This is a genomic window from Brucella sp. LJL56, assembly GCF_054871705.1.
Genome location: NZ_JBTXLQ010000008.1, coordinates 111,615 through 225,882, shown reverse-complemented (window position 1 = coordinate 225,882; position 114,268 = coordinate 111,615). Strand labels below are relative to the sequence as shown.

The following is a 114,268-nucleotide window of genomic DNA, read 5'->3' as shown; positions in this document are numbered from 1 at the left end:
AAGGAAGACAATGGTGAACCTCGACCGGTCGCTGCTCGCCGATCTCAACATATTCGTGACAATCGTGCGGCGACAAAGCATGAAACACGCCGCCAACGAAATCGGAGTCTCAACATCCGCTATCAGTTATCGGACTACGTGAGTGACTTGTTCATATTGATACCGGTCACATGAAATCCTGTCGCGTCATAAACATGCTTGGCGCGCGCGTTGTCAGCGGCGACCCGGAGCTTGATTTGCCGAAAGCCGTCACGTTTTAGGTCCATCTCCAGCGTTGCTAACGCCAGCTTGCCGTATCCTTTTCCCTGAAACGAGGGAAAAATGTAGAAGTCCATAATGAATGCTACATGCTTCGCCGGATCCTGTTTGTACCAGAGATAGCCGAGAGGCTTGTCAGGACTGCAGACAGGATCGATCAGACACAGCAAGATCTGGTCAGTCGTATCGACACCTTCAGGCAAGTCCGAAGCCATTTCTCGTTTCACCTGATCAAGAGCGGCTACGTCAGAAAGACGATAACTTGATGCAACTTCCGCTGCGTAGTCAGGAATGAAGTAGCCGAGATAGGTCGGGAATTCGTCCTCTCGCATAGGCCGTAGTTGGAGCATGAAGATTCCTTTCACAGTATAGACCGAGATCGCGTCGAACGCCGCGCTTTCGCAGGAGGAACTTGTGAAATAATAAACTAATTGGGCATCGTTCGTGTAATCTTGATAGAGCTGAATGGAAGGTGGCTCATCGGTTGAACAGGAACTTTATGTCTCGGATTTCACTTCCGCGACAAGTGGTGCATTGGGAGTGAGTGCATTGCTTGATGGGGCGGCTTCTGTCGATTGCGACACGCAAGCCGCTTCCCCTTGAAGTTCGTGGGCGTCGATATGCATTGAGGCGTTTTTTCTCCATCCGCCGTGAAAATAGAGGACTATCGCCATCAACAGGGTCGATACCATTGCGGCTGGAAAGCTCAGCCAGAGCGCATCGGAACCAAGTTGTTCACGCAGGCCAATGGCGACGCCAAGGCGTACCGGATACATGGATACGAAAAGAATGATGAGCGGCCAGATAACCTGACCGTTTGCGCGCACGGTTCCGAAAAGAACCATCGATACGCCGAAGGCGATGAAGCCCCACGTCGCGATTTGTCCTATGTGCTGACCGATCGGGATTGCCGCACTGTCTGCGCCGAGAAATATCTGCATGGCTTGCCGGTCCGTGAGAAGCAGCAGAACAACAAGTGCTCCCGTCATCAGCACTGCGTAAACTGCCCCTATGCGGGTTATCGAGTTCACGCGATCCCATTTCCCTGCTCCGATATTCTGGGCGGCCATGGCGCTTACTGCGGCGCCCAGCGCCATTGCAGGCATCTGCACATAGGTCCAGAGCTGTTGTGTGGCGCCGAAGGCAGCCGTTGTATCGACGCCTTCGTGATTGACCAGTCGCATCATCGTCAGCATCGAGCTTGAAACGACAATCATCTGGATGCCCATCGGAAATCCTTTGGTGAAGATCAGCCGCAGCAGTTCCCGATCAGGGACAAGGAGCCACAATTCCCTGCCACGCAGGCGTAACGGAAGGTCGCGGTGGTAGATATAATAAAGCATTGCGGTCAGGCTTATGTAATTGGCAGCCGCTGTCGCCAATGCAGAGCCCGCAATACCCAGTGCGGGTAGCGGACCCCATCCCAGAATGAAGACGGGATTGAGGGCTATATCCAGCAGTACCGCCATTCCCATGAATATCAGCGGGGTCATGGCGTCACCACTGCCGCGCAGAGCCATCATCAGGATCGTCTGCATCAGGATTGCCGGCATGGCGAGAAAGGTGACTTGCAGAAATGCGCGGGCCAGCGGCTCGATTGTTTCAGGCGTTCCGAGCAGTTCAAGCACTTTGGGGGCAAGCAGCCAGCCAATGACGGCGACAACGATGCTGAGCGGCACGAAAGTGCCGACGGTGGTGCCCGCTATCGTACGCGCGGTTTCAACGTCGTGCCGTCCGAATGCCTGTCCGATCAGGATCGTCGATGCCATGCCGAAGCCGAATACGAAAGCAGTCAGCAGAAACATCACCAGATTGCCGTTTGTCGTTGCCGCAAGTGCATTCTCGCCAAGCAACTGACCGATCCAGATCGTATCGATTGACCCGTTCGCCGATTGCAAGATTGATGAGCCGAGTGTCGGCAACGCGAAGAGCAGTAAAGCCTGATTGATCGGGGCTGTCGTCAGGTCGATGCTCTGTTTCATGAAACCTCGTGATCGGACCGATATGTCGTGAATTAGAGCGCGTCTCGATCTGATTGAAGCAGATCGGCGCGTCTCAACTGTCTGTTTTGACACGCATCTGATCCGAAAACCGTTTCACACTTTTCGGGATGCACTCTAATTGCTTAAATAAATCCCGCGAATTCAAGCGGGGGAATCGTAATTTATTCTACTCAGGATTGATGTTGGCAGTTTGTGCACTGCTCGTAAAGTCACGGAAAAAAGTATCGGATGTGAGCAAAGCGGGGGGTGCGGCCGTTTTATGCCATTCCCAGCAATCAAAAGATTGCTAATATAAATTTGTAGCATGGAGGGGCTCTATCCATGAAAGGTCTGGCAGATAAGGCGGCGCAAAGTGCCGGCGAGAACAACGGCGATCCGCCGGCTGTTGAAGGGGTTGGTCAGCCATCACAGCAGAAGGCGGACGATACTGCCTCTGTTGGTGCGGAGCAGCTTGATTGGCTCGTTGCGATGATCAATCACGTGCCGGATTTCATCTATGCCAAGGACTTGCAGGGGCGGTTCCTGTTCGCCAATGATGCGGTGGTTCGCAACAACGGCCTTTCGGACATCAATGAACTTATTGGACTGACCGATTTCGATATTCATGGCGAAGCTGCGCTCACGGCCCGCATTTCCGAGATTGAAAAACAGGTCATGGAGAGCGGCCAGCCCGATCTTGGCTATGAAGAGCGCGCCATGCGCGGCGGAATGGATCGCTGGCTGATGATCTCGCGTGTGCCCTTGCGCGATAGAAACGGCAATATTATCGGCGTTGTGGGCGCGTCTCGTGACATTTCACTCAAGAAAAGGGCCGAACGCTTCATGCAGGTTCAGGCCCATATTCTGGAAATGACGGTAAGTGCGGTGGCCATACCGGATTTCGTCGATCAGTTGACCCATTTGCTGGAAGGTCTTGCCGCCGGTATTCGTTGTGTTGCCGTCGTTACCGGGGAGACCGCTGAAGATGTTGTCATTTCTGCACCTTCCCTGCCTCCTCTGGCGCTGGGTTTGAGAAACGGAGGTGAGCCAATTTCTCTCGCCGCGCTTGAAGCGGCACTGAAGACATTGGTTCCCGATAGTGAAGCCATATTCTCCATGAAAATTCCGTCCGCAGACGGGCAGGGGCACGGTGTTCTCGGCTTCTCGGTCGATGGCGACGCTTCGGATGATCGCGTCCTCACGGAGTTTTTCACCACTGCAGCCAGGATGAGCGGAATTGCCATCGACAGGCGTATCGCCGACGAGCGCATCCGCTATCTGGCCGAACACGATACGTTGACGGGTCTGGCTAACAGGGCTTTCCTGGAACGGAAACTTGAACAGATTCTCGAGCAGGCGTCGGCTCATTCTCAGCGAGTGGCCCTTGGCTTTCTCGATCTGGATCAGTTCAAGCCGGTCAACGATACGCTTGGTCATGCGGCGGGTGACAAGCTTCTGCAGCAGATTGCCGGACGGATTTCGCTATTGCTGCGCGACGGTGAACTTGCTGGTCGCATGGGAGGCGATGAGTTCATTCTTGTGTTGCAGGCGGATGATGGCGATTTCTGCTCCCTGCTGGATGAAATCAGACGGAAGATCAGCGAGCCGGTCGAGTTGGATGGCGCACATCTGGAAGTCACCTGCAGCATCGGTGTCGCCTGCTTTCCGAAACATGGTCGGTCGGCCGCGGAACTGTTCGCGGCTGCAGACGCTGCCATGTACGATGCCAAGGCGAAGGGCCGCAATGGTGTTAGCATCTATTCCGGCGAAATGTCGCGTGGCCTTGCTTCAGGCGGGAGCAAACAGTCGTAGCAATTGCGCAATATTCAGCTAATCCGGGTCTTGACGAACACGTCATAGCGCGTGCTTTTGCCGAGTATCTGATGAGATGGTTTGCGCAATCCAGCCATGGGTGCGGCGCGCAAGGGCCATTTCAGCACCACACGGTTCTGCGCTGCCTCCAGCGCAACCTGCATCAGCCTTTCGGCATCGGGATCGGTACCGACGATCTCGCGGATCTGGCGCATTTCCTTCTTGACGAGTGCACTATTGCCGCGGGGCGGGTGCATCGGATCGACCAGAACGACCTGCGGCTTCAGTTCCGGCAGGAGCAGACAAGAATCTCCCTGTAGAAGCGTCATGCGAGTGACAGTCTCGGCATAGCGCCCGCCTTCCGCCCCTGCGCGCGCCAGCCCCTCCGCCAGAAGGTTATGCATCGTTTCGGAGCGCTCGATCAAAGTCACCTTTGCACCGAGCGATGCCAGCAGGAAGGCATCTCGTCCGAGCCCGGCGGTCGCATCCACGATTTCAGGCATGACATCGCGCGTTATTCCGACAGCCTTGGCGAGAGCCTGCCCACGTCCTTCGCCGGAGCGAAACCGGTGGCCGACAGCGCCTCCGACAAAATCGACGATCAGCTCCGATGTATCTATTTTCTGCGACATGAATGCTCTCAGAAGGGGCAGGGTGCGGTGAACGTCACGTCGCGCCCGTCGGGGTGCCGGAAAGCCAGTTCTTCCGCGTGTAAAAGCAGACGGTCTGCGGCAGCGAGGGCCTCACCTTCGGCGTAGAATTCGTCACCGAGGATCACATGGCCGAGCGCTTTCATATGAACGCGCAACTGGTGCGTCCGGCCCGTCAGGGGAAAGAGCCGCAACCGGGTGCGTTCATCGCCCCTGTCCAGAACCTGCCAGCGTGTCTGCGCGGGCTTGCCATGATCATGGTCGACGCGATGGCGCGGTTTGTTGTCGGAATCTATCGCCAGTGGCAGGTCGATCAGCCCTTTATCATCTTCGACGCAGCCCCAGACCACGGCGATATAGGATTTTTGCGTTTTCCGGGCCTCGAACTGTGAGGCGATGGCGGCATGGGCCTTGCGGTTGAGCGACATCAGCACAAGGCCGGACGTATCCTTGTCGAGACGGTTGATCATCTGGGCTTGCGGAAACTGCTTCTGAACGCGTGTCGCAAGGCTGTCCGACAGTGCTGGATGGCGTCCCGGTACGGATAACAGGCCGCTCGGCTTGTCCAGCACAAGAACATCCGCGTCGCGATGAAGGATCGAGACATAGGGTTCCAACGGGGGATGATAGATGGGAGCATCGGCGGATAACACAGTCATAATGCTCTTCTAACATGGTTTGCGCGGTGCGGAGAAGCGCGCGCTCAATTCGGCAGCGACAAAGGGTCGACTATATTCATAGGATGGCTGACTGTTCGTGCGGGAAAACAAATGGCGGAGAGGGTGGGATTCGAACCCACGGTGGAGTTACCCCCACGCCGCATTTCGAGTGCGGTACTTTCGACCACTCAGCCACCTCTCCGCATTGTGCAATCCGGTTAAACGATCTATAAATCGCGCCGTCAAACAGCATCTAAAGCGAATGCTAAGTGTGTAGCGGCTCAATAACGGGCCAGCGCTGATTAGACAAGAGCTAATTTGCATTCCGTTGTGAAAATTCTTGACTTTTCTGCCGCTTCACACCTATAAGCACCAGACCTTGGGCGTGGGGTGATCCGCGCCTATTGTTTTGATTGCAGAATTTCGGGTTTCCGAGGTCGTAATCAAGGGCGCAGCCCACTCATCAACCGACTGATAAAAAGACGGCCCATCACTTCGACGCTAATGTCGTGGAAATGAGAGCCGGACCGAACAACCGAAAGGACAACAAATGTTCGCAGTCATCAAGACCGGTGGCAAGCAGTACCGCGTTGCCGCAAATGACCTGATCAAGGTCGAAAAAGTTGCTGGCGAAGCCGGTGACATCGTAGAATTCGCAGAAGTCCTGATGGTCGGCTCGACCATTGGCGCACCGGTCGTCGCTGGCGCTCTCGTCACCGCCGAAGTCGTTGAACAGGGCCGTGCCCGCAAGGTCATCGCGTTCAAGAAGCGTCGCCGTCAGAACTCGAAGCGCACCCGCGGTCATCGTCAGGAACTGACGACCATCCGTATCTCGGAGATCCTCACCGACGGTGCAAAGCCTTCCAAGAAGGCCGCCGAAAAGAAGGCTCCGAAGGCAGACGCCGCTGAAGGCGAAGCCGCAAAGCCGAAGAAGGCAGCGCCTAAGAAGGCTGCAGCCAAGGCCGAGTCGGCTGAGTAAGTAGAGAGATTAAAGGAGAACACCAATGGCACACAAAAAAGCTGGCGGTTCCTCGCGTAACGGTCGCGATTCAGAATCCAAACGCCTTGGCGTGAAGAAGTTTGGCGGCGAAGCTGTGCTCGCCGGCAACATCATCGTGCGTCAACGCGGCACGAAGTGGCATCCGGGCGCCAATGTTGGCCTCGGCAAGGACCATACGATTTTTGCAACCACGAACGGTTCCGTGTCTTTCCGTACGAAAGCCAACGGCCGCACGTACGTATCGGTTAACCCGATCGCGGAAGCAGCAGAGTAAGCCGGGCACTCTCTAAACACCGGCGTCCCATCGGACCCGGTGCAAATGGCAGCCTAGCCAAAAGATCGAAGGGAAGATGGGGCCACCATCTTCCCTTTTTGCATCTGGAGGAACGAAAAATGGTTGTCGAAGTTCTGGAAGAAGATTGTTACGACGCAAGCAGTAGCGAAAGAAGAGACAGTTACACAGATCTGTCGCCCGGCCGGGCCGATGAGATGGCCCCCGATCTGGCTTATGAATTAGACTGTCCTGTCCTCGTCACTGAAAGGCTGGTCCTGCGCCCGCCGCATGTCGAAGACGTGGATGCGATTTCCTATCTTGCCAATAACGCCCGCGTCTCCGGTATGCTTGCTCGTATGCCGCATCCATACACGCGTGAAAATGCCGTCGATTTTGTCGAGCGCGTGCGAAAAGGCGAGATGGGCAATTGCATCTACGCCATTACGCAAGCGGAAACCGGCATCTTTATGGGCTGCTGCGGCATCCATGCGCATAAGCACGGTGAGGGGCTGGAAATCGGCTACTGGCTGGGTGAGCCCTATTGGGGCCACGGCTTTGCCACCGAGGCCGCTCACGCCCTGATCGATCTGGCTTTCCGCGCAACGGAAATTGAGCGGCTTCATGTCTCGTGCCGGGCCAGCAATGGCGGCTCGCGCCGGGTGATCCACAAATGCGGGTTCCAGTTCAGCAACATGGGCATGGCGGATTCGCTTGCCGCAGGCAATGTGCCGGTCGAGCGCTATGTCCTCGATCGCCGCACCTGGATCGGGCTGAGAAGCTGGCAGTCATAAACAAAGGATCCTGCGTGCCAAACCTTATCGGCTCGGCCGCAGGACCGATAAAAACGGGGAATGAAATGATGGATACTCATGCAATCGCCCGCGAGAAGATCGTGGTGCGTGCGCTCGAAAAGGGCGATCTGCATCGCTATCGGGCCATAAGATTAAGCGCTCTGCAGCGTGCGCCACTGGCATTCGGTTCGAGTTTCGACGAAGAAAATGCCTATTCGGACAGCGTGTTCGCGCGTCGTCTGGAGCAGGTGAACGGCAATGTGGTTTTCGGCGCTTTCGATGGTGAAAACCTGTTGGGAACGGCAGGCATTTTCCGCCATGATCGCAAGTCAGAACGCCATCGCGGCACGCTCTGGGGCGTCTATGTGGCACCCGAAGCACGCGGGCTGGAGCTGGGCAAGGCTCTCGTCAGCAAGGTCATCGACCATGCCGCAAGTCAGGTCGTCGTTCTGGATGCCAAGGTGGTGGCCACGAACGAAGCCGCCAAACGCGTCTATTATGCACTGGGTTTCAAGACTTACGGCGTCGAACCCAAGTCACTTTATGTGCAGGGCCAGTATCTGGATCAGGAATTGATCTATATCGATTTCACCGATCCGGTCTGGAAAGACAAACTCGGGTAAAATCTGGCCTCCTCAACTGTTTGCAGGAGGCCGCTTTTGCTGTAATTGCAACACACCACATGCGGACACACGCCCGCATGTAACAAATTTCAGGGCGCCGCCGCCCAAAAGCCCGCCAGAGTGCGGGCATCCAAGAAGGTTACGTTCAGATGAAGTTTCTCGATCAGGCAAAGATCTACATCCGCTCCGGCAACGGCGGGGCGGGGGCGGTTTCGTTCCGCCGCGAGAAATTTCTCGAATTCGGCGGTCCTGACGGCGGCGATGGCGGACGCGGCGGCGATGTCTGGGTTGAGGCTGTAAACGGTCTCAACACACTGATCGATTACCGCTATCAGCAGCATTTCCGGGCCAAGACCGGCATGCATGGCATGGGTCGCAACATGACGGGCGGCAAGGGCGACGACGTTATTCTCAAGGTGCCGGTCGGCACGCAGATCTTCGAGGAAGACGACGAAACGCTGATCTGCGACATCACCGAAATCGGCCAGCGCTACCGGCTGGCCAAGGGCGGCAATGGCGGCTTCGGCAACCTGCATTTCACGACCTCGACCAATCGCGCGCCGCGCCGCGCCAATCCCGGACAGGACGGCATCGAACGCACCATCTGGCTGCGCCTGAAGCTGATCGCCGATGCCGGCCTGGTCGGCCTGCCCAATGCTGGGAAATCTACTTTCCTTGCAAGCGTGACAGCAGCCAAGCCGAAGATTGCCGACTATCCTTTCACCACGCTGCATCCCAATCTGGGCGTTGCGCGTGTGGATGGTCGCGAATTCGTTATCGCCGATATTCCGGGCCTGATCGAAGGGGCGAGCGAAGGCGTCGGCCTTGGCGACCGTTTCCTCGGTCATGTCGAGCGCACGCGCGTTCTGCTGCATCTGGTTTCCGCGCAGGAAGAGGATGTAGCAAAGGCTTACAAAGTCATTCGCGGCGAGCTGGAAGCGTATGAGCATGGTCTGGCCGACAAGCCGGAAATCGTGGCGTTGTCGCAGATCGATACGCTCGATCCGGAAGCGCGCAAGGCCAAGGTCAAGGCGCTGAAAAAGGCATGCGGGCGCGAGCCGCTGCTGCTTTCAGCCGTCAGCCATGAAGGTCTGAACGATGCTCTGCGCCAGCTCGCAAGTGTCATCGACCAGAGCCGCGCGGCAGAGGCCGGTACGGCGGAAGCCGAAGAGTAAGCATTGACAAGGTGCGGCGAGGGGAATGAAGCATGCTGAAGAAACTGAAAGACTATCGCCGCATCGTTGTCAAAATCGGGTCCGCCCTTCTGGTGGATCGCGCAACCGGTCTGAAGCGCGACTGGCTGGAAAGCCTCGGGCAGGATATTGCGGCTCTTCATCATGCGGGCGTCGAAGTTCTGGTGGTTTCTTCCGGTGCTATTGCACTTGGACGCACGGTTCTGGGGTTGCCAAAGAAGGCGCTTAAGCTTGAGGAAAGTCAGGCGGCTGCCGCCGCAGGCCAGATCGCGCTCGCCAAGGCCTATGCCGATGTGCTCGGCGGTCATTCCATCCGTTCAGGCCAGATTCTCGTCACGCTTTCCGATACGGAGGAGCGTCGCCGCTATCTCAATGCGCGCGCGACCATCGAGACGCTGTTGAAGCTGAAGGCGGTGCCGGTCATCAACGAGAACGACACGGTGGCAACCACTGAAATCCGCTATGGTGACAATGATCGTCTGGCCGCACGTGTGGCGACCATGATGGGCGCGGACCTGCTGGTCCTGCTGTCCGATATTGACGGACTCTATACGGCTCCGCCGCACAAGAACCCGGAGGCGGAGTTTCTGCCTCTGGTCGCAACCATCACGCCGCAGATCGAAGCCATGGCCGGAGCGGCAGCGTCGGAACTGTCGCGCGGCGGCATGAAGACCAAACTCGACGCAGGCAAGATCGCCAATGCTGCAGGAACCGCGATGATTATCACGTCGGGCACGCGCTTCGGACCGCTTTCGGCAATCGACCGCGGGGAGCGCGCAACGCTGTTTGAACCGGCGCGTGCGCCGGTCAATGCCTGGAAAACCTGGATTTCCGGCAATCTTGAACCGGCTGGCCGTCTGACGGTGGATGCCGGTGCAGCCAAGGCGCTGAAATCCGGCAAATCGCTATTGCCTGCGGGTGTGAAGGAAATCGACGGCCAGTTCGAGCGCGGCGATACGGTTGCGGTGATGAACGAGGACGGGCGGGAAATTGCGCGCGGACTGATCGCTTACGATGCCGAGGATGCGCGCAAGATCGCAGGCCATAAAAGCGATGAGATCAGTGAAATTCTTGGCTATGATGCCCGCGCGGCGATGATCCATCGCAACGATCTGGTGGTGCGTGCTGCCAGCAATACGGAAGTTGCATAAAGGGGGAAGAGGATGTTGAACAAAGTGGACGCCGAAACTGACATTGCAGCCATCATGGCGAAGGTTGGCCGTAAAGCTCGGCAGGCAGCGGCTCCGCTTTCCATCGCTTCGCCTCAACAGAAAAACAAAGCTTTGCTTGCCGCCGCCGATGCGATGCTCGCGAGCAAAGATGCCATTCTTGAAGCCAACAAGCTTGATCTGGCTAATGCGGAAAAGAGCGGCATGGCCGCGTCTTTCGTCGATCGTCTGACGCTCGATGACAGCCGGATCGTCGCCATTGCGGAAGGCATTCGCACCATCGCCGCCCTGCCTGATCCGGTAGGCGAAGTGATTGCCGAATGGGATCGTCCGAATGGCCTCCATATCGAGCGCGTGCGCACGCCACTCGGTGTGATCGGCGTCATTTATGAAAGCCGTCCCAATGTGACGGCCGATGCCGGTGCTCTGTGCCTGAAGGCAGGCAATGCCGTCATTCTGCGCGGCGGCTCGGATTCGGCGCATTCGTCGGCTGCCATTCATAGAGCACTGGTCGCGGGGCTTGAAGCAGCCAACCTGCCTGCCGATGCGATCCAGATCGTGCCGGTGACCGACCGTGCCGCTGTCGGCGAAATGCTGAAAGGTCTGGACGGTGCGATTGACGTGATCGTGCCGCGCGGCGGTAAAAGCCTTGTTGCGCGTGTTCAGTCGGAAGCACGGGTGCCGGTCTTCGCGCATCTGGAAGGCATCTGCCATCTTTATATCGACAAGTCCGCCGATCTCGACATGGCCCGCAAGATTGCGGTCGATGCCAAGATGCGGCGCACCGGTATTTGCGGCGCGGCGGAAACGCTTCTGGTGGATCGTGCTGCGGCTTCGACGCATTTGGCGCCGATCCTCGAAGATTTGGCTGCCAAGGGCTGTGAAATTCGCGGTTCGCAGGACGTGCTGGCGCTTTATCCGGCGGCAAAGCCTGTCACGCAAGAGGATTGGTCGACCGAATATCTCGATGCGATCATCTCCGTCGCTCTGGTTGACGGCATTTCGGGCGCAATCGAGCACATCAACCGCTACTCCTCACACCATACGGAAGCAGTCGTGGCGCAAGATGCGGAGGCGGTTGCACGTTTCTTCAACGAGATCGACTCGGCCATTCTCCTGCACAATGCCTCGACGCAATTTGCCGATGGCGGCGAGTTCGGCATGGGTGCGGAAATCGGCATCGCCACCGGCAAGATGCATGCGCGTGGGCCGGTTGGCGTGGAGCAGCTCACCTCGTTCAAATATCGTGTGCGCGGCGACGGGCAGATTCGTGGTTAGATTTGGCATGATCTTATCCGATCGAAGCGGGAGCAGAAATCAGTCCAGCGGACTGATTTCCCCGCGTAGGCGGTTCCCACTTTTCGGGATCATCCCCTGATGAAATTCGGCTTCGGTCTTTCCGCATTGAAGGAACAATATCCTGGTGTCGATGCGCATTATCTGCGCATGCCGCATGTCGAGAAGGGTATGGCGGTAGGGTTGTTCGGTGGCTCGTTCAATCCGCCGCATGGCGGGCATGCGCTGGTGGCTGAAATTGCCATCCGGCGGCTGAAGCTCGACCAGCTCTGGTGGATGGTAACGCCCGGCAACCCGCTGAAGGATAGTCGCGAACTGGCGCCGCTCGTAGACCGGCTGAAGCTGAGCGAGGAAATCGCCTCAGATCCGCGCATCAAGGTGACGGCGCTCGAAGCGGCCTTCAATGTGCGTTATACGGCGGATACGCTGGCGCTCATCCGCGATGCCAATCCCGGTGTCCATTTTGTCTGGGTCATGGGAGCGGACAATCTCGCCTCCTTCCACCGCTGGCAGCGCTGGCGCGAGATTGCGCAGAATTTTCCGATTGCGGTCATCGACCGACCGGGTTCAACGCTGGCCTATCTGTCGTCACGCATGGCGCAGACATTCTCCGACAGTCGCGTCGATGAACAATATGCGCCGATGCTGGCGCGGCGCACGCCTCCGGCCTGGACCTTCATCCATGGACCGCGTTCGTCGCTTTCCTCCAGCGCCATCCGTAAATCCCGTACTTGATCTTGATGTTTTCGTGACGATTTCGACAAGATATATGCAAAACCGGCGAATAAACCGAAAAAGTGAACGGGCAGGAAAAGCCGATACTCTTGAAACAAAACAGGGACTCTGCCTATTTTAGGGTGTGTGGTGCTTATCACTGCCGCACGGCGTTGTTCTGGTAAGAAAGGGAATACACTGAGAACAGCAATTGAGAAGAAGGCTCATCACGCGCCTTCAACGGTCAGGATGGACGAGTCCGATCTCGTGTCCCAGACCTTCGACGCGGCCTTGGCCAGTCTCGAAAACTCCAAGGCGGAATCCATCATCCCCATCGACATTCGCGGAAGATCAACGATCGGCGATTATATGATCGTCGCGTCGGGCCGTTCGCATCGCCATGTGACGGCGGTTGCCGACCATCTCCTGCAGGCCCTGCGTGAAGCAGGCTGCAAGGATATACGGGTCGAAGGTCTCGAGAGTGGCGACTGGGTTCTCATCGATACCGGCGATATCATCGTCCATGTCTTCCGACCGGAAGTCCGTGACTTCTACAATCTCGAGAAGATCTGGCTCGATGAGGGGTTCGACGGATTCGACACCGAACGTGCGCCGGGATTGGTGCACTAATTCGATGAATTGAGAGCGTCATGCGTGTGAGTGTTTTTGCCGTGGGCCGGATGAAAGCCGGCCCCGAACGGGAACTGGTCGAGCGTTATTTCGACAGATTTTCGAAATCTGGACCGCCATTGGGGCTTGAATTCGCCGGTGTGAGCGAAATTCCCGAAAGCCGGGGCCAGACGGCAGAGTTGCGCAAGGCAGAAGAGGCAGAGCGTATTCATGAAGCTCTTAATAATGGTGCTGCCCTGATCCTGCTTGACGAGCGTGGCAAGGCGCTCGGATCGGAAGCTTTTGCGGATCGCATCGGGCGGATGCGTGACGACGGCAAGCGCCAGCTCATCGTCGCCATCGGTGGGCCGGACGGCCACGATCCGGCATTGCGATCTCGCGCCGACCTTGTTCTGGCGCTCGGCGAATTGACGTGGCCGCACCAGATCGCCCGCATCCTGATTGCCGAGCAGCTTTATCGCGCCGCCACCATTCTGGCGGGCCATCCCTATCATCGTTCGTGAAATGCATAATGCAGGCGTACGCAGCCGCGTCCCAGCGTCTTGGCACTGAGGAGGACGGGGCTTGCCCTGAAGCCGGTGGCCGGAAACAGCGGTACGCCGCCGCCGATCAGTTCGGGGATGAGGTAGATTTCGATTTCATCCAGCGCGCCGCGTTCCAGAAATGCCATTTGCAATTGCCCGCCGCCCAGCATCCAGACATCGCCATCGTCGAATGCCCGCAATTCGGTGATCAGCGCATCCACGTCCTGACGTATTTCGAGCGGTCCTTTCGGATTCTTGATCGGCTTTGATGTGACAACAATGGTTCTCTGATCGCCATAGGCCCAGGGTGCATCGCTTTCGGCGATGAAGTCATAGGTTCCCCTGCCCATCACAACAGTACGTATTCCTTTGATGAAGGTGCGGTAATCGTGCTCCCCCATGTCTCCACCGTCATATTTGAACAGCCAGTCGAGGCTTCCGTTCTCGGCGGCAATAAATCCGTCGAGACTGACGGCGATGTAGCCGACAATCCTTGCCATAATAAACGCTCCTGTTGATTTATAAATGAATATACGTTTATATATTGCCCATGGCAAGAACCAAATCCGTGCCCGATGAGGCAGTACTCGACCGATTGATGGCTGTTGTGGCTGAAGCAGGCCCTGATGGGCTTACCTTTGCGCGGGCTGCAAAGGCCGCCGGGCTTTCCGCTGCAACGCTCGTCCAGCGTTATGGCAACAGTCAATCCATGCTTGAGGCGGTGCTGTTGCGGGCGTGGGATCTGCTCGATGCGGCAACGCGCACAGCCGATGAAAACGCTGCACGCACGCCGCAAGGTGCAGTCGATCTGCTGATGGCGCTGATGCCCTGTGATACTGCGGAATATAACGCCACAGATGGGCTTCTTCTTCTGCGTGAAGACATTCGAAACCCGGTCTTGCGGGCACGGGGAGCGGCATGGGGCCTTTATCTGGCAGATGCACTCGGGCGGCGGCTTTCCGGCGACACGACAAAAGCCGAGCGTCTCGGCTGGCAGATGGCAAGTATCTGGCAGGGCGCGCATATCTGGTGGGCTTTCACGCGTTTCGAGGCATCGGAAGTTGCGATCCGGCGCATGCTCCTGGAGTGGCTGGAGACCATCCGGTGTGCCGGTTCGCTCGATCACCGTTCGTAGCGCTGTTCATTTCCTTGACAATAGGCTGAAATCTTAGGATTGCTCCCGGCATGAAATGCATTTGATTGGGCATAATGCATTGTTTTATTAGAGTGAACTAAAGTGCTTGGGGGAATATTGAACAGGCCTACCGTTATAACGCTATCGACCATTCCGCCGCGTTTTGATCTTTTGAAGCCGACTCTTTTGTCGCTTCTGTCGCAAAGACTGAAAGCCGAGGAAATCCGCCTTTATATACCGCACAAGTACAGGCGGTTTCCCGATTGGGATGGACGCCTGCCCGAAGTGCCTGCCGGCATAACGATTGTCCGCTGCGAGGAAGATCTCGGACCTGCTACCAAGGTTCTGCCAGCCGCCCGCGATCTCAAGGGGCGGGACGTGGATATTCTGTTCTGCGACGATGACAAGATTTACGATGCCAATTGGCACCAGCGTTTCAAGACGGAAGCCGCGCACAAGCCGGGCCATTGCATTATCGAGGTCGGGGAAACATTTCCCGATATTGCCGATGCGGGCAGACCCGCCGACCGGCTCCCGCGCAGCCGCTGGAAGCCCAAGGACTATAAATACAGAATGAAGCGCGTCGCTTCCCTGTTTCTGCACAAGCCGGACCGGAGCATGCCCGGCTATGCCGACCAGATTTCCGGCTTTGCCGGGGTTCTCGTCCATCCGGAATGGTTCGATGAGCTGTTCTACGATATCCCCGACATCATGTGGACCGTGGACGATCCCTGGATCTCCGGCCATCTTGAAAGACGCGGGATTCCGATCTGGGTGATCGGCCAGAACTGTCGCCGTGCCGAAGGCAAGGGGAGCGGGGTGAGTGCTCTTCTGAACCATGTCGAGGGCGGGCAGGATCGTGTGCATGCCGATCTGCTGGTCATCGATTATTTCCGGCAGCACTACGGCATCTGGAAAAAGACCGAAAAGATCGATGAAAAAGCGGCGCTACGCACCACATCCATGCGCGAAATGATGCGGCGCAGAAAAGCCGAGCTTGGTCTGGTCGATTCATAAGGAAGGTCCGAAGGGACTTTCTGAATGTAGTTGGCAATTTGAGTGGCGCTGAGGGGTGGCACTCGGTTCGGCATTGCGATCGACCGAGTTATGGTTGATGGTTCGTTAACGGGTTCGGGCTAGTTTCGGCTCTGAATTTGGCCTTGTTTCCTCCTGATAGAACACGCATGTACCCTGTACGCCTTTTCAAAAGACCACGATTGCTTGCTTTCGCGCAGGCTGGCCTCGTTTTGGCTGGCGTGTTCGCGTGCGCGCCGTCGGTGCTTGCGCAGGAAGCCTTGCAGCAGCAGCGCGATCAGGCGGCGAGCGAATATGAAAAGCTCAACAGCGAACTCACCGTCACCGGCGACAAGCTGAAACAGCTTGAAGACGAGGTGGCCGGGCTCAAGAAGGACCAGGCGACCATTACCGCAGCGCTGATCCAGTCGGCCAAGACCGACAAGAAGCTGCAGCAGGATATTGCCGACATTGCCGACAAGCTGACCGCGCTGCGGGAGCAGGAAGACGGCATTCGCTCGTCGCTGCGCGCAAGGCGCGGCGTTCTGGCGGAGGTGTTGGCCGCCTTGCAGCGCATGGGGCTGAACCCGCCGCCCGCCATTCTGGTGCGGCCGGACGATGCTCTGGCTTCAGTGCGCAGCGCCGTGCTTCTGGGCGCTGTCGTGCCTGAAATGCGCAGCCAAGTGGAAGAACTGACCGGCGACCTGAAGGATATGCAGCGGGTCACTGCTTCCATCACCGAAGAACAGGAAAAGCTGAAGACGACGCGCACGGTTCAGGCCGAAGAGCAGAAACGGCAATCACTTCTTCTTGAGGAGAAGAAGAAACTGCAGTCGCAATCCGAACAGGAAATCGACGCGCAGCGCAAGCGCTCGGAAGAACTGGCAGCCAAGGCAGGCAGCCTGAAGGACCTTATCGACGGCCTCGACAAGCAGATGGCGGGCGTGCGCGATGCAGCCGAAGCCGCACGCAAGGCAGAGGCGGATCGCCTTGCTGCAGCAAGGGAAAAGGCGGGGGAATCGACGCCGGACGACACGCATCTGCGGGCCCAGATCGATTTTGCCTCGCTTCAGGGCAAGCTTGCCCTGCCTGCGGCTGGCAAGACCATGCGCCGCTTTGGCGAGAAGGATGGCGTCGGCGGTTCCATGATGGGGCAGGTGGTCGAAACCTTGCCCTCCGCCACGATTACGTCACCTTCCGATGGCGTGATACTTTACGCGGGCAAATTCCGTTCTTACGGGCAGCTATTGATACTCGACGCGGGCAATGGATATCATGTCGTCATGGCTGGCATGGGTCGAATCGACGTATCGCAAGGCCAATTTGTACTTGCAGGAGAGCCGGTCGGTGCAATGGGTGAAAAACTTCTCGCAAGTGTTGCGCCGATAGAGGTGGGCAATGGCGCGCCATTGCTTTACATTGAATTTCGAAAGGATGGAAAACCCGTCGATCCTGCCCCTTGGTGGACCGAACGGCTTTCTGGAAGGACGTGAAAATGATACGTAAACTGTCGCTGCTGTTCGCCGGGGCCCTTCTGGGGGCGTCAGCCATGGTGATGGTCCAGGGCGCGCCGGCTTCCACTGCTTTTGCGGCAGGGAAAGATAGCGATGTCTACAAGGAACTGGCTCTGTTCGGCGATATTTTCGAACGGGTGCGCGCGCAATATGTGACGCCGCCGGACGACAAGAAGCTGACTGAAAGCGCGATCAACGGCATGTTGACCTCGCTCGATCCCCATTCCTCCTATCTCAACCCGGAAGCCGCGCAGGATATGCGCGTGCAGACCAAGGGTGAATTTGGCGGTCTCGGCATCGAAGTCACCATGGACAACGATCTCGTGAAGGTCATCGCACCGATCGACGATACGCCAGCTTCCAAGGCTGGTGTGCTGGCAGGTGATCTCATCACCAAGATCGACGGGCAGGAAGTTCGCGGGCTGACGCTGACCGATGCGGTGGACAAAATGCGCGGTGAAATCGGTTCGCCTATCGAGCTGACGATCCAGCGCCAGGGTGTCGACAAGCCGATCACGCTGAAGATTGCCCGCGCCGTCATCAAGGTGAAGGCCGTTCGTTATCGCGTCGAGAACGATATCGGTTATCTGCGCGTCATCTCGTTCACCGAACAGACCTCCGAGGATCTGAAGAAGGCGATCAAGGATATTCAGGACAAGATTCCCGCCGACAAGCTCAAGGGCTTCGTGCTGGATCTTCGCCTCAATCCGGGCGGCCTGCTTGATCAGGCTGTGGCCGTTTCCGATGCGTTCCTCGACAAGGGCGAAGTCGTCTCGACGCGTGGCCGCGATCCGCAGGACGTCACACGCTTCGATGCACGCAAGGGCGACCTGACCGACGGCAAGCCGGTTATTGTTCTGATCAATGGCGGTTCGGCCAGTGCGTCGGAAATCGTTGCCGGTGCTTTGCAGGATCATCGCCGCGCCACCGTGCTCGGTACGCAGTCCTTCGGCAAGGGTTCGGTGCAGACGATCATTCCGCTTGGCGAAAACGGTTCGCTGCGTCTGACGACGGCGCTTTATTACACGCCGTCGGGCAAGTCGATCCAGGGCAAGGGCATCACGCCTGACATCAAGGTCGACCAGCCTTTGCCGCCGGAACTGAAGGGCGAGGATGTCGTTCGCGGCGAATCCGAACTCAAGGGGCACATCAAGGGCAATGCCGAAGATGATGATGGCTCCGGTTCGTCGGCGTATGTTCCGGCTGATCCGAAGGACGACATCCAGCTCAACGAAGCCTTCAAGCTCCTGCGTGGCGAAGTGGCCAATGCCGCATTCCCGCCGGATCCGAAGAAGGGTGTGTTGAACTGATCGCTCCATGCTGGATCTGAACAGCCCGTTAGGACTGGATAAGAAACCGCAAAAGCGCGGGGGCTCACGCTCCCGCGCTTTTCGTTCTTCTGTGACAGGTCTCGCCGTCGTGGTGGGGCTTTGCCTTGCCGGTGGTGCGGTGTTCGCCATTTGGCAGAGCAATCAGGCAAATTTCCGCAAGATCGAAACCGCTGCTGTGGAACCGTCGCAAGTCGAAGCGCCAGCCCTCGGGACGAAGGCCCAACCTGCAACCGGCAATACGCCACCGCCCGGTGGTAGTGCGCTGCGCGGAACGAACGGTCAGCCGGGGCCTGCCATCATCAAGGTCACACCCGATATGCCGCCCGGCATGCCAAGCGTCACTGCCGGTACGGCGCAGGGTAATGTGATCGTGGTGCAAAATGCACATCAATCCGGGCAGGATCAGCGCGTCGCCCATCTGCCGGAACAGGCGCTGGTTGAGCAAAGCCCCACCGGACCACTTCCGGTGCGTGGGGCAGACGGTCTGCGCCCGATGGACGCCTATGCGGTTGGCTGGTCCGGCGCGCGCGGTGCTCGGGTCGCCATCGTCATTGGCGGACTTGGATTGTCGCAGACTGGCAGCATGGAGGCAGTTGACAAGCTTCCGCCGGAAATCACGCTCGGATTTGCGCCGCAAGGCAACAGCTTGCAGCGCTGGATGCAGGCAGCCCGGCAAAACGGTCATGAACTTGTGCTGCAACTGCCGATGGAACCGTTCGATTATCCGCGTGTCAATCCCGGTCGCAATACGCTGACGGTTGATGACGGCTTTGAGAAAAATCGGGCTTCATTGCGGTGGGCGCTGTCGCGGATGACCAATTATGCTGGTGTCATGAATTATATGGGCGCACGTTTTACATCCCAGACGGAAGCGTTTTCGCCGGTGCTGGGCGAGATTGGAAACCGCGGCCTGTATTATCTGGATGACGGCACGTCGGCGCGCAGTCAGGCCGACCGGATCGCTGCGAGCGACGCTGTGCCTTTCGCTGCCGCCAATGTTTTGATCGATGCAGCGCAAGAGCGCCGCGCCATTCTCGATCGCCTCGATGAACTGGAGCGGACCGCGCGCGCCAATGGCAGCGCCATCGGCACCGGCTCGGCCTTCGCGGTGACCGTCGATGCGGTTGCTGAATGGGCCAATGAGGTCAAGAAGCGCGGCATCGAAATCGTTCCCGTTTCGGCGCTGGTTCGCGACCCGGAACGGCAATAACATATCATGGAGAATGTCATGTCGAAGCACAAAGGTCCTGTCGATCCTGAAAGTTTGCCCTACCGCCCATGTGTCGGACTTATGGTGCTGAACAAGGCCGGTCTGGTCTGGGCTGGCCGTCGTATCGTCATTCCCGGCGACGAGATGGACGGCGCGACCCAGCTCTGGCAGATGCCGCAGGGCGGCATCGACAAGGGCGAGGACCCGATCGAAGCAGCTATCCGCGAACTCTATGAGGAGACCGGCATGAAGTCGGTATCGCTGCTTGCAGAAGCGCCGAACTGGATCAACTATGATCTGCCGCCGCATCTGGTTGGCCAGGCGCTCAAGGGCAAGTATCGCGGCCAGACGCAGAAATGGTTTGCCTATCGGTTCGAGGGCGACGAGAGCGAGATCGCCATCAATCCGCCGCCCGGCGGGCATACGGCCGAGTTCGACCGCTGGGAATGGAAGCCGATGGTCGAGCTGCCGGAACTGATCGTTCCCTTCAAGCGCAAGGTTTACGAGGAAGTTGTCGCCGCGTTCCGGCATCTGGTCCCGTAATTTCCTGGCCCATCCTCAAAATGCGCTGCAGTTTTAGGGTGAGCTCAAATTTTCCTGCCCCTCTTGTGCGCGTGACCAACATATTGTCAACTCGCTCCAGGCGCGCCAAACGGTTGCGTTTTGAGAGGGAGAAAAGCGCATGGATGTTGGAAGTCTTCTCGTATTTCTTTTCGTGGGTCTCATCGCCGGCTGGCTGGCCGGTAAGGTTGTGCAGGGTGGCGGTTTCGGCCTGATCGGCAATATCATTGTCGGCGTGATCGGCGCATTCTTTGCGGGCTGGCTTTTGCCGCGTCTCGGATTTTCCGTTGGCGGAGGGATTATCGCCGCGATCGTCAACGCCTTTATAGGTGCTGCCATCCTTCTGATTATCCTGCGCATCGTCAAACGTGCGTGAGCATCAGATCAATTGCCTGGCCCGGCCTTTTTGAGCCGGGTCGTTTCCTTTCTCGAAGTTCACTGAAATGACACCGAATTCCAAACTGTCGCTCGGTCTGGTTCTCACGGCAGCGGCGGGTTTCGTCGATGCGATTGCCTTCCTGCAACTGGGCGGTTTCTTTGCATCCTTCATGAGCGGCAACACCACGCAGCTTGGTGTCGCGCTCGCGGGGCAGCCTGGCGTGCAAGGCACGGTGCTGATCTGGTTCCCCGCGATCCTGATTGTTCTTTTCTTCGGTGGCGCCTTCTTCGGCACACTTGTCGTGCGTGCGTATGGGCGCTGGGGCAGTCTCTATGTAATGGCAAGCGTCGTCGTGATCTTGCTGCTGGTCGGTGTGCTACGGGGCGAGGGTGCGATGCTTGTCCAGCCGGTGCTGTTGCTTGCCGCAGCCATGGGTGCACAGAATGCTGCGGTGCAGCCTATCGGGGCTGCGCGTCTCGGCGTGACCTATGTGACCGGAACGCTCTTCAATGCTGCCGCCGATCTTGCCTGTTCGCTGCGTGGTGAAACGCCGAAATGGCGCTGGCTGCAGCATGTGGCGGTCTGGCTGTCCCTGATGCTGGGCGCTGTTGGCGGCGGTCTCGGCCATTATTTCATCGGCCTCGACGCCTTGTTCGTTCCGGCTGCGATGATCGTCGGCGTCATGATCGCTTATATGAAGCTCAATTGATTTAGCTGAAAAGCGATTTTTCGCTTTCGACCAGTTCGGAAATCAGGGCCGATATGGCGGTGACGCGCCGCAACGTGCGGGCGGATTCATGATAGGCGAGCCAATAGGCGCGGCGGATAACCCGATCCGGCAAAATGGGTACGAGATCTGGATCGGCGCGAGCGATGAAGGCGTGCAATATGCCGATGCCCGCACCGGCCCGCACGGCTTCGACCTGTCCAAGCGCGCTCGATACTTCGAAGGCCGGTTTCCAGTCGCGGCTGATCTCTGGCGCATAGGCCAGCGACGGATTGATGACGAGATCCTCCACATAGCCGATAAGCCGGTGTCGGGCGAGATCGTCAGTGGTTTCCGGCGTGCCGTTTTCTTCCAGATAGCTGCGATGCGCATAGAGACTGAGCGTGTAATCGACGAGCCTGCGCGCAATAAGCCGCCCCTGTTCCGGGCGTTCGACCGTAATGGCGATATCCGCTTCGCGGCGCGACAGCGAAAACGAGCGCGGCACCGGCACCAACTGGATGGTAAGATCGGGATATTTCTGTGTCAGCCGTGCCAGCCGGGGCGCCAGAAAGTTGACCCCGAAACCGTCTGGCGCGCCGATGCGCACCGTGCCGGATACGGCAATATCAGCATTGCCGACCTGCGAGCGGGCGGAAAGCATTTCGGCTTCCATGCGTTCGGCAGCAAGCAGAAACTCCTCGCCGGCCTGTGTCAGCGTCGAGCCGTTGGTGCGGCGTGTCAGAAGCGTGGTGGACAGCGCCGTTTCAAGCGCGGTCAGCCGTCTGGCCACAGTCGTGTGGTTGAGGCCCAGCCTTTTGGCCGCACCCAGAATCTGGCCTGAGCGGGCGACGGCGAGAAAAATGCGAATATCGTCCCAGTTCATGATGCTCTCTGCGTGAATATGTTTCCTGATTACTATAAAATTTGCACAACGGATACGCTTTTCAGCGTCTTGCAATCACGAATTTGCAGAGTCAAGATGGCGCCAACGATGGGAGCCGTGCGGCTCCTCAAGGCGATCATCAGGGAGGTTCTTCGATGCGCAATATCGGACATTTCATCGGCGGCAAGCACGTTGCCGGTAATAGCGGTCGCACTGCCGACGTTTTCCAGCCGCTTGACGGCACGGTACAGGCGAAAGTGGCGCTGGCCACCAAGGCTGAAGTGCGCGCCGCCGTTGAAAACGCCAAGGCTGCACAGCCAGCCTGGGGCGCGACCAATCCGCAGCGCCGCGTCCGCGTCCTGCGCAAGTTCATCGAACTGGTCGAAGCCGAATATGACAGCCTGGCCGAATTGTTGGCCCGCGAACATGGCAAGACGATTGCCGACGCCAAGGGCGACATCCAGCGCGGTCTGGAAGTGGTGGAAGTCTGCCTCGGTTCCGCGCATATGCTGAAAGGCGAATTCACCGACAATGCCGGTACGGGCATCGACACCTATTCCATGCGCCAGCCGCTCGGTGTTGTTGCGGGCATCACGCCGTTCAACTTCCCGGCCATGATCCCGCTGTGGAAAGCCGGTCCGGCGATTGCCTGTGGCAACGCGTTCATTCTGAAGCCGTCCGAACGCGATCCGGGCGTCCCGATGCGCCTTGCTGAACTGTTCATGGAAGCAGGCCTTCCGGCTGGCATCTTCAATGTGGTCAATGGCGACAAGGATTCGGTCGATGCACTGCTCGATGATCCGGAGGTGCAAGCCATCGGCTTCGTCGGCTCCACGCCGATTGCCCAGTATATTTATGGTCGCGGCTGCTCGAACGGCAAGCGCGTGCAGTGCTTCGGCGGCGCCAAGAACCATATGCTCATCATGCCCGATGCCGATATGGACCAGACCGTCGATGCGCTTATCGGCGCCGGTTACGGTTCGGCTGGCGAACGCTGCATGGCAATTTCCGTTGCCGTTCCGGTCGGTGAAGACACCGCCAACCGCCTGATGGAAAAGCTGATCCCACGCGTTGAATCGCTGAAGATCGGCACGTCCACCGACAATTCTGCCGATTACGGCCCGGTTGTCACGCAGGCTGCTCTTGATCGCATTCGCGGTTATGTCGATCTCGGCATCGAGGAAGGCGCGAAGCTGGTCGTCGATGGACGTGGCTTCAAGATGCAGGGCTATGAAAACGGCTTCTACATGGGCGGCTGCCTGTTCGACAACGTGACCAAGGATATGCGCATCTATAAGGAAGAGATCTTCGGCCCGGTTCTCTCGGTCGTTCGCGCCAAGAACTACGAGGAAGCGCTTGCTCTGCCGAATGAACATGAATTTGGTAACGGCGTTGCCATCTTCACCCGCGACGGCGATGCGGCCCGCGATTTCGCCAGCCGCGTTCAGGTCGGCATGGTCGGCATCAACGTGCCGATCCCGGTTCCGATCGCTTATTACACCTTCGGCGGCTGGAAGGCTTCCGGCTTCGGCGATCTCAACCAGCACGGCCCGGATGCATTCCGCTTCTACACCAAGACCAAGACCGTCACCTCGCGCTGGCCGTCTGGGGTTAAGGATGGGGCAGAATTCGTCATCCCGACGATGAAGTAACCCCAGACGATTCTTTGCTTGCGCGTCCTCGCTTCGCTGCGGGCGCGCGGCATGGTGTGAATGACGGTGCCGAGTTTGTCATCCCGACGATGAAGTAAGCAATGCGCTGATCACCTCGTCCTTCGATGAACTCAGGATGAGGTGATAGGCACTTTACTGTCCCCCAAGCGAAACCCCGCCCTTGTGGCGGGGTTTTTGTTTCAGGGATGAGGCAGAGGAAATCCGTGCCGCTCTGCAAGGGCGGCCAATATCTTGTGCGGGTCGCCAATCAGCGAACGCCCTTCATGCATACCGGTCTCGAATGCGGAGCGGTCACCGTCCTTCAATATCAGCAAGGGCAGGTTTTGGTTGTCTTCACCTGCCAGTGCTATGACGGATTTGCGCGGGCGCTGCCAGTCGACACGTTCTATATCCAGCCTGCTTCCCAGTTCCGGAAATGAAGCCAGAACACCCTCGATCAGCGCGCAATGCCAGCAATAGAAAAGCTGGACGGGATAAGCCGGGTCTTCAAAGCCCGGTTTCAAGAGAAAAAGTCTGTCCTGATTCATGCTGTTTACCCAAAGGCTCAAAGCCCACTGCAAAAAGGGTGATACATGGCCCAAAATCGCTGCCTTTGGAATAGATTTCCAAGTCAGGCGTTCACAATGAATATATAGCTTGATCCCGATTGCAAGAGCTCAACTTTTCCGATTCTCGCCCTAAATAAACAAAACTTGAAGTCCGATCATCACTATCAGGAGTTCCGCTCATGAGCGAAAAGATCAATCGCCGTATCGTGCTCGCATCGCGCCCCGATGGTCGACCGACCGCAGAAAACTTCCGGCTGGAGGAAGCGGCGATTCCCAGCCCCGGTGACGGCGAGGTTCTCCTGAGACTGCGCTATTTGTCGCTCGACCCCTATATGCGTGGGCGTATGAGCGCGGCCAAATCCTATGCTGCGCCGGTGGCAATCGGCGACGTGATGGAGGGCGGCACGGTCGGTGAGGTCGTCGAAAGCAAGAGCGCGGGCTTTGCTCCGGGCGATATCGTGCTTTCCCATTCCGGCTGGCAGGATTATGCGATCGCCGATGTCTCGACCTTGCGCAAGCTCGATCCAGAGGAAGCGCCTGTAACGACAGCCCTTGGTGTTCTCGGCATGCCGGGTTTTACCGCCTATTCCGGTCTGCTCACCATCGGCCAGCCGAAGTCCGGCGAAACCGTCGTGGTTGCTGCGGCAACCGGGCCGGTCGGTTCCGCTGTGGGACAGATCGCCCGGATGAAAGGCGCGCGTGCCGTCGGCATTGCGGGCGGGGCGGATAAATGCAAGGCCTTGATTGATGAGTTCGGCTTCGACGTGGCCGTCGACCATCGTCGCGAGAACTTCGCACAGGAACTGGCGCAGGCTTGCCCGAAGGGCATCGATGTTTATTTCGAGAATGTCGGCGGCAAGGTTTTCGAGGCGGTGTTTCCACTGTTGAACCAGTTTGCGCGTATGCCGGTCTGTGGCCTGATTGCGCAATATAATCGGAGCGGTCCTTTCGATGGCCCGGATCGCCTGCCATTGGTGATGCGCGACATCCTGTCGAAAAGCCTGACCATTCGTGGCTTCATCCAGCGTGATTTTGCCGACCAGAGGCCCGCTTTCTATCATGACATGGCGAAATGGATTGCGGATGGTCAGGTGCGTTATCGGGAGGATATCGTCGAAGGGCTGGAGAACGCGCCGAAAGCCTTCATTTCCCTGCTGGAAGGCGGTAATTTCGGAAAGCTGATCGTGAAGCTCGCATGAGACTGCAATAAACTGCTTGCAGAACGGTCCTTTGGGCGTGATGCTGTGCCTGTCAATTTTATTCGACAGGCAGGCAGAGCATGGGCGAGCGCCAGCAGGCGGGCATAGGGGAAGGCGGCGGGCCGGGACGCGAGCGTCAGGAAGAGGCCCGGCGTATTCTCGACCGGCTCGAACGCGAGCAGACCGGTGCCGAAGGCATCATGCGGCGCGGGTTTTCCCGCACGGCGCAGCATCTTTCCGCTGCCGATGCGCCCGAAAATGATCCCATCGAGCTTTGGGCCACGCGTGTCGGGCGTGGGCTCGGCTTCCTCATCACGCTGGCGATCATCGTCTGGCTCATTTTCTATCTCATGCAAAGCTAGGTACCCAATGACGCTTTCTGCGCCTTCGGATGCGACAACCGTTATTGTCATCTCAAGCCATGTCGTGCGCGGTTCGGTCGGTAATCGAGCCGCCGTTTTCGCGTTGGAAACTCTGGGTTTTCCCGTCTGGGCCGTGCCGACGGTGGTGCTGCCCTGGCATCCCGGCCATGGGCCTGCCGGACGCATCGTGCCGCCGGCGGAAGAGTTTTCGCGCCTGATGCAGGATCTTCAGCGCGCGCCGTGGCTTGGCGAGGTGGGTGCTATCCTGACCGGTTATCTCGGCCATCCCGAACAGGCGGCAGCCGTCGCCGAACTGGTCAAAGCCGTGAAGGCGAAAAATCCGGAAGCGGTCTATCTGTGCGATCCGGTCATCGGCGATGAAAAGGGGCTTTATGTGCCCGAAGCGACCGCCATGGGCATTCGTGACAAGCTTCTGCCGCTCGCCGATATCGCAACGCCCAATCGTTTCGAGCTTTCCTGGCTGACCGGTGTTCCGCTGGAAGACAATACCGCCTTGATGGAAGCCGCGCTGGAGGCTGGTCCGGCAACCATGCTGGTTACATCGGCCTTTCCCCTGATGAGCGGCAGCATTGGCAATATTCTGCTCACGCCGACCATGGCGCTGATGGCTGAACATCGCCGCGTCGAAGGTCCGACCAATGGTCTTGGCGATCTGACCTCTGCCGTGTTCCTTGCGCGCCGCCTGTCCGGCATGCCAGAAGAAAAGATGCTGCAAAGCACCACGGCAGCAGTGTTTGAAATCATGGCACGTTCGGCAAAGCGTGGGGCGGATGAGCTGATGCTGGAGGCCGATGCGTCGAGCCTCGCCACGCCGATGGCCATGGTACAGACGCGGCGGTTGATGCATCCGACCAAGGGTCTACGCGCTTGACGACATCTCCGGCCACCGCGCTCGCTGGTGTTGATGGCTGCCCCGGCGGCTGGATCGCTGTGATAGGGGAGGGCGGGAGCTTGCGAGCGGAAGTGTTCGGCAGTTTCTCCGTCTTGGTGGCGTCGCTTTTGGAGAGCGCGATCATTGCCGTCGATATGCCGATCGGCCTGCCGGAAAAGGGCGGCCGTTCGGCAGAGCGTGCCGCGCGGGCTCATCTTGGCCAGCGGCAATCGAGCGTTTTTTCCATTCCGCCACGTGCCGCCGTCTATGCGCAGGATTATCGCGAGAGTTGCGCCCTGTCGCTTGAACATACGGATCCGCCGCGCAAGGTTTCCCGGCAGGCTTTCGGGCTTTTTCCCAAAATCCGTGAACTCGATACTCTGCTCTCCTCCGACGCGGGGCTTGCCGCGCGTGTCATCGAATCGCATCCAGAGCTCGCTTTTGCAGCATTGAATGGCAGGCAGGCTATGGCGTTGCCGAAGAAGATCAAAAGCCGTGTCAATCCGGAAGGGATGACCGAACGCCGGGCATTGCTGCACAGTTGCGGATTGCCCGAGGATTTTTTGAAAAGTCCTGTTCCGCGTGGTGCCAGGGAGGATGACTTTCTCGATGCCTGTGCCATGTATCTCGTGGCTGGTCGTCATGCGCGCGGAGAAGCACGTCCGCATCCCGACCATGTGGAACGCGATGCTTTCGGTCTTCGTATGGCGATATGGGCTTGAGAAGCCTGTATGAAAGCGAACGGCGTTTATGCGTCCAATTGGACGCAGCCCGTTTGATGCATTTCGATTGATCTTGGTTTTCGATAGGGATATTGGAAAAATATGGTTGATCTTCCAGACTCACTTCTCGCCGGTTATCGAACCTTCATGCGCGAGCATTTTGCCCACGAAACTTCACGCTATCGCCATTTGGCCGACAAGGGACAATCACCGGAAACGCTGGTTATCGCTTGTTGTGATTCACGTGCGGCTCCCGAAACCATCTTCAACACGGCGCCCGGCGAAATCTTCGTCCTGCGCAATGTTGCCAATCTCATCCCGCCCTACGAGCCCGACGGCGAATATCATGCGGCCTCGGCAGCGCTGGAATTTGCGGTTCAAAGCCTCAAGGTGAAGAATATCGTCGTCATGGGGCATGGTCGCTGCGGCGGCATCAAGGCTGCGCTCGACACCGAAAGCGCGCCGCTTTCGCCGGGTGACTTCATCGGCAAATGGATGAGCCTGATCGCGCCTGCCGCAGAAGCTATCAGCGGCAACCAGCTCATGACGCAAACCGAACGCCAGACCGCGCTGGAGCGCATCTCGATCCGCTACTCCATCAACAATCTGCGCACATTCCCTTGCGTCGATATCCTGGAGAAGAAGGGCAAGCTTAGCCTGCATGGCGCATGGTTCGATATTTCGACCGGCGAGCTTTGGGTGATGGATCACCAGACGGGTGATTTCAAGCGGCCCGATCCTGCCTGATCTGGGTCTGCCCGGCTTTCAAAAAACGCTTCCTTAAACGGCTCCTTTCAGATCGACAGGGGCCGTTTTGCCTTGTTCTGGACGGCTTAAATTGATGGTTTTCTTTCCCAAACGTGAAAAATCGCAGGAAAAGATACAAAAATAGCCCCAAAATTTGGGGCTATTTTGTGAATTTTGAGGCTTTTCTGCGGCAATTTCAAAGCAGAATTGCGATTTCAGCCTTTACTTGCCGTCGATGGCCTTGCCCATGACGGCGATGGCGCGCTGGTAAACTTGTGCAGCATTCCAGCCCTGGATCGCACCATAGTTCGGCTCGCCCGGCTGATAGCCTGCACCGCGCTTCCAGCCATGGCCGACGAGGAAATTGGCCGTCGAATAGAGCGCATCCGCCTTGGAGCGCGCCATGTCGATATGGCCGCTGCCGTCGCCGTCGACGCCGTATTTCAGAACGTTGACCGGCAGAAACTGCGTCTGGCCGATTTCACCATGCATAGCGCCGACCGCATTCGGATTGAGATCCTGACGGTCGATCAACTGAAGGGCTGCATAGAGCTGGTCGGTGAAATAGTCGCTGCGACGGCAATCATAAGCGAGTGTCGCGACGGCCGACAGCGTGTGCTGCTTGCCGAGATAGGCACCGAAACCGGTTTCCATGCCCCAGATTGCGAGAAGCGGACCGGCCGGGACGCCATAGCGCTTTTCGATTGCGGCAAAGAGAGCGGCGTTCTGCTGCTTCTGCGCACGGCCACGCTTGATGATGGTATCAGCGCCACGCTTCTGCATGAACTGTTCGAAGGAGAGCTTGAAGCTCTTCTGGTTGCGGTCGGCATTGATGGTTGCCTGCGCATACTTGGTATTACCCAGCGCATTGATCCCGGCCTTGCCGATACCACGCGAAGCGGCTTCCTTCACCGTCTGCTGGAGCCAGGCATTATAACCGGCGGCGTTATTGCCGCACTGGGCTGCCTCGGCAATGCCTGTTCCCGTCATCATGCCCACTGCAAGAACTGCTGCTGCCGTCCAAGAACGGCCCTTGGCAACCAATGCCATTCGTTTCTCCTTTGGAGTTGATTCGACCTCGACGCGAATTTGCCATTCCTTACACCAAATGTCATGCGGCAACGGCAAAGCGGGCAGAGGCGGGTGCGAAATGCCGCGTTTACAAGCATTTTTGCACAAGAACAGCAAGCTTTTGTTGGCTTCCAGACGGCGAGTGAAATTTTTCGCTTGGAAGCTGTGGCTTTCATACCTATTGCTTATGGCCTTACTGGTAAAAATTCTTTACCAGCGGTTCATTGTTGATTTTCAACATTCGCGACATTGACGGGGAGGACGCCACATGTCGAACGGATTTCTTGCGCTATTTGCGTTTCTGCCAATTCTCGTAGCCGGCGTCATGCTGGTTGGATTTCGCATTCAGGCCCGCATTGCAATGCCGGTGACCTATGTGCTGACTGTGGTGATCGCCATGGCGATCTGGGGCATGAGCGGTAACCGCGTCATCGCCTCGACCATTCAGGGGCTGATCCAGACAGCAGGTCTGCTCTGGATTATTTTCGGGGCGATTCTGCTTCTCAACACGCTTAAATATTCGGGGGGCATTTCTGCGATCCGCTCCGGTTTTGCCCAAATCAGCCCGGACCGCCGCATTCAGGTGTTCCTGATTGCCTGGTTGTTCGGCTCGTTTATCGAGGGGGCATCCGGCTTCGGCACGCCTGCTGCGGTTGTCGCGCCACTGATGGTGGCTGTCGGGTTTCCGGCGCTTGCCGCCGTTACTTTCGGATTGATCATCCAGTCCACACCTGTGTCGTTCGGTGCTGTCGGCACGCCGCTCATCGTCGGTGTCCAGTCGGGTCTCAATCGCGAGGCTCTGACGGCGCAATTGCAGGGCGCGGGATCAAGCTGGGAGCAATTCTTCCACATCATCACATCGGAAGTGGCTATCCTGCACGCAATCTGCGGCACGTTCATGCCGCTGTTCCTCGTGGTCATCATGACCCGCTTCTTCGGGCGCAACCGCTCCTGGACGGAAGGCCTTGCCATTCTGCCCTTCGCGCTGTTTGCGGCCTTCTCTTTCACCATTCCTTATGTACTGAGCGCGGTTTTCCTCGGCGCAGAATTTCCGTCCATGATCGGCGGTCTGGTCGGGCTTGCGCTGGCGACATTTGCGGCGCGCGGCGGCTTTCTCATGCCGAAGCAAATCTGGGATTTCCCGCCTGCTACGGAATGGCCTGCAGGTTGGGTCGGTACCGTCCAGATCAAGCTCGATGAGCTGACCTCGAAGAAGATCCCGCTTGCTCTGGCGTGGACGCCATACATTCTGCTGGCGATCTTTCTGGTGGTCAGCCGCACGTTCCCGTCCGTGGGCAATGCGCTGAAGTCGATCACTTTCGTTGCCAAGGACATCATGGGCGAAACCGGGATTGGCGGTGATTTCACGCCGCTTTTCCTGCCGGGCGGTCTTCTGGTCATCGTCTGCGTGATCACCTTCTTCCTGCATCGCATGAATGGCGGGCAGTTCGCCAAGGCTTTCGGAGAAAGCACCAAAACGCTATTGGGTGCGGGCTTCGTGCTCCTGTTCACCGTGCCGATGGTGCGCGTCATGATCAACTCCGGCGTCAACGGCAAGGAACTCATCAGCATGCCGCTGATGGTTGCGGAGTGGGTGGCAACGGAAGTCGGAAATGTTTATCCGTTCTTCGCCCCGTCCGTCGGTGCGCTGGGTGCGTTCCTTGCCGGGTCCAACACGGTGTCGAACCTCATGCTCAGCCAGTTCCAGTATGGTGTGGCGGAAGGGCTCGGCATCTCCGGTGCGCTGATGGTTGCCGGTCAGTCGGTGGGTGCGGCGGCTGGCAACATGATCGCAATCCACAACGTTGTGGCCGCATCGGCTACGGTCGGCTTGCTGGGCCGCGAAGGCACGACCCTGCGCATGACCATCATTCCCACGATCTATTATGTGGTTCTGGCGGGAACGTTGCTGATGATCGGTCTTTATGTGCTGGGCATTGGCGATCCACTTGCCGGTATGGCCACGCAATAACAGGACAGGAAAATGTGCCGGCCCCGAATTTAAACCGGGGCCGGTTTCATTGTGTTTTGGGCCTTTTGCTTGACATTGGGGGCTGATCGCCTTAAAGCCAGCTCCAATCTATCCGCGATCTTCAGAACGCGAGCCACCGACCGGGACCCATTTGGTATAAAGAGATCCCGGAGGTCCACATCCGACAGCGCGATGCGCCCTCGGGTGCTGTATCGCTTTGGTTGGTTCTTGAACTGGCAGACACACGGGACGATTTATCCCTGACGAAGCATAAGCCTCTTCTCGGATTAAAAGGAAACGCAATGTTTGAATCACTTCAGGAGCGCCTTGGCTCCATCCTGAACGGCCTTACCGGACGCGGCGCTCTTTCTGAAGCCGACGTGACCGCAGCGCTGCGCGAAGTGCGCCGCGCGCTGATCGAGGCTGACGTTTCGCTGGAAGTGGTTCGCTCCTTCACCGACCGCGTTCGTGAGAAGGCCGTCGGCGCTGAAATCCTGAAAAGCATCAAGCCCGGTCAGATGGTCGTCAAGATCGTCCATGACGAGCTTGTCGAGATGCTCGGCACCGAAGGCGTTGCGATTGACCTGAACGCGCCTGCGCCCGTCGTCATCATGATGGTCGGTCTGCAGGGGTCGGGCAAGACGACCACCACCGGCAAGATAGCCAAGCGCCTGACCGAGCGCCAGCGCAAGAAGGTGCTGATGGCGTCGCTCGATACGCGCCGTCCCGCCGCACAGGAACAGCTTCGCCAGCTTGGCATTCAGACCGGCGTGGACACACTGCCGATCATTGCCGGCCAGTCGCCGGTGGAAATCGCCAAGCGCGCCGTACAGGCTGCAAAGCTCGGCGCGCACGATGTCGTCATTCTCGATACCGCAGGCCGCACGCATATTGACGAGCCGCTGATGGTGGAAATGGCGGATATCCGCAAGGCCGCCAATCCGCATGAAATCCTGCTCGTTGCCGACAGCCTGACCGGTCAGGATGCCGTCAATCTGGCGCGCAATTTCGATGATCGCGTTGGCATTACCGGCATCGTCCTGACCCGTATGGACGGCGACGGTCGTGGCGGCGCAGCCCTTTCGATGCGCGCCATCACCGGCAAGCCGATCAAGCTGATCGCCACCGGCGAAAAGATGGATGCGCTGGAGGAATTTTATCCCAAGCGCATCGCCGACCGTATTCTCGGCATGGGCGACATTGTTTCGCTCGTGGAAAAGGCTGCTGAAAACATCGACGCGGAAAAAGCCGCGGCGATGGCCAAGAAGATGCAGTCGGGCAAGTTCGATCTCAATGATCTTGCCGATCAGCTGGGCCAGATGAAGAAGCTCGGCGGCATGGGCAGCATCATGGGCATGATGCCCGGCATGGGCGGAATGAAGGACAAGGCTGCAGCAGCCGGTCTCGACGACAAGGTGTTCGACCGCCAGCTCGCCATCATCGGTTCGATGACCAGGGCCGAGCGCGCCAATCCCGACCTCCTGAAGCACAGCCGCAAGCAGCGCATTGCCAAAGGTTCCGGCACGACTGCTGCCGACATCAACAAGCTTCTCAAGATGCACCGCCAGATGGCCGACATGATGAAGGTCATGGGCAAGGGCAAGGGCGGAATGATGAAGCAGATGATGGGCGGTCTTGCCAGCAAGATGGGCCTTGGTGGTCTGGGCGGCGGCATGGGTGGCCTCGGCGGCATGCCCGATCTGTCGAAGATGGACCCGAAGCAGCTTGAAGCGCTTGCCAAGCAGGCGGAAGCAGCGGGCTTGACCAAGGGTGGAATGCCGGGGCTTCCCGGCGGTGGACTGCCCGGCCTGGGCGGACCCAAGCTTCCTGGTCTTGGTGGCGGCCTTCCCGGCCTACCGAAGAAGAAGTGAGCATCATGAGCGACGAACAGAACACTGCACCGGCTGAACTTCTGGCATTGCGCGCCTCCATCGACAATATCGATGCAGCGCTGATCCATATGCTGGCCGAACGTTTTCGCTGCACCAAGGCTGTCGGCGTTCTGAAGGCCGAGCGCGGCCTCGCACCGGCCGATCCGGCCCGCGAAAAGCGTCAGGTGGAACGTCTGCGTGCCCTTGCAGTCGACTCTCATCTCGATCCCGATTTCGCCGAAAAATTCCTGAACTTCATCGTGAAGGAAGTCATTCGGCACCATGAGCATGCCGCCGCAAACCACGGCGGAAAGTAAAGCGCATCCCGAAAAGTGTGAAACGGTTTTCGGGTAAGATGCGCGCCAAAACAACGACCGTACTGACGGTCTAACCCGTTTTGTCCCGGCCATCCCTCGGGCGAAGCAATTGTCTAAAGGAAAGAAAAAATGTCTCTGAAGATTCGTCTGGCCCGCGCTGGCTCCAAGAAGCGTCCTTACTACCACATCGTTGTTGCCGACGTCCGCAGCCCGCGCGACGGCCGCTTCATCGAAACCGTTGGCGCATGGAACCCGATGCTGGCCAAGGACGCTGAACGCGTGAAGCTCGATGCCGACCGCATCCAGCATTGGATTGCACAGGGCGCACAGCCGACCGACCGCGTTCTGCGCTTCCTCGACCAGGCTGGTCTTGCAAAGCGTCCGACCCGCAGCAACCCGACCAAGGGTGAGCCGGGCAAGAAGGCCCAGGAACGTCTGGCCATGGCCAAGCAGGCTGAAGAAGAAGCTGCTGCAAAGGCCGCTGAAGCTGCCGCAGCAGCTGCTGCTCCGGCTGAAGAAGCTGCAAGCGAATAATCTTTCGCGCAGTTTCACGTTTTGAAAAAGCGGCGGAGCAATCCGCCGCTTTTTTTGTTGGGCTAAGCATAGCCACTCTCGTCAGAAACGACCCGGCTGACGGATAGCGATCATTGTGCTACGAAACCCGACATGGAACATTCTGGTGAAATTCTTATCCTGACCGGCACGCCGGGCGCCGGTAAAACCACAACCGCCGAGATACTTGCGAACCAGCCCGGTTCGCCGAAGGTTCATCTTCATTCGGATGATTTCTGGCATTTCATCAAGAACGGTGCGATCCAGCCTTACCTGCCGGAAGCCCATGCGCAAAATGCCATCGTGATGGAGGCGCTGACCAGGGTGGCGAAGGCCTATGCCGATGGTGGCTATTTCGTCATCGTCGACGGGATAATCGGGCCATGGTTCCTCGAGCCGTTCCGAACGCTTGCCGCGCCGCTTCATTATATAGTTTTGAGGCCGTCGCTTGATGAAGCGATCCGGCGCTGCCGCGAGCGGGGCGGCAATACGCTGACCGATCCGGGGCCGATTGCGGAACTGCATAAGCAATTGTCAGCGCTGGGTCCGCTTGAGCCGCACGTGCTGGCCACGGAAGGGCTTTCGCGCAGTCAAACGCTGGCCGCTGTCCGCGCGGCGCTTGAAGGTGGCGCTTTCCGATTGCATTCCTGAAATCGGGCAGTCTTGTTCGCGGTTTTACCTTGTTGTTCAAATCGACTGGAAAACGAGTGAATTTCGTCTATCTTGTTGATTTGACGGCTCGCATTTGCGTGAACGCGTATGTGCGGGTGACAGATTTGTTTTCCCGGCGCTTGGCAAAGCGCCCTTTTCAGGAGAAATCCATGTCGGCTGCGACCGTTGCCACTTCTTTCTCTTTTCGCCGTATTTTCATCGCTCTTGGTCTGGTTGTTCTGGTTCCGCTGCTTTCGGCATGCGGTTTCAACACGATCCCAACCAATGAGGAAAAGGCGAAAGCCGCCTGGGGCGAGGTACAAAACCAGTATCAGCGCCGCGCCGATCTCGTGCCCAATCTGGTCGAGACCGTGAAGGGCTATGCCGCCCACGAACAGGAAACCCTGCAGGCCGTGATCGAGGCGCGCGCCAAGGCAACGCAAGTGCAGATCACACCGGAGACGCTCAATAATCCTGAGCTCTTCAAGCAGTTTCAAGATAATCAGGCCAATCTGACCAGCGCGCTGTCGCGCTTGATGGTGGTGGTCGAGCGCTATCCGGATCTGAAAGCCAACCAGAACTTCCTTGCATTGCAGTCGCAGCTTGAAGGTACTGAAAACCGCATCGCCGTCGCACGCCGCGATTATATCGAGGCGGTTCGCGTCTACAACACGTCGCTGCGCACCATGCCGACGATGATCTGGACGTGGATCTGGTATCGCGATGCGCAGCCGATGCAGAGCTTCAGTGCCGATGCAGGCAGTCAGGCCGCGCCCAAAGTCAACTTCAACTGACGGCGCGTTTCATGATGCGTTTCGGGGCGAGTGCAGCACTCTCGCATGATCGTCGCGACCTTCGCTGGCCGCGGCATCTCCTTGCGCTCGCTTTTCTGCTGTTTTCCGCAGCGCTGACGCTGCACACGGCAGCCCTTGCACAAGATGCGCCAAAGCCTGCACAGGCCTTGACCGGCCGTGTGGTGGATGCGGCGGGGATCATCGATCCAACGCAGCGCCAGCAACTGACCCAGAAGCTTGCCGATTTTGAAGCGAAGTCGTCGGATCAAGTGGTGGTGGTGACGGTCCCGAGCCTCAACGGCGAAGACATCGAAACCTATTCCAACCGTCTGTTCCGTGCCTGGGCGCTGGGGCAGAGCCAAGAAAACAACGGCATATTGCTGGTGGTGGCGCCTAATGACCGCAAGGTGCGGATCGAGGTCGGCTATGGTCTCGAAGGCGTTATGACCGATGCGCTTTCAAGCGTCATCATCAATGGCACCATCATTCCCGAATTCCGCACAGGCAATTATTCGAATGGCATCATGCAGGGCGTTGACGGCATTCTTTCGGTGCTTTCCGGCGATGCAGCAGAGCTTGAAGCGAGGGCCAAACGCAATGTGCAGTCGAGTTCGGATGATGTCGACTGGGTCTTTGTCGTCTTCATCGCCTTCTGGTGCCTGATCTTCTTCGGCGGTTTCGGCATGGCGATCCTGACGCCGGTTTTCGGGCGCAAGATCGGGCCGGGCAAATATCAGTGGCTCGGCATGGTCATGGATTACAACAATCGCGGCGGCGGCTCTGGCGGCAGGGGTGGTGGAAGCTGGGGCGGTGGCGGTGGCTGGTCGTCCGGCGGGGGAGGCGGTGGTTTCTCCGGTGGCGGCGGTTCATCCGGTGGCGGCGGTGCCTCGGGTAGCTGGTAGGGAGACGCAAGGATGAAGCATCAAACGCTGATTGGCGCCGAGGACCATGTACGCATTGCCGAGGCCATCCGCAAGGCGGAAACGGAGACCAGCGGCGAGATCTATGCCGTCCTGGCGCGCTCGAGCGACGACTATTTCTTTGCGGCAGGCTTTGTCGCGACTTGCGGTATTCTGATAGCCTCGGTGATCGCGGCCTTTCTCGCCCATTGGTACTGGTTCGATATCCGCCTGCCCATGTTCGGGCTTGCGGTGCTGGCGGCGTTTCTGACCGCGATGCTGGTGCTTTGGTTTTTTCCGGCCATACGCATGTTGCTGGTGCCGCGCCGCATCCGCTACAAGCGCGCCCATCTCAATGCGTTGCAACAGTTTCTGGCGCGCAATGTCCATATCACCGAGCATCGCACCGGCATTCTGCTCTTCGTTTCAATGGCCGAACATTATGCGGAAGTGATCGCCGATGCGGGCATCCATGCGCGTGTCGAACAGGAGGAGTGGAACGCGATCGTGGCAGTGCTCATCCATCATGCATCGCGCGCGCAAGTGACTGAGGGGTTCGTGCTGGCCATCGGTCAGGCCGGGCTTTTGCTGGAGAAGCATTTCCCGGCGGGACCCGACAATGTCAACGAGTTGGACGATCACCTGATCGAGCTCTGAGTGTCTGTTTATTTTTTCAGAATCATCAGCAACTTTAGTCTGAAATGTGGCGAAGTCGGCCTGCTGCTTTGCTCTTTTGGGGTGTCTTTTGAACCTCGCGGAGAAATCCGCTGGCATATTCCGAAATTTCGCGGGAAGTTTTCGAAGTTTTGTTCCAAATTAAATGGATTAAATACGGTCTTTCTGACTTTCCGGGAAATTTTTCGTTATTTTCAACGAATTGCCATCGAAACCAATGCCTAATCTGCTAGTTTGGCGCGCATTGCCATCATGACAGGAGTATCCGACGTGACTGCAAAGCAGGATCGGTCGAGCAAGGTTAAGGGTTCCAAGGCAAGCAAGGAGGAGAAGAAGGGAGGAAAGTCGAAGGCGCTTACGGCCTTCTCGCAGCTTCTCTTCGAATGGGCGCCGCCAGAAGATCTGGCCGCTTACGATGCTGCCGCTCTCGACAGTTCAGCCCGTCACGGTTATGCCGCCCTCGAATCCTATCGCAAGGGCAAGAGCATCATCAGCGTCGATAACGGTATCGAACGCCACGGTCGCCCGGTGAGCGTCATCACCATCGTCAACGACAATATGCCGTTCCTGCTCGATTCCATCATGGGTGAGCTGAACGATCATGCCAGCCAGATTTTCATGGTCGTGCATCCGGTTCTGGATATTGCGCGCGAAAAGGACGAGCTGGTCATTCTGGGCGAAGCATCGCAGCTTGCTCCTGCCAAGGGCGTTGAGCGCGTCAGCCTGGTACAGATTCATCTTCCAGCCCTCGACAAGCAGGCCAAGGCCGACCTGACTGCGGCCATCAAGCGCGTGCTTGGACAGGTTCGTGCCGCTGTCAGCGACTGGAAGCCGATGCTGAAGCGCCTCGATGGCGCAATTGCCGATTACAAGCGCGTTTCCGAAATGACGGGCGATCCGGCCATGCCGGAAGCCATAGCGTTTCTGGAATGGCTGCGCGACGACCGTTTCATCTTCCTCGGCCTTCGCGAACTGACCTTCAAGGGTAAGGGCGACAAGCGCGAGCTGGTTCCGGTCAAGGAAACGCTCGGCATCCTCAACGACAATGAGGTGCGCGTTCTGCGCAAGGACGACGACGACACGGTGACGCCGCGCGAGGTAACGGAATTCCTCGACAGCAACGAGCCGCTGATCGTCACCAAGGCGAATTCGCTTTCGCTGGTGCATCGCCGCTCCTATCTCGATTATGTCGGCGTGAAGATATTCGGCGAGAAGGGCGAGGCCATCGGCGAATTGCGCCTGGTCGGTCTCTTCACCTCGGTTGCCTATATTAGTTCGGTTGCAGGCATTCCGTTCATCCGCTCCAAGGCCGATGCGGTCATCAAGCATCTGGGTTTCAACCGTGAGGACCATTCGGGCAAGGCTCTCATCAATGTGCTGGAAGAATATCCGCGCGACGAGCTCTTCCAGATCGATGCGGAAAGCCTGACGGCCAATGCAGAACTGATCCTGGCGCTCGGCGAGCGTCCGCGCGTGCGCGCCGTTCCGCGTCTTGACCGTTTTGGCCGTTTCGCCACCGTGCTGGTCTACATCCCGCGTGACCGTTACGACTCGGTTGTGCGGGAGAAGATCGGGCATTATCTGGTCGACGTCTATGGCGGCGACAGTTTCGAATTCCACCCCGTCTTCCTGCAGAATGGCCTGACGCGCGTCCAGTTCGTCATCCGGCGTCATGAGCGCTCCACGCCGCATGTGGATCGCGAAGCGCTGGAAGCGGAAGTGCGTTCCATCGTTCGCACATGGGACGATGCCGTACGTGAAAGCTCTGACAGTGCCGATGCAAAGACCGTCGCACTTGCTGCAAGCTTCCCGCCGTCCTACCGCGAAATCTTCACCGCGCCGGAAGCGCTGGTCGATGCGGAGCGCATCGCTGGCTTGAGCGCAGAGGCGCCGCTTTTCGTGGACTTCTATCGTTATCGTACCGATGGTCCCGATGCGGTTTCGCTGAAGCTCTATCATCACGGTGCGCCGGTTGTGCTGTCGCAGCGTGTGCCGCTTCTGGAAAACATGGGCTTCCGCGTCGTCAGCGAGCAGACCATCGACCTGCCGCATGCCGGCAAGGACGGCGCTGCCGTTTACGTGCACGACATGCAGCTCGTGAACGCCTATGGCGCTCCCGTCGATCTTTCCGACGATGGCGAGATGCTGGAAGATGTGTTCCGCAATGTCTGGGACGGTCTGGCTGACAATGACGGCTATAACGCGCTGGTGCAGACTGCACGCCTGACGGCACGCCAGATCATGATCCTGCGTTCCTACGGTCGTTATCTGCAACAGGCAGGCATTGCCTATTCGCAAGGCTTCATCGCGGCTGCACTGAACCGTTATCCGGAAATCGCCAGCGACCTCTATTCGCTGTTCGACCTGCGCTTCAACCCATCGGCCAAGCGCCGCGATGCGGCTGAAAAGAAGCTGGTCGATGCCATCGAGACCGCATTGCTTGGTGTGCCGAGCATTGATGACGACCAGATTTTGCGCCGTTTCCGCAATCTGATCGAAGCGACGCTGCGCACCAATGCGTACCAGCCGGACGCCGACGGCAAGCAGCGTGTCACCTTCGCCTTCAAGCTCAATCCGCGTCTGGTCGAAGGCTTGCCCAACCCGCGCCCCTATCGCGAAATCTTCGTCTATGGGCCGGAAGTGGAAGGCGTGCACCTTCGCTTCGGCGCTGTCGCCCGCGGTGGTCTGCGCTGGTCGGACCGCGCGCAGGATTATCGCACTGAAGTGCTGGGCCTCGTGAAGGCACAGCAGGTCAAGAATGCGGTGATCGTGCCGGTTGGTGCCAAGGGCGGCTTCTATCCGAAGCGTCTGCCGGTCGGCGGCGATCGCAATGCAGTATTTGAAGCCGGTCGCGATGCCTACAAGGTGTTCATCTCCACGCTTCTGTCGGTCACCGACAATATCGAGGACAGTCATGTCGTGCCGCCGGCGGAAGTCGTGCGCCATGACAATGACGATCCTTATTTCGTCGTTGCTGCCGACAAGGGCACGGCCACCTTCTCCGATACGGCCAATGCCATCAGCCAGGCGCATGATTTCTGGCTGGACGACGCCTTCGCATCGGGCGGTTCTGCCGGTTACGACCACAAGGGCATGGGCATCACCGCGCGCGGCGCGTGGGAAGCCGTGAAGCGGCATTTCCGTGAATTCGACATGGATATCCAGACCGAACCTTTCACGGTTGCCGGTGTGGGCGATATGTCGGGCGACGTGTTCGGCAACGGCATGCTGCTTTCCGAGCAGATCAAGCTGGTGGCTGCGTTCGACCATCGCGATATCTTCATCGATCCGAACCCGGTTCCAGCCGACGGTTTTGCCGAACGCAAGCGTCTGTTCGAGCTGCCGCGTTCGAGCTGGCAGGACTATGACCGCTCCAAGCTTTCGGCTGGCGGCGGCATCTATAGCCGCAGCCAGAAGACGATTACGCTCTCGCCGGAAGCAGCGGCAGTCATCGGCCTTGGAAAGACCTCCGCCACGCCGCAGGAAATCATGACCGCGATCCTGAAGTCGAAGGTCGATCTCCTCTGGTTCGGCGGTATCGGCACCTATATCCGCTCGTCCGCTGAAACGGACGCGCAGGTTGGCGACCGCGCCAATGATGCGATCCGCATCACCGGATCGGAAGTTGGTGCACGGGTGATCGGCGAAGGTGCAAATCTTGGCGTAACGCAGCGCGGGCGTATCGAATATGCGCTGGCAGGCGGTCGCGGTAATACGGACGCCATCGACAATTCGGCAGGCGTGAACTGTTCCGACGTCGAGGTCAACATCAAGATCGCACTGGCCGCTGCCATGCGTTCAGGCAATCTCAAGCGCCCTGCACGCAACAAGCTTCTGGTCAGCATGACCGATGATGTGTCGGAACTCGTTCTGCGCAACAATTATCTGCAGCCGCTGGCGCTTTCGCTCAGCGAAAGGCAGGGTCTGGCAGAGCTGCCCTATCAGGCGCGGTTCATGGCGGAACTGGAAAACCGCAAGCTTCTCGACCGCAAGGTTGAAAATCTGCCGTCCGATGCGCTTTTGGCCGAACGCCAGAAGGCGGGCCAGCCGCTGACACGCCCGGAACTGGCGGTTCTGCTTGCTTATGCCAAACTGTCGCTGTCGGACGATCTGGTGGCAAGCCAGCTTCCGGACGAGCCTTACTTCCAGTCGCTGCTGTTCGGCTATTTCCCGAAGCGCATGACCAAGACTTATGCCGAGGAAATCTCTGGTCATCGCCTGCGCCGTGAAATCGTCGCTACTTTGCTGGCAAACGATGTCATCAATCGCGGCGGTATCACCTTCATCAGCCGTCTGGCCGATACGACCGGCAAGTCGCCTGCCGATATCGTCCGCGCCTATGTGGCGGTGCGTGATGGCTTCGATATAGATACGATCTATGATGCCATCGATGCACTCGACAGCAAGGTGCCGGGCGATGTGCAGAACCAGTTCTACCATCTCGTCGGCGAAATGTTGCAGGCGACGACGGCCTGGGTGCTGCGCAACGACACGACACGCGCCAATCTGACGGAACTGGTGGATACGATCACCAGGGCACGTGCCGAGCTGGAACCGCGTTTCGACGGTCTGATGCCGGAATATCTGAAAAGCACGCTGCAGGCCGATAAGGCTGCTTTCGTGGAAAAGGGTGCTCCGGAAAAGCTGGCTCAGCGTCTTGCCAATCTGCAGCTTGCAGGCATCATGCCGGACATCGCGCTGATTGCGCATCTGGCCGATGCCGACCGGGTTGTAACCGCCAAGACCTATTTCGGTGTTTCGGAAGCTTTCCGCATCGGACGCATCGAGGAAGCCGCGCGCTCCATCCCCGTCACGGACTATTATGACGGGCTTGCTCTGTCACGTGCGAGCGATACGATCACGCAGGCCGCACGCGGTATCACCATTGCGGCGCTCAAGCGTTTCGCCAAGGACAAGGACCCGGCAGCAGCCTGGTTTGCAGCCGATGGGGCGCGCATCGAGCAGGTGAAGAACCGCATGGTAGCATTGACGGAAGGTGGCGACCTGACAGTCTCGCGCCTCGCGGTTGCAGCAGGACTGATGTCCGATCTGGCGCAGTAGAAAACAACGACATAATCTTGCAAAAGGGCGGCTTCGGCCGCCCTTTTCGTTTCTTGTGATCGCAATTTCCAGGGTGTAAGTTCTCGCCAGCAAGAGAGAGGCGTCCGATCGGCTGGCCGGTTTGTTCGGAAATAGCTTCTTGCATCGGGGGAAGGAAAGAGCAATTGAGCGATCAGGTTCTGGCTGCGCGCGGCTATGCCTCGCGGCGCGGTGTATGGGGTTGGATTTTCTTCGACTGGGCTGCCCAGCCTTTCTTTACGGTCGTCGTGACGTTCATTTTCGGCCCTTACTTCATATCGCGCATGGCTGCCACGCCGTATGACGGTCAGATCGCATGGGGCTATGGTGTAGCCGCCGCCAGCTTCGTTATCGCTATTCTCTCCCCTGTTCTCGGCTCGATTGCCGATCAGACTGGCGCGCGCAAACCGTGGATCGGCTTCTTCGCCGTCCTGAAGATCGTGAGCCTTCTGACACTCTGGTTTGCAGTGCCGGGGGCGAACATGTTCTGGGTGCTTCTTGCTTTCAGCATCGCGATGATCTCGGCGGAGTTCTCCGTCGTCTTCAACGATTCCATGATGCCGCGTCTGGTGCCTCGCGCGGATATTGGAAGGGTGTCGAACCTTGCCTGGGGGCTTGGTTATCTGGGCGGCATGGTCGTTCTGTTCTTTGTTGTCCTTTGTCTTTCCGCGTCACCTGAAACCGGCAAGACCATCATTGGGATGACGCCTTTGTTCGGGCTCGATCCCGCTCAAGGTGAGGACGCCCGCATTACGGGGCCGCTCTCAGCCGTGTGGTATCTGGTATTCATTCTGCCGATGTTTCTGTTCACACCCGATCAGGCACGGGGAAAACCGCTGCGGCAGGCAGTCGGCAGGGGCCTGTCTGAATTGCGATCCACACTCAGTGAAGTGCGCAAGCATCCGGGGATCGCGCGATTTCTCGTTGCCCGCATGATCTATCAGGACGGCGTGAATTCGATGACTGTTCTGGGGGCAGGCTATGCCGCCTCCCTTTTCAAATGGTCGATCACCGAAATCGGTCTCTACGGTATGTTCACCATTGTGATAGCGATTTTCAGTTGTCTGATCGCCAGTTGGATGGATACGCGCTTCGGTTCGAAGGTGATCGTCATGATTGCTGTCGTTCTGCTGCTTCTGGCTTCTATCGGGTTTGTCTCGACGGGAAGCCATTCTCTGCTATTCGGTCTGATTACAGTCGAAAATATCCAGTCCGACAAATTGTTTTCCATGCCGGGAGAGCGGGCTTTTCTGATTTATGGCGTCATGCTGGGGCTGGCCTTCGGTCCGGTACAGGCGTCGTCGCGATCATGGTTCGCCCGCAGTATCAATCCCGCAGACGCAGGCCGGTATTTCGGGATTTATGCCTTGTCGGGAAGGGCAACCAGCTTTTTAGGACCCTTCCTCGTGGCAAGCGTTACTGCACTTACGTCTTCGTCCGCGATGGGAATGTCGGTGCTCATCCTGTTTTTCTTAGTCGGCTTTATATTGACGGCCAGAACGCCGTACCCCGCTGACAGATAGAGCATTTCCTGTTTCGATTGAATTATTGGGAATACTCCGTCTGTTTGTTTTTACGCATATCTCCCGAAACCGGTTTCCACTTTCGGGAGATATGCTCCAGAGCGTTATTTACTCCACCCAGCCGAGCGAACGTTGCACGGCCTTTTCCCAAGCGTTGAACAAGCGGGTGCTTTCCTCCGGTGTCATTCGCGGATGCCAGCGATGGCCCACTTGCCAGTTTTCCACGATATCCTGCGTGGATTTCCAGTAGCCGACGGCAAGCCCGGCCGCGTAGGCAGCGCCCAGCGCCGTCGTCTCGATGATTTTCGGGCGCACGACCGGCACATCCAGAATGTCGGACTGGAACTGCATGAGAAGGTCGTTGATGGTCATGCCGCCATCGGCGCGCAGTTCAGTGATCTCGACGCCGGAATCCTTGACCATCGCCTCAAGCACTTCGCGCACCTGATAGGCGCTCGCTTCAAGTGCTGCGCGCGCAATGTGGCCCTTGTTGGCGAAGCGGGTCAGCCCGGCGATGATTCCGCGCGCCGAATCCTGCCAGTGCGGCGCATAAAGACCCGAAAAAGCGGGAACGAAATAGACGTCGCCATTGTCTTCAACCGTGCGCGCCAGTGTTTCGATGTCGCTGCTGTTTTTGATTATGCCGAGATTGTCGCGAAGCCACTGCACCAGAGCGCCGGTAATGGCAATCGAACCTTCCAGCGCATAGACCGGCTTCGCACCGTCGAGCTTGTAGGCGACCGTGGTCAGCAAGCCGTAATTGGAGGGCACCAGTTTCTCGCCGGTGTTCATCAGCATGAAGCAGCCGGTGCCGTAGGTATTCTTGGCTTCGCCCGGTTCCAGACAGGCCTGACCGAAGAGTGCTGCCTGCTGGTCACCCAGAATGCCCGCAAGCTTGACGCCGGAAAGTGAGGGTACGGTTATTTCGCCATAGACCTCGCTCGAAGAGCGGATTTTCGGCAGGCAGGCCGACGGAATATCGAACAGACGGAGGATGTCCTCGTCCCATTTCAGCGTCGAAAGGTCCATGAGCTGAGTTCGAGACGCATTGGTCACATCGGTGATGTGAATACCGCCATCGGTGCCGCCGGTCAGGTTCCAGACCAGCCATGTGTCGATGGTCCCGAAAAGAGCGTCTCCGGCTTCGGCTTTTTCACGCGCACCCGGAACGTGATCGAGTATCCAGCGCAGCTTGAGGCCGGAGAAATAGGTTGAGATCGGCAGGCCAGTCTTGGCGCGCAACTGGTCTGCGCCGCCCTCCTTCGTGTAACGGGCAACAAGTTCGTCGGTACGCGTATCCATCCAGACAACCGCATTATAAAGCGGCGCACCGGTTTGTCTGTCCCAGAGCAGGGTGGTTTCGCGCTGATTGGTGATGCCGACGGAAGCGATATCGCTCGCCTTCAGCTTTGCCTTTTTGAGTGCGGCGGCAATGACGTGCTGTGTGTTGCGCCAGATTTCGATGGGGTTATGTTCGACCCAGCCCGCTTTCGGGTAAATCTGTTCGTGTTCGCGCTGGTCGCTCGCGACGATATCGCCCTGCTTGTCGAAAATGATGAAACGCGAACTCGTGGTTCCCTGGTCGATGGAACCGATAAACTGCGTCATGGGCGAACTCCTCCCGTTTATTCAATGCTGAAACGAATTTAAACGAAACTTACTGAAAACGAAAAGCCCCGGAATGATTGGTTCCGGGGCTTCGACAAATGCGTGTTCGATATGGTGTTAGTGGCGGAAGTGACGCATTCCGGTCATGACCATGGCGATGCCATGTTCGTCGGCAGCGGCGATCACTTCGTCGTCGCGCATGGAGCCGCCCGGCTGGATGACGGCGGTTGCTCCGGCCTCGACCGCGGACAGCAGACCGTCGGCAAACGGGAAGAACGCATCGGACGCGACCACGCAGCCCTTGGTGAGCGGTTCCGCAAGACCTGCAGCTTCCGCTGCATCTTCTGCCTTGCGGGCTGCGATACGGGCCGAATCCACGCGGCTCATCTGGCCAGCACCAATGCCGACCGTTGCGCCGTCCTTCACATAGACGATGGCGTTCGACTTCACATGCTTGCCAACGCGGAAGGCAAATTTCAGATCGTTGAGCTCGGCATCGGTCGGGGCACGCTTGGTAACGACCTTGAGGTCGAGATCGTCGACCACGCCATTGTCGCGCGACTGGACCAGCAGGCCACCGGCAACCGTCTTGGCGGCAATGCCCTTTGCGCGCGGGTCCGGCAGGCCGCCGGTCACCAGCAGACGCAGGTTCTTCTTGGCTGCGACGATGGCCTGTGCACCTTCGGTGGCAGCCGGTGCGATGATGACTTCGGTGAAGATTTTCACGATCTCTTCAGCGGCTTCCTCATCGAGTGTCTGGTTGAGCGCAACGATGCCGCCAAAGGCCGAAACCGGATCGCAGGCAAGCGCCTTGAGATAAGCTTCGGTGATCGTTGCCGCTTCCGCCACGCCGCACGGATTGGCGTGCTTGATGATGGCGACGGCTGCGGTGCGGGCCGGATCGAATTCGGCCACCAGTTCAAAAGCCGCATCAGTGTCGTTGATGTTGTTGTAGGAGAGCTGCTTGCCCTGAAGCTGGGTCGCGGTGGCGACGCCCGGACGTTGTTCGCCGGTAAGATAGAAGCCAGCCGTCTGGTGCGGGTTTTCACCGTAGCGCATCACGGAATGCAGCTTGCCTGCGACCGAGCGGTAGGTCGGGGTTTCTTCGTTGATTGCTTCGGCAAACCAGTTGGAAATCGCGGCGTCATAGGCCGCAGTGCGCGAAAATGCCTTGGCGGCGAGCTTTTTGCGGAAGGCGAGCGGCAGGGAGCCTTTGTTCTTTTCCAGTTCGGCGACGACGTCGGCATAGTCGGCAGGATCAACGACCGTTGCAACATAGGCATGGTTCTTGGCCGAAGCGCGGATCATTGCCGGGCCGCCAATGTCGATGTTCTCGACAGTGGTATCGTAGTCGCCACCCTTGAAGCGGACTTCTTCGAATGGATAGAGATTGATGACGGCAAGATCGATGCCGCCAATGCCGTGTTCTTCCATGGCCGCGACGTGTTCCGGGTCATTGCGCACGGCGAGCAGACCGCCATGAACTGCCGGATGCAGCGTCTTGACGCGCCCGTCCATGATTTCCGGGAAGCCGGTTACTTCGGATACATCCTTCACCGGAATGCCTTCGGCAGCAATCGACTTGGCGGTGCCGCCGGTCGAAAGGATTTCGACACCCTGCGCGTGAAGCGCCTTGGCGAAATCGATCAGGCCGGTTTTGTCGGAAACGGAAAGGAGGGCGCGGCGCACCCGATGAAGATCGGGAGCGGGAATATGCTTGGAGCTGACAGCCATAGGGAGTTGGTCTCTTCGTTGCTGAAACGGGACGGCTCGCCCTAACACAAGCGCGCCGAGAATCCTACCGCAAAAGACCAATTTAAACTTTATACCAAGTATCGATGAGCTTGACTCATCGATACTTGGTTAAGCCCGTGCGGCGATTGAGCATTTTCAGGGCGTGATGCGTTAGCATCTTAGCGCCCTGCTATTATACGTAACTGCCAAGCGCGACGCGGCTGAACTGCCAGTTTACTTCCGGCAGCTCCGAGGCCGGGAAGGAGAGCACGATCTGCTTCGATGTCACGGGGCCGCGGAAACCCGCAAAGAAGATCGAATCTTCCAGTTGCGGCGCAACTTCGAAACAGGAGAAGACCCAGGTATCGTCTCGATCCGCCGACAGAACGATCAATCCGTTCTCATCGAAGGAAATGTCGACCGATGGATGCAGGTGGAAACGAACCGCGATATTGTCGCGTCCATTGGCCTTCAACGGACGGCCATCACCGCGATAGAAACGGTCGGCGCCCTGAATGACGCTGCCATTGTGGGAAAGCACGAGACGACGCTCGTGATAGATGCCGAACAGACGTGCATAGCCGTCATGGCTGGCAACAAAACCCTGCCGTCCCATTTCCTCGATCCGGTCACGTTGCACGCGGGCCGGGCCTGCAATGATCGGCGTGCCGATCATGTTGGAAAGGCCTGCATTGAGGCTGAAGCGGCACGAGGAGGTGTCGTTGATGGTGACGGTGGAGTGCGCAGCCGTCGAGCGGCCCAATGGGCGAAATTCCGGCGGACCGAAACGGTCGATGCCGGAATTGACGATATAGCGCTGGCGCCCGGAGGACATTTCGAAGGCGAGACAACCGGCATGGGCGTCCCGCGATGCGGTGACCGGCGGCGGCAGTCCGGTATCGGCGATGATGGTGGTCGAGCCCATCGAAAGCCGCTCATAACCGGAATAGGGCGCATGGGTCAGCGGCGATCCAGCCGTTTCGTCGTGTCGGAGAACCGAGATGATGCGTTCCGGCATAGTCGGGCCGACGCCGTTGAAAAGCGCAAGGCTACCATCCTGATGACGGAAGAAGCGCAGGGCAGGCAACATGCGCTCGACAGCTTCGATCAGCGCCTTGGGCGGTGCTTCCGTGCCATTGGCATAGGTCTGGCGGAGTGGCAGAAGATCGGCCAAAAGTTCCAGAACCGTAACGGGATTGCGCGAGATATGCCCGCCATCGGGCAGAATCTGGCGTTTCAGTTCATATTCGAGATTGCGCCGGGCGGCGCGTGCAGTCGGCGGCGAAACAGGCAGAGCCAGAGCGGCGAATGCCAATGCGATGCGGGCGCGCAAGCGTTCCTCGCCATCATCCATGGCGGCTGCAACGGTGCGCAGGTAACGTACCTGCATGGCCAGCGAACGCATGAAGCGGCGATAGGCGGGGAGTTCGGCACCCGACAGAATGAGGTTCGAATGCTGGAGCCAGGCGATGATGCGCTGGGCGGTGACTTCCGGCGACCAGGCGATGCCACCGATCCGCTTGCCGAACATGCGCATCCAGTCATCGACGAGCGCGCGCGCATTGGCGGTTGCCAGTTCGCTATTGGCGCTTTTCAGATGGCGCAGCCAGCCGAAACTCTGAAGTGCTGCTTCCCATTCCGGCGTCGGAGGTTCGACAGCGAAGGGCGACAATCCGCCGGTTTCGACCAGACGACCAGCCAGCGCAAAACGGCCGTGGTAGAATTCCTGCGCCAATTGCGGGTCGGCGACGCGCAGATCAGGCGGTGCGATCAGGATACGGTCCGGCGTAAAGCCGGTGAAGCGCCAGCGATAGAGAGGCCCCATGCGCAGACGGCGGCTGAACTTGCGCCAAGCCTGTGCAACGGCCAGTCCCCAGAGGTGCGGGGTTTCGCTGAGGGCAACTGCCACCCGGTCTTTCTCCGTATCGTTTGTCATTATTCTGCGGCCAGATCGAACAGCCGGTGTCCTTTGATACAATTGTACTGAAATGGTGAATCGAGCGTTAACCATAGGATGCAAGTCATGCATCCTATGCCAGTTTTGCTAATTTATCAGCGATTGCTATCGGCGCTTGAAGCGGGCCGCGAAGAAGCCGTCCATGCCAGCCATTTGCGGATTGCCCTCAAAACGATCCGGCGGCAGGTCTGCCGGAGTGGATCGTAGAAAACCTTCCACCGTCACCAGCCCATTCAGGCCGGCGCAATCCTGCTCCGTAATCGGGAAAGGTTCCAGCAGCGGATTTTCCGCCGCCTTGCGGGCCATTTCCTCGCCTTCGAGCGGATGCAGCGAACAATTGGAAAAGACGATTACGCCGCCAGGTTTGACCAGAGTAGCCGCGTGGACCAAAAGCTTGCCCTGAAGTTCCGCGAGTTTTGCAATGTCCTGCGGCGTCTTGGTCCATGGCACGTCAGGGTGACGGCGCACCGTGCCGGTGGAAGAGCAGGGTGCATCCAGAAGCACGGCGTCGAACAATTCGTCCGGCTGGAAATCCATCAGATTGGTCGCGACGGTCTTCGCCTCGAAACCGAGACGTTCCAGATTGCCGCGCAGACGCTTCAGCCGGTTTTCGGAAAGGTCGAGGGCGGTGACGTCGGCGCCCTGAAGCACAAGCTGCGCGGTCTTGCCACCGGGGGCAGCGCACAGGTCAGCGACCCGCTTGCCTTTGATGTCGCCCATCAGGCGGGCAGGCAGGCTTGCCGCCACATCCTGCACCCACCAGTCGCCCTCGGCAAAGCCAGGCAGGTCTGTGAGATTGCCTTCGACCGTTTGCAGGCGCACCGAACCATTGGGCAGTGCGACCCCGCCGAGCTTCTCGGCCCATGCCTTTGCGTCGCCCTTGACCGTGAAATCAATCGGCGGTTCATAAGCATGCATGGTGAGAATGCTTGCTGCTTTTTCCGCGCCATAGGCGTCGGTGATGCTTTTGGCAAACCACTCCGGCACATTGGTTTCGGGCTCAAGCGTGTGGGCGAGCGCGCGTTCCTTGTTGCGCGACAGACGGCGCAGCAGCGCATTGACGAGACCGGCATATTTGCGGTTGCGCGGATCGTTGTTCGCCGCTTCCACCGCAAGATCGACCGCCGAATGGTCGGGCAGGTTCAGATAGAAAATCTGCGCGATGGCGACATGCAGAAGATGCTTCAACGCCACGGCATTTTCCGGCAATGGCCGGTCGAGCCGCTTGTTGATGGCGCGTTCGATGCTGCCGCGATTGCGCAGCGCAGAACCCAGAACGGCGCGAACCAGTGCGCGGTCGCGCGGCTCCAGCGCCAGATATTGCGGATGGCCGTGGGTATTGTCGGTCAAACCGTCAAGCGAGGTGTTCTTTTCGATCACCGCGCCAAGAAGACGTGCAGCACACAAACGCGCCGCCAGACCGGGGCGCAGGTCAGGGCGATCAGTTGGGGCGCTGTTATTTGTTTGCGACTTTTTGTTTCCACGCTTTGGCGCGGGCTTTTTATCGTTCACACTGTTCTACTTTATTTAGGACCACGGCCCCCTAAAACCGGAACCGCCATTGCTGTTACCGCCTGCATTACCCCATGGGCCACTGCTTTGGGAAGGGGCAGATGCGCGCGGCGCCATTCCGGCCGAGCGGATGCCCATTTGAGCAGCCATCTGTTCAAGTGCGGCAATGCGGTTATCGGTATCCGGGTGCGTCGAGAAAAGATTGTCCGCGCCGCGCCCGCTCAAGGGATTGATGATGAACATGTGCGCGGTTGCCGGGTTGTGTTCGGCTTCCTCATTCGGGATGGCCTTGGCGCCGCGCGCGATCTTGCCCAGTGCCGAGGAGAGCCACAGCGGATTGCCGCAGATTTCCGCGCCGCGCTTGTCGGCGGCATATTCGCGGGTGCGGCTGACGGCCATCTGCACGATCATCGCGGCAAAGGGGGCGACGATCATGGCGAGAATAGTGCCGACGACGCCCATGATGCCATTGCCGTTTTCGCGATTGCCGCCAAGGAAGAAGGCAAAATTGCCGAGCATGGATATGGCACCGGCAAGCGTTGCCACGATCGTCATGGTCAGCGTGTCGCGGTTCTGGACGTGGGCCAGCTCATGCGCCATCACGCCGGCGACTTCTTCCGGCGTCAGGCGGTTGATGAGGCCGGTCGTGGCCGCGACGGCGGCGTTTTCGGGATTGCGGCCCGTGGCAAAAGCGTTCGGCTGGTCTTCGTGGATGATATAGACCTTCGGCATGGGCAGGCCTGCATTGGCGGCCAGCCCGCTCACCATGCGGTAATAATCCGGCGCGCTGCGCTCGTCCACTTGCTGCGCATTGTACATGCGCAGCACCATCTTGTCGGAGTTCCAGTAGCCAAACAGATTCATGGCGACAGCGATCACAAGCGCAATCATCATGCCGCCGCCGCCGCCCAGCAAATAGCCGATGCTCATGAACATGACCGTCATGAGGGCGATCAGCATGGCAGTTTTCGTCATATTCATCCGTGGCGGTCTCCAAATCTTAGGCTGCGTGACCCCGTAGGGGTTTTGCACCAGATACCTTTCTGCCTATATGATGGGTATGAACAGGCTTCGCTTCAATAATGGGAGCTGATGCAGCCAACAGGAATGTGATCGATGAGCGAAAAAACCGAAGCAACCCAAAGCCCGGAAAACGTAGACAAGCGCACGTTCGAAGACCTGCCGCCTGCTGCCCAGCGCGCGCTGAAGGAAGCCGAAGCGCGCCGCGCTGCCGAAAAGGCAAGCGCCGCGCCCCGCGAAATCGGCGGTCGTGGCGGCAAGGACCCCGCCCGTTTCGGCGATTGGGAGATCAAGGGCAGATCGATAGATTTTTAGGAAGCTCATCTGTCGATCGTGAGGATTGATAGCATTGGCCTAAGGGATAACTGACTTTAAAATAATAATATCTCGCTATCATCAACAAGGCCCCTAAATGCCCTATGCCCTTTGCCGCCCCGACGGGCGAATTTCACAGATACAGAGATGTCTTCAGTATGGCGGTAGAGGCCGTCTTCTCTCTGGAAAAACTCGAAACGTCGATACCGGCGTACACCCACTTTGCTCCTAATACGGCCCAATAAATTTTCCAAAGTATAACGTAAGCCTTGGCGGGGGATTTGACTGAAGCTTCCTGCGTCTACCACGCCTTCATATCCCTTGACCAGTAGATCTGATCGCTCTGCAAGGGAGTAAGCGAAGGAGTATTCATCTTGAGCGCCAGAAGAGTCAAATAAAAGCCTTATCGATGAGTAATTTGAGTATATATCAATATTTTTTTCTATTTTGTAATTGCTCTTAACGAAATTTTCAAAAGTATTAACATCATTAACGGTGTTTTTTGTTATTAAATTTAGCCTATTCTGACCTTTATAATTGTCCTCAAATAAAATAAAATTTGGATCCCCGCGAACTAAATTTCTTATGTGCCCATTGGAGTTACGAAGTTCTTTTCCATCCATTCCGGTGTAAAAGTAATTATGGTTACCATCTGATTGTTTTAGGAGAAATTTTTTTATCAAGTCTGTTCTCGAAGGGCGTGCGGTTTCTGCCAGATGACGCATGGCATCTTTTTCAAAGAAACTTGCTCGTTCTATTTGTTTACCGTTAAAAAAATCTAACATATCCTTACTCCTATACCGATACAAAGTATTTCAGATGTAAGGAGTATATTATACTGAGAATACTGACAGATCGTTTGCGGGGTGTCTTAAGGTAATATGATTAATCGGTATGAACGAAGCACTTTACAATGTTTCGCCTTGACAGGTCTGAATAGGGTGTGTCCATTGCCGCTATAGAAAAATGATCGATATATTAAATGTATGAATGCGCGGCAACCGCGCATTCATACTCAGCTCAAATACTGTTGCTTTACTTCTTGTTCTGGCGATTTTCGATCAGGTCGTCCACGACGCCGGGATCGGCGAGCGTCGAGGTATCGCCCAGTGCGCCGAATTCGTCTTCGGCGATCTTGCGCAGGATGCGGCGCATGATCTTGCCCGAGCGGGTTTTCGGCAGGCCCGGCGAGAACTGGATCTTGTCCGGCGTGGCTATCGGGCCGATTTCCTTGCGCACGTGCTGGGTCAGCTCCTTGCGCAGGGCATCTTCGTCCTGAACTGCTTCGCCCGTCATCAGCGTGACATAGCAGTAAATGCCCTGTCCCTTGATCGGATGCGGATAGCCTACGACAGCGGCTTCTGAAACCGAGTGATGCGAGACGAGTGCCGATTCGATTTCCGCCGTGCCGAGGCGGTGGCCGGAAATGTTGAGCACGTCATCGACGCGGCCCGTGATCCAGTAATAGCCGTCTTCGTCGCGACGGCAGCCGTCACCCGTAAAATACTTGCCCTTATAGGTCGAGAAGTAAGCTTCGATGAAGCGACTATGATCGCCGTAAAGCGTGCGCATCTGGCCAGGCCAGCTATCGATGATGCACAAATTGCCGTCTACTGCACCTTCAACCACGGCGCCTTCATTGTCCACCAGTTCCGGCTTGATGCCGAAGAACGGACGCGTTGCCGAGCCTGGCTTGAGGTCCGTTGCGCCGGGTAGCGGGGTGATGAGAATGCCGCCGGTTTCCGTCTGCCACCACGTATCGACAATCGGCGACCTCTGGTCTCCGACGACGTTGTAATACCATTCCCAGGCTTCCGGGTTGATCGGCTCGCCGACCGAACCGAGCAGGCGCAGCGTCGAGCGCGACGAACGGGTGACGAATTCATCACCTGCGCCCATCAGTGCACGGATGGCCGTCGGTGCGGTATAGAAGATGTTGACGTGATGCTTGTCGACGACTTCCCAGAAACGTCCCTGATCGGGGAAGTTCGGCACGCCTTCGAACATCAATGTCGTCGCGCCGTTGGCCAACGGGCCGTAGACGATGTAGGAGTGCCCCGTCACCCAGCCCACGTCCGCCGTGCACCAGTAAATGTCGCCGTCATGATAGTCGAAGACATATTGGTGCGTCATCGATGCATAGACGAGATAGCCAGCCGTCGTGTGCAGCACGCCCTTCGGCTTGCCAGTCGAGCCGGAGGTGTAGAGGATGAAGAGCGGGTCTTCCGCATTCATCGGTTCCGGGTCGCAGGTCGGTTCGACGCTCGCGACTTCCTGATGATACCAGAGGTCGCGACCCGGTCCCCAGCTCACCTTGCCGCCGGTGCGGCGCACGGTGAGAACCTTGTTGACCATGACATATTGCTTGGCAGCGATGTCGATGGCGGTATCGGTATTTTCCTTCAGCGGAACTGGCTTGCCGCCGCGCACGCCTTCATCGGCCGTGATGACGAAAGTGGATTCGCAGTCGACGATACGACCGGCCAGTGCCTCCGGCGAGAAACCGGCGAAGACGACCGAGTGCACAGCGCCGATGCGCGCGCAGGCCAGCATCGCATAGGCCGCTTCCGGGATCATCGGCAGATAGATCGTGACGCGGTCGCCCTTTTTCACGCCGTGCTTCTTCAGCACATTTGCGAGGCGGCAGACATTCTCATGCAGTTCGCGATAGGTGATCTTCTTGTCGATATAGGGATTGTCGCCTTCCCAGATGATGGCGACCTGATCGCCACGGCTCTTCAGGTGGCGGTCGATACAGTTATAGGAAACGTTGGTAACGCCGTCCTCATACCATTTGATGGACACGTCGCCGTTGAAATCGGTGTTCTTGACCTTGGTGAAAGGCTTGAACCAGTCGATGCGCCGTCCGTGCTTTGCCCAGAAGCTGTCCGGGTCGCTCACGCTCTCCTCATACCAGTCGAGATAGGTTGCGTTGTCGATGAGCGTGTTTCTCTTTGCCTCGGCAAGGACCGGGTAAAGCTTTTCCGACATGATTTCCTCCTTCAGCATTCCGCGAGCCGGACGATATCCCGCTCGTATAAATGCACCCAAAAACTGACCGGCACCTCCCGCCGGATGAGACGGCTTGCCGTGAAAGGCGAGACCATCGGGTGCCCTGTCTACCTTCCATTGCGGGCAAGGTAAATTAGACAATCGGCGCGTCTATGATCCACAATGACGCATCGTCAGAAATGGCAACTGGCAGCACTCGCTGCTGGCTGATGCTAATATATTGTTTTTACAGTTTAAAAACCATTTTGAGTGATTATCTCCTATTCAGGAGCCTGACAATAAGGCTCTTCACAAAAAGGGGAAATCGCCATGACGACGTCCGCTTTGAACGCAAAGTCAGCCTTCGAACTCCAACTCGCCGGTTATGGTCTGACGACGGCGAAAGTTTTCTACCACTTGCCTGATCACCCGCATCTGCTGCAGCTTTTCGTCTGGCAGGATTATGATCTCGCGCCCGATTTTCCGGTGCTCAATCACTTCATCGAATTCTGGAATCGGGAAATCGACGGACCGCTGCATTCGGTCAGCTACACGCATTTCCGGTTGCTTGGCCCCTCGGACTGGAGGAATGTGCAGGGCGAGATCGTCCTGCACTAATATAGGTGATGGACAAAGGATTCAGGCGGGGGCGGTATAGCTCCGCCCGCCGAAGATGGCCGAGCCGACACGCACCGACGTCGCGCCGAAACCGATGGCGGTCTCGTAATCGCCCGACATGCCCATGGAAAGCTTTTCGACCTGTGCCTCGCGGGCGAGCTTTTCCAGAAGCGCGAAATGGGGGCCGGGATTTTCATCCGCAGGCGGGATGCACATCAACCCCTCGATGGCGAGACCATGTTCCTTGCGGCAGCGCTCGACAAAGGCGACGGCATCTTTGGGCGCAATACCAGCCTTTTGCTCTTCAAGACCAGTATTGACCTGCACGTAAAGCTTCGGGGCCTTGCCCTGCTTTTTGATCTCGCTGGCCAAGGCGGCTGCGATCTTTTCGCGGTCGACGGTTTCGATGACATCAAAAAGAGCGACGGCGTCGGCGGCCTTGTTGGATTGCAGCGGGCCGATGAGATGCAGTTCGATGCCGGAATAATCCTCGCGCAGTCCGGGCCATTTGGCTTGTGCTTCCTGCACGCGGTTCTCGCCGAAGACCCGCTGGCCCGCGTCGAGTGCCGGGCGGATTTCTTCCGCATCGAAGGTTTTCGACACTGCGACGAGTGTAACGGAACCCTTGTTGCGCTGTGCTTCCTGTTCGGCATTGGCGATTGCGGCCTTGACCGTGTTCAGCTTCGCTACGATATCTGACATGAAACTCTCGCTTTCAGGCTTTTCATCCGCAAAAGGTTGACGCTTTCGCCAATACGTGGTGAAGGTCGCCATTAAACATCGACTCTCCTTATTGCATCACCTTCGTACGAGTAAATACGGTCATGGCAGCCGAACGTTATAATCCGCGCGTGGCGGAAGCTCATTGGCAGAAAGTCTGGGAAGAAGACCGGACCTTCGAAACCGACAATAGCGACAGCCGCGAGAAATATTATGTGCTCGAGATGTTCCCCTATCCGTCGGGGCGCATCCATATGGGCCATGTGCGCAACTATGCGATGGGTGACGTTGTCGCCCGTTACAAGCGCGCCAAGGGTTTCAACGTGCTTCACCCGATGGGTTGGGACGCATTCGGCATGCCTGCTGAAAATGCGGCGATGCAGAACAAGGTTCATCCTAAGGAATGGACCTACCAGAACATCGCCACGATGCGCAGCCAGCTCAAGTCGATGGGCCTTTCGCTCGACTGGGCGCGCGAATTCGCGACCTGCGACGTGGAATATTATCATCGCCAGCAGATGCTGTTCATCGACCTTTTCGAAAAAGGTCTGGTGACGCGCAAGACCTCCAAGGTCAACTGGGACCCGGTCGACAACACTGTGCTCGCCAATGAACAGGTGGTGGATGGCCGCGGCTGGCGTTCGGGTGCGCTGGTCGAACAGCGCGAACTGACGCAATGGTTCTTCAAGATCACCGATTTCAGCGAGGAATTGCTGGCCGGTCTCGATACGCTCGACCAGTGGCCGGAAAAGGTTCGCCTGATGCAGCGCAACTGGATCGGCAAGTCGGAAGGCTTGCAGGTCCGCTTCGCGCTGGACGGCAAGACCGCGCCTGCCGGTTTTTCGGAAATCGAAGTTTATACGACCCGCCCCGACACGCTGTTCGGTGCGGCTTTTGTGGCGATCTCCGCCGATCATCCGCTGGCGAAGAAGCTGGCCGAAGACAATGCTTCGCTTTCTGGTTTCATCGAGGAATGCCATCACCATGGAACGTCGCTGGCAGCGCTTGAAACGGCAGAAAAGAAGGGCTTCGACACCGGCGTCAAGGTCAAGCACCCGTTCGACGAGAACTGGGAACTGCCGGTCTATGTCGCCAATTTCGTCCTGATGGAATATGGTACGGGCGCCGTGTTCGGCTGTCCGGCACACGATCAGCGCGACCTGGATTTCGCCAACAAGTACAAATTGAAGGTTACGCCTGTTGTTATGCCGAAGGGCGAGGATGCGGCAGGCTTCAGTATCGGTGAAACGGCCTATACCGACGACGGCGTGATGATCAATTCACGCTTCCTCGACGGCATGACGCCGGAAGCGGCCTTCAATGAGGTGTCGAACCGTCTGGAACAGACCAGCCTCGGCAACAGCCCGCAGGCAAGCCGCAAGGTACAGTTCCGTCTGCGTGACTGGGGCATTTCGCGCCAGCGCTACTGGGGCTGCCCGATTCCAATGATCCATTGCGAAAGCTGTGGCGTCAATCCGGTGCCGCGCGCCGATCTGCCGGTCAAGCTGCCGGATGATGTCGAGTTCGACCGTCCGGGCAATCCGCTTGATCGTCACGCGAGCTGGCGTCATGTGAAGTGCCCGAAATGCGGCGGCGATGCGCGCCGTGAAACCGACACGATGGACACGTTCGTCGATTCGTCCTGGTACTATGCCCGCTTTACGGCACCGTGGGAAAACGAGCCGACTGATCGCAAGGTTGCCGATCACTGGCTGCCGGTCGATCAGTATATCGGCGGTATCGAACACGCGATTTTGCATCTGCTCTATTCGCGCTTCTTCACCCGCGCAATGAAGGTCGCCGGTCACGTCGGCATCGACGAGCCGTTCAAGGGCCTGTTCACACAGGGCATGGTTGTGCACGAGACCTACAAGGCCAACGGCCAGTGGGTAGCGCCTGCCGACATTCGCATCGAGGAAAACGACGGCAAGCGGAGCGCGACCCTGCTCTCGACAGGCGAGCCGGTGGAAATCGGTTCCATCGAGAAGATGTCGAAGTCGAAGAAGAATGTTGTCGATCCCGATGACATTATAGCTTCCTACGGTGCCGATACGGCGCGCTGGTTCATGCTGTCTGATTCGCCGCCCGAGCGTGACGTGATCTGGACGGAAGCCGGTGCCGAAGGCGCCCATCGTTTTGTGCAGCGCGTCTGGCGTCTGGTGGCGGAAGCCGCGGAGCATCTGAAGGACGTTGCGCCCAAGACCGGGACGCAGGGCGAAGCCCTTGTCGTTTCCAAGGCTGCGCACAAGGCGGTCAAGGCTGTCGGCGACGATATCGAGAAGCTCGCCTTCAACCGTGGCGTCGCCCGTCTTTACGAGCTGGTCAATACGGCTGCTGCTTCCCTGCAGCAGGTAGCTTCGGGCAATGCGGATGACGAGTTGAAGAGTGCTGTCCGTGACGTCACCGAAAAGCTCATCCTGATGTTGGCGCCGATGATGCCGCATCTGGCTGAACAGTGTCTGGCTGTGCTGGGCGGCAAGATTGCCGGTCGTGAAACATTGGTTGCCCGCAGCGCCTGGCCGGAATTCGATCCGGCATTGGTGGTGGAAAACGAGATCGTTATGCCGGTGCAGATCAACGGCAAGAAGCGTGGGGATTTGACAATCGCCCGCGACGCTGATCAATCTAGCATCCAGCAGGCGGTGCTCGAACTTGACTTCGTCAAGGCTGCGCTCAATGGAGGCTCGCCGAAGAAGGTTATCGTGGTGCCGCAAAGGATCGTCAATGTCGTTGCCTGACCGCTTTTTCTCTGCAATCAAAGCCTTTCGCGTTGCGTTTTTCGCGCTCGGAGCTGCGGTGCTGATGGCTGGATGCACCGTGCAGCCGCTTTATTCCTCTGGCGCTGGCGTCGGTGGAACCATAGGCGGCAGCGTGACGCCCGACATGCGCACCAAGCTTGCCTCGGTGGCGATCGATCCGGCTGGCGATGTCTTCGGCCAGCAGGTTCGCAATCGCCTGATCTTCCTGCTTGGCGGCGGTGCCGGTGAGCCGGCCAACCCGACCTATCGCCTCGGTCTCGGTCTGAGCAACTACACCCTCGCGGCGGTGAGCGTGGATATCGGTGACCAGACTGATCGTACGGGCCGTCCATCGTCCGGTATTGTCAAGGCAACGTCGAATTTCGTGCTGCGCGACAAGGACGGCAAGCCGCTTGCTGTGGGCACCCGTACAGTCGGCGCCTCCTTCGACCGCCCGCGTCAGGAATTCGCCAATCTGCGTGCCGAACGCGATGCGCGCAAGCGCGCTGCAGAAGAACTTGCTGAACAGATATTCCTCGCTCTGGCGATGAAAATGTCAAAGCTCTGATTTTGGCCTGATGCCAATCACTCTAAAAGGCGGTGCGGGTTCGTGCCGCCTTTTGCTTTTCTACCAGAGGGATCATGCGTCTCGTTTCGTTTACCGCCAAGGGCTATCGCTCGCTGCGCTCTGTTCGTTTCGATCTCGGACAGGTGACGGTTTTTGTCGGTGAGAATGGTGCTGGAAAATCCAATCTTTATCGGGCGCTGCAACTGGTAAAGGCGGCGGCTGAGGGTAATCTCTCTACCGAAATCGTACGGGAAGGAGGGATGCAATCGGCCATGTGGAGCGGCAATCGCCGCAAGCACGAATCGGCGCGTATCATTCTGGAAGCGGATTTTGAAGACGAGCGACTGGCCTCGCGTCTTTCCTATCGTGTCGAGGCAGGTCTGCCGCCGCCGGTTTCCGGCGCCTTTCCCTTCGAGCCGCAGATCAAGGAAGAACAGCTCAATCTCGATACGGGCCGTCGTCCTGTGGATCTGATGGACCGGCGTGGGCCTGCGGTCTTCGCGCGGGACGGGGAGGGCCGGCGCATGGAGCATCCGGCGCGGCTGCTGACTTCGGAAAGCGGGCTGGCGGTGCTGGGGCAATCTGGCCATTATCCCGAGATAGGCGATCTTTCCGCGCAGATACGTGGCTGGCGTTTTTACCATGGTTTTAGAAGCGACCGCGATGCGCCGGTACGCCAGCCGTCCATAGCCGCGACCGCTGCGATGCTGGACGAGGATGGCGGCAATCTTGCCTCGGTCTTTGCGACGCTGGCGCATATCCGGCAGGATACGGTCGATCTGGATCGTCTGGTTGCCGACGCGCTGGAAGGCGCCAAGCTGGTTATTCCCTATCCAGACGAAACGGCGACTTTCGGCCTGAACTTCCCGGCTTTTCCGCCGCGAACATTTCGCCCCGGAGAATTGTCCGATGGACAGATTCGCCTGCTGGCTCTGGCGGGTGCACTGCTTTCCTATCGCCTGCCGTCGCTGATCGCGCTCAACGAGCCGGAGGCAAGCCTGCATCCCGATATGATCCCGTCACTTGCCCGAATGATCGCGCAGGCATCCGAACGCAGCCAGATATGGGTGGTGACCCATTCAGCCGCCCTTGCCAGCGCCATTGCGGAGCAATGCGGCGCAAGACCGATCCGTGTGAGCAAGCAGGACGGGGAAAGCGTACTGCAATAAAAAAGCGGGCCTGAGCCCGCTTTTCATCTGTCTGGCAAGGTCGCTGATCAGGCGATCTTCTGGCCGGTCTTGGCCCAATCGGCAAGAAAGGTTTCGAGGCCCTTGTCGGTCAGCGGATGCTTGACAAGCGCCTTCAGGGTTGCCGGCGGTGCGGTCACGACGTCAGCGCCGATGAGTGCTGCTTCCTTGACGTGATTGACGGTGCGAACCGAGGCGGCCAGAATTTCCGTGCGGTAGTCGTAATTGTCGTAAATCGTACGGATCTCGGCAATCAGCTCCATGCCGTTGATGCCGGTATCATCGAGACGGCCGATGAACGGTGAAATGAAGGTCGCGCCAGCCTTGGCTGCGAGAAGCGCCTGATTGGCCGAAAAGCAGAGCGTCATGTTGACCTTGTGACCTTCTGAAGACAGAGCCTTACAGGCTTTCAGTCCGTCGAGGGTGACAGGCAGTTTGATGCAGATATTGTCAGCGATCTTGGAGATGACGGCTGCTTCCTTCATCATCTGCTCATACTCCGTCGCGGCAACCTCGGCGGAAACCGGGCCTTTAACGATGTTGCAGATTTCTTTGGTGACTTCGATAATGTCACGACCCGACTTCAGGATGAGGGACGGGTTGGTGGTCACGCCATCGACCAGTCCGAGGTCGTTGAGCTCACGGATTTCCTTGACGTCCGCAGTGTCCACGAAAAATTTCATAACAGCGTTCCTCCATAATGAGCGCGGGTGGTTTTTGGGAGCTAAATCCATTTAAGTCCCGGAAGGTGGCTTTTCTTTAGCGCAAAGCCGCGCCAAGGTCACGCAATCATGTCGAAAGATTCGCACGATATTTCCAGTCTGTTTCCGGAGCTCGCACCACGGGTCGTTCCCGTGCTCGTGCCCATGCCCGCGGAGCGGCCCTATTCTTATATGGTTCCGGAAGGGATGAACGTCCAGCCCGGATCGATCGTGCGCGTGCCGCTTGGACCTCGTGAGGTGGCGGGGATCGTCTGCGAGGGTGAAACCGATGCCGTCGATGCCAGAAAACTGCGCGGGATTTCCGAAGTTTTCGATTGCCCGCCGGTGCGCGGCGACATGCTGCGCTTCATGCGTTGGGCCGCCGACTACACGCTTTCACCGCCCGGCATGGTGGCGCGCATGGTTCTGCGCGCGCCGGCCGCATTCGATCCCGAACCGGCGGTGCCGGGGCTTCGCTATTCCGGCGGTGAGCCGGAGCGTATGACCGAAGCGCGGTCGCGCGTGATGGAGCTCGCCCGCGACGGGCTTGCGTGGACCAGATCCGGCCTTGCCCATGCGGCGGGTGTCTCGATGACGGTCGTGGACGGGCTGAAGACACAAGGCATTTTCGAGGAAGTCATGCTGCCGCCGCCAGCCGTGGTGGCAAAGCCCGATATCGACTATGCGCGGGCCACGCTTTCGGAAGATCAGCAGGCGGCAGCGGAAATGCTCTCTGATTCTGTCGACGCTGACTGTTTTTCGGTTTCGCTGCTCGATGGTGTGACGGGATCGGGTAAGACCGAGGTTTATTTCGAAGCGGTTGCCAAGGCGATAGAGCAAGACAAGCAGGTGCTGATTCTCCTGCCGGAAATCGCGCTGACGCAGCAGTTTCTCGACCGGTTCCATGACCGGTTCGGCGCAAAGCCCGCTGAATGGCATTCCGATCTTGCGCCGCGCACCCGTGAACGCGTCTGGCGACAGATTGCGGAAGGCACGGTGCGGGTCGTAGCGGGCGCGCGGTCGGCGCTTTTTCTGCCCTTCAAGGAACTGGGGCTGATCGTCGTCGATGAAGAACATGATCCGGCTTACAAACAGGAAGATCGGGTCTTTTACAATGCCCGCGACATGGCCGTGGTGCGTGGTCATATCAGCGGTTTTCCGGTGGTGCTGGCATCGGCCACGCCGTCTCTCGAAAGTCAGGTCAATGCGGAGCAGGGGCGCTACAAGCGAATCAAGCTCTATGGGCGCTATGCAGAAGCGGCACTCCCCGATCTGAAAACCATCGACATGCGGCGTTCTCCGCCGCCGCCTGGCCGATTTTTGTCGCCCGCTTTGACGGAAGCTGTCGGCAAGACGGTGGAACGCGGCGAGCAGGCGCTTTTGTTCCTCAATCGACGCGGTTATGCGCCTTTGACGCTATGCCGGGTCTGCGGCCATCGCTTCCAGTGTCCGCAATGTTCGAGCTGGCTGGTCGAGCATCGTTTTCGAGGGCAACTCATGTGCCATCAGTGCGGCTATCACGAGCCGACGCCGGAAGCTTGTCCCGAATGCGGCACGCTGGATCATCTGGTTGCCTGCGGTCCTGGTGTGGAGCGCATCGCGGAAGAAGTGGCGGCAACTTTCAGCGAAGCACGAATCATAGTTCTTTCGTCTGATATGGCAGGCGGCGTGAAACGGTTGCGACTGGAACTCGACGCTATCGCAAAAGGCGAGGCGGATATCGTCATCGGCACGCAGCTCGTCGCCAAGGGGCACAACTTTCCCAACATGACGCTGGTGGGCGTGGTGGATGCCGATCTGGGCCTTGCCAATGGTGACCCACGCGCCGCCGAACGCACGTTCCAGCTACTCAATCAGGTGACAGGGCGTGCCGGTCGAACAGGGCGCAAGAGCCTCGGCCTCATCCAGACCTATCAGCCGGATCACCCGGTCATGCGCGCCATCGTCAGTGGTGATACCGAAGCATTTTATGCGCGCGAAATCGAGGAGCGCGAGCGCAGCGTACTGCCGCCGTTCGGTCGACTTGCGGCATTGATTATTTCCGCTGATAACCGGCCCGATGCTGAAAATCATGCGCGTGCGTTGCGCCGGGCAGCACCTTCGTCGTCCGAGATTTCCGTGCTTGGCCCTGCCGAGGCCCCCTTGGCACTTGTGCGGGGCAGGCATCGTTTCCGCATTCTGGTGCATGGAACCAAACGCGCCGATATTCAAGGATTTATCCGCGCCTTGCTTGCCGGTGGCCCAAAGGAACGTGGATCGATCCGCGTTCAGGTGGATATCGATCCGCAAAGTTTCCTCTGACTTGTAAAGGCATGGAAGATCGACGGAAATTCCGCTACAGAATTCCGTGTCAGTTCGATCGCGGGGAGCGTTCTGTCTGATTATCTCTCTGCCTGACTATCTCTCTGCATGTCTCCCAAACCGGGTTCCACTGTTGGGGGAATGCTTGTACGACAAGAAACGATGAGGGTGCCGAAAGGGTAATTGCGATGGAATTCTATCTTCCTGCCACGACCGGAGAATGGCTTGCCTGGGGCTCTGCCGCCATAACGGCGCTTGCCGGTCTTGTCATGCTTTTTGCGCCCGGCATAACGATGAAGCTGCTGCGGCTCCAGCCGATCAATGGCCGCCCCGAAGGTTACGGTTCCATCCGCGCAACGCTTGCCGGACCTTATCTCGGCGTGGGGCTCGGGTGCCTTATTTTCGCACAGCCGTTCCTCTGGGTGGTGTTGGGCTCCGTATGGGGATTTGCACTGTTTGGACGCTTCATTTCGATGATGTCAGACGCCGGCGGGCGCAAGGGCGGACCGGCCGGCGGACGCTTCTATGGCAGTCTCGCCGCACTGGTCGAATTCGTGCTGGCAGCAGGTCCGCTGCTCTATGCTTTCGGCTTCATTTCCTGACCGGAAAGAGTGCCCTTTTGCACGTCAGGCGTGCAGGTTGTGTAACAGCAGGTCGCCTCGCCGGGGCAGATGCGACTTTTTTGACCGCGAAAGGCGGCAAATCTTACACAAAAGTGCCGGATTCGCGTGTTGCGAGTCCTGTTCGTCTATGCTAGACGGCAATCACATTTCGGTGTTGATGTGCTCGCGCGTCAGTGGTTTTCCGAAAACATTCAATAAAATCATCGGCTTGGCGTCCTGAGCAAGATTGGGCCCCAAAAGGATGGTTTCAACGTAGAGAGCAGGTTGTTCGTGGCTGAAACGTCTTCGCTCATTTCAGGTGTCGCACAGCGCTACGCCGGATCGCTTTTCGAGCTTGCGCTCGACGCGAAATCCGTTGCGGCTGTGGAAAAAGATCTCGACCGTTTCGAGGCGCTTCTGAGCGGAAGCGAAGACCTCAAGCGGCTGATTTCCAGTCCGGTATTTTCGTCGGAAGACCAGCTTCACGCCGTCGGCGCTCTTGCCGACAAGGCGGGCATCAAGGGTCTGGTCGGAAATTTCCTGCGCGTTGTCGCGCGGAACCGCCGCCTCTTTGCGCTGCCGGGCATAATCGCCGCTTTCCACAAGATTGCTGCTGAACATCGTGGCGAGATTTCCGCCGATGTTCTTTCCGCGCACGAATTGAGTGCCGCGCAGCAGAACGAATTGAAGGCAACGCTGAAGGGCGTGGCCGGCAAGGACGTGACGATCAACGTCACCGTCGATCCGTCGATCCTCGGCGGTCTTATCGTCAAGATGGGTTCGCGTCAGATCGACACGTCCCTTCGTACCAAACTTTCTTCTCTTAAGCTTGCACTGAAAGAGGTCGGCTGATGGACATCCGCGCCGCGGAAATTTCCGCTATCCTGAAAGAGCAAATCAAGAACTTCGGCAAGGAGGCTGAGGTCTCCGAGGTCGGTCAGGTTCTGTCCGTCGGTGACGGCATTGCTCGCGTCTATGGTCTGGACAATGTTCAGGCTGGTGAAATGGTCGAATTCCCTGGTGGTATTCGCGGCATGGCGCTGAACCTTGAAAGCGACAATGTCGGTGTCGTTATCTTCGGTGCCGACCGTGACATCAAGGAAGGCGACGTCGTCAAGCGTACTGGCGCCATCGTGGATGTGCCGGTTGGTCCAGGTCTGCTCGGCCGTGTTGTCGATGCTCTCGGCAACCCGATTGACGGCAAGGGCCCAATCGTTGCTACCGAGCGTCGCCGCGTCGACGTCAAGGCGCCGGGCATCATTCCGCGTAAGTCGGTTCATGAGCCAATGTCGACCGGCCTCAAGGCTGTTGACGCTCTGATCCCGGTTGGTCGTGGTCAGCGCGAGCTGGTCATCGGCGACCGTCAGACCGGCAAGACCGCCATCATTCTCGACACCTTCCTGAACCAGAAGCCGATCCACGACAACGGCCCGGACAGCGAAAAGCTTTATTGCGTTTACGTTGCTATCGGCCAGAAGCGTTCGACTGTTGCTCAGTTCGTCAAGGTTCTCGAAGAACGCGGCGCTCTCGAATATTCGATCGTTATCGCTGCTACCGCTTCCGATCCGGCCCCCATGCAGTATCTCGCTCCGTTTGCGGGTTGCGCGATGGGCGAATATTTCCGTGACAACGGTCAGCACGCTCTCATCGGTTACGACGATCTGTCGAAGCAGGCTGTTGCTTACCGTCAGATGTCCCTTCTGCTTCGTCGTCCTCCGGGCCGTGAAGCTTATCCGGGCGACGTTTTCTATCTGCACTCCCGTCTTCTCGAACGCGCTGCAAAGCTCAACGACGAAAACGGCGCTGGCTCGCTGACGGCTCTGCCGGTCATCGAAACGCAGGGCAATGACGTTTCGGCCTTCATTCCGACCAACGTGATCTCGATCACCGACGGCCAGATCTTCCTCGAAACCAACCTGTTCTATCAGGGTATCCGTCCGGCTGTTAACGTCGGTCTGTCGGTTTCGCGCGTTGGTTCTTCGGCCCAGATCAAGGCCATGAAGCAGGTTGCCGGTTCGATCAAGGGCGAGCTTGCCCAGTATCGTGAAATGGCCGCTTTCGCACAGTTTGGTTCCGACCTTGATGCCTCGACCCAGCGTTTGCTGAACCGCGGCGCACGTTTGACCGAGCTTCTCAAGCAGCCGCAGTTCTCGCCGTTGAAGACGGAAGAACAGGTTGCCGTGATTTACGCTGGCGTGAATGGCTATCTCGACAAGATCGCCGTTAATCAGGTTGGCAAGTTCGAAGCAGGTCTTCTTTCTTCGCTGCGCACCGAGCACAAGGATGTTCTCGACGCGATCCGCGACGAAAAGGCACTCACCGACAACATCAAAGCAAAGCTCAAGGCAGCGGTCGACGCGTTCGCCAAGTCTTTCGCTTGAATTTTGTGACGGGATGAACGGATGCCTTCACTAAAGGATCTGAGAAACCGTATCGCCTCGGTCAAGGCGACGCAGAAAATCACCAAGGCGATGCAGATGGTCGCCGCGGCGAAGCTGCGCCGTGCCCAGGAAGCTGCGGAGGCCGCACGGCCTTACTCGCAGCGCATGGGTGCCGTTCTCGCGAATATCGCGCAGAATGTCAGCGGCGAAGACGCACCGGCCTTGATGGCCGGTACGGGCAAGGACGACGTGCATCTGCTCGTCGTCTGCACCGCAGAACGTGGCCTTTGCGGCGGTTTCAACTCGCAGATCGCGCGTCTGGCGCGCGATCATACCCGCAAGCTCCTCGCTGAAGGCAAGACGGTCAAGATCATCACGGTTGGCAAGAAGGGCGCAGATATACTGCGTCGCGAATTTGCCTCGCTGATCATCGACCATGTCAATTTGCGCGAAGTCAAGCAGCTCGCTTTTGTGCATGCCGACCAGATCGGCCACAAGGTGATCGAGTTGTTCGAACAAGGCGCATTTGATGTCTGCACCCTGTTCTATTCCGAGTTCAAGTCGGTGATTGCACAGATTCCGACCGCGCAGCAGCTCATTCCGGCTTCGGCCGGCGATGTTGCGCAGGCGGATACTGCAGGCGATGCGATTTATGAGTACGAACCTGATCCTGCGGCGATCCTGAGCACGCTGATCCCGCGCAATATTTCGGTCCAGATTTTCCGCGCACTGCTGGAAAATGTGGCGGGCGAAATGGGCGCGAAGATGAGCGCGATGGACAATGCGACGCGCAATGCGGGCGACATGATCAACAAACTGTCGATCACGTATAACCGTCAGCGTCAGGCTCAGATCACCAAGGAACTGATCGAAATCATTTCGGGCGCGGAAGCGCTCTAGGGTTTACCGCATGATCTTATCCGAGAAGTCTGCAACTTTTCGGGACCATGCTAACGGAAGGTAAGGATCGATGGCAAAAGCAGCGACCCCGAAAACTACCGCCGCGGCCGAAGCGAAGCCAGCAGCGGCCAAGAAGGCTCCAGCCAAGGCTACACCAGCTAAGGCGGCTGCCGCCAAGTCTCCAGCAGCTCCCAAGGCTGCAGCGACCGGCGCAGTTGGCCGTATCACTCAGGTTATCGGCGCTGTTGTCGACGTACAGTTCGAAGACGGTCAGCTCCCGCTGATCCTCAACGCTCTGGAAACCGACAATCTGGGCAACCGTCTGGTTCTCGAAGTTGCGCAGCATCTGGGCGAAAACACTGTTCGCACCATCGCCATGGACTCGACCGAAGGTCTGGTTCGCGGTCACGAAGTGCGCGACACGGGCAACCCGATCATGGTTCCGGTTGGCGAAGAAACGCTCGGCCGTATCATGAACGTTATTGGTGAGCCAGTTGACGAAGCTGGTCCGATCAAGACCACTGCTCGTCGCGCGATTCACCAGGAAGCTCCTGAGTATATCGAACAGTCGACCGAAGCTGAAATCCTCGTAACGGGCATCAAGGTCGTCGACCTTCTCGCTCCTTACGCCAAGGGTGGTAAGATTGGTCTGTTCGGCGGTGCGGGCGTTGGTAAGACCGTTCTCATCATGGAATTGATCAACAACGTCGCTAAGGCGCACGGCGGTTACTCGGTATTCGCAGGCGTTGGTGAACGTACCCGTGAAGGTAACGACCTTTACCACGAAATGATCGAATCGGGCGTTAACAAGCTCGGTGGCGGTGAAGGCTCCAAGGCCGCACTCGTTTACGGTCAGATGAACGAGCCTCCGGGTGCGCGCGCTCGCGTTGCCCTGTCGGGTCTGACGGTTGCTGAAAACTTCCGTGACAAGGGCCAGGACGTTCTGTTCTTCGTGGACAACATCTTCCGCTTCACGCAGGCTGGTTCGGAACTTTCGGCTCTTCTCGGTCGTATTCCTTCCGCTGTGGGTTATCAGCCGACGCTGGCAACCGACATGGGCGCGATGCAGGAACGCATCACCACGACGACCAAGGGTTCGATTACTTCGGTTCAGGCAATTTACGTTCCTGCCGACGATTTGACCGATCCTGCACCGGCAACGTCGTTCGCTCACTTGGACGCGACCACCACGCTGAACCGTTCGATCGCTGAAAAGGGTATTTACCCGGCTGTGGATCCTCTCGAATCCACGTCGCGTATGCTTGATCCGATGATCGTTGGTGAAGAACATTACGCCGTCGCCCGTCAGGTGCAGGCGATCTTGCAGCGCTACAAGGCTCTTCAGGACATCATCGCCATCCTCGGCATGGACGAACTTTCGGAAGACGACAAGCTGACGGTTGCGCGCGCTCGTAAGATCGAACGCTTCCTGTCGCAGCCGTTCTTCGTGGCCGAAGTGTTTACCGGTTCGCCCGGCAAGCTTGTTGCGCTCGAAGACACCATCAAGGGCTTCAAGGGCCTTTGTGCTGGCGATTACGATCATCTTCCGGAGCCGGCCTTCTACATGGTCGGATCGATTGAAGAAGCGATCGAAAAGGCGAAGAAGCTGGCTGCTGAAGCGGCTTGATGAATTGAGTTTCCCGGTGGGCCGCAAGGCCCGCCGTGAAAGCCAATCATTTTGTTTAAGCATGTTTTTTCGAAAACCGGTTTCCACCTTTCGAGATCATGCTTTTGAATTCAAGTGAGAACCATGGCTCAAGCTTTCCAATTCGAACTCGTGTCGCCTGAACGACTCCTGCTTTCTGCGCAGGTGACGGAAGTCGTCATTCCGGGTAGCGAAGGCTATCTGACGGCTCTCGCCGGTCATTCGCCGCTGATGACGACGATCATGCCGGGTGTCGTTTCGGTGAAGCTTGCCGATGGCAAGTCCGACTCCTACGTGGTCTTCGGCGGCTTTGCCGATATCACCCCGCAGGGCTGCACCGTTCTGGCCGAATCGGCGACCCATGTGGACGATATCGACCCGGCAGACATTCAGCGCCGCATCGATCATGCCCGCGAGGCTCTGGACGACGCTTCGTCCAACGAACATCGCACCAAGGCGGAAATCTTCCTGCATCAGTTGATGACGCTGCAGGGAACGATCATGCCTGCCTGATAGGTGGCAGTTTAATGTTTTTCGAGAAAGCGGGCTTTGGCCCGCTTTTTCTTTTTTGAGTGTATCCCGAAACCGGTTCCCACTTTTGGGAGACATGCTCTAGATCACTGGCTTTGCAGTGAATTTGTTCGTTATGCAGTCATATCGGCGCTGAATCCCATCACTCTTGCGTGAGTTCAGGAAGTTCGCTTGAAAATAGTTCGCCAGCGATTTATCCAAATCTGTAATCATTAGTTTACTAATATATAAGGCGGTTGGCATGGATACGGCAGATCTTAAAGCTGAAATGATTGATGCCATGGCGAAGGTTAATCGCAGGCTTCGCACCGTTTTCGACGCGCGTGTGAAAGAGCGCGGACTGACATTGGCCCGGGCGCGCACCTTGCTTGCCTTGATCGAACAGGAAGGCCTCTACCAGAAGGAACTGGCAGAAGCGCTGGAAATCGAGAATGCGACGATGGTTCGCCTGCTTGACGGTCTGGAGCGCCAATCCTTCATCGAGCGGCAGACGGTTCAGGGCGATCGGCGCGCCAAACGGGTGGTGATGACGGCGGAAGGCAAAACTCTGGCCGAACAGGTCGTGAAACTTGCCGGTGATGTTCGCGAGGACCTGCTGGAAGGCGTGAGCGACGAGGAGCTGGGCATTGCGCTCAATGTTCTCCGCAAAATGTCAGCATCGATGAACAAGACCCATTGAGCAGCCATCATTCCCCCGCGATCCAGATAAAGCCGGAGCTCACGCTTCGGCTTTTGTTTTAGCGATCGCATTTTCGTGAGCCGGTGTCCCGAAATCAGACATATCGTGCCATCTTTCGGTCGCAGCCAAGCAGTCCACTGGTAGTGTTATTGACCTTGTAAAATCCTGACGAGGAGCGTTGGAGATGCGTTATTCGTCTCAGGCGGCCATTGGCCTCTGCGCCATTCTTTCCATCGTTTCGGTGCAGGCGAAGGATATGGAGCGTGGAACTCGCCATGCCTATGCACTGGCCGTATATGGCGTCAACACCGATGACGGACTGGTTCTCGATACCGGCCCGTTTGCGGCGACAAGTATCAGAACCAACGAACGGGCGCGCCGGTCATTGCGCGCCCGTTAGAGTGCGTTTCGATCTGATTGGATCAGATCAGCGCTCTAGCTTCTTCTATTTCGAGCATAATCTTATCGATCCTTGTTTCACTCCGGTCGGATTGTGCTCTCAAGCTTGGTGCCCAAGTTTACGGCGCAAGAGTGCGCAGATAGGTCATTAGCTCGCTGGCCGTATCACTGGCCCGCTCTGGTTGGCGGGAAATGATCGCCTCGATGAGTGTTGCATGCGCATTGGCCGAACCGGATATTCCGGTCGACGGCCGAAGGCGAAACCAGAAGCGGCGGCTGTGGGTTTGCAAGGGTGCTGCGATACGGGCGGCATAGGGATTGCTTGCCGCTGCGCCCAGAACAATGTCGAATGCCTTGTCGGCGTTGAGAAACAGTGCCACGTTCTCGGTGGGAATGGCCTGCCGCATGGCTGCAGCGGCAGCTTCAAGCCGTTCATAATCACGCGGGCTGCCGAAACGCGCCGCATCGCGTGCCAGAACCCGCTCGACACCCTCGCGGGCATCCAGCACCTTGATGAAATCCTTTGGGTCAATAGGCGCTATGGCGATGCCCGAACGCGGGCGCACTTCCACGAGGCCTTCCCATGCAAGCCGTTGAATGGCTTCGCGCATCGGCGTGCGACCCATGCCTGTCAGCTCGATGAGCGTACGCTCGTTGACGACAGTGCCAGGTTCCAGTTCCAGCGTGACGATGGAACGTTCCAGAATGCGATAAGCCTGCTCGGCCAGACTTTCGCTGCCCCAGCCGTCCATGGTCGCCAGCGGCACGCTTGCCTGGCTCCGTGTCAACCTGTCTCGAACGCTCGTCTCTTCCATGCCTGTCCATGCCTTGTGGTTACGACGATTGACATAGTTCAATCTTACAGATATATCTCTGATATATCAATACGGTGTGATGTAAACTGGTTGATCCCTAAATCTGCTTATGTGGCTTTTTCAAGCGATGGCGAAGTTTCAGCACAGTGTCATTCCAAAAAATCGATAGACAGAATCGGGGTGACCGGCATTGAAACTATGTTGAGTGCCGATTGCTCGGACCATAGACGCTGTCCGGGTTTTGACCATTCCGGACTGTGGGTAAAATTGAATCCGGTGGGGAGCCGCAAAAGATGAAATCTGATCCGCAGGGTCAGCAGGATGTTCTCATTATCGGTGGCGGTATTGTCGGTGTCGCCGCTGCCGCCTTGCTTGCCGAGGCAGGACGCCAGGTTCTGGTCATAGACAGAAGCGGCATTTGCGAGGAAACCAGCTCAGGCAATGCGGCGGCGCTGGCATTTTCCGATATTCTTCCGCTTGCCTCCAAAGGCGTGATGCGCAAGGTGCCGGGCTGGCTGTTGGATCCGCTTGGTCCATTTACGATCCGCCCCTCTTATTTTCCAAAGATGGTGCCGTGGCTCTATCGCTTCTGGCGTGCAAGCAGTGCAGATGCGCTGGCGAAAACCGCAGTTGCACAGGCCGATATTATGCGTCTTGCAGGCAGCGAGATGATGGCGCTCATCGATCGCGCGGGATTGCGCGACAGGTTGCGTGAGAACGGCAATCTGGAACTCTATGAAAGTGAAGCGGAACTTACCGCCTCGCAGCCGGGCTGGGACGTCCGCGAGAAGGCTGGAATTGCCTATGAACACGTGCGTGGCGATCGGCTTGCCGAATTACAGCCGGGCCTGAGCCCGCGTTTCGTTGCTGGAACGTTTGTTCCCGGCTGGAAGAATGTCAGCGATCCCAAGCTGTTTGGCAAGGCGATCTGGGCCTATGCCGAAAGCAAGGGCGCGCACTTTCTTCAGGCGAAAGTCACGAGTGCAAGACCAGGTAATGGCGGGGCGAGCATTCGCCTTGAGGATGGAACCGAAATCAAGGCGGCACATCTTGTCCTGATGGCGGGCGCGTGGTCTCGCGATCTTGCCAAAGGCTTTGGCGACGCCGTGCCGCTCGATACGGAACGCGGTTACAACACGACACTGCCTGTTGGAAGTTTCGATGTGAAGCGGCAGTTGACATTCCCCGGCCATGGCTTTGTGGTCACACCCATGGAAACCGGGCTGCGAGTGGGTGGCGCCGTGGAATTCGGCGGTCTCGACCTGCCGCCCAATTTTGCACGATCTGAAGCCATGTTAAAGAAGGCTTCCATGTTTCTGCCCGGCCTTCGCACCGAGGGCGGGCGGCAATGGATGGGTTATCGGCCGTCCATGCCCGATTCCGTGCCGGTTATCGGGCGTGCTTCGGCGGGCGGAAACATCTATTATGGCTTCGGCCATGGCCATCTCGGCCTCACGCAATCGGCTGCGACCGGGCGGCTTATCCGCGATCTCATCACGGGGGCCGCGCCTGCAATCGACATTGAACCTTTCAAGCCACAACGTTTTCGGAACTGACCATCATGGCAAGACATTCCTTCTTCTGCGTCGACGGACATACATGCGGCAACCCCGTGCGTCTGGTGGCTGGCGGCGGGCCGAACCTGGAAGGTTCGACCATGATGGAAAAGCGGGCGCATTTTCTGCGCGAATATGACTGGATTCGCACCGGTCTCATGTTCGAGCCGCGCGGCCATGACATGATGTCGGGTTCCATTCTCTATCCGCCGACCCGGCCTGATTGCGATGTCGCCGTGCTTTTCATCGAGACGTCCGGTTGCCTGCCGATGTGCGGCCACGGCACCATCGGAACCGTGACGATGGCGATTGAGCATGGACTGGTGACGCCGAAGACGCCGGGCAAGCTCAATCTCGATACGCCTGCCGGTCTGGTGGCAATCGAATACGAGCAGAACGGACAATATGTCGAGCGCGTTCGTCTTACCAATGTTCCGGCTTTCCTTTATGCCGAAGGGCTTGAAGTCGAATGCCCGGACCTTGGCACCATCAAGGTCGATGTGGCCTATGGCGGCAATTTCTACGCGATTGTCGAGCCGCAAGAAAATTACACGGACATGGAAGATTATTCCGCGCTGCAGTTGATTGGCTGGAGCCCGATCCTGCGTGAGCGGTTGAATGAGAAGTACAAGTTCCAGCATCCGTTGCTGCCCGATATCAATCGTTTGAGCCATATTTTGTGGACCGGAAAGCCAAAACATCCGGAAGCGCATGCCCGCAACGCCGTCTTTTATGGCGACAAGGCGATCGACCGTTCACCGTGTGGAACCGGTACATCTGCGCGCATGGCGCAACTGGCCGCCAAGGGCAAGCTGAAGCCCGGCGACGAGTTTGTGCATGAATCCATTATCGGGTCGCTTTTCCACGGTCGTGTGGAACGTGCGACGGAAGTAGTGGGCACGGACCGCACATTGCCGGCAATTATCCCTTCAATTGCGGGCTGGGCACGCATGACGGGATATAATACGATCTTCATCGACGACCGTGATCCCTTTGCACACGGGTTTACGGTCGCGTAAAGTGGGTACGGCTGGTAATTTTATTACTGGCTCCCAATTTTTTGGCTTTCGAGCCATGCAGAAAATGTGGAATAAGGCGTCCTGGGTAGGAGAAAAAAACATATACAGGACGTTTAGTAGGGGACGTAACTAGTTTGTAGAAGGATAATACCCTTAGTCTTTTGTCTGAGACAAAAGGGGGTTGCATTCCTCTATACAGCCGTTAGGTGTAAATAGCCGGGAATAAAATGAAGCGCACGAAATAAAGATGCGCCAAAAAAGTCCCGGGCGGTAAAATGGGTGGCTTCTCGATGGAATATTTCTTCCAGCAGGTGATCAACGGGCTCGCGCTCGGCTCGATCTATGGCCTGATCGCCATCGGCTACACGATGGTCTATGGCATTATCGGCATGATCAACTTTGCTCATGGCGATGTCTTCATGCTCGGCGCCTTCATGGCGCTGATTGTTTTTCTCATGATCACAACCTTCATTGGGGCATTGCCAATCGCGCTGATGCTTCTTTTGATGATGATCGTCGCCATGTTGCTGACGGGTTTGTGGAGTTGGACGATGGAGCGCGTGGCCTACCGGCCGCTGCGTGGTTCGTTCCGTCTCGCACCGTTGATCACGGCTATCGGCATGTCGATTGCCTTGTCCAACTTCGTCCAGGTGACGCAGGGGCCACGTAACAAGCCGGTGCCTCAACTGCTGAACGGTTCCTACAATATCCTGGGGACCAATGTGACGATTTCTCTGAAGCAGGTTGTGGTCATCGTGGTGACGGCGGTGCTGCTGACGATCTTCTGGTATATCGTCAATCGTACCTCGCTGGGGCGCGCGCAGCGTGCCTGTGAGCAGGATCGCAAGATGGCAGCCCTTCTTGGCATCAATGTCGATCGCGTCATCTCGCTCACCTTCGTGATGGGTGCGATGCTCGCGGCAGTTGCCGGTACGCTCTATCTTTCCTTCTATGGTGTGATTTCCTTTGCCGACGGATTCATCCCTGGCGTCAAGGCGTTCACGGCGGCCGTTCTGGGTGGCATCGGATCGCTCCCCGGGGCTGTGGTCGGTGGTTTGCTCATCGGTCTCATCGAGGCATTGTGGTCAGCGTATTTCTCGATCGACTACAAGGACGTTGCTGCGTTTTCGATCCTCGCCATCGTTCTGATCTTCATGCCGTCCGGCATTCTTGGCCGACCTGAAGTCGAAAAGGTTTAATCATGGCTGCACAGTCGAGTTCACGCCCGGATTCCCTTTTTGGCCGGGCCATTCGTGAAGGGTTCTTCGCCGGTCTTCTGGCACTGGGTCTCTTCTGCCTCATCATCGGTTTCAAGACCGATCAGAACATCAACAACGAACTGGTGCTCGTTCAGCGCTGGGGCACGCTGGCCGTTATGGTCGCACTGGCTGCGGTTGGCCGCTTCCTGTTCGTTGCCTTCGCCCAGCCCTGGCTGGAGGCACGCAAGCTTGCCAAGAGCAAGCAGCCTGCCGCTGCGGTCGAAAGCCCGTCTTTCGTGCGTCGCAACTTCTCGCGCCTTGGCGTTGCCTTCCTCTTTGTCTACCCGATTCTGATCGTTGCCTTCCTCGGCTGGCAGGGATCGCTCAAATGGGTCGACAATTTCGGCGTCCAGATCCTCATCTATGTGATGCTGGCATGGGGCCTCAACATCGTGGTAGGTCTCGCCGGTCTTCTCGATCTGGGTTACGTCGCCTTTTATGCAGTGGGCGCTTATTCCTATGCGCTGCTGTCGGCCTATTTCGGCCTGTCCTTCTGGATGCTGCTGCCAATTGCCGGTATTCTCGCCGCGACCTGGGGTGTTATTCTGGGCTTCCCGGTCCTGCGTCTGCGTGGTGACTATCTCGCCATCGTGACGCTTGCCTTCGGTGAAATCATCCGACTGGTTCTCATCAACTGGACCGATCTCACCCGCGGCACATTCGGCGTTTCCGGCATTGCCAAGGCAACCTTCTTCGGTCTGCCTTTCAATGCCAGCAAGGATGGTTTTGCAGCCCATTTCGGCCTCACCTTCTCGGCGGCGCACTACAAGTTCTTCCTCTATTACGTCATCCTTCTGCTGGCGCTCCTGACGGCCTGGGTCACCATCCGTCTGCGCCGCATGCCGGTTGGCCGCGCATGGGAAGCACTGCGTGAAGATGAAATCGCCTGCCGTTCGCTCGGCATCAACACCACCACGACCAAGCTCACGGCTTTTGCCACGGGGGCGATGTTCGGTGGTTTTGCAGGTTCCTTCTTTGCTGCACGCCAAGGCTTCGTCAGTCCGGAATCCTTCGTGTTCCTCGAATCCGCCGTCATTCTCGCCATCGTCGTTCTGGGCGGCATGGGCTCGCTGGTCGGCATCGCCATTGCTGCGATCGTCATGATCGGCGGCACGGAAATCCTGCGTGAAATGAGCTTCCTGAAAGCCATTTTCGGGCCTGATTTCACACCGGAACTCTATCGTATGCTGATCTTCGGTCTCGCCATGGTCGTCGTCATGGTCTGGAAGCCGCGTGGTTTCGTCGGAAGTCGAGAACCGAGTGCGTTCCTGCATGAGAAGAAGATGGTGTCGGGTGCCTTTACCAAGGAAGGGCACGGCTGATGGCGGAGATAAGCACTATGTCTGGCACTGCGTCTGATAAAGCCGAATTGGGCAACACTGAAAAAGATACCATCCTTCAGGTCGAGCATCTCTCGATGCGTTTTGGCGGTCTCGTCGCCATCAACGATCTGAGCTTCAATGTGAAGCGTGGGGATATCACGGCGATCATCGGCCCGAACGGTGCAGGCAAGACCACGGTCTTCAACTGTATCACCGGCTTCTACAAGCCGACGGGTGGCATGCTGACGATGAACCGGAAAACCGGCGAAAAGTTCCTGCTGGAGCGCCTGCCCGATTTTCGGATCACCAAGCAGGCAAGGGTGGCGCGTACCTTCCAGAACATTCGCCTGTTTTCAGGCCTCACCGTTCTGGAAAATCTGTTGGTCGCGCAGCACAACACGCTGATGCGCTCGTCGGGTTATACGATCCTCGGCCTTCTCGGTCTGCCCGGCTACAAGTCGGCGGCGAAGGACGCGGTTGAAAAGGCGCGTTACTGGCTGGAGAAAATCAACCTGATCGGTCGTGCGGACGATCCGGCGGGTGATCTGCCCTATGGCGATCAGCGTCGTCTGGAAATCGCCCGCGCCATGTGTACCGAGCCGGAAATCCTTTGCCTCGACGAACCGGCTGCCGGCCTCAATCCGCGTGAATCGGCAGAGCTCAACAAGCTCCTGCTCGATATCCGCAAGGAAACCGGCACGTCGATTCTGCTGATCGAACACGACATGTCGGTGGTTATGGAAATCTCCGATCATGTGATCGTGCTGGAATACGGCACCAAGATTTCCGACGGTGCGCCGGAAGAGGTCAAGAACGATCCACGCGTTATCGCCGCCTATCTTGGCGTGGATGACGAAGAGATTGCCGAGCTGATCGAAGAGGCGGACAAGCCCGGTGTTGTCGATCCGGCGCATCTGGTCGCGGCCCAGCTTGCCGAGGAAGCCATTGAGGAAGAAATCGCTGAAGAGAAGGGCGAAGTACCGTCTGAACGCGCTTCCCTGGCAGGTGGTCTGTCGTCGGCACGTGGCGGCAAGGCCGACAATCTGACCCTCATCAAGGGCATTGGCGCGGTCAACGAAAAGAAGCTCCACGAACACGGCATCTATCATTTCGATCAGATCGCCGCCTGGAGCGAAGCGGATATTGTGGAAGCTGAAACCTATCTGGAATTCGATGGGCGCATCGCTCGCGAAGACTGGGTCGGGCAGGCCAGGCAACTCGCCGCCGGTCAGGCGACCGAATTTTCCGAGCGCGTTGAAGCGGGTGATGTTCCGTCAAGCCATAAGACTGCTCCCGTAAAGGCTGGCAAGAGTGGGACCGCCAAGACTGGTGCCTCCAAAAGCGCCAAAGCGCCGACGAAAGCGTCGACAAAAGCTCCGGCCAAGCCCAAGAAGGGAGGCGAATGATGCAGGCTGAAACCATGCAGAAAAAGCAACCGCTTCTCGCCGTCGAAAAGGTCGAGACCTATTACGGCAATATTTGCGCCCTCAAGGGCATCGACCTGACTGTGGACGAGGGGGAGATCGTGGCGCTGATCGGTGCCAATGGCGCCGGCAAGTCGACGCTCATGATGACGATCTTCGGTTCGCCGAAGGCACGTACCGGCCGCATTCTCTTCAACGGCGAGGATATCACATCCATGCCGCCGCACGAGATTGCCAAGCTGCGCATTGCGCAGTCGCCGGAAGGTCGTCGTATCTTTCCGCGCATGACGGTTCTGGAAAATCTCCAGATGGGCGCAAGCCTCGATAATCAGCAATATTTCGAAGAAGACGTAAAGCTGATGTTCGACCTGTTCCCGCGTCTGAAGGAACGCATCAACCAGCGTGGCGGCACGCTTTCGGGCGGCGAACAGCAGATGCTGGCTATCGCCCGCGCGCTGATGGCGCGTCCGAAGCTTTTGCTTCTCGACGAACCGTCGCTGGGTCTTGCGCCGCTGATCGTGAAGCAGATTTTCGAGGCGATCAAGGAACTGAACCGTACACAGGGACTGACGGTGTTTCTCGTCGAGCAGAATGCATTCGGTGCGTTGAAGCTCGCTGACCGTGGCTATGTGATGGTCAACGGCTCGATCACCATGAGCGGCGCTGGCCGCGAATTGCTGGCCGATCCGGAAGTCCGCGCCGCCTATCTCGAAGGCGGAAGGCACTAGAGGGATCCTGTCATGCAATCGTCAGTCTTGTGCTATCTCTTTGATACGACGCATTTCCGGACGCAAAACCGCTTCGCACTTTTGCTGGAAATGCTCTAGGAGGATAAAATGCAGGGTATTCTCTACGAAGAACCGTCGTTCTGGCTGTTTTTCCTCATTACCTGTTTGCTGGGCGGCTGGGCCGCCTGGATGACGGGGCGTGCCTGTGCATCGACGTGGCGCACCTATCCGCAGCTTCTGCTCTATATGATCCCGCTGGGAGCTGCGGTGCGCTTCATCCACTTTGCGCTGTTTGAAGGAACGCTTCTTTCGTTCCACTACTATGTGGTTGATGTGATCGTGCTGATGATCATCGGTACGGTCGGCTTCCGCTTCACCCGCACCAAGCAAATGGTGAGGCAATATAGCTGGCTTTATGAAAAAGCTTCGCCTCTTAGCTGGAAGGCAAAATAATTTTAAAGCTTCGCCGTCATGCGGCGAAGCTTTTTTACAAGATCACGTTGACAGTAGTAAGATTCAACGTAGATATTGCTGAGTAATCAGCAAGAAAATAAGGCGATGCAAAACATCGTTTCGGGGTAAATACAATGATGGGAGTTCCAACAATGAAGAAATCGCTTTTCGCAGGCGTTGCTCTTGCAGCAGTTATGGCTTTCGGGGGCTCGGCTTGGGCTGATGTAGTTCTGGGTATCGGTGCACCTTTGACGGGTCCGAACGCCGTTTACGGTGCGCAGATTCAGAAGGGCGCGGAAGCCGCGATCAAGGAAGTCAACGATGCTGGCGGCATCAATGGCGAGAAAATTTCGATCTCGCTCGGCGATGACGTATCGGATCCGAAGCAGGGCATCTCCGTTGCCAACAAGTTTGCTGCCGACGGCGTGAAGTATGTCATCGGTCACTTCAACTCCGGCGTTTCGATCCCGGCTTCGGAAGTCTATGCCGAAAACGGCATTCTCGAAATCTCGCCTGCTGCGACCAACCCGGTCTACACCGAGCGCCAGCTCTGGAATACGTTCCGCACCTGCGGCCGTGATGACCAGCAGGGCATCGTTGCCGGTCAGTATATCTTCGATCATTTCAAGGACTCGAAGATCGCTGTCATTCACGACAAGACCCCTTATGGTCAGGGCCTTGCCGACGAAACCAAGAAGAAGCTCAACGAACTTGGCACCAAGGAAGCCGTCTATGAAGGCGTAAACGTTGGTGAAAAGGACTTCTCCGCTCTGATCGCCAAGCTCAAGCAGGCTGGCGTGAATGTGGTTTACTGGGGTGGTCTGCATCCGGAAGCCGGTCTCATCATTCGTCAGATGGCCGATCAGGGTCTGAAAGCCCAGTTCATCTCGGGCGATGGCATCGTGTCGAACGAATTGGCATCGATTGCAGGTCCGGCTGTCGAAGGTACGCTGAACACCTTCGGTCCTGATCCGCGCAACAACCCGAACAATGCCGATCTGGTGAAGAAGTTCCGCGATGCCGGTTTCGAGCCGGAAGCCTACACGCTTTATTCCTATGCGGCCGTTCAGTCGCTGGCCCAGGCCGCAAAGGCTGCCGGCAGCAACGATCCGCAGGAAATTGCCAAGGCGCTCAAGGAAAAGGGTCCGTTCAAGACCGTGCTCGGCGACCTCTCCTATGATGAAAAGGGCGATCCGAAGCTTCCTGGCTATGTCATGTACAAGTGGGAAAAGGGTGCCGACGGGAAATTTACTTACATTCAGCAGTAAGTTTCGCTCCTATTCTTTCGCGAATAAAGGAAATGCCCGGCTTCAAGCCGGGCATTTTCGTTTCAACGCTTCCAATCCGCATAAAGTCATGCGAAAAAAGCAGGACTTAGACGAAATCATTACTTTACTTCGATATTCAAAGTGATTGTATCTAGTTCGATGGCTGGATATAGGGCGATTCTCTATGTTTGGTCTCGCGTTCTGGTGGGAGGACCGGTTTCAACGCGGGGTAGTTTCAAGCCCGAATTGCGTTTCTGAGGCTGACGCGGTCTCCCACTCGAATGTCGGCAGGTTTTCGTGCGACAGCTTTAGCGTTGCCGTTCAAACCTGCAAGAATGGCGGTCATCTGATCCAGTCAGGTCACCGCTCCGACAGGCTATTTTGACACGTATACCGAAAATGATTTCAAACTTTCGGGCTGCGTTTTAGTGGGAGCGACTGAAATGAAGAAATCCTTATTCTGCGGTGTTTGCCTTTCCGCACTGGTTGCGATGGGCGGCGTATCCTTTGCCGACATCCAGCTCGGCGTCGGCGCACCGTTGACCGGCAGCCAGGCAGCTTTCGGCGAGCAGATCAAGCGCGGTGTCGAAGCGGCAGTCGCAGAAGCCAATGCCAAGGGCGGCATGAACGGTGAACAGATCACTATCGTTTATGGCGACGACGCTGCCGATCCGAAGCAGGGCATTTCTGTTGCAAACAAGTTCGTGGGCGATGGCGTCCAGTTCGTGATCGGCCACTTCAATTCCGGTGTCAGCATTCCGACTTCGGACATCTACGCTGAAAATGGCGTGTTGATGATCGCGCCGGGCACCACCAACCCGACTTTCACCGAGCGGGAACTGTGGAACACCTTCCGCACCTGCCGTCGTGATGATCAGCAGGGCATCGTTGCCGGCAAATATATGGCTGATAATTACAAGGATGGTAAAGTCGCCATCCTTCACGACAAGACCCCTTACGGTCAGGGCCTTGCCGACGAAACCAAAAAGTCGCTCAACGACAATGGCATGAAGGAAGCGCTCTACGAAGGTGTGAACCAGGGCGACAAGGATTTCTCTGCGCTTATTTCCAAGATGAAAGCCGCTGGCATCACTGCCGTTTATTGGGGCGGTATGCATCCGGAAGCAGGCCTGCTCATCCGTCAGATGGCTGATCAGGGCCTCAAGGCTCAGTTCATTTCGGGCGATGGCATCGTGTCCAACGAACTCGCCTCGATTGCCGGTGATGCTGTCGGAGGCGTCATGAATACCTTCGGTCCGGATCCGCGCGACGACAAGTCGAATGCCGAACTCATCAAGGCATTCCGTGACAAGGGCTTTGAACCGGAGGCCTACACCTTCTACGCTTATGCCGGTGTGCAGTCTCTGGTGAATGCCGCCAATGCTTCTGGCAGCAACGATCCGCAGGAAGTTGCGACTGCGATGAAGGAAAAGGGTCCGTTCAAGACCGTGCTCGGCGACATCTCCTTCGATGCGAAGGGTGATCCGAGCCTTTCGCCTTACGTCATGTTCGAATGGCGCAAGGGTGAAGACGGCAAGTATAATTACTTCCAGAAGTAAAATTGCCTCATATATTAGCATGAAGTGCTGTAAAATTCATCAATCTGCCCGGCGTTTAGCCGGGCATTTTGTTTTTATCTCCCGGTTGCACAGTTTGTTTGCGCTTGTGTCTATTGCAGGTTAAGCAATGGCGCCTTTGTCATAGCAGTTAGGGAGATCTGCCTTGTCTTTCGCCCCAAAGCCTATCCGGAAAATTCTGGTGGCCAACCGATCCGAGATCGCAATCCGCGTATTCCGCGCCGCCAATGAGCTGGGGCTCAAAACGGTGGCCATATGGGCTGAGGAAGACAAACTTTCCCTGCATCGCTTCAAGGCCGATGAAAGCTATCAGGTCGGTCGCGGGCCCCATCTGGATCGCGATCTCGGTCCGATTGAAAGCTATCTTTCCATTGATGAGATTATGCGTGTCGCCAAGCTTTCGGGTGCCGATGCGATCCATCCCGGCTACGGCCTTTTGTCGGAAAGCCCGGAATTCGCCGAAGCCTGTGCAGAAAACGGCATTATCTTCATCGGCCCGAAGCCGGAGACCATGCGCCGTCTTGGCAACAAGGTTGCGGCGCGCAATCTCGCCATCGAAATCGGCGTGCCGGTGGTTCCGGCCACGGACCCGCTTCCTGACGATATGGAGGAAGTGAAGAAGCTTGCGGCAGAAATCGGCTATCCACTGATGCTGAAGGCGAGCTGGGGCGGTGGCGGTCGCGGTATGCGCGCCATCCGCGCCGAGGCTGATCTCGCTCGCGAAGTGACGGAAGCCAAGCGCGAGGCCAAGGCTGCATTCGGCAAGGATGAAGTTTATCTCGAGAAGCTCATTGAACGGGCGCGCCATGTCGAAGTGCAGATATTGGGCGATACCCATGGCAATGCGGTTCATCTTTTCGAGCGTGACTGCTCGATCCAGCGACGCAACCAGAAAGTCGTGGAACGGGCGCCAGCGCCTTATCTCAACGACGGACAGCGTCAGGAGCTTGCGGATTATGGTCTGAAGATCGCCCATGCCACCGACTATATCGGCGCCGGTACCGTCGAGTTTCTGATGGATGCCGATAGCGGCAAGTTCTATTTCATCGAGGTCAACCCGCGCATTCAGGTTGAGCACACGGTTACCGAGCAGGTGACCGGCATCGATATCGTCAAGGCGCAGATCCATATTCTGGAAGGCTTTGCCATCGGGACGCCGGAATCGGGTGTGCCGCGCCAGGAAGATATTCGCCTCAACGGCCATGCGCTTCAGTGCCGTATCACCACGGAAGACCCCGAACAGAACTTCATTCCCGATTACGGACGCATTCAGGCCTATCGCTCGGCATCGGGTTTCGGTATCCGTCTGGATGGTGGCACGGCCTATTCGGGTGCGTTCATCACCCGCTATTACGACCCGCTGCTGGTCAAGGTGACGGCTTCAGGCGCAACGCCTCTGGAAGCCATTCGCCGTATGGACCGCGCCTTGCGTGAATTCCGTATCCGCGGTGTGGCGACGAACCTTACCTTCCTCGAAGCGATCATCAATCATCCGAAGTTTCAGGCTAACGACTATACAACGCGCTTCATCGACACGACGCCGGAACTGTTCGAGCAGGTCAAGCGGCAGGATCGTGCCACCAAGCTTCTGACCTATATCGCCGACGTGACGGTCAATGGCCATCCAGAAACCAAGGGGCGTGCAAAGCCGGCTAAGGATGCGGCCAAGCCGCGTGTGCCGTGGTTCGGCGACAAGCCGATTGTCGATGGCACCAAGCAGCGTCTGGACCAGCTTGGGCCGAAGAAGTTCGCGGAATGGGTGCGCAACGAAAAGCGCGCGCTGATCACCGATACGACCATGCGCGATGGCCATCAGTCGCTTCTGGCGACGCGCATGCGCACATACGACATTGCCCGCATCGCCAATTCTTACGCGCAGGCACTGCCGAACCTGTTTTCGCTGGAATGCTGGGGCGGTGCGACCTTCGACGTTTCGATGCGCTTCCTGACGGAAGATCCCTGGGAGCGTCTGGCGCTGGTGCGTGAAGCTGCGCCGAACCTCCTTCTGCAAATGCTTTTGCGCGGTGCGAACGGTGTCGGCTATAAATCCTATCCCGACAATGTCGTGAAATATTTCGTGCGCGAGGCAGCACGCGGCGGCATTGATCTGTTCCGCGTTTTCGACAGCCTCAACTGGGTCGAGAACATGCGCGTATCGATGGATGCGGTGCTGGAGGAAAACAAGCTCTGCGAAGCGGCTATCTGCTATACCGGCGATATCCTCAATCTGGAACGCGCCAAATATGATCTCAAATATTATGTCGATCTGGCGAAGGAAGTGGAAAAGGCAGGCGCGCATATCATTGCGGTGAAGGATATGGCGGGCTTGCTGAAGCCTGCCGCGGCGCGTGTGCTGTTCAAGGCGTTGCGCGAGGAAACCGATCTGCCGATCCATTTCCATACGCATGATACTTCGGGCATTTCGGCGGCGACCGTGCTTGCTGCGATCGATGCGGGCGTCGATGTGGTCGATGCGGCAATGGATGCGCTGTCCGGCAACACATCGCAGCCTTGCCTCGGTTCCATCGTCGAGGCGCTGCATGGGGCCGAGCGTGATCCGGGGCTTGATCCCGATTCGATCCGCCGCATTTCCTTCTATTGGGAGGCCGTGCGCAATCAGTACGCGGCCTTCGAAAGCGACCTCAAGGGACCGGCTTCCGAAGTTTACTTGCATGAAATGCCGGGCGGTCAGTTCACCAATCTGAAGGAGCAGGCCCGCTCTCTGGGACTGGAAACCCGCTGGCATGAGGTGGCGCAGGCCTATGCCGATGTGAACCGCATGTTCGGCGATATCGTCAAGGTCACGCCATCCTCCAAGGTTGTGGGCGACATGGCACTGATGATGGTCAGTCAGGACCTGACCGTCCATGACGTCGAAAACCCGGCAAAGGATATTGCTTTCCCGGATTCCGTGGTGTCGATGATGCGCGGCGATCTTGGTCAGCCGCCATCAGGATGGCCTAAAGCGTTGCAGAAGAAGATTCTGAAGGGCGACGAGCCGTTCACCGTGCGTCCCGGCGCCTTGCTGGAACCTGCTGATCTCAATGCCGAGCGTGAAGGGTTCGAGGAGACAGTCGATCGCAAGATTTCCGATCAGGAATTCGCTTCGGCGCTGATGTATCCGAAGGTCTTCACCGATTATGCTTCCGCGCAGGAAACCTATGGTCCGACAAGCGTGCTGCCGACGCCGGTCTATTTCTATGGCCTGAAGCCGGAAGAAGAAGTCTTCGTCGATCTGGAACGCGGCAAGACGCTGGTGATCGTCAATCAGGCCATGAGCGAGACTGACGAGAAGGGCATGGTGACGGTGTTCTTCGAGTTGAATGGCCAGCCACGCCGCATCAAGGTGCCGAACCGCGCCAAGGGCGCTTCCGGCGGTGTCCGCCGCAAGGTGGAAGCCGGGAACGACAAACAGGTCGGCGCGCCGATGCCGGGCGTCGTCTCCACGGTTGCCGTTGCAACTGGCCAAAAGGTTTCTCAGGGCGACGTTCTGCTTTCCATCGAAGCGATGAAGATGGAAACCGCTATCCATGCCGAACGCGATGGCACTATCGCGGAAGTGCTGGTGCGCCCCGGCGAGCAGATCGATGCGAAGGATCTTCTGGTCGTCTACTCCGAGTAAAAGTCTGGCATATTCAGGCTCTGGCGGCCTGCAAATGGCGTAGCCAGAATCTGCCAGACTTTAGGGGGCCTACATTCTCTAAAGCTAATGCCGCGCCGCTAAAACGGTGCGGCTTTTGTTTGCGCTTGCAGCGCTCCCAAAATCTGATATGCATGTTTGTGCCGATTTATGCATGATTGTGCATGTTGAAAGAGGTAACAGTGACAGAGCTTCTGCTTCACGAAAGACAGGCGCGCATTCAGGAACTGCTACAACGGTCGGGCCGTGTGCTGGCGGCTGAACTGGCGGAAAGCTTCGGTGTGTCCGAGGATACGATCCGGCGCGATCTGCGCGAGATGGCGGCGGCGGGGCTTTGCAGGCGTGTCTATGGTGGTGCGTTACGCGCGGTGCCTGAACCTTCTCCGCTTGCAGAACGGGATTCCGAGCGACCACTGGCGAAGGCCGCACTGGCTGCCGTCTTGGTAGGACTGGTTGAGCCCGGCATGACGGTGTTTCTGGATGCTTCTTCGGTGAACACGGCGCTGGCGCGGCTTCTGGTCGAACGCGGTGAAGCTCTCACCATCGTCACCAACACGCCGTCCATCGCTGCAAATCTCATGGGATCGCCGGAGATCGAGCTGATCATGATCGGCGGCCCAATCGACCGGCGGGTCAGCGCTGCCGTTGGTGCGCGTGCCCTGCGCGATGCCGAGCTGTTGCGTCCTGATCTTTGCGTTTTGGGTGCGTGCGGTATTGCTGCCGAAATTGGCGTGACGGCGCTGCATCTGGACGATGCGGAATTCAAACGGGTGATTGCCGGACGCAGCCGGGTGGTGGCGCTTGCCATCACGAGCGACAAGCTTGGCACGGTTGCCGCTCATGATGTCGTTCCTCTGGACGATGTCGGTGTCATGGCTGTCGAATATGATGCGGATGAAGCAGCACTTGCGCCCTATGTGGCATCGGGTATGAAGATTTTACGGGCGGCAGCGGACCGCAACTGAGGGATAGATGGAACAGGTTTCCGGACGCGAAGATGCGGCGCCTGCGCGTGCGCCGATTATAACCAAAGAGCGGATTGCCGTTGCACTCCTCTTTCTGATGAACGGCTATATTTTTGGTGGCTGGGCCCCGAAAATCCCGGAATTTGCGGAGCGCCTTGGGCTTGATAGCGCTGGAATGGGACTGATGATCCTCGTCTTTGGCCTTGGTTCCCTGGCCATGATGCCGGTCGCAGGCGCTCTTTCGGCGCATCGCGGTTCGGGTATGGTGGTGCGCATTTTTGCGCTTGCCTTCATTCCGGCTCTGCTGGTCATCGCACTGGTGCCGAATGTGATCACGGCTGTGATCGTGATGTTTTATTTCGGCGGGACCATGGCCGCGATGGACGTGTCGATGAACGCCAATGCGGTGGCGGTCGAAAAGAAGATGCGCCGGGCGATCATGTCATCCTGCCATGCTTTCTGGAGCCTTGGCGGCCTGATCGGCGCTGCCACGGGCGGCTTTCTCATCGCGCAATTCGGGTCGACGGTTCATGCGCTGGTGACGACGATTGTCGCCGCCATCCTGATCGCCGTCGCCTGGCCCTCGATTGTCCCGGACACGGAGCATCATCATCCGAACGGCGAAAAGCAGAAGCTGACCTTGCCGCGCAATCCTCTGCCCTGGCTTGTTGGCGTCATGGCACTGTTCTCCATGGTGCCGGAAGGGGCTATCCTCGATTGGGGCGCCTATCATATGCGTCAGGATCTTGGCGCTTCCGTCACGGTGGCAGGCTTCGGCTTCGCAGCATTTTCGGGTTCTATGGCAATCATGCGTTTTGCAGGCGATCTGGTTCGCGACCGGTTTGGTGCAGTCAAAACTCTGCGCGCCTGCACGATCATTGCTATCATTGGCATGCTGATCGTCGGTTTCGGAAACAGCTCGGCAACCGCGATTATCGGCTTCGCGATCTGCGGGATCGGCATTTCCAACATGGTGCCGATAGCCTTCTCGATGGCTGGCAATATGCCCGGCGTCAATCCGAGTGTCGGCCTGTCGATAGCCACGACGCTTGGCTATTCCGGCATGCTGGTAGCGCCGTCGCTGATCGGCTTTGTCGCCAAGCATAGCGGCTTCGGCGTAGTGTTTCTGGCGCTTCCTGCTCTGCTACTGGTCGTGCTCGCCTTCTCAAGTCTGGCCCGATACGCCGACCATAAGCATTGAACTTTCTTATGACGCGCATCTTATCCGAAAACCGGTTCCCACTTTTCGGGATGCGCTACTCTGCCGTCCAGCCGCCATCGACAGGAATGGCGGCGCCGTTGATCTGCGCTGCCGCATCGCCTGCGAGGAAGGCGGCAACAGCGCCAATCTGTGCGGTGGTGACGAATTCCTTCGTCGGCTGTTTGTCCAGCATCACGTCGCGGATCACGGTTTCGCGGTCCATATGATAGGCTTTCATCTGGTCCGGTATCTGCGCCTCGACAAGCGGCGTCAGCACATAGCCGGGGCAGATGGAGTTGGCGGTGATCTTTGCAGTTGCAAGTTCCAGCGCCAGCGTTTTGGTGAAGCCGACAATGCCGTGCTTGGCAGCCACATATGCCGATTTGAACGGCGATGCCACGAGGCCATGAGCAGATGCGATATTGATAATGCGGCCCCAGCCGCTCTTACGCATATGCGGGATCGCGGCAGCAGAGGTGTGAAAGGCCGATGTCAGGTTGATTGCGATGATGCGGTCCCATTGCTCCGTCGGGAACGCCTCGACCGGAGATACATGCTGGATACCGGCATTGTTGACGAGAATGTCCACGTGGCCGAACTGTTTTACAGTTTCTGCGATGAGCTCGCGGCATTGGTCGGCCTTCGACATATCGGCCGCTATATAGACCACGCTGACACTATGTTCTTGGCTGAGCTTGGCCGCGAGCGCGTGATCCTCGTCACGGTCGGTGAATGAGTTGATCACAACGTTGTGTCCTGCCGCCGCCAGCGCATGGGCTATACCGAGGCCGATCCCGGAATTCGATCCGGTGACGATTGCGGTTTTGCGGGCAGTTGCGTCGGTCATGGGCAGGATCCTCCTTGTCAATCAGGACATAATGAGAGGGCGACATTGCGTCGGCAAGCGATTATATAAAGCGAAAGCCGGATATACGCAGACCCAGATAAATGCGGGCGTTGACATTCGCGTCGCGCTGCGCCACCTGAAAACAGGTACAGTTAAGAACAGAGCAAAATGTCTTCCGAGACCGTCAGCTATTTTTCGCATCCATTTCCTCGCCGCCAATCGGTTGGCGTCAGTGTCGGCGGCGTTATCGTCGGCGGCAGTGCGCCCGTTGTCGTGCAGTCAATGACCAATACGGACACGGCGGACGTGGATTCCACGGTCGCGCAGGTGGCGGCTTTACACCGCGCCGGTTCGGAAATCGTGCGCATCACGGTGGATCGCGATGAATCGGCTGCGGCTGTGCCGAAAATCCGCGAACGGCTGGAGCGTCTGGGGCATGATGTGCCGCTGGTCGGCGACTTCCATTATATCGGGCACAAGCTGCTGGCCGATCATCCGGCCTGTGCGGAAGCACTTGCAAAATATCGCATCAATCCGGGCAATGTCGGTTTTAAGGACAAGAAGGACAAGCAGTTCGCTGATATCGTCGAAATGGCGATCCGCTACGACAAGCCTGTCCGTATCGGCGTGAATTGGGGATCGCTCGATCAGGAATTGCTGACCACGCTGATGGATCGCAATCAGGACGCTGGCGCGCCATTGAGCGCACAGGAAGTCATGCGCGAGGCCATCGTGCAGTCGGCGCTGATTTCCGCCAATCTTGCCGAAGAGATCGGCCTTGGTCGCGACAAGATCATTCTGTCGGCCAAGGTCAGCCAGGTGCAGGATCTGATCGCCGTCTACACCATGCTGGCGCAGCGTTCCAATCATGCGCTGCATCTGGGCCTCACTGAAGCTGGCATGGGCACCAAGGGCATCGTCGCTTCGTCGGCGGCCATGGGCATTCTGCTGCAGCAGGGCATTGGCGACACGATCCGCATTTCGCTGACCCCGGAACCTGGCGGTGATCGCACCCGCGAAGTGCAGGTATCGCAGGAATTGCTCCAGACCATGGGCTTCCGACAGTTCATCCCTATCGTTGCGGCGTGCCCCGGTTGCGGACGCACGACGTCGACCGTGTTCCAGGAACTGGCGCAGACCATTCAGGACGATATTCGTCGCAATATGCCAGTCTGGCGCGAGAAATATCCCGGCGTGGAAGCGCTTTCGGTGGCCGTGATGGGCTGCATCGTCAACGGTCCGGGCGAATCGAAGCATGCCGATATCGGTATCTCGCTTCCCGGTACGGGCGAAACGCCGTCCGCACCGGTCTTTGTCGATGGCAAGAAGGTCACGACGCTGCGTGGTCCTGCCATTGCCGAGGAGTTCCAGAAGATGGTTGCCGATTACATCGAGAACCGTTTTGGACTCGATAAGAAGATTGCTGCCGGACAGAACTAAGCAGGCAACGTCACTGCTCGGGTTGCGGTCTCGGGTGTCGCCTTCAGCGTCGCTGCCCAGTAGACGAGCGTGACAAGGCTGATGCCTGCGCCAAGCAGGCACACGCCATTCCAGCCCGCATGGGCATAGACCCAGGTTGAAAGTGCTGAACCGCTTGCGCTGCCGATAGAATAGAAAACCATATAGGCGGCGGTGAGCCGGTTCTGCGCGTCCGGGCGCACACGATAGATCATAGCCTGATTGGTGACGTGGATGGCCTGAAGGCCAAAGTCGATAATCAGCACACCTGCGATCAGCCAGAGCAGCGAGTGTCCGAGCAGGGCTATCGGGCCCCATGAGAAGAACATCAACAACAAGGCGAAGCCTGTCATGCGCTGGGCATTACCGCGATCCGCCACGCTCCCGGCACGCGACGCAGCAAGCGCTCCGGCAGCACCGGCCAGTCCGAACAGACCGATCTGGGCATGGCTCAGTTCGAAGGGTGGTGCGCTGAGCGGCATGACCATTGGCGCGAGCAAAGTGGTGATATTGGCGAAGATCAGCATGGCGATGATGGCGCGAATGCGCAGCACCGGCTCGGAGCGAAACAGCGTCACGAGCGACAAAATGAGTGCCGCATAGCTGACGCTCGTCTGCTGTCGTTTCTGGTTGGGGAGGCTGCGCCAGAGCAGGAGCGCGATCAAAAATGTAAGAATGGCGGAAACGAAATAGACGCTGCGCCAGCCGGCAATGTCGGTGAGGGCGCCTGCTATCGCGCGTGCCAGCAATATGCCGAGCACGATACCGCTGGTTACGATGCCGACCACATGGCCGCGTCGTGCGGGTTCTGCGAGGCTCGCTGCATAGGCAACAAGCGCCTGTGTGACGACGGCGAGCAGGCCCATAAAAGCCATGGCGACCAGAAGCACGGTGGCATTGGCCGCAAAACCGATTGCGATCAGGGACAGGACCGACAGAAGAAAATGCGTGATGATGAGTTTGCGTCGGTTGAACAGATCGCCGAGCGGGACCAGGAAAATCAGGCCGAGAGCATAGCCGATCTGGCTGGCGGCGACGATGAGGCCTGCAGTTGATCGCTTGAGGCCAAGATCGTCGGCCATCACATCGAGTAGCGGATGAGCGAAGTAGACATTGGCTACCGCTAGTCCGCTTGCAGCCGCAAACAGAAAAAGAGTGGCCGAAGAAAGCAAAGGGCGTGCATCAGGGTTCGCGGACAGCGTTGCTGCCGCGTCGGTTGAAGTTTGCATGATGGACTCCTAAAATGGTTTTAAAATGAAACCATTTTGCTTGTAGTGCAAAAGGTTTTATATTGCAACCAGATTGCAATCGATGGAGTGAACATGGTTCGGAAGAAAAGCATGAAGGGCGATTATTGCCCGAGTGCGCGGGCGCTTGATGTAATTGGCGACTGGTGGTCGCTGCTGATCGTGCGCGAGGCTTTTGACGGCGTGACGCGCTTCAGCGCCTTTCAGAAGAATCTGGGAATTGCCCGCAATATTCTCTCGGAACGTCTGCGCAAGCTGACGGGCGAAGGGATCATGGAATCTGTGCCCGATCCCAATGGCGGTGCACATCAGGAGTATCGGCTGACGGCAAAAGGGCGCGATCTGCTGCCTGTCATCGTGTCCCTCCGGCAATGGGGCGAAAAGCACCTCTTTGCGCCGGGTGAGACGCATTCACGCCTTGTCGACAGCGCTTCAGGCGAGGACGTGGCCGCGCTTGATGTGCGTGCTCAGGATGGGCGTATGCTTTCCGCCGATGATGTGGTCATCATCAAGATACGCGAGGACGATCTCTAAATAGTTGTTTTACGCATTATCCTGCGCAAGACCGCTTCGCACTTTTGCTGGAAATGCTCTAGCTCTGGCGCTCGGCGATGAAGCGGGCCGCCTGCTTCAGAATATCCGCATCCTTACCGAAAGGCACCAGGAGGCTTTCCGCTTGGGCAACCAGTCCAGACAGTTGCTTGCGCGTCCAGTCGATGCCGTGCAGTGAAACCAGCGTAGCTTTTCCGGCGGCTGCATCCTTGCCGGTGGCCTTGCCCATCGCCTCAGCGTCGGCGGTTACGTCCAGAAGATCGTCGGCCAGTTGGAAGGCAAGGCCGATGGCGGAACCGAATTCGGCCATACGTTCGCGGTCCTCACTGGAGGCATTGGCGATGATGGCCCCTGCCTCGCAGGCAAAGCGGATCAGCGCGCCCGTCTTCATCGCCTGCAGCGTGATGATACCGGCTTCGTCGGGCTTGCTGGTTTCGGCCATCAGATCGAGCGCCTGTCCGCCCACCATACCTCCGAGGCCGGATGCGCGGGCAAGCGCTGAAACGAGCTGCACGCGAATTGCTGCATCGAGATCGGTTTCATCGGATGAGATGATGTCGAAAGCATAGGTCAGAAGGCCGTCACCAGCCAGAATGGCGGCGGCTTCATCGAATGCCTTGTGCACTGTTGGCTGGCCGCGCCGCAGATCATCGTCGTCCATAGCTGGCAGATCGTCATGGACAAGCGAATAGCAGTGAATGCATTCGAGAGCGGCAGCAACACGCAGAACAGCGTCGCCACCTTTGCCGAACAAAGCGGCACTTTCGACAACGAGAAAAGGCCGGAGGCGCTTGCCACCGTTCAGGACACCGTGCCGCATGGCGGCGAGCAGCCGTTCCGGGCGGGCGATTTCTCCTGTCCGCAGACGCTGATCCAGAAGGCCCGTCAGTGCTATTTCCACTTCCATGGCACGATGGTTGAGAATGGCGGTGAAATCGGTCGACAGCTTTTCCATGGCAAAGGGGATGGACGAAAGCGCTGAATTGGTCAACTGGCCATAACGATCAGCACAGGCTTTTTCATTTGACCGTCACGAAACGGCACGTTTCGACTTGTTTCCCCGGTTGGATTATGGATTCCGGTTCAAACTTATTAAGGAATGGTTTATGTCGCTTAGGGGAAGGTAGCAGGCGGTGGCAGTGGCAAAAATCATCATCAAGAGCAAAGGTGGGCGCAATTATCTGGCAGATCCCGTTTGGGGTGCCCGGATTGCTCTCGCGCTCAAGATTCTGGTGATTCTGGCTGTACTGCCGATTTTCCTGCTTCTCGTTTATTCCGTGCCCTTCGTCCGCCCGATCTCGACCTTGATGGTCAAGGACTATGTTCTGTTGCAGGGCGTGGACCGCAGATGGGTCAGTATCGACGATATCGCACCGGTTCTCGTCAATTCGGTGATGATGGCCGAGGATGGCCAGTTCTGTAGCCACGGCGGAGTGGATTGGCATCAGCTAGGGCTGGTTCTGGATGATGCGGGCGAAGGAGGCCCGAGCCGCGGAGCTTCCACGATCACGATGCAGACAGTGAAGAACCTCTTCCTCTGGAATGGGCGCTCCTATGTCCGAAAAGGGCTCGAATTTCCGCTGGCGCTGGCTGCTGACGGTATTCTTTCCAAAAGGCGCATAATGGAGATCTATCTCAATATCGCAGAGTGGGGGCCAGGCATTTATGGTATTGAGGCCGCAGCCCAGCATTATTTCAAGCGTCCGGCCGCTAAACTCACCGCCCAGCAATCCGCGTTGCTTGCCGTCACGTTGCCAAACCCCGCACTTCGCAATCCTGCCAAGCCGACACGCAATATGCAGCGCATCGCGCGGATCGTCGCCGGACGTGCTGCAAGGGCGGGGCCCTATGTGGTTTGCGTGCAATAAATACGCGTTACGAAAAAAAGATCAGACTCCGACTGGTCAAAGCCAGCGAGAGCGTGTATAGGCACGTGACTTTCCGGAATTTTGTCCGCTGTGACAGGCTCCACAGGGGCCGTGCCGGACGTTTATTGACCGATCAGTGGAGCTGGATCCATGGCAGTACCTAAAAGAAAAACGTCTCCGTCCAAGCGCGGTATGCGCCGTTCGGCTGACGCTCTGAAGGCCCCGACCTATGTCGAGGACAAGAATTCGGGCGAACTTCGTCGTCCGCATCATATCGATCTGAAGAGCGGTATGTATCGCGGCCGTCAGGTCCTCGAAGCTAAGGAATAAGTCTGACGCTGCATTGCAGCCGAAAGATGGCTTTCAAAAACGCCGTTTCCGGTTTCCGGAAGCGGCGTTTTCTTTTGTGTGGTCGCTGGCCAAGGCGCATGAAAAAAGGCCGCATAAAGCGGCCTTGATCGTGAGCTTATTTCAAAAATCAGCCTGCGTCAGATGCAAATCCTGCGCCTTCGATACCGGCGATGGCTGCAATTTCGTCATTGTCCGATGTGTCGCCTGAAATGCCGACCGCACCGAGGATTTCGCCGCCTGCATCCTTGATCAGAACGCCGCCCGGCACCGGCACGACCTTGCCGCCCGATACGCCCGACAGTCCTTCGAGGAAGTGCGGACGGTCCTTGGCCTGATTGTGCAGCCAGCGCGAGCCCGTTCCGACGGCGAGTGCGCCGAAAGCCTTGCCCGAGGCGATCTCGAAGCGAAGGATCGAGGTTCCGTCCTGCCGCTGAAACGCCTTCAGATTTCCGCCTGCGTCGAAGACGGAGACAGCCAGCGGCTTCAGTTTCAGTTCGCCCGCCTTGGCAAAAGCACCGGCAATGATCGTATTGGCTTGTTCGAGCGTCAGTGAAAGCATGGATATCTCCTATATATAGCTAAATGTAATTTAGCGATCATGGTCGGCGATGCACGCTCCAATGGTGCTCGTCACGGGAAAAACACTTTATCGATTTTCATGAAGACGGTTGCTGACGCACAGCAAAGCTTGCCAAGGCCTGAATTTTGGTCTTTCTGTTGCGCAACATTTCAAGGAGGAAAGAATGTCCGACCCGAAAGCCATCGTCATTGCCAGCGCGGCCCGCACCGCAGTCGGCGCTTTCAACGGTGCATTTGCCAATGTCCCAGCGCATGAACTGGGCGCTACGGTCATCAAAGGTGCGTTGGAACGTGCCGGTGTCGCTGCGACGGATGTAGATGAGGTCATTCTTGGACAGGTGCTGACCGCAGGCGAGGGACAGAACCCCGCGCGGCAGGCCGCGATGGATGCCGGTTGCCCCAAGGAGACGACTGCGTTTTCCATCAACCAACTGTGCGGTTCCGGTTTGCGGGCGGTTGCGCTCGGCATGCAGCAGATACTTTCCGGCGACGCCAAGATCATCGTGGCGGGCGGACAGGAATCCATGTCCATGGCGCCGCATTGCGCCCATTTGCGGTCAGGCGTGAAGATGGGCGACTTCAAGATGGTCGATACCATGCTGAAGGACGGTCTGATCGATGCCTTTAATGGTTACCACATGGGCATCACTGCTGAAAATATTGCCCGCCAGTGGCAATTGACCCGCGGCGATCAGGATGAGTTCGCACTGGCCTCGCAGCAGAAGGCAGAGGCGGCACAGAGTGCCGGCAGATTTGAGGATGAAATCGTTCCCTTCACCGTGAAGGGCCGCAAGGGTGATATCGTTGTTTCGGCTGATGAATATATCCGTCCCGGCACGACGATGGAGGCTTTGGCAAAGCTGAGGCCGGCCTTCGACAAGGAAGGTACGGTCACCGCTGGCAATGCGTCCGGCATCAATGACGGAGCGGCGGCGGTTGTGCTCATGGATGCGGATGAAGCCGCCCAACGCGGTGTGAAGCCGCTTGGGCGCATCGTTTCCTGGGCAACGGCTGGCGTCGATCCCTCGATCATGGGCACAGGCCCGATTCCGGCAACGAAGAAGGCGCTGGAAAAGGCAGGCTGGAGCGTCGGCGATCTTGATCTTGTCGAAGCCAATGAAGCCTTTGCTGCGCAGTCTTGTGCTGTCGTGCGCGATCTCGGTCTCGATGCGGATATCGTCAATGTGAATGGCGGCGCGATCGCTATCGGTCACCCTATCGGCGCATCGGGTGCGCGTGTTCTGACCACGCTGCTTTATGAAATGAAGCGCCGTGATGCCAAGCGCGGCCTGGCGACGTTGTGCATCGGCGGTGGCATGGGCGTCGCTTTGTGTGTCGAGCGCGACTGATACTTCCATAACAAGCCTTGAGGCGGGTGGAGAAATAAGCTCCGTCCGCCTTTTTGTTTCCGCAATGAGACGCTTGAAATCACCGTCGTCGGCGTGATGAAATTGCCGGAAAAGTTAACGCGAAGCTGGTGACAGGGCCGTCCAAGTCGGTTCGGGTTTGCTTTTCTATGGCGTGCCAAGGTCACTGACTACCAGATGTGGTGAGAACAAATGGAGAAAATTTGCAGATCGCCGATTCGTCGCCGATTCGTTCCGGCTTTGGCCTGAAGGTTAATGGAAATTGGATTTTCATCGATTTCGACGTGACCGAACCATCAGTAATCATTAAGACTTTCTGAAGAATCCCGTTGCCGTTGAAACAGCCCGTTGACAGGTTTTTCCAAAAGTTAACAGCCTTGTCGTTTCGCGTCAGAAGAATACAGAAAAGCGGACCGTCCGATTCATTATATGGTGGGTTTTTGTGTTACGATCACTATATGTTGCCGTGAACAAAAGGCGAAGACTTCGGAGTCAGCGATTCGTCGCCGATTCGTTCCAGAGTCGTTCCAATTGTTAATCGACACGTTATTGACTGGCTGCATATCGGTCGTCGAAACATTGGCAACTCGTCCATACTTGAAACTTAACAGGAGCGCTTTCGGTGCAGGTCGTATAGTGCTATCGCAAGAACCAGCATCCAGCCCGTGACGGGCGCTTGTACCGGGAACCCGATTATTGGCATGAACCAACTCCCTGCCCATGATTTGCCGCTGACCTTGAGTGGCCGCGACGTGACTGCGGTGCTGGGGCCGACCAATACCGGCAAAACCCATCTGGCCATCGAACGTATGTTGTCGCATGGAAGCGGCATGATCGGCCTACCGCTGCGCCTCCTGGCGCGCGAGGTCTATAGTCGCGTCGTGGAACGGGTGGGGGCGGCTAATGTCGCGCTGGTGACGGGGGAAGAAAAGATCGTGCCGCCCGGTGCGCGCTATTCCGTCTGCACGGTCGAGGCCATGCCGCGCCGCACCGACGCGGCTTTCGTGGCAATCGATGAAGTGCAATTGGCTGGCGATCTTGAGCGCGGTCATATTTTCACCGACCGCATCCTGCATTTGCGCGGGCGCCAGGAAACGCTCCTGCTCGGCGCCGCCACCATGCGCACTATTCTGGAAAAGCTCTTGCGCGGCATAAATGTGGTGACGCGTCCGCGTCTGTCGCATCTGGCCTATGCCGGTTCGAAGAAGAGCACGCGCCTGCCGAATCGTTCGGCCATTGTCGCTTTTTCAGCGGATGAAGTTTATGCGATTGCCGAACTGATCCGCCGCCAGCGCGGCGGTGCTGCCGTCGTGATGGGAGCGCTCAGCCCGCGGACGCGCAATGCGCAGGTCGAGCTTTACCAGTCGGGCGATGTCGATTTTCTGGTGGCGACCGATGCCATCGGCATGGGACTCAATCTCGATGTCGATCATGTCGCGTTCGCGCAGAACCGCAAATTTGACGGTTATCAGTTCCGTGATCTGACGCCCGCCGAAGTGGGACAGATCGCTGGACGCGCCGGTCGACATCTGCGTGACGGCACGTTCGGTGTAACCGGCCAGGTGCGTCCGTTCGACGAAGAACTGGTCGAGCGGGTGGAAGCGCATAATTTCGATCCGGTGAAAGTTCTGCAATGGCGTACTGCCCGTTTCGACTTTTCATCGCTCGAATCCTTGCGATTTTCTCTGGAGACACCCGCGCCGGTCGAAGGGTTGGCCAAAGCTTTGCCAGCCGTCGATCAACAAGCGCTTGAAAATTTGTCGAAAGACGACGAGATTGTGCGGCTCGCAAAGACACCGGCACGGATCGAGCTCTTGTGGGACGCCTGCGCGCTGCCCGACTATCGCAAGATCGCGCCGGCGCAGCATGCCGATATCATTGCAACCATCTATCAGGATCTTGTCCGCCGAGGGAGCGTCGATGAAGATTATATGAGCGAACAACTGCGCCGCGCCGATAGCACAGAGGGGGAAATCGATACCCTGTCGCATCGTGTGGCGCAAATTCGAACCTGGACTTTCGTGTCGCACAGGCCGGGATGGCTTGCCGATCCGACACACTGGCAGGAAAAGACGCGCGAAATTGAGGACAGATTGTCCGACGCGCTGCATGAAAGGTTGACGAAACGCTTTGTAGACCGCAGGACAAGCGTGCTTATGAGGCGCCTGAGAGAGAATGCCATGCTTGAAGCAGAAATCAGCCCGGCCGGAGACGTGATTGTCGAAGGCCATAATGTCGGGCAACTGGAAGGATTCCGTTTTACCGCTGACGTTCAGGCCGAGGGGCCGGACGCCAAGGCGGTGAAGTCGGCTGCACAAAAGGCGCTGGCCGCCGAGTTTGAACGTCGCGCGGAGCGCTTTGCTGCTGCGCCGAATGGCGATTTCGCGCTCGGCTCGGACGGCGTTATGCGCTGGGTTGGCTCAACGGTCGCAACGCTGGTTGCGGGCGATGAGCTGCTGAAGCCGCGTGCGGTGATCCTGGCCGACGAACAGCTTACCGGAGCGGCGCGCGACAAAGTTGCCGCGCGCATCGAACGTTTCGTAGCTCATCATATCGAAACCATTTTGAAGCCGCTCACCGATCTGGCTGCCGCCGATGCCCTGACGGGCATGACGCGCGGTCTTGCATTCCAGATCGTTGAGAATCTTGGCATTCTTCCGCGCCGCGATGTGGCAGAGGAAGTGCGTGGCCTCGATCAGGATTCGCGCGCGGCGCTTCGCCGTCTCGGTGTGCGTTTCGGTGCCTATCATGTCTTCATGCCCATGTTGCTGAAGCCAGCTCCGGCCGGCCTCATTACGCTGCTCTGGGCCTTGAAGAATGATGGCCGCGAACGCGCCGGTTATGGCGATGTCGTGAATGTGCTGGCTGCGGGCCGTACCTCGGTCGTGGTCGATCCGGCTTTCGATCCGATGTTCTACCGTCTGGCAGGTTATCGTGTGCTGGGCCGTCGCGCCGTGCGTATCGATATTCTGGAACGTCTTGCCGACCTCATTCGCCCGGCACTTGCCTGGCGTCCGGGGTCGGGCACTCGTCCAGATGGCGCTTATGATGGCGGACGCTTCATTGTTACACCGGCCATGATGTCCATTCTCGGTGCGACCACCGATGATATGGAAGAGATCCTGAAGAGCCTTGGCTATCGTCACGAGGCCATGGACGCGGCTGCCGTAGCAGGGAAGCTTGCCGAACTCGATGCCTTTGCAGCGGAAGCTGCAGCCAAGGAAACGGGTGTTTCACCGGTCGCAGAAGCTGAAAAGCCTGCTGTGCCAGCGGCTGAACCTGTACCGGCACCGGTTGTTGCAGCCGAGGCAGAAACCGAAGCCAAGGTGGAAGAAGCCGCTGCTGCAGCCGCGGAAGCCACCCAGCCGGATGAAACGGCAGAAGCGGTGGCTGAAGAGCCAAAGCCTGTTCTTCTGTGGCGTCAGGGTCGTTTCGAAGGCCGCAACCGCAATCAGGATCAGAACCGTCAGCGTCAAAATCGTGGCAATCAGAATCGCGGTCATCAGAACCGTGATCAGGGTGGCGAGGCACGCAAGTCCGAAGGCGGCGCAGACCAGCAGGCGCGTAACGATCGCGGCGGCAAGCGCTTCGACAAGCAAAAGCGTCACGACGGCGAAGGCAAGCGCGAAGGTTCCAAGGGTGACTTCCGTGGTGGCAATCAGCGTCAGCAGAAGCGCGATCATGGCCATCAGGGCGGCAAACGGGTGGAGCAGGAACGTCCTGCGCGTATCGATCCCGATTCGCCTTTTGCCAAGCTTCTTGCTCTGAAAGAGCAGATGAAGAAGTAAGATGACTGCAGAAACGGGCGCAAGACAGCGAATCGACAAGTGGCTGTTCTTCGCGCGCGTGGTCAAATCAAGATCGCTGGCGGCGAAACTCGCCGTTGGCGGCAAAGTCCGGGTCAACCGTGACAAGATCGACCAGGCCGCTCATCAGGTGAAGGTCGGCGATGTACTGACCATTACGCTCGACCGGCGCATCCTCGTTTACAAGATACTTGCTCCGGGTGAACGTCGCGGCCCGGCGCCTGAAGCACAGCTTCTTTATGAAGATCTTACGCCGCCACCGGCATCAGCGACTGCGATGGCACCAGTGGCCGCAACGCCGCAGCGCGAGAGCGGGGCAGGGCGCCCGACCAAGAAAGAACGTCGCGAAACGGATCGCTTACGCGGAAACTAGAGTGTATCTCCCGTATGTGGGAATGGTCTGCGTGGCGAGATGTCCTGCAATGACAGTTCCGGCTGTTGCTGTGATTCCACTAAATTGGGATCAGCTCCAGTCTGGACGTGTTGCCGCAGGTAACTTACGGCGGTGATAGAAATTGCGTATCAAACCGTTCTGGCGAAAGCCTTTTCCACGCGAAACCCCTCAAACGAAATGCTGTTTCAGATGTGCGCGACTTCGTGACATTGCGGCGTTTGTACCCTTGTCATGACAGGATAAAATCGTTACCTCACGCATTGTCATAGAAAGGCATGGGGTCATAAAAGGGCACGGGCTGAGACCCGCACCATTTCCGTGCACAGTGACTTCGTGGCGAGATATTCCAAAGTCCTGAGCCAATTGTCGGCTTGCCGGAGTATCGGCGCAAAGCTGTAGGATAGATAAGCTGCCTATTCAGGAATTCGGGCGGCAACAGGAGTTCGACGATGACGTATGTCGTGACCGATAATTGCATTCGCTGCAAATATACGGACTGCGTCGAGGTCTGTCCGGTCGATTGCTTCTACGAAGGCGAAAACATGCTCGTCATTAATCCCGACGAATGCATCGACTGTGGCGTATGTGAACCGGAATGCCCTGCCGAGGCTATCAGTCCCGACACTGAGCCGGGCCTCGACAAGTGGCTGGAACTGAACACCGAATATGCGGCAAAATGGCCCAATATTACTGCCAAGAAGGACGCCCTGCCGGAAGCCAAGGAAATGGACGGCGTTGCTGGAAAGCTGGATAAGTATTTCTCCGCAGAACCAGGTAGCGGCGACTAATGCCGGATCGGCGTTGCAGGAAGTGCTGTCAGGCTGCTATGCTATAGAGACGATATTGTAAGTATGTCCTTGTTCCACAAGACTTAGCGCGTCAGGAACATGCAAGTTCGGCCTGTTAAAACTGTCAGGTTGTCGAACATTGTAGAATTGCAGGGGTTATCACTTGCTTTTTCTGCAATGCAGGGACAGAAGACGAATGAAATCACGGGAAAACGCCTATCTTTTAGGCGTGTTGAGTTGCCAGATGCGACATATTTGGCAATTTGTTGATTCTTTCGCGAAATTGTGTTAGGTTGCTTCCATAATTTCGGTGACTGGACGTCAATTCGTGGCGCTATGCGTTAATCTCTGAAAGGGCTGATCTTTAGTACCGGGCTGAATGGCACCGGGGAAGATGATTGCGATCTGGCGTCGTCCCCCTCACCGTACACCCGGTCGATTAGATTTGTCGTCAGATACGTTTTCAGTTCCAAGCCGACAACCAACTTCCGTGCTTCATTCCTCCGGAGCGCGGTCGAACATCATGTGTCAACCGGCGGGTCGCGCCGGGCACAACAGGGAGTAATGAAGCGTATGTCATCCCAGCAGAAAAAGTCTCCAGTAGCGCGTGGCGGTTTCAAGGCCGGTGAGGCCATCGTATATCCGGCTCATGGTGTCGGCCAGATCGTCACCATCGAAGAGCAGGAAGTGGCAGGTCACAAGCTCGAGCTTTTCGTGATCGATTTCGAAAAAGACAAGATGCGCCTGAAGGTGCCGGTCGCCAAAGCCGCTACCATCGGTATGCGCAAGCTGTCGGAGACCGACTATGTTGAGCGCGCCTTGAAGGTCGTACAGGGCCGCGCACGTGTAAAGCGCACCATGTGGTCACGCCGCGCCCAGGAATATGATGCAAAGATCAATTCCGGCGATCTGATCTCGATCTCGGAAGTCGTTCGCGATCTTTTCCGTGCTGAGAACCAGCCGGAACAATCCTATTCCGAGCGTCAGCTCTATGAAGCTGCCCTTGATCGTATGGCACGTGAGATCGCTGCCGTGAACAAGCTTTCTGAAACCGAAGCTGTTCGTCTGATCGAAGCAAACCTTGCCAAGGGACCGAAGCGTGGCAAGGCCGACGCTGAAGCTGACCTCGACGATGATGAAGTAGAAGCTGCATAAGCCTACTTCTCTTTCTTTCAAAAAGGCCCGGTTTTAGCCGGGCTTTTTTTGTTTTTCTCTTCGCCGGGAGTTGAGCGCATACCCTCCTTGTGAATAGGGAAATATTACTTGGTTAAAATTTTATTGAATTTTGCAATCAATCATTAACCTCTCCAGTCATCTTTCTGCATTGTCAGAGATTTATCCTGGGTTGGAGGGAACCTGATGGCACCTGACGCGTTCTTTCAGACACCAGTTCGTAAACGGGTTTGTTTTGCGGCGTAATCGTATTGGCCAAAGAATAGGCCTGGCGGGGAGTTTTGGACGAATTCGCTAGTTCGTCCAAGGGGTCTTTGTGGGACTGGCATATCCTTCCACTGAACGCCTGTCGGGCGTGAGTTCAGAACAGGAGAACCAGATGAAGCAGTCATCCATGAGCAGTTCTTCCGCAGTTCCAGCCAATCGCATGCCTATGGTTGCGCGTAGCCTCCCAGCCGCAGCCGCTTCTTCTCAGTCAATGATCCGTAGCGCAATGTCGGCTCCCTATCTGGAGCGCGAAGAGGAACGAGCCCTCGCCATTCGCTGGAAGGAACTGAAAGATCAGGAAGCACTTCACCGCATCACATCCGCCCATATGCGTCTCGTCATTTCGATGGCCGGGCGCTTCCGCAAGTTCAAGCTGCCGATGAACGATCTCATCCAGGAAGGCTATGTCGGCCTTCTTGAAGCTGCCGCGCGTTTCGATCCCGAGCGGGAAGTGCGTTTCTCGACTTATGCATCGTGGTGGATTCGCGCGTCGATGCAGGACTATATCCTGCGCAACTGGTCCATCGTGCGCGGTGGCACAAGTTCGGCGCAAAAGGCGTTGTTTTTCAATCTGCGGCGGCTTCGTTCGAAACTGGCTCAGTCCGATGACAATATGACCAAAGCCGAGATGTATCGGGAAATTTCCGATCAATTGGGCGTTTCGACAAACGATGTCGAGATCATGGACAGCCGCCTTTCGGGACCAGACAGCTCTCTATCGGCACCTGTGAACAATGACGAGTCTGGCGCGTCCCGTCGTATGGATTTTCTGGTTGACGATCATCCCCTGCAAGACGAGATCGCCGAAAGCTCCATTGATATGGAGCGCCGCAATCAGTGGCTCAATGTTGCTCTCGACACGCTGAACGAGCGCGAGCTGCACATTATTCGCGAGCGGCGCCTCGATGATGACGGCGTTACGCTTGAAGCGCTGGGTGAAAAGCTTGGCATTTCCAAGGAACGGGTGCGGCAGATCGAAAGCCGGGCGATGGAGAAGCTGAAGATTGCTCTGTTGAGCCAGCATGAACTGGCAGCCTATCAGGCATAAGCTGTTAGCTACGATCAGGACAGCACAAGTAGAGGGGGCTGGCGACTCCTCCTTACTTTTGTGGGTCGGTGGTCTTGCCTTCAAGCCGGGACGACCAATCCTCAACCTTGCGGTTTTCGAGGCGACGCACTGCATAGCGCTTCCAGCTATCGGCTAGATGCGAAAGCTCCGCCATATTGGCGAGTTCTTCGTAGTTCAGTGTATCGACATAGAGCAGATGCCAGACCCGGTTCAGCGTCCAGTCCGGTGAAAGGCGATCGATGAGTGTCATCGAATCGCCAGTTTCCACAGCGCCTTCCTCCAGCACACGATAATACCAGCCTGTCCGCCCTGTCTTCTGGACGCGAACGGCCATATCGGCTGTTGCGAAGCGTTCGTTCAGTTTCCAGCAGGGTTGGCGTCCCTGTGAAACCTCGACAAGCGCACTGCCAAGCCGGAACCTGTCGCCCACGGCAACATTGCGTTCATCGAGACCCGACGTGGAGATGTTTTCGCCGAAAGCACCGCGCAAGTTCAGACGCGGATTGTCACCAATTTCGTCACGCCAGACAGCATAATGGTCATGCGGATAATGATGGAGTGCCTTTTCCGGTCCGCCATGCACTTTCCGGTCGCCTTGAGCGTCGCAGGCCAGCCCTTCAAACGTTACGCGGACTTTGCCGGTAACCGGCTGCTTGTCGATGCCGCTTGGAACGCCGCGCGGCCCGAGAGGTGTAATTTTCCCGGCAAGGACAGAATGGATAAGTGTTTCCATCGTTAAGGCCTACTCGCTGATCAGCTTCACGCGGTCGCCGACCGAAACCGTCGCCCCCGCTGACATGGCATTGAGAAGGCGGAACAGTTCCAGCTTGCGGGTGGTGCCCTGCATGCGTGCCGACAGGCTGGCCAGCGTGTCGCCCGGCTTCACCGTCACGACGCGGATGCGAAGCGGCTTGATGGCGTTTTGTTCGGCTGGCGACAGCAGGCGGAAGGATTGAGTGACCGTCTGCGAAGCGGGCAGAAGGGCATTGCTGCCTTTCGGTGCCGCGGTCAGGAAGCGATAGACCTTGTTGTTGGCACCGATGACCACGATGTCAAACTGCCACCGGTCGGCACTGGCGCGCGCAGTTGCGGCAGGCAAACCGTTGATGATGGCGGTCTGGATCGAACTGTCGTCGAGACCTGTCACCCAGCCGGACCGGATATAGTCGGCAAGGTTCGATCCGGCCGGAAGAGATGCGCCATCGAAACGGATGGCAACCTCGCCGGGTCCGCTGGCCATGACCGCATTGGCCGAGTTGTCGATAGTGAAACCAACCGGCGCGCGGAAGGTGACGCCGAGCTTCGGATGGATGAAGGTCTGTTCGCGGACATAACCTTCGTTGGGCGAGTCGCCGTAAAGAAGGCCATCAATTCCATTGAGGAAGGAATCACGATCGGTCGTGCCGACACCCGGTGCGCCGATGCGGCGCGCATGGCCAAGCGCAAGCTGGATGCGCTGCGGTGTTGCCGGATGGCTTGCGAGAAAGTCGAGGCTGGCATCGGTCGCACCCGAAACCGAACGAAAGCCCTGATAGGCTTCCATCGATTGCAGGAAACGCGCCGAAGCAAACGGATCGTAACCGGCTTCGCCGATCATCTTGATACCGATTGCATCCGCCTGCAGTTCCTGATTGCGCGAGAATTGCGCAAGCCGCAGCTTGCCGCGCAGTGCTTCTTCCCGGCTGGCAGATTCATTATGCAGCACTTCGCTGGCAACACGCCCGGCTATGGCCGTCTCAGCTTCCTTCTCCTGTCGCAGAATGCCGTGATTGGCGATGACATGGCCCATTTCGTGGGCAATCACCGCCGCGACTTCCGACGAATCGTTGGCGAGCGCAAGCAGGCCGCGCGTGACATAGAGATAGCCGCCTGGCAATGCGAAGGCGTTGATATTTGGACTATCGAGAATGGTGATGCGATAGGTCTGGTCCGGCTTGTCAGTAACGGTCGTCAGCTTGCCGACGATCTTCGCCACCATGCGTTCAAGCCTTTGGTCCTTATATTCACCACCATAGGTCGCGAGGATGCGTGGATGCTGCTGCGCGCCAAGCTGTGCCAGCCGGTCATTGCGCGTTACATTGTCGACCGTCACCGGATTGTCGGAAGGCTGCAGGCCCAGATCCTTGCTGGAATTGATCGACTGACAACCTGAAATCAGGGCGATCGCAAGCAAGCCAAGACCGATGGCTGGTTTCCGCCAATTTTGCTGCGTCCATTCTGGCAGGGAGATAGGTAGACACAGGAAGGCCCGGGAGCGGGTCGATTGACGGAACAGTATTTTATCCTCGCTTCTGAATCAGATTGCATGATCCGAGGCCAAATCTAGCCACAGACCAGAAAGCGTACAAGCGCACAAGAAAGCTGTAGCCGGTTCTTCCGACAGATTGCGAACAAAATATGTCCGCAACCGTAACTCTATTTGAGGCTCGGCACTGAATTCCGTTTTTCGCCGATATAGTGCCGCAGTGCTTCCGGTCCAGTCGGGGAAAGCAGTTTGTTGGCTGGGCCTTGCGCGGAGATCTGTCCGTTGTCGAGGAATATGAGCAAGGCGTCGAGATAGAGCGCGTCTTCCGGTGTGTGCGTGACCATCAATACTGTCATGCCGGTTTCAAGGTGAAGCTCCCGGACCAGATCCAGCATCTGGTGCCGCAGGGCAGGGCCGAGTGAGGCAAAGGCTTCGTCAAGGAGCAGAACCGGGCGCTGGCGTATGAGAGCGCGGGCAATCGCTACGCGCTGACGTTCACCGCCGGACAAAGCTTCCGGTTTGCGCTGCACCTTGCCTGCAAGTCCAACACGCGACAAAGCCTCCGCAATATCGGCGCGGTCTTTTGCGTTCAGCTTCAGATTGGGCGAGCGCCCGAGGCCGACATTCTGTTCGACGGTCAGGTGGGCAAACAGGTTGTTTTCCTGAAACACCATCGAAACAGGCCGTCTGGCTGGTGAAAGCTCGCTAACGTCGACATCGCCGATCCGGATGCGGCCGGATTGCGGAAATTCGAAACCGGCAATCAGGTTGAGAAGTGTCGACTTGCCCGAACCGCTTGGCCCGATAATCGCAGCGATGATGCCGCCTTGTATCGTCGCATCGAAATGCATGGCGGTTTCACCATAGCTGAAACGAACGTCATCAAGGCGAATTTCGGCAAGCGCGTTTATCGGGGCATTCATCTGGGCATTCATAGAGAAGGCTTTTCCTTTCGGGATGCGCGATCTGCGATCATCATCAGTGCAAGGCAAAGCAGCCCGAGAATGAGCGCCAGACCAGCCGCGTCGAATGTGCGATAGCTGCCCATGCGCTGCAAGAGGAGATAGGGCAGCGTCAAAAGTGCGTCGCTGCCGAATAGAGCAATGGTGCCGAGGTCACCGAGCGAGAGCGCCATGGCAAAAGCAAAGGCCATACCGAAAGGTTTGCGGATTGACGGCCAGTCGATGAGCTGGAAACGGTTAAGGCCGTGAATGTCCAGTTGTGCGCAAAGCCGGTTGTGGCGGCTGGCCGCCGTGTCCCATGCGGGGCGCAGCAGACGCACGGCAAAGGGCATGGCCATCGCCGCATTGACGGTGACGACCATGAAAGGTGCCATCGCAAACGGATCGGTGAAGTGGCGAAGCAGGATGAACCAGCCAGCGCCGATCACAATGGGCGGCATGACAAGGATCAGGCTGGCACCTGTATCGAAGATGTTGGCGAGCTTACGTTCTTTCACTGCTTCACGTGCTGACACAAGCGCAAGTGACAGAATGACTGAGAGTAGTGCTGCGGAAAAACCGAGCACCAGACTGGTGCCGATCGCGCGCCAGACCGTTCTCTCCGTCAATAGTCGCACGAGATCGGCGGCGAGACCGGAAATGACCACGCCCGCAATCGGCAGTGCGACATAGAGGAAACCTGTTCCGATGATGACGATGTGCGAAATACGTTCAGCCGTAGACGTTTTGCCGTAACGTCGCGGTGTCGCGAAATGGGTGAAGCCTTCTTCGGATGGGCTACCGGTCAGACGCAGGGCCAGAAGGACAAGCAATGTCAATGCAAGCTGCGTGAAGGTGAGAGCGACCGCGCGACCCGGATCGAAATCGAAGTGCAGGCTTTGGTAGATCGCGACTTCCAGCGTGGTGGCACGTGGCCCGCCGCCGAGCGTCAGCACGGTCGTGAAACTTGTCACGCAGAGCATGAAGATCAGGCCGATCATGCCCGGCAGATTACGCCGGATCACGGGCCATTCGATGAGCCGGAAGCGCGCTCCATTGCCCATGCCGAGCTGTGCGCAGAGCTTCCAGTAATCGGTCGGTATCGACTCATAACCTGCCAGAATGAGACGGACTGCAAGCGGCATATTGAAGAAGATATGGGCGATCAGGATACCGGTAATGCCGTAAATATCCGGTTGGAACGGATGTCCTGCAGCTTCGGACAGATGTGCGATGAATCCGTTGCGGCCATAGATGCTGGTAACGCCGAGTACTGCGACCAGTGCAGGCAGAGCAAGCGGCAGGGCAAACAGACGCAGAATAAGGCCGCGCCCCGGAAAGCTTGCTTCCGCATAAAGCGCGCGGGCGACCGGAACTGCAAACAGCACGGAAAGCAGGCTCGAAGCGATTGCCTGCAGGATTGTGAAGCGGGCAACCCGCCACAGATAGGTGTCGAAATTGGCTGCAGCATCGAAACCGCCGCTGCCCGCTTCGAATGCCAGTGCGACGAGCGCACCACCGGCAAGCACGACCAGAAAGACAAGCGCGAGCACACCCGCAGCCGGTTTTGCGGCGGATATGCCTTTCAGACGGTGCTTTGCCGCAAATGCCGTCATTTGCTGGTTGCAGCCAACCATTCATCGACCCATGACTTCCGGCTCTTGGCTACTTCGTCGGAAGGGAGGAGAAGCGTCTTATCCGGTTTCGGCAGCGCGTCGAAAGCAGCCGGAAGCGCGGTGGAAGTCTTGCCCACCGGATACATCCAGTTGGTCTCAGGAATGACATCCTGGAAGCCGGGACCAGTCATGAAAGCCAGAAACTTTTGTGCCATAGGATTTTTCGCGCCGGTCGTGGTCTGGGCGGCCAGCTCGATCTGTAGATAATTGCCTTCCGGGTAGGCCAGAGCCTTATAGCGCTCCGTCTTTTCCGCGATCATGTGATAGGCGGGAGACGTCGTATAGGACAGCACCATCGGGGCTTCACCCTTGGTGAAGAGGCCATAAGCTTCCGACCAGCCGGGCGTGACGGTCAGGATGCGCTTCTGCAGTTTCTGCCAGGCCGCTTCCGCCTCATTGCCATAGACGGATTTCATCCAGAGCAGCATGCCCAGCCCCGGCGTTGACGTGCGCGGGTCTTGCAGCACGATCTTCTGCGAGGGATCGCCTTCGACCAGATCCTTCAAGCTCTTCGGGGGATTGGGCAGCTTTTCCGAATCGTAGACCACAGCGAAATAACCGTAATCATAGGGAACGAAAATATCGTCCTTGAACCCGCCTGGAACGCTCACATTGCTCTGATCGATGCCGCTTGGAGCAAAAAAGCCGGTAGCGCGCGCTTCGGTCGTCAGATTGGTATCGAGACCGAGAACGATATCGGCTTTGGTATTGCTGCCTTCAAGCTTGAGGCGGTTGAGCAGGGCAACACCGTCAGCGGATGCAATCCAGTCAATTTCGCAGTTGCATTCCTTCTCGAAGTTTTCCTTGACCTTCGGCCCCGGTCCCCATTCGGAAACGAAACTGTCATAGGTATAGACGGTGAGCTTGTCTTTCGCCTGCGCCGAAGGCGTGAAAGCAACGGCTGCGGAAAATGAAAAGGCCAGCAAAGATAAAAGCCGTATCACGGCACTTCCTTTCTTTTATTACAAGAGGATCGAGCGCCGTTTATGGAGCGTCTAATCCCTCCGCCGGTGCAAACCGGATCAGGTTCAGCGGGTTGGCCGGGAATGCGACCTCTCAGCCATCCGCGAAAGCAGACGGCACCCCGTTAGAGCGGTTGCGACAATAATCTTTCGCAATAGGAAGGGCAAGACATAGCAATGGCAGCGAATGCAGGCTTCCGGCGCGGATTTGCCCGTGTTATGAGCGGCTTATGAGCACATTCGTAATTCTCCTCGGCGGCGATCTGGTCGTGACCGATCGCCTAAAACGCCAAATTGCAGGTGCGCGTATTCTCGCTGCCGATAGCGGGATCAGGCATGCAGCCGCTCTCGGTGTCGAACCGGAACTGTGGCTCGGCGATTTCGATTCGGCATCTGCCGAACTGCGCGTGCAATATGGACACGTGCCGCAAAAGACGTTCCCCTCCGCCAAGGACATGACGGACGGAGAACTGGCGCTTGAGGAGGCCTATATGCGGGGTGCGGATCGCGTGATCCTTTGCGGAGCCTTTGGCGGACAGCGCACCGACCACACGCTTCTGCATCTGACCATGGCGACGGCGCAGGCCGCAAATGGGCGAAACGTGCTTCTGTCCAGCGGTTTCGAGGAAGCGTGGCCTTTGCCGCCGGGAGATTATGTTTATGACTTTCCGGACGGAACACCGTTCAGTGTGATTAATTTCAGCACTGTCGAAGGCCTTTCGATCACAAATGCGGAGTGGCCGTTAGATAATGTGACACTCCCGTTCGGTTCTTCATGGACGGTTTCTAATGTAGTTCGCGGAACACTTCGTGTTACTGCGTATTCTGGATTGGCGATACTTATCGCCAACTTGGCGGTGGAGGAAACACCGCGCTGAGCCCGCTAACCTTATCAATCGAAAGAGCTTGACGCTGGCAGGCGAAACGTATTGTAAATGGGCCAAGCGGGTGTCATCTGCTTTACGCCGAAATTGGGGACGCAAAGTCGGTGATTAGTTCAACTCTTGTAGGAGATGTTTCATGAAATCACGTCTTACGATGATTGCTGTTGCTGGCGTGCTCGCGTTCTCGACCGCTGCATGCACGACGAACGAACAGCGCACCGCTGGTTACGGTGTCGGTGGCGCAGCACTCGGCGCTCTCGCTGGTGGCGCAATCGGCGGCAATGGCCGCGGTGCTCTTGCTGGTGCTGCTATCGGCGGCGTTGCCGGTACGCTCCTTGGTGCAGCGCAGACGCGCAATGGCACGCAGTACTGCCGCTATCGTGATCCGTATGGCCGCGTCTACGAAGCGCCTTGCCAGTAATAGCCGGGCCAAGAATATAGCGGCTGATGCATATCAGTTGGAGAACAGGTCGGGGAAACCCGGCCTGTTTGTTTTTCGCGGGTCTTTTCGTACCGTTCCATTTGACAGGACGGCTTTTGTCGCGGACAAGCAGGGCGGAATTTTCAACCCAGTTTATCGACGAGAACCATGGCACCACCACTCCTTCGCCTCGACCAGATCAAGCTCACCTTTGGAGGCACACCGCTTCTGGAGGATGCCAGCCTTTCGGTAAGCGAAGGTGATCGCATCGCACTGGTCGGACGTAACGGCTCGGGTAAATCCACCCTGCTCAAGATTGCCGCCGGCATGGTGGAAGCGACATCGGGCGAAGTTTTCAAGCATCCGGGCGCAACCGTTCGCTATCTGCCACAGGTACCGGACATGGACGGCTTCGCCAATGTGCGCGCCTATGTGGAAGCAGGGCTGGGGCCGGCCGACGACCCGCATCGTGTCACCTATCTCCTTGAACATCTGGGACTGACCGGCGAGGAAAAGCCTGATCATCTGTCCGGTGGTGAGGCGCGCCGCGCCGCCCTGGCGCGGGTGATCGCGCCGCAGCCGGATGTTCTGTTGCTGGACGAACCGACCAACCATCTGGATTTGACCACCATCGAGTGGCTTGAGGGCGAGTTGCGCCAGATCCGCTCGGCTATCGTGCTGATCTCGCATGACCGTCGCTTTCTGGAAAATGTCAGCCGGGCGACCGTCTGGCTGGATCGCGGCATTACGCGCCGTCTTGAACAGGGGTTCAGCCATTTCGAGGAATGGCGCGACAAGGTTCTGGAAGAGGAAGAGCGTGATCATCACAAGCTCGGACGCCAGATTGCGCGTGAGGAGCACTGGTTGCGTTACGGCGTCACCGCCCGCCGCAAGCGCAATATGCGCCGTCTCGGCGAACTGCATTCCATGCGCGCTGATTTTCGCAATCATCGCAAAGCGCAGGGGACGGCGGTACTGACCGCCAGCGATTCCAAGGAATCGGGCAAGCTGGTGATCGAAGCCAAAGGACTGAACAAGGCCTATGGCGACCGCGTGCTGGTCAAGGATTTTTCGACACGTGTGCAGCGCGGCGATCGTATCGGTTTCGTCGGTCCGAACGGCGCCGGAAAGACGACGCTTCTGTCGCTTCTGACTGGCAAGCTTGAACCGGATTCAGGAACCTTGCGGCTCGGCGTCAATCTCGAAATGGCCGAACTCGACCAGAAGCGCGAAAGCCTCAACCTGGATGAGACACTGGCGCATTACTTGACGGACGGGCGGGGCGAAAGCCTGGTTGTCAACGGCGAACAGCGGCATGTCGTTTCCTATATGAAAGACTTTCTGTTCCAGCCCGAACAGGCGCGCACGCCCATTCGCGAACTTTCCGGTGGCGAACGTGCCCGTTTGATGCTGGCCCGCGTTCTGGCACGGCCCGCAAATCTGCTTATCCTCGACGAACCAACCAACGATCTCGATATGGAAACGCTCGATCTGTTGCAGGAGCTGGTCGCAGGTTTTCCCGGAACGATCATTCTGGTCAGCCATGACCGCGATTTTCTGGATCGCACGGTTACGTCGGTGATTGCGCCGGAAGGGGACGGAAGCTGGCTCGAATATGCGGGCGGCTATGCCGACATGATGGCGCAGCGCAAGGAGCAGGCTTTGAACCGGCGCTCGGTCAAGATGTCAGGCAGCCGAAGTGATGAGAAGTCGGAAGAGGACACTTCGCAGCCGAAGCGTGAGGAAAAGCGTAAGCTTTCCTACAAGCAGAAATTTGCGCTCGAAACCCTGCCGGGCAAGATGGATGCTCTCTCGAAGGAAATCGCAGTGCTGGAAGGCAAGCTTGCCGACCCGCAGCTTTATGCCAAGGACCCGACGCTTTTTGCCAAGACTGCCGATCTTCTGGAGAAGAAACGCGCTGAAAATGCGGCCATGGAAGAAGAATGGCTGGAGCTGGAAATGTTGCGAGAGGAAATCGAAGGGTAAGGCTACCCTTCGACATAATCTTCGAACTTAACTGCTCGCTTTGTTCAGCAAGGCGATTTCATCATCGCTGAGTTTCAGTTCGGCTGCGGCAATCAGTTCGCCGAGTTGGGCAGAGCGTGTGGCGCTGGCGATGGGCGCGGTGATCGATGGCTGCGCTATGAGCCATGCGATTGCGATCTGTGCCGGCGTGACATCGAGATTGCGGGCCACATCATCAAGTGCAGCAATGATCCGCGAACCACGGTCCGTCAGGTATTTTTCGACCGACTTGCCGCGTGCGCTTTGTCCCAGATCGTCATCGGAACGATATTTCCCGGTCAGAAACCCTGCCGCGAGCGAATAGTAGGATAAAACTCCAAGCTCATTTTCGCGGCAAATTTTCTCCAGCCCATTTTCGAAATCCGCTCGATCATAGAGATTGTAAAGAGGTTGCAGGCTTTCATAGCGCGGCAGATTGTGGGTTCGGGCGACATCCAGTGCTTCTGAGAGGCGTTCGGGTGTGAGATTGGATGCACCGATGGCGCGCACCTTTCCTGCGTCGATCAGCTCCTTATAGGTGCCGAGCGTGTCTTCGAACGGTGTTTCGGGGTCGTCCCAGTGCGATTGATAGAGATCGATATAATCTGTCTGCAGCCGTTTGAGGGAGGCGTCGACCGCTTTGCGGATATAGGCTGGAGAGAGCCCCTTTTCGTCAGGGCCCATTTCAGAGCCCACCTTGGTGGCGATGACCACTTTGTCGCGCAGGCCGCGGGACTTCAGCCAGTTGCCGATAATGGTTTCGGATTCACCGCCCACATTGCCATTTGCCCATGCGGAATATGCATCCGCTGTGTCGATGAAATTGAATCCCGCATCGACAAAACGATCGAGAAGCGAAAATGATGTCGCTTCATCGACCGTCCATCCAAATACATTGCCGCCGAAGCAAAGCGGCGAAACGTTGAGTTCGGTACGTCCGAGCTTCCTGAACTTCATGGATCCTATCCCCTTCCTCTGGGTGTCTGATCCAAAAGTGCCATGCCTGGCTGCAAATGGCGCTTTCTGCGCTCCCGGTGCTCATGTACGGAAGTACATTGCGCTCCGGTTCTCGAAAAACACCAATTTCGCTATGGCCTGACGCTTTTTTATTCAGACACTGAATACGAATCGCGGGCGATCCGCCGGGTTTCGATTTCAGGAAGAAGAGGAAAGGCTC

Annotated in this window: 103 protein-coding genes, 1 tRNA gene and 1 riboswitch; of the genes, 75 read left to right on the top strand and 29 right to left on the bottom strand. The window is 57.6% G+C overall.

The genetic code is table 11. The features are described from left to right. Positions 1-10: 10 nt before the first annotated feature. Positions 11-142: a LysR family transcriptional regulator gene (locus tag ACYSN1_RS19365; protein WP_461727162.1), complete on the top strand. Its 132-nt coding sequence runs from the start codon at positions 11-13 to the stop codon at positions 140-142. Here ACYSN1_RS19365 and ACYSN1_RS19360 read toward each other — a convergent pair. Together ACYSN1_RS19360 and ACYSN1_RS19355 are read right to left on the bottom strand one after the other, a co-directional pair. Next, positions 135-608, bottom strand: coding sequence for a GNAT family N-acetyltransferase (locus ACYSN1_RS19360; protein WP_461727150.1), 474 nt, complete (start codon positions 606-608; stop codon positions 135-137). The two genes, ACYSN1_RS19365 and ACYSN1_RS19360, sit on opposite strands and share 8 nt — an antisense overlap. A 147-nt stretch (positions 609-755) precedes the next feature. Continuing rightward, positions 756-2,240, bottom strand: coding sequence for an MATE family efflux transporter (locus ACYSN1_RS19355; RefSeq protein WP_461727149.1), 1,485 nt, complete (start codon positions 2,238-2,240; stop codon positions 756-758). A 342-nt stretch (positions 2,241-2,582) separates the two neighbouring features. Between ACYSN1_RS19355 and ACYSN1_RS19350 the strand changes: the two genes are divergently transcribed. Beyond that, positions 2,583-4,052 (top strand): diguanylate cyclase domain-containing protein, encoded by a 1,470-nt coding sequence (locus tag ACYSN1_RS19350; RefSeq protein WP_461727148.1) that lies wholly within the window; start codon positions 2,583-2,585, stop codon positions 4,050-4,052. 14 nt (positions 4,053-4,066) lie between these two features. On the opposite strand, the gene ACYSN1_RS19345 is transcribed toward ACYSN1_RS19350, so the two are convergent. From ACYSN1_RS19345 to ACYSN1_RS19335, 3 genes are all read right to left on the bottom strand, one after another. Continuing rightward, positions 4,067-4,684 (bottom strand): class I SAM-dependent methyltransferase, encoded by a 618-nt coding sequence (locus ACYSN1_RS19345; RefSeq protein ID WP_461727147.1) that lies wholly within the window; start codon positions 4,682-4,684, stop codon positions 4,067-4,069. Positions 4,685-4,692: 8 nt separating this feature from the next. Beyond that, on the bottom strand, positions 4,693-5,361 hold the full coding sequence (locus ACYSN1_RS19340) for a pseudouridine synthase (protein ID WP_461727146.1): 669 nt from the start codon (positions 5,359-5,361) through the stop codon (positions 4,693-4,695). A 112-nt stretch (positions 5,362-5,473) separates the two neighbouring features. Next, positions 5,474-5,563 (bottom strand) — tRNA-Ser (locus tag ACYSN1_RS19335). A 348-nt stretch (positions 5,564-5,911) separates the two neighbouring features. Here ACYSN1_RS19335 and rplU point away from each other — a divergent pair. The 10 genes from rplU (at position 5,912) to rlmH (ending at position 13,554) form a co-directional block, all read left to right on the top strand. Continuing rightward, positions 5,912-6,340, top strand: coding sequence for a 50S ribosomal protein L21 (gene rplU / locus ACYSN1_RS19330; protein ID WP_461727145.1), 429 nt, complete (start codon positions 5,912-5,914; stop codon positions 6,338-6,340). 25 nt (positions 6,341-6,365) lie between these two features. Continuing rightward, complete coding sequence (gene rpmA, locus ACYSN1_RS19325) at positions 6,366-6,635, top strand: 50S ribosomal protein L27 (RefSeq protein WP_109369860.1); 270 nt, start codon at positions 6,366-6,368, stop codon at positions 6,633-6,635. A gap of 119 nt (positions 6,636-6,754) precedes the next feature. Beyond that, positions 6,755-7,426, top strand: coding sequence for a GNAT family N-acetyltransferase (locus ACYSN1_RS19320; protein ID WP_461727144.1), 672 nt, complete (start codon positions 6,755-6,757; stop codon positions 7,424-7,426). Positions 7,427-7,491: 65 nt separating this feature from the next. Then, on the top strand, positions 7,492-8,049 hold the full coding sequence (locus ACYSN1_RS19315) for a GNAT family N-acetyltransferase (protein ID WP_461727143.1): 558 nt from the start codon (positions 7,492-7,494) through the stop codon (positions 8,047-8,049). A 149-nt stretch (positions 8,050-8,198) separates the two neighbouring features. Beyond that, the gene (gene obgE / locus ACYSN1_RS19310) at positions 8,199-9,224 is read left to right on the top strand and encodes a GTPase ObgE (protein WP_176038586.1); all 1,026 of its coding nucleotides are present in this window, start codon (positions 8,199-8,201) and stop codon (positions 9,222-9,224) included. A 32-nt stretch (positions 9,225-9,256) separates the two neighbouring features. Continuing rightward, complete coding sequence (gene proB / locus ACYSN1_RS19305) at positions 9,257-10,393, top strand: glutamate 5-kinase (protein ID WP_461727142.1); 1,137 nt, start codon at positions 9,257-9,259, stop codon at positions 10,391-10,393. 12 nt (positions 10,394-10,405) lie between these two features. Continuing rightward, positions 10,406-11,689: a glutamate-5-semialdehyde dehydrogenase gene (locus tag ACYSN1_RS19300; protein ID WP_461727141.1), complete on the top strand. Its 1,284-nt coding sequence runs from the start codon at positions 10,406-10,408 to the stop codon at positions 11,687-11,689. A gap of 99 nt (positions 11,690-11,788) precedes the next feature. Next, the gene (locus ACYSN1_RS19295; protein WP_461727140.1) at positions 11,789-12,442 is read left to right on the top strand and encodes a nicotinate-nucleotide adenylyltransferase; all 654 of its coding nucleotides are present in this window, start codon (positions 11,789-11,791) and stop codon (positions 12,440-12,442) included. 228 nt (positions 12,443-12,670) lie between these two features. Beyond that, entirely contained in the window at positions 12,671-13,051 is a 381-nt protein-coding gene (gene rsfS, locus ACYSN1_RS19290) for a ribosome silencing factor (RefSeq protein ID WP_461727139.1), read from the top strand. Between the two features lie 20 nt (positions 13,052-13,071). Beyond that, positions 13,072-13,554 (top strand): 23S rRNA (pseudouridine(1915)-N(3))-methyltransferase RlmH, encoded by a 483-nt coding sequence (rlmH, locus tag ACYSN1_RS19285; RefSeq protein ID WP_461727138.1) that lies wholly within the window; start codon positions 13,072-13,074, stop codon positions 13,552-13,554. Here rlmH and ACYSN1_RS19280 read toward each other — a convergent pair. Next, positions 13,542-14,075 carry a dihydrofolate reductase family protein gene (locus ACYSN1_RS19280; protein ID WP_461727137.1) on the bottom strand — a complete coding sequence of 178 codons (534 nt, stop codon included), beginning with the start codon at positions 14,073-14,075 and terminating at the stop codon, positions 13,542-13,544. The genes rlmH and ACYSN1_RS19280 overlap by 13 nt on opposite strands. A gap of 50 nt (positions 14,076-14,125) precedes the next feature. On the opposite strand from ACYSN1_RS19280, the gene ACYSN1_RS19275 reads away from it, so the two are divergent. The 8 genes from ACYSN1_RS19275 to ACYSN1_RS19240 all read left to right on the top strand — a co-directional run bounded on the left by ACYSN1_RS19275 (position 14,126) and on the right by ACYSN1_RS19240 (position 21,428). Next, positions 14,126-14,710, top strand: a complete 585-nt coding sequence (locus ACYSN1_RS19275; RefSeq protein ID WP_461727136.1) for a TetR/AcrR family transcriptional regulator — start codon at positions 14,126-14,128, stop codon at positions 14,708-14,710. 117 nt (positions 14,711-14,827) lie between these two features. Beyond that, positions 14,828-15,727, top strand: a complete 900-nt coding sequence (locus ACYSN1_RS19270) for a glycosyltransferase family 2 protein (protein WP_461727135.1) — start codon at positions 14,828-14,830, stop codon at positions 15,725-15,727. A gap of 167 nt (positions 15,728-15,894) precedes the next feature. Continuing rightward, the gene (locus ACYSN1_RS19265) at positions 15,895-17,217 is read left to right on the top strand and encodes a murein hydrolase activator EnvC family protein (protein WP_461727134.1); all 1,323 of its coding nucleotides are present in this window, start codon (positions 15,895-15,897) and stop codon (positions 17,215-17,217) included. Positions 17,218-17,219: 2 nt separating this feature from the next. Further along, on the top strand, positions 17,220-18,548 hold the full coding sequence (locus ACYSN1_RS19260; RefSeq protein ID WP_461727133.1) for a S41 family peptidase: 1,329 nt from the start codon (positions 17,220-17,222) through the stop codon (positions 18,546-18,548). 7 nt (positions 18,549-18,555) lie between these two features. Next, positions 18,556-19,779, top strand: a complete 1,224-nt coding sequence (locus tag ACYSN1_RS19255) for a divergent polysaccharide deacetylase family protein (protein WP_461727132.1) — start codon at positions 18,556-18,558, stop codon at positions 19,777-19,779. 18 nt (positions 19,780-19,797) lie between these two features. Then, positions 19,798-20,322 (top strand): RNA pyrophosphohydrolase, encoded by a 525-nt coding sequence (locus tag ACYSN1_RS19250; protein WP_461727131.1) that lies wholly within the window; start codon positions 19,798-19,800, stop codon positions 20,320-20,322. Between the two features lie 139 nt (positions 20,323-20,461). Next, positions 20,462-20,716, top strand: coding sequence for a GlsB/YeaQ/YmgE family stress response membrane protein (locus ACYSN1_RS19245; RefSeq protein ID WP_029929435.1), 255 nt, complete (start codon positions 20,462-20,464; stop codon positions 20,714-20,716). Between the two features lie 67 nt (positions 20,717-20,783). Continuing rightward, positions 20,784-21,428, top strand: coding sequence for a YoaK family protein (locus ACYSN1_RS19240; protein WP_461727130.1), 645 nt, complete (start codon positions 20,784-20,786; stop codon positions 21,426-21,428). Position 21,429: 1 nt separating this feature from the next. Here the strand turns inward: ACYSN1_RS19240 and ACYSN1_RS19235 are convergent, their stop codons facing one another. Next, a complete protein-coding gene (locus ACYSN1_RS19235) occupies positions 21,430-22,311 on the bottom strand; it encodes a LysR family transcriptional regulator (RefSeq protein ID WP_461727129.1) in 882 nt (293 codons plus the stop codon). Positions 22,312-22,466: 155 nt separating this feature from the next. Between ACYSN1_RS19235 and ACYSN1_RS19230 the strand changes: the two genes are divergently transcribed. Next, a complete protein-coding gene (locus ACYSN1_RS19230) occupies positions 22,467-23,963 on the top strand; it encodes a CoA-acylating methylmalonate-semialdehyde dehydrogenase (RefSeq protein ID WP_461727128.1) in 1,497 nt (498 codons plus the stop codon). A 200-nt stretch (positions 23,964-24,163) separates the two neighbouring features. On the opposite strand, the gene ACYSN1_RS19225 is transcribed toward ACYSN1_RS19230, so the two are convergent. Continuing rightward, positions 24,164-24,511, bottom strand: a complete 348-nt coding sequence (locus ACYSN1_RS19225) for a DUF3088 domain-containing protein (protein WP_461727127.1) — start codon at positions 24,509-24,511, stop codon at positions 24,164-24,166. A gap of 200 nt (positions 24,512-24,711) precedes the next feature. Here ACYSN1_RS19225 and ACYSN1_RS19220 point away from each other — a divergent pair, with 200 nt between their 5' ends. The 5 genes from ACYSN1_RS19220 (at position 24,712) to ACYSN1_RS19200 (ending at position 28,454) form a co-directional block, all read left to right on the top strand. Next, complete coding sequence (locus ACYSN1_RS19220) at positions 24,712-25,731, top strand: NADP-dependent oxidoreductase (RefSeq protein ID WP_461727126.1); 1,020 nt, start codon at positions 24,712-24,714, stop codon at positions 25,729-25,731. A gap of 80 nt (positions 25,732-25,811) precedes the next feature. Further along, positions 25,812-26,093: a hypothetical protein gene (locus ACYSN1_RS19215; protein WP_461727125.1), complete on the top strand. Its 282-nt coding sequence runs from the start codon at positions 25,812-25,814 to the stop codon at positions 26,091-26,093. Positions 26,094-26,100: 7 nt separating this feature from the next. Further along, a complete protein-coding gene (gene pdxY / locus ACYSN1_RS19210) occupies positions 26,101-26,985 on the top strand; it encodes a pyridoxal kinase PdxY (RefSeq protein WP_461727124.1) in 885 nt (294 codons plus the stop codon). Beyond that, positions 26,982-27,707, top strand: a complete 726-nt coding sequence (locus ACYSN1_RS19205; RefSeq protein WP_461727123.1) for a DUF429 domain-containing protein — start codon at positions 26,982-26,984, stop codon at positions 27,705-27,707. The genes pdxY and ACYSN1_RS19205 overlap by 4 nt, the downstream gene beginning before the upstream one ends. A gap of 102 nt (positions 27,708-27,809) precedes the next feature. Beyond that, positions 27,810-28,454, top strand: a complete 645-nt coding sequence (locus ACYSN1_RS19200; RefSeq protein ID WP_461727122.1) for a carbonic anhydrase — start codon at positions 27,810-27,812, stop codon at positions 28,452-28,454. A gap of 222 nt (positions 28,455-28,676) precedes the next feature. Here the strand turns inward: ACYSN1_RS19200 and ACYSN1_RS19195 are convergent, their stop codons facing one another. Further along, positions 28,677-29,504 (bottom strand): lytic murein transglycosylase, encoded by an 828-nt coding sequence (locus ACYSN1_RS19195; RefSeq protein ID WP_461727121.1) that lies wholly within the window; start codon positions 29,502-29,504, stop codon positions 28,677-28,679. A 289-nt stretch (positions 29,505-29,793) separates the two neighbouring features. Between ACYSN1_RS19195 and ACYSN1_RS19190 the strand changes: the two genes are divergently transcribed. From ACYSN1_RS19190 to ACYSN1_RS19145, 10 genes are all read left to right on the top strand, one after another. Then, positions 29,794-31,497 carry an L-lactate permease gene (locus tag ACYSN1_RS19190; protein ID WP_461727120.1) on the top strand — a complete coding sequence of 568 codons (1,704 nt, stop codon included), beginning with the start codon at positions 29,794-29,796 and terminating at the stop codon, positions 31,495-31,497. A gap of 302 nt (positions 31,498-31,799) precedes the next feature. After that, entirely contained in the window at positions 31,800-33,368 is a 1,569-nt protein-coding gene (ffh, locus tag ACYSN1_RS19185; protein WP_109988960.1) for a signal recognition particle protein, read from the top strand. Positions 33,369-33,373: 5 nt separating this feature from the next. Then, entirely contained in the window at positions 33,374-33,685 is a 312-nt protein-coding gene (locus ACYSN1_RS19180; RefSeq protein WP_109988980.1) for a chorismate mutase, read from the top strand. 129 nt (positions 33,686-33,814) lie between these two features. Further along, positions 33,815-34,219, top strand: a complete 405-nt coding sequence (gene rpsP / locus ACYSN1_RS19175; protein WP_010661492.1) for a 30S ribosomal protein S16 — start codon at positions 33,815-33,817, stop codon at positions 34,217-34,219. A gap of 132 nt (positions 34,220-34,351) precedes the next feature. Beyond that, positions 34,352-34,888, top strand: coding sequence for an ATP-binding protein (locus tag ACYSN1_RS19170; RefSeq protein WP_461727119.1), 537 nt, complete (start codon positions 34,352-34,354; stop codon positions 34,886-34,888). A 170-nt stretch (positions 34,889-35,058) separates the two neighbouring features. Next, positions 35,059-35,682: a LemA family protein gene (locus tag ACYSN1_RS19165; RefSeq protein WP_461727118.1), complete on the top strand. Its 624-nt coding sequence runs from the start codon at positions 35,059-35,061 to the stop codon at positions 35,680-35,682. Positions 35,683-35,693: 11 nt separating this feature from the next. Then, the gene (locus ACYSN1_RS19160) at positions 35,694-36,584 is read left to right on the top strand and encodes a TPM domain-containing protein (protein WP_461727117.1); all 891 of its coding nucleotides are present in this window, start codon (positions 35,694-35,696) and stop codon (positions 36,582-36,584) included. 12 nt (positions 36,585-36,596) lie between these two features. Continuing rightward, positions 36,597-37,238, top strand: a complete 642-nt coding sequence (locus ACYSN1_RS19155) for a TPM domain-containing protein (protein ID WP_461727116.1) — start codon at positions 36,597-36,599, stop codon at positions 37,236-37,238. A 288-nt stretch (positions 37,239-37,526) separates the two neighbouring features. Further along, positions 37,527-42,317 carry an NAD-glutamate dehydrogenase gene (locus ACYSN1_RS19150; RefSeq protein ID WP_461727161.1) on the top strand — a complete coding sequence of 1,597 codons (4,791 nt, stop codon included), beginning with the start codon at positions 37,527-37,529 and terminating at the stop codon, positions 42,315-42,317. A 164-nt stretch (positions 42,318-42,481) separates the two neighbouring features. Next, complete coding sequence (locus ACYSN1_RS19145) at positions 42,482-43,858, top strand: MFS transporter (protein WP_461727115.1); 1,377 nt, start codon at positions 42,482-42,484, stop codon at positions 43,856-43,858. Between the two features lie 108 nt (positions 43,859-43,966). Here the strand turns inward: ACYSN1_RS19145 and glpK are convergent, their stop codons facing one another. The 5 genes from glpK to htpX form a co-directional block, all read right to left on the bottom strand. Then, complete coding sequence (gene glpK, locus ACYSN1_RS19140; protein ID WP_461727114.1) at positions 43,967-45,466, bottom strand: glycerol kinase GlpK; 1,500 nt, start codon at positions 45,464-45,466, stop codon at positions 43,967-43,969. Between the two features lie 117 nt (positions 45,467-45,583). Then, a complete protein-coding gene (gene purH / locus ACYSN1_RS19135; protein ID WP_461727113.1) occupies positions 45,584-47,200 on the bottom strand; it encodes a bifunctional phosphoribosylaminoimidazolecarboxamide formyltransferase/IMP cyclohydrolase in 1,617 nt (538 codons plus the stop codon). A gap of 193 nt (positions 47,201-47,393) precedes the next feature. Further along, positions 47,394-49,136 (bottom strand): heparinase II/III family protein, encoded by a 1,743-nt coding sequence (locus tag ACYSN1_RS19130; protein ID WP_461727112.1) that lies wholly within the window; start codon positions 49,134-49,136, stop codon positions 47,394-47,396. A 126-nt stretch (positions 49,137-49,262) separates the two neighbouring features. After that, a complete protein-coding gene (locus tag ACYSN1_RS19125; RefSeq protein WP_461727111.1) occupies positions 49,263-50,669 on the bottom strand; it encodes an RsmB/NOP family class I SAM-dependent RNA methyltransferase in 1,407 nt (468 codons plus the stop codon). 15 nt (positions 50,670-50,684) lie between these two features. Further along, positions 50,685-51,650 carry a zinc metalloprotease HtpX gene (gene htpX, locus ACYSN1_RS19120; RefSeq protein ID WP_461727110.1) on the bottom strand — a complete coding sequence of 322 codons (966 nt, stop codon included), beginning with the start codon at positions 51,648-51,650 and terminating at the stop codon, positions 50,685-50,687. A gap of 135 nt (positions 51,651-51,785) precedes the next feature. On the opposite strand from htpX, the gene ACYSN1_RS19115 reads away from it, so the two are divergent. After that, entirely contained in the window at positions 51,786-52,004 is a 219-nt protein-coding gene (locus tag ACYSN1_RS19115; RefSeq protein ID WP_461727109.1) for a DUF1674 domain-containing protein, read from the top strand. 56 nt (positions 52,005-52,060) lie between these two features. On the opposite strand, the gene ACYSN1_RS19110 is transcribed toward ACYSN1_RS19115, so the two are convergent. Both ACYSN1_RS19110 and acs read right to left on the bottom strand, forming a co-directional pair. After that, a complete protein-coding gene (locus tag ACYSN1_RS19110) occupies positions 52,061-52,789 on the bottom strand; it encodes a hypothetical protein (protein ID WP_461727108.1) in 729 nt (242 codons plus the stop codon). Positions 52,790-53,039: 250 nt separating this feature from the next. After that, on the bottom strand, positions 53,040-54,995 hold the full coding sequence (gene acs / locus ACYSN1_RS19105; RefSeq protein WP_461727107.1) for an acetate--CoA ligase: 1,956 nt from the start codon (positions 54,993-54,995) through the stop codon (positions 53,040-53,042). Positions 54,996-55,325: 330 nt separating this feature from the next. Here acs and ACYSN1_RS19100 point away from each other — a divergent pair, with 330 nt between their 5' ends. After that, complete coding sequence (locus ACYSN1_RS19100; RefSeq protein WP_006471250.1) at positions 55,326-55,613, top strand: usg protein; 288 nt, start codon at positions 55,326-55,328, stop codon at positions 55,611-55,613. Between the two features lie 21 nt (positions 55,614-55,634). Here ACYSN1_RS19100 and ACYSN1_RS19095 read toward each other — a convergent pair whose 3' ends face one another. Then, the gene (locus ACYSN1_RS19095; RefSeq protein ID WP_461727106.1) at positions 55,635-56,315 is read right to left on the bottom strand and encodes a YggS family pyridoxal phosphate-dependent enzyme; all 681 of its coding nucleotides are present in this window, start codon (positions 56,313-56,315) and stop codon (positions 55,635-55,637) included. 122 nt (positions 56,316-56,437) lie between these two features. Between ACYSN1_RS19095 and leuS the strand changes: the two genes are divergently transcribed. From leuS to ACYSN1_RS19080, 3 genes are all read left to right on the top strand, one after another. Next, positions 56,438-59,071, top strand: coding sequence for a leucine--tRNA ligase (gene leuS, locus ACYSN1_RS19090; RefSeq protein WP_461727105.1), 2,634 nt, complete (start codon positions 56,438-56,440; stop codon positions 59,069-59,071). Continuing rightward, positions 59,058-59,639 carry an LPS assembly lipoprotein LptE gene (lptE, locus tag ACYSN1_RS19085; RefSeq protein WP_461727104.1) on the top strand — a complete coding sequence of 194 codons (582 nt, stop codon included), beginning with the start codon at positions 59,058-59,060 and terminating at the stop codon, positions 59,637-59,639. Before leuS ends, lptE begins: the two co-directional genes overlap by 14 nt. A gap of 74 nt (positions 59,640-59,713) precedes the next feature. After that, complete coding sequence (locus ACYSN1_RS19080) at positions 59,714-60,808, top strand: AAA family ATPase (RefSeq protein ID WP_461727103.1); 1,095 nt, start codon at positions 59,714-59,716, stop codon at positions 60,806-60,808. 47 nt (positions 60,809-60,855) lie between these two features. Here ACYSN1_RS19080 and fsa read toward each other — a convergent pair whose 3' ends face one another. Beyond that, positions 60,856-61,509: a fructose-6-phosphate aldolase gene (gene fsa / locus ACYSN1_RS19075; RefSeq protein ID WP_140022010.1), complete on the bottom strand. Its 654-nt coding sequence runs from the start codon at positions 61,507-61,509 to the stop codon at positions 60,856-60,858. 108 nt (positions 61,510-61,617) lie between these two features. Between fsa and ACYSN1_RS19070 the strand changes: the two genes are divergently transcribed. The 9 genes from ACYSN1_RS19070 to ACYSN1_RS19030 all read left to right on the top strand — a co-directional run bounded on the left by ACYSN1_RS19070 (position 61,618) and on the right by ACYSN1_RS19030 (position 70,966). Then, positions 61,618-63,828: a primosomal protein N' gene (locus ACYSN1_RS19070; protein WP_461727102.1), complete on the top strand. Its 2,211-nt coding sequence runs from the start codon at positions 61,618-61,620 to the stop codon at positions 63,826-63,828. 188 nt (positions 63,829-64,016) lie between these two features. Continuing rightward, entirely contained in the window at positions 64,017-64,430 is a 414-nt protein-coding gene (locus tag ACYSN1_RS19065) for an AGROH133_08824 family phage infection protein (protein WP_461727101.1), read from the top strand. Positions 64,431-64,721: 291 nt separating this feature from the next. After that, on the top strand, positions 64,722-65,282 hold the full coding sequence (locus ACYSN1_RS19060) for a F0F1 ATP synthase subunit delta (RefSeq protein WP_461727100.1): 561 nt from the start codon (positions 64,722-64,724) through the stop codon (positions 65,280-65,282). Further along, positions 65,282-66,811 (top strand): F0F1 ATP synthase subunit alpha, encoded by a 1,530-nt coding sequence (gene atpA / locus ACYSN1_RS19055; protein ID WP_140022006.1) that lies wholly within the window; start codon positions 65,282-65,284, stop codon positions 66,809-66,811. Before ACYSN1_RS19060 ends, atpA begins: the two co-directional genes overlap by 1 nt. 21 nt (positions 66,812-66,832) lie before the next feature. Next, positions 66,833-67,711 (top strand): F0F1 ATP synthase subunit gamma, encoded by an 879-nt coding sequence (locus ACYSN1_RS19050; protein WP_105542733.1) that lies wholly within the window; start codon positions 66,833-66,835, stop codon positions 67,709-67,711. Positions 67,712-67,781: 70 nt separating this feature from the next. Then, entirely contained in the window at positions 67,782-69,338 is a 1,557-nt protein-coding gene (gene atpD, locus ACYSN1_RS19045; protein ID WP_461727099.1) for a F0F1 ATP synthase subunit beta, read from the top strand. A 123-nt stretch (positions 69,339-69,461) separates the two neighbouring features. Continuing rightward, on the top strand, positions 69,462-69,869 hold the full coding sequence (locus tag ACYSN1_RS19040) for a F0F1 ATP synthase subunit epsilon (protein WP_105542731.1): 408 nt from the start codon (positions 69,462-69,464) through the stop codon (positions 69,867-69,869). A 259-nt stretch (positions 69,870-70,128) separates the two neighbouring features. After that, positions 70,129-70,566, top strand: coding sequence for a MarR family winged helix-turn-helix transcriptional regulator (locus ACYSN1_RS19035; RefSeq protein ID WP_461727098.1), 438 nt, complete (start codon positions 70,129-70,131; stop codon positions 70,564-70,566). A 184-nt stretch (positions 70,567-70,750) separates the two neighbouring features. Further along, positions 70,751-70,966, top strand: coding sequence for a hypothetical protein (locus tag ACYSN1_RS19030; RefSeq protein WP_461727097.1), 216 nt, complete (start codon positions 70,751-70,753; stop codon positions 70,964-70,966). Between the two features lie 118 nt (positions 70,967-71,084). Here ACYSN1_RS19030 and ACYSN1_RS19025 read toward each other — a convergent pair whose 3' ends face one another. After that, positions 71,085-71,780 carry a GntR family transcriptional regulator gene (locus ACYSN1_RS19025; protein WP_461727096.1) on the bottom strand — a complete coding sequence of 232 codons (696 nt, stop codon included), beginning with the start codon at positions 71,778-71,780 and terminating at the stop codon, positions 71,085-71,087. A gap of 293 nt (positions 71,781-72,073) precedes the next feature. Between ACYSN1_RS19025 and ACYSN1_RS19020 the strand changes: the two genes are divergently transcribed. The 12 genes from ACYSN1_RS19020 (at position 72,074) to ACYSN1_RS18965 (ending at position 88,192) form a co-directional block, all read left to right on the top strand. Continuing rightward, positions 72,074-73,336 carry an NAD(P)/FAD-dependent oxidoreductase gene (locus ACYSN1_RS19020; protein WP_461727095.1) on the top strand — a complete coding sequence of 421 codons (1,263 nt, stop codon included), beginning with the start codon at positions 72,074-72,076 and terminating at the stop codon, positions 73,334-73,336. 5 nt (positions 73,337-73,341) lie between these two features. Further along, complete coding sequence (locus ACYSN1_RS19015; RefSeq protein WP_461727094.1) at positions 73,342-74,355, top strand: 4-hydroxyproline epimerase; 1,014 nt, start codon at positions 73,342-73,344, stop codon at positions 74,353-74,355. Positions 74,356-74,645: 290 nt separating this feature from the next. Beyond that, positions 74,646-75,554 carry a branched-chain amino acid ABC transporter permease gene (locus ACYSN1_RS19010; RefSeq protein ID WP_105543286.1) on the top strand — a complete coding sequence of 303 codons (909 nt, stop codon included), beginning with the start codon at positions 74,646-74,648 and terminating at the stop codon, positions 75,552-75,554. A 2-nt stretch (positions 75,555-75,556) separates the two neighbouring features. Further along, on the top strand, positions 75,557-76,936 hold the full coding sequence (livM, locus tag ACYSN1_RS19005; protein ID WP_461727093.1) for a high-affinity branched-chain amino acid ABC transporter permease LivM: 1,380 nt from the start codon (positions 75,557-75,559) through the stop codon (positions 76,934-76,936). Beyond that, the gene (locus ACYSN1_RS19000; RefSeq protein ID WP_461727092.1) at positions 76,936-78,342 is read left to right on the top strand and encodes an ATP-binding cassette domain-containing protein; all 1,407 of its coding nucleotides are present in this window, start codon (positions 76,936-76,938) and stop codon (positions 78,340-78,342) included. The genes livM and ACYSN1_RS19000 overlap by 1 nt, the downstream gene beginning before the upstream one ends. Then, entirely contained in the window at positions 78,342-79,088 is a 747-nt protein-coding gene (locus tag ACYSN1_RS18995; protein ID WP_461727160.1) for an ABC transporter ATP-binding protein, read from the top strand. The genes ACYSN1_RS19000 and ACYSN1_RS18995 overlap by 1 nt, the downstream gene beginning before the upstream one ends. Before the next feature lie 108 nt (positions 79,089-79,196). Beyond that, a complete protein-coding gene (locus tag ACYSN1_RS18990; protein WP_461727091.1) occupies positions 79,197-79,541 on the top strand; it encodes a DUF6867 family protein in 345 nt (114 codons plus the stop codon). 152 nt (positions 79,542-79,693) lie between these two features. Beyond that, on the top strand, positions 79,694-80,809 hold the full coding sequence (locus ACYSN1_RS18985) for a branched-chain amino acid ABC transporter substrate-binding protein (RefSeq protein ID WP_140021996.1): 1,116 nt from the start codon (positions 79,694-79,696) through the stop codon (positions 80,807-80,809). 443 nt (positions 80,810-81,252) lie between these two features. Beyond that, on the top strand, positions 81,253-82,368 hold the full coding sequence (locus ACYSN1_RS18980) for a branched-chain amino acid ABC transporter substrate-binding protein (RefSeq protein WP_461727090.1): 1,116 nt from the start codon (positions 81,253-81,255) through the stop codon (positions 82,366-82,368). Between the two features lie 163 nt (positions 82,369-82,531). Then, positions 82,532-86,008, top strand: coding sequence for a pyruvate carboxylase (gene pyc / locus ACYSN1_RS18975; RefSeq protein WP_461727089.1), 3,477 nt, complete (start codon positions 82,532-82,534; stop codon positions 86,006-86,008). 182 nt (positions 86,009-86,190) lie between these two features. Beyond that, a complete protein-coding gene (locus ACYSN1_RS18970) occupies positions 86,191-86,991 on the top strand; it encodes a DeoR/GlpR family DNA-binding transcription regulator (protein ID WP_461727088.1) in 801 nt (266 codons plus the stop codon). A gap of 7 nt (positions 86,992-86,998) precedes the next feature. After that, positions 86,999-88,192, top strand: coding sequence for an MFS transporter (locus tag ACYSN1_RS18965; RefSeq protein WP_461727087.1), 1,194 nt, complete (start codon positions 86,999-87,001; stop codon positions 88,190-88,192). Positions 88,193-88,247: 55 nt separating this feature from the next. Here the strand turns inward: ACYSN1_RS18965 and ACYSN1_RS18960 are convergent, their stop codons facing one another. Then, positions 88,248-89,039, bottom strand: a complete 792-nt coding sequence (locus ACYSN1_RS18960) for a 3-hydroxybutyrate dehydrogenase (RefSeq protein ID WP_461727086.1) — start codon at positions 89,037-89,039, stop codon at positions 88,248-88,250. A gap of 168 nt (positions 89,040-89,207) precedes the next feature. Here ACYSN1_RS18960 and ispG point away from each other — a divergent pair, with 168 nt between their 5' ends. Continuing rightward, complete coding sequence (gene ispG / locus ACYSN1_RS18955) at positions 89,208-90,479, top strand: flavodoxin-dependent (E)-4-hydroxy-3-methylbut-2-enyl-diphosphate synthase (protein WP_461727085.1); 1,272 nt, start codon at positions 89,208-89,210, stop codon at positions 90,477-90,479. On the opposite strand, the gene ACYSN1_RS18950 is transcribed toward ispG, so the two are convergent. Further along, a complete protein-coding gene (locus ACYSN1_RS18950) occupies positions 90,476-91,726 on the bottom strand; it encodes an MFS transporter (RefSeq protein ID WP_461727084.1) in 1,251 nt (416 codons plus the stop codon). The genes ispG and ACYSN1_RS18950 overlap by 4 nt on opposite strands. 93 nt (positions 91,727-91,819) lie before the next feature. Here ACYSN1_RS18950 and ACYSN1_RS18945 point away from each other — a divergent pair, with 93 nt between their 5' ends. Further along, entirely contained in the window at positions 91,820-92,278 is a 459-nt protein-coding gene (locus ACYSN1_RS18945; protein WP_461727083.1) for a winged helix-turn-helix transcriptional regulator, read from the top strand. A 58-nt stretch (positions 92,279-92,336) separates the two neighbouring features. Here ACYSN1_RS18945 and ACYSN1_RS18940 read toward each other — a convergent pair whose 3' ends face one another. Further along, positions 92,337-93,251: a polyprenyl synthetase family protein gene (locus ACYSN1_RS18940; RefSeq protein WP_461727159.1), complete on the bottom strand. Its 915-nt coding sequence runs from the start codon at positions 93,249-93,251 to the stop codon at positions 92,337-92,339. A 184-nt stretch (positions 93,252-93,435) separates the two neighbouring features. Here ACYSN1_RS18940 and mtgA point away from each other — a divergent pair, with 184 nt between their 5' ends. Both mtgA and rpmF read left to right on the top strand, forming a co-directional pair. Further along, entirely contained in the window at positions 93,436-94,164 is a 729-nt protein-coding gene (gene mtgA / locus ACYSN1_RS18935; RefSeq protein ID WP_461727158.1) for a monofunctional biosynthetic peptidoglycan transglycosylase, read from the top strand. A gap of 150 nt (positions 94,165-94,314) precedes the next feature. Further along, positions 94,315-94,494 (top strand): 50S ribosomal protein L32, encoded by a 180-nt coding sequence (rpmF, locus tag ACYSN1_RS18930; RefSeq protein ID WP_006467787.1) that lies wholly within the window; start codon positions 94,315-94,317, stop codon positions 94,492-94,494. A 148-nt stretch (positions 94,495-94,642) separates the two neighbouring features. Here rpmF and ACYSN1_RS18925 read toward each other — a convergent pair whose 3' ends face one another. Then, positions 94,643-95,074, bottom strand: a complete 432-nt coding sequence (locus ACYSN1_RS18925; protein ID WP_140021987.1) for a GlcG/HbpS family heme-binding protein — start codon at positions 95,072-95,074, stop codon at positions 94,643-94,645. Between the two features lie 184 nt (positions 95,075-95,258). On the opposite strand from ACYSN1_RS18925, the gene ACYSN1_RS18920 reads away from it, so the two are divergent. From ACYSN1_RS18920 to ACYSN1_RS18895, 6 genes are all read left to right on the top strand, one after another. Then, on the top strand, positions 95,259-96,443 hold the full coding sequence (locus tag ACYSN1_RS18920; RefSeq protein WP_461727082.1) for an acetyl-CoA C-acetyltransferase: 1,185 nt from the start codon (positions 95,259-95,261) through the stop codon (positions 96,441-96,443). 719 nt (positions 96,444-97,162) lie between these two features. Further along, complete coding sequence (locus tag ACYSN1_RS18915; RefSeq protein WP_461727081.1) at positions 97,163-100,249, top strand: helicase-related protein; 3,087 nt, start codon at positions 97,163-97,165, stop codon at positions 100,247-100,249. A 1-nt stretch (position 100,250) separates the two neighbouring features. Next, positions 100,251-100,640: an RNA-binding S4 domain-containing protein gene (locus ACYSN1_RS18910; protein ID WP_461727080.1), complete on the top strand. Its 390-nt coding sequence runs from the start codon at positions 100,251-100,253 to the stop codon at positions 100,638-100,640. 470 nt (positions 100,641-101,110) lie between these two features. Beyond that, positions 101,111-101,449 (top strand): ferredoxin FdxA, encoded by a 339-nt coding sequence (gene fdxA / locus ACYSN1_RS18905; protein ID WP_105542707.1) that lies wholly within the window; start codon positions 101,111-101,113, stop codon positions 101,447-101,449. A gap of 573 nt (positions 101,450-102,022) precedes the next feature. Beyond that, positions 102,023-102,604, top strand: coding sequence for a CarD family transcriptional regulator (locus ACYSN1_RS18900; RefSeq protein WP_105542706.1), 582 nt, complete (start codon positions 102,023-102,025; stop codon positions 102,602-102,604). Between the two features lie 397 nt (positions 102,605-103,001). Beyond that, positions 103,002-103,937 (top strand): RNA polymerase factor sigma-32, encoded by a 936-nt coding sequence (locus ACYSN1_RS18895; RefSeq protein ID WP_461727079.1) that lies wholly within the window; start codon positions 103,002-103,004, stop codon positions 103,935-103,937. 52 nt (positions 103,938-103,989) lie between these two features. On the opposite strand, the gene ACYSN1_RS18890 is transcribed toward ACYSN1_RS18895, so the two are convergent. The 5 genes from ACYSN1_RS18890 to thiB form a co-directional block, all read right to left on the bottom strand. Then, positions 103,990-104,691 carry an MOSC domain-containing protein gene (locus tag ACYSN1_RS18890; protein ID WP_461727078.1) on the bottom strand — a complete coding sequence of 234 codons (702 nt, stop codon included), beginning with the start codon at positions 104,689-104,691 and terminating at the stop codon, positions 103,990-103,992. 9 nt (positions 104,692-104,700) lie between these two features. Continuing rightward, complete coding sequence (gene cdlP, locus ACYSN1_RS18885) at positions 104,701-106,182, bottom strand: cell division protease CdlP (RefSeq protein WP_461727157.1); 1,482 nt, start codon at positions 106,180-106,182, stop codon at positions 104,701-104,703. Positions 106,183-106,373: 191 nt separating this feature from the next. Further along, positions 106,374-107,114, bottom strand: a complete 741-nt coding sequence (thiQ, locus tag ACYSN1_RS18880; protein ID WP_461727156.1) for a thiamine ABC transporter ATP-binding protein — start codon at positions 107,112-107,114, stop codon at positions 106,374-106,376. Between the two features lie 20 nt (positions 107,115-107,134). Further along, positions 107,135-108,760 (bottom strand): thiamine/thiamine pyrophosphate ABC transporter permease ThiP, encoded by a 1,626-nt coding sequence (gene thiP, locus ACYSN1_RS18875; protein ID WP_461727077.1) that lies wholly within the window; start codon positions 108,758-108,760, stop codon positions 107,135-107,137. Next, the gene (gene thiB / locus ACYSN1_RS18870) at positions 108,757-109,761 is read right to left on the bottom strand and encodes a thiamine ABC transporter substrate binding subunit (RefSeq protein WP_461727155.1); all 1,005 of its coding nucleotides are present in this window, start codon (positions 109,759-109,761) and stop codon (positions 108,757-108,759) included. Before thiB ends, thiP begins: the two co-directional genes overlap by 4 nt. Positions 109,762-109,802: 41 nt before the next feature. Continuing rightward, positions 109,803-109,917, bottom strand: a riboswitch (TPP riboswitch). A 95-nt stretch (positions 109,918-110,012) separates the two neighbouring features. On the opposite strand from thiB, the gene ACYSN1_RS18865 reads away from it, so the two are divergent. The 3 genes from ACYSN1_RS18865 to ACYSN1_RS18855 all read left to right on the top strand — a co-directional run bounded on the left by ACYSN1_RS18865 (position 110,013) and on the right by ACYSN1_RS18855 (position 113,073). Next, positions 110,013-110,660, top strand: a complete 648-nt coding sequence (locus ACYSN1_RS18865) for a thiamine diphosphokinase (RefSeq protein ID WP_461727076.1) — start codon at positions 110,013-110,015, stop codon at positions 110,658-110,660. Positions 110,661-110,802: 142 nt separating this feature from the next. Next, entirely contained in the window at positions 110,803-111,087 is a 285-nt protein-coding gene (locus ACYSN1_RS18860; RefSeq protein ID WP_010661429.1) for a hypothetical protein, read from the top strand. Between the two features lie 168 nt (positions 111,088-111,255). Then, on the top strand, positions 111,256-113,073 hold the full coding sequence (locus ACYSN1_RS18855; RefSeq protein WP_461727075.1) for an ABC-F family ATP-binding cassette domain-containing protein: 1,818 nt from the start codon (positions 111,256-111,258) through the stop codon (positions 113,071-113,073). A 27-nt stretch (positions 113,074-113,100) separates the two neighbouring features. On the opposite strand, the gene ACYSN1_RS18850 is transcribed toward ACYSN1_RS18855, so the two are convergent. Beyond that, positions 113,101-114,048: an aldo/keto reductase gene (locus ACYSN1_RS18850; protein ID WP_461727074.1), complete on the bottom strand. Its 948-nt coding sequence runs from the start codon at positions 114,046-114,048 to the stop codon at positions 113,101-113,103. Between the last annotated feature and the right edge of the window lie 220 nt (positions 114,049-114,268).

What these genes read in the sequence shown, in the direction of transcription:
- ACYSN1_RS19365 (WP_461727162.1), top strand. Translation starts at nt 11, where the DNA reads ATGGTGAACCTCGACCGGTCGCTGCTCGCCGATCTCAACATATTCGTG.
- ACYSN1_RS19360 (WP_461727150.1), bottom strand. Translation starts at nt 608, where the DNA reads ATGCTCCAACTACGGCCTATGCGAGAGGACGAATTCCCGACCTATCTC.
- ACYSN1_RS19355 (WP_461727149.1), bottom strand. Translation starts at nt 2,240, where the DNA reads ATGAAACAGAGCATCGACCTGACGACAGCCCCGATCAATCAGGCTTTA.
- ACYSN1_RS19350 (WP_461727148.1), top strand. Translation starts at nt 2,583, where the DNA reads ATGAAAGGTCTGGCAGATAAGGCGGCGCAAAGTGCCGGCGAGAACAAC.
- ACYSN1_RS19345 (WP_461727147.1), bottom strand. Translation starts at nt 4,684, where the DNA reads ATGTCGCAGAAAATAGATACATCGGAGCTGATCGTCGATTTTGTCGGA.
- ACYSN1_RS19340 (WP_461727146.1), bottom strand. Translation starts at nt 5,361, where the DNA reads ATGACTGTGTTATCCGCCGATGCTCCCATCTATCATCCCCCGTTGGAA.
- rplU (WP_461727145.1), top strand. Translation starts at nt 5,912, where the DNA reads ATGTTCGCAGTCATCAAGACCGGTGGCAAGCAGTACCGCGTTGCCGCA.
- rpmA (WP_109369860.1), top strand. Translation starts at nt 6,366, where the DNA reads ATGGCACACAAAAAAGCTGGCGGTTCCTCGCGTAACGGTCGCGATTCA.
- ACYSN1_RS19320 (WP_461727144.1), top strand. Translation starts at nt 6,755, where the DNA reads ATGGTTGTCGAAGTTCTGGAAGAAGATTGTTACGACGCAAGCAGTAGC.
- ACYSN1_RS19315 (WP_461727143.1), top strand. Translation starts at nt 7,492, where the DNA reads ATGATGGATACTCATGCAATCGCCCGCGAGAAGATCGTGGTGCGTGCG.
- obgE (WP_176038586.1), top strand. Translation starts at nt 8,199, where the DNA reads ATGAAGTTTCTCGATCAGGCAAAGATCTACATCCGCTCCGGCAACGGC.
- proB (WP_461727142.1), top strand. Translation starts at nt 9,257, where the DNA reads ATGCTGAAGAAACTGAAAGACTATCGCCGCATCGTTGTCAAAATCGGG.
- ACYSN1_RS19300 (WP_461727141.1), top strand. Translation starts at nt 10,406, where the DNA reads ATGTTGAACAAAGTGGACGCCGAAACTGACATTGCAGCCATCATGGCG.
- ACYSN1_RS19295 (WP_461727140.1), top strand. Translation starts at nt 11,789, where the DNA reads ATGAAATTCGGCTTCGGTCTTTCCGCATTGAAGGAACAATATCCTGGT.
- rsfS (WP_461727139.1), top strand. Translation starts at nt 12,671, where the DNA reads ATGGACGAGTCCGATCTCGTGTCCCAGACCTTCGACGCGGCCTTGGCC.
- rlmH (WP_461727138.1), top strand. Translation starts at nt 13,072, where the DNA reads ATGCGTGTGAGTGTTTTTGCCGTGGGCCGGATGAAAGCCGGCCCCGAA.
- ACYSN1_RS19280 (WP_461727137.1), bottom strand. Translation starts at nt 14,075, where the DNA reads ATGGCAAGGATTGTCGGCTACATCGCCGTCAGTCTCGACGGATTTATT.
- ACYSN1_RS19275 (WP_461727136.1), top strand. Translation starts at nt 14,126, where the DNA reads ATGGCAAGAACCAAATCCGTGCCCGATGAGGCAGTACTCGACCGATTG.
- ACYSN1_RS19265 (WP_461727134.1), top strand. Translation starts at nt 15,895, where the DNA reads ATGTACCCTGTACGCCTTTTCAAAAGACCACGATTGCTTGCTTTCGCG.
- ACYSN1_RS19260 (WP_461727133.1), top strand. Translation starts at nt 17,220, where the DNA reads ATGATACGTAAACTGTCGCTGCTGTTCGCCGGGGCCCTTCTGGGGGCG.
- ACYSN1_RS19255 (WP_461727132.1), top strand. Translation starts at nt 18,556, where the DNA reads ATGCTGGATCTGAACAGCCCGTTAGGACTGGATAAGAAACCGCAAAAG.
- ACYSN1_RS19250 (WP_461727131.1), top strand. Translation starts at nt 19,798, where the DNA reads ATGTCGAAGCACAAAGGTCCTGTCGATCCTGAAAGTTTGCCCTACCGC.
- ACYSN1_RS19245 (WP_029929435.1), top strand. Translation starts at nt 20,462, where the DNA reads ATGGATGTTGGAAGTCTTCTCGTATTTCTTTTCGTGGGTCTCATCGCC.
- ACYSN1_RS19240 (WP_461727130.1), top strand. Translation starts at nt 20,784, where the DNA reads ATGACACCGAATTCCAAACTGTCGCTCGGTCTGGTTCTCACGGCAGCG.
- ACYSN1_RS19235 (WP_461727129.1), bottom strand. Translation starts at nt 22,311, where the DNA reads ATGAACTGGGACGATATTCGCATTTTTCTCGCCGTCGCCCGCTCAGGC.
- ACYSN1_RS19230 (WP_461727128.1), top strand. Translation starts at nt 22,467, where the DNA reads ATGCGCAATATCGGACATTTCATCGGCGGCAAGCACGTTGCCGGTAAT.
- ACYSN1_RS19225 (WP_461727127.1), bottom strand. Translation starts at nt 24,511, where the DNA reads ATGAATCAGGACAGACTTTTTCTCTTGAAACCGGGCTTTGAAGACCCG.
- ACYSN1_RS19220 (WP_461727126.1), top strand. Translation starts at nt 24,712, where the DNA reads ATGAGCGAAAAGATCAATCGCCGTATCGTGCTCGCATCGCGCCCCGAT.
- ACYSN1_RS19215 (WP_461727125.1), top strand. Translation starts at nt 25,812, where the DNA reads ATGGGCGAGCGCCAGCAGGCGGGCATAGGGGAAGGCGGCGGGCCGGGA.
- pdxY (WP_461727124.1), top strand. Translation starts at nt 26,101, where the DNA reads ATGACGCTTTCTGCGCCTTCGGATGCGACAACCGTTATTGTCATCTCA.
- ACYSN1_RS19200 (WP_461727122.1), top strand. Translation starts at nt 27,810, where the DNA reads ATGGTTGATCTTCCAGACTCACTTCTCGCCGGTTATCGAACCTTCATG.
- ACYSN1_RS19195 (WP_461727121.1), bottom strand. Translation starts at nt 29,504, where the DNA reads ATGGCATTGGTTGCCAAGGGCCGTTCTTGGACGGCAGCAGCAGTTCTT.
- ACYSN1_RS19190 (WP_461727120.1), top strand. Translation starts at nt 29,794, where the DNA reads ATGTCGAACGGATTTCTTGCGCTATTTGCGTTTCTGCCAATTCTCGTA.
- ffh (WP_109988960.1), top strand. Translation starts at nt 31,800, where the DNA reads ATGTTTGAATCACTTCAGGAGCGCCTTGGCTCCATCCTGAACGGCCTT.
- ACYSN1_RS19180 (WP_109988980.1), top strand. Translation starts at nt 33,374, where the DNA reads ATGAGCGACGAACAGAACACTGCACCGGCTGAACTTCTGGCATTGCGC.
- rpsP (WP_010661492.1), top strand. Translation starts at nt 33,815, where the DNA reads ATGTCTCTGAAGATTCGTCTGGCCCGCGCTGGCTCCAAGAAGCGTCCT.
- ACYSN1_RS19170 (WP_461727119.1), top strand. Translation starts at nt 34,352, where the DNA reads ATGGAACATTCTGGTGAAATTCTTATCCTGACCGGCACGCCGGGCGCC.
- ACYSN1_RS19165 (WP_461727118.1), top strand. Translation starts at nt 35,059, where the DNA reads ATGTCGGCTGCGACCGTTGCCACTTCTTTCTCTTTTCGCCGTATTTTC.
- ACYSN1_RS19160 (WP_461727117.1), top strand. Translation starts at nt 35,694, where the DNA reads ATGATGCGTTTCGGGGCGAGTGCAGCACTCTCGCATGATCGTCGCGAC.
- ACYSN1_RS19155 (WP_461727116.1), top strand. Translation starts at nt 36,597, where the DNA reads ATGAAGCATCAAACGCTGATTGGCGCCGAGGACCATGTACGCATTGCC.
- glpK (WP_461727114.1), bottom strand. Translation starts at nt 45,466, where the DNA reads ATGACGCAGTTTATCGGTTCCATCGACCAGGGAACCACGAGTTCGCGT.
- purH (WP_461727113.1), bottom strand. Translation starts at nt 47,200, where the DNA reads ATGGCTGTCAGCTCCAAGCATATTCCCGCTCCCGATCTTCATCGGGTG.
- ACYSN1_RS19130 (WP_461727112.1), bottom strand. Translation starts at nt 49,136, where the DNA reads ATGACAAACGATACGGAGAAAGACCGGGTGGCAGTTGCCCTCAGCGAA.
- htpX (WP_461727110.1), bottom strand. Translation starts at nt 51,650, where the DNA reads ATGAATATGACGAAAACTGCCATGCTGATCGCCCTCATGACGGTCATG.
- ACYSN1_RS19115 (WP_461727109.1), top strand. Translation starts at nt 51,786, where the DNA reads ATGAGCGAAAAAACCGAAGCAACCCAAAGCCCGGAAAACGTAGACAAG.
- ACYSN1_RS19110 (WP_461727108.1), bottom strand. Translation starts at nt 52,789, where the DNA reads ATGTTAGATTTTTTTAACGGTAAACAAATAGAACGAGCAAGTTTCTTT.
- acs (WP_461727107.1), bottom strand. Translation starts at nt 54,995, where the DNA reads ATGTCGGAAAAGCTTTACCCGGTCCTTGCCGAGGCAAAGAGAAACACG.
- ACYSN1_RS19100 (WP_006471250.1), top strand. Translation starts at nt 55,326, where the DNA reads ATGACGACGTCCGCTTTGAACGCAAAGTCAGCCTTCGAACTCCAACTC.
- ACYSN1_RS19095 (WP_461727106.1), bottom strand. Translation starts at nt 56,315, where the DNA reads ATGTCAGATATCGTAGCGAAGCTGAACACGGTCAAGGCCGCAATCGCC.
- leuS (WP_461727105.1), top strand. Translation starts at nt 56,438, where the DNA reads ATGGCAGCCGAACGTTATAATCCGCGCGTGGCGGAAGCTCATTGGCAG.
- lptE (WP_461727104.1), top strand. Translation starts at nt 59,058, where the DNA reads ATGTCGTTGCCTGACCGCTTTTTCTCTGCAATCAAAGCCTTTCGCGTT.
- ACYSN1_RS19080 (WP_461727103.1), top strand. Translation starts at nt 59,714, where the DNA reads ATGCGTCTCGTTTCGTTTACCGCCAAGGGCTATCGCTCGCTGCGCTCT.
- fsa (WP_140022010.1), bottom strand. Translation starts at nt 61,509, where the DNA reads ATGAAATTTTTCGTGGACACTGCGGACGTCAAGGAAATCCGTGAGCTC.
- ACYSN1_RS19070 (WP_461727102.1), top strand. Translation starts at nt 61,618, where the DNA reads ATGTCGAAAGATTCGCACGATATTTCCAGTCTGTTTCCGGAGCTCGCA.
- ACYSN1_RS19065 (WP_461727101.1), top strand. Translation starts at nt 64,017, where the DNA reads ATGGAATTCTATCTTCCTGCCACGACCGGAGAATGGCTTGCCTGGGGC.
- atpA (WP_140022006.1), top strand. Translation starts at nt 65,282, where the DNA reads ATGGACATCCGCGCCGCGGAAATTTCCGCTATCCTGAAAGAGCAAATC.
- ACYSN1_RS19050 (WP_105542733.1), top strand. Translation starts at nt 66,833, where the DNA reads ATGCCTTCACTAAAGGATCTGAGAAACCGTATCGCCTCGGTCAAGGCG.
- atpD (WP_461727099.1), top strand. Translation starts at nt 67,782, where the DNA reads ATGGCAAAAGCAGCGACCCCGAAAACTACCGCCGCGGCCGAAGCGAAG.
- ACYSN1_RS19040 (WP_105542731.1), top strand. Translation starts at nt 69,462, where the DNA reads ATGGCTCAAGCTTTCCAATTCGAACTCGTGTCGCCTGAACGACTCCTG.
- ACYSN1_RS19035 (WP_461727098.1), top strand. Translation starts at nt 70,129, where the DNA reads ATGGATACGGCAGATCTTAAAGCTGAAATGATTGATGCCATGGCGAAG.
- ACYSN1_RS19030 (WP_461727097.1), top strand. Translation starts at nt 70,751, where the DNA reads ATGCGTTATTCGTCTCAGGCGGCCATTGGCCTCTGCGCCATTCTTTCC.
- ACYSN1_RS19025 (WP_461727096.1), bottom strand. Translation starts at nt 71,780, where the DNA reads ATGGAAGAGACGAGCGTTCGAGACAGGTTGACACGGAGCCAGGCAAGC.
- ACYSN1_RS19020 (WP_461727095.1), top strand. Translation starts at nt 72,074, where the DNA reads ATGAAATCTGATCCGCAGGGTCAGCAGGATGTTCTCATTATCGGTGGC.
- ACYSN1_RS19015 (WP_461727094.1), top strand. Translation starts at nt 73,342, where the DNA reads ATGGCAAGACATTCCTTCTTCTGCGTCGACGGACATACATGCGGCAAC.
- ACYSN1_RS19010 (WP_105543286.1), top strand. Translation starts at nt 74,646, where the DNA reads ATGGAATATTTCTTCCAGCAGGTGATCAACGGGCTCGCGCTCGGCTCG.
- livM (WP_461727093.1), top strand. Translation starts at nt 75,557, where the DNA reads ATGGCTGCACAGTCGAGTTCACGCCCGGATTCCCTTTTTGGCCGGGCC.
- ACYSN1_RS19000 (WP_461727092.1), top strand. Translation starts at nt 76,936, where the DNA reads ATGGCGGAGATAAGCACTATGTCTGGCACTGCGTCTGATAAAGCCGAA.
- ACYSN1_RS18995 (WP_461727160.1), top strand. Translation starts at nt 78,342, where the DNA reads ATGCAGGCTGAAACCATGCAGAAAAAGCAACCGCTTCTCGCCGTCGAA.
- ACYSN1_RS18990 (WP_461727091.1), top strand. Translation starts at nt 79,197, where the DNA reads ATGCAGGGTATTCTCTACGAAGAACCGTCGTTCTGGCTGTTTTTCCTC.
- ACYSN1_RS18985 (WP_140021996.1), top strand. Translation starts at nt 79,694, where the DNA reads ATGAAGAAATCGCTTTTCGCAGGCGTTGCTCTTGCAGCAGTTATGGCT.
- ACYSN1_RS18980 (WP_461727090.1), top strand. Translation starts at nt 81,253, where the DNA reads ATGAAGAAATCCTTATTCTGCGGTGTTTGCCTTTCCGCACTGGTTGCG.
- ACYSN1_RS18970 (WP_461727088.1), top strand. Translation starts at nt 86,191, where the DNA reads ATGTTGAAAGAGGTAACAGTGACAGAGCTTCTGCTTCACGAAAGACAG.
- ACYSN1_RS18965 (WP_461727087.1), top strand. Translation starts at nt 86,999, where the DNA reads ATGGAACAGGTTTCCGGACGCGAAGATGCGGCGCCTGCGCGTGCGCCG.
- ACYSN1_RS18960 (WP_461727086.1), bottom strand. Translation starts at nt 89,039, where the DNA reads ATGACCGACGCAACTGCCCGCAAAACCGCAATCGTCACCGGATCGAAT.
- ispG (WP_461727085.1), top strand. Translation starts at nt 89,208, where the DNA reads ATGTCTTCCGAGACCGTCAGCTATTTTTCGCATCCATTTCCTCGCCGC.
- ACYSN1_RS18950 (WP_461727084.1), bottom strand. Translation starts at nt 91,726, where the DNA reads ATGCAAACTTCAACCGACGCGGCAGCAACGCTGTCCGCGAACCCTGAT.
- ACYSN1_RS18945 (WP_461727083.1), top strand. Translation starts at nt 91,820, where the DNA reads ATGGTTCGGAAGAAAAGCATGAAGGGCGATTATTGCCCGAGTGCGCGG.
- ACYSN1_RS18940 (WP_461727159.1), bottom strand. Translation starts at nt 93,251, where the DNA reads ATGGAAAAGCTGTCGACCGATTTCACCGCCATTCTCAACCATCGTGCC.
- rpmF (WP_006467787.1), top strand. Translation starts at nt 94,315, where the DNA reads ATGGCAGTACCTAAAAGAAAAACGTCTCCGTCCAAGCGCGGTATGCGC.
- ACYSN1_RS18925 (WP_140021987.1), bottom strand. Translation starts at nt 95,074, where the DNA reads ATGCTTTCACTGACGCTCGAACAAGCCAATACGATCATTGCCGGTGCT.
- ACYSN1_RS18920 (WP_461727082.1), top strand. Translation starts at nt 95,259, where the DNA reads ATGTCCGACCCGAAAGCCATCGTCATTGCCAGCGCGGCCCGCACCGCA.
- ACYSN1_RS18915 (WP_461727081.1), top strand. Translation starts at nt 97,163, where the DNA reads ATGAACCAACTCCCTGCCCATGATTTGCCGCTGACCTTGAGTGGCCGC.
- ACYSN1_RS18910 (WP_461727080.1), top strand. Translation starts at nt 100,251, where the DNA reads ATGACTGCAGAAACGGGCGCAAGACAGCGAATCGACAAGTGGCTGTTC.
- fdxA (WP_105542707.1), top strand. Translation starts at nt 101,111, where the DNA reads ATGACGTATGTCGTGACCGATAATTGCATTCGCTGCAAATATACGGAC.
- ACYSN1_RS18900 (WP_105542706.1), top strand. Translation starts at nt 102,023, where the DNA reads ATGTCATCCCAGCAGAAAAAGTCTCCAGTAGCGCGTGGCGGTTTCAAG.
- ACYSN1_RS18895 (WP_461727079.1), top strand. Translation starts at nt 103,002, where the DNA reads ATGAAGCAGTCATCCATGAGCAGTTCTTCCGCAGTTCCAGCCAATCGC.
- ACYSN1_RS18890 (WP_461727078.1), bottom strand. Translation starts at nt 104,691, where the DNA reads ATGGAAACACTTATCCATTCTGTCCTTGCCGGGAAAATTACACCTCTC.
- thiP (WP_461727077.1), bottom strand. Translation starts at nt 108,760, where the DNA reads ATGACGGCATTTGCGGCAAAGCACCGTCTGAAAGGCATATCCGCCGCA.
- ACYSN1_RS18865 (WP_461727076.1), top strand. Translation starts at nt 110,013, where the DNA reads ATGAGCACATTCGTAATTCTCCTCGGCGGCGATCTGGTCGTGACCGAT.
- ACYSN1_RS18860 (WP_010661429.1), top strand. Translation starts at nt 110,803, where the DNA reads ATGAAATCACGTCTTACGATGATTGCTGTTGCTGGCGTGCTCGCGTTC.
- ACYSN1_RS18855 (WP_461727075.1), top strand. Translation starts at nt 111,256, where the DNA reads ATGGCACCACCACTCCTTCGCCTCGACCAGATCAAGCTCACCTTTGGA.
- ACYSN1_RS18850 (WP_461727074.1), bottom strand. Translation starts at nt 114,048, where the DNA reads ATGAAGTTCAGGAAGCTCGGACGTACCGAACTCAACGTTTCGCCGCTT.